General features: G+C 75.4%; 106 protein-coding genes, 1 tRNA gene and 2 riboswitches (1 of these 109 only partly in view). Of the genes, 42 read left to right on the top strand and 65 right to left on the bottom strand.

Features of this window, described 5'->3' with window-relative positions; all coding sequences use genetic code 11:
* Positions 1 to 79 precede the first annotated feature (79 nt).
* The 7 genes from HL054_RS20305 to HL054_RS20275 form a co-directional block, all read right to left on the bottom strand.
* On the bottom strand, positions 80 to 1,045 hold the full coding sequence (locus tag HL054_RS20305) for a pirin family protein (protein WP_369140908.1): 966 nt from the start codon (positions 1,043 to 1,045) through the stop codon (positions 80 to 82).
* 9 nt (positions 1,046 to 1,054) lie between these two features.
* Positions 1,055 to 2,053, bottom strand: coding sequence for a pirin family protein (locus HL054_RS20300; RefSeq protein WP_369140907.1), 999 nt, complete (start codon positions 2,051 to 2,053; stop codon positions 1,055 to 1,057).
* 158 nt (positions 2,054 to 2,211) lie between these two features.
* Positions 2,212 to 3,624: a GH1 family beta-glucosidase gene (locus tag HL054_RS20295; RefSeq protein WP_369140906.1), complete on the bottom strand. Its 1,413-nt coding sequence runs from the start codon at positions 3,622 to 3,624 to the stop codon at positions 2,212 to 2,214.
* Positions 3,625 to 3,767: 143 nt separating this feature from the next.
* Entirely contained in the window at positions 3,768 to 4,865 is a 1,098-nt protein-coding gene (locus HL054_RS20290; protein WP_369140905.1) for an ABC transporter ATP-binding protein, read from the bottom strand.
* Between the two features lie 52 nt (positions 4,866 to 4,917).
* Entirely contained in the window at positions 4,918 to 5,820 is a 903-nt protein-coding gene (locus HL054_RS20285; protein ID WP_369140904.1) for a carbohydrate ABC transporter permease, read from the bottom strand.
* Between the two features lie 10 nt (positions 5,821 to 5,830).
* Complete coding sequence (locus HL054_RS20280) at positions 5,831 to 6,823, bottom strand: carbohydrate ABC transporter permease (protein WP_369140903.1); 993 nt, start codon at positions 6,821 to 6,823, stop codon at positions 5,831 to 5,833.
* A gap of 148 nt (positions 6,824 to 6,971) precedes the next feature.
* Positions 6,972 to 8,243, bottom strand: a complete 1,272-nt coding sequence (locus HL054_RS20275) for an ABC transporter substrate-binding protein (protein ID WP_369140902.1) — start codon at positions 8,241 to 8,243, stop codon at positions 6,972 to 6,974.
* 246 nt (positions 8,244 to 8,489) lie between these two features.
* Between HL054_RS20275 and HL054_RS20270 the strand changes: the two genes are divergently transcribed.
* The 6 genes from HL054_RS20270 to HL054_RS20245 all read left to right on the top strand — a co-directional run bounded on the left by HL054_RS20270 (position 8,490) and on the right by HL054_RS20245 (position 15,998).
* On the top strand, positions 8,490 to 9,518 hold the full coding sequence (locus HL054_RS20270; RefSeq protein WP_369140901.1) for a LacI family DNA-binding transcriptional regulator: 1,029 nt from the start codon (positions 8,490 to 8,492) through the stop codon (positions 9,516 to 9,518).
* Positions 9,519 to 9,640: 122 nt separating this feature from the next.
* The gene (locus HL054_RS20265; RefSeq protein WP_369140900.1) at positions 9,641 to 11,239 is read left to right on the top strand and encodes a circularly permuted type 2 ATP-grasp protein; all 1,599 of its coding nucleotides are present in this window, start codon (positions 9,641 to 9,643) and stop codon (positions 11,237 to 11,239) included.
* Positions 11,233 to 12,183: an alpha-E domain-containing protein gene (locus HL054_RS20260; protein ID WP_369140899.1), complete on the top strand. Its 951-nt coding sequence runs from the start codon at positions 11,233 to 11,235 to the stop codon at positions 12,181 to 12,183. The genes HL054_RS20265 and HL054_RS20260 overlap by 7 nt, the downstream gene beginning before the upstream one ends.
* 4 nt (positions 12,184 to 12,187) lie before the next feature.
* Positions 12,188 to 13,120, top strand: coding sequence for a transglutaminase family protein (locus HL054_RS20255; protein WP_369140898.1), 933 nt, complete (start codon positions 12,188 to 12,190; stop codon positions 13,118 to 13,120).
* 32 nt (positions 13,121 to 13,152) lie between these two features.
* Positions 13,153 to 15,009: an ABC-F family ATP-binding cassette domain-containing protein gene (locus HL054_RS20250; RefSeq protein ID WP_369140897.1), complete on the top strand. Its 1,857-nt coding sequence runs from the start codon at positions 13,153 to 13,155 to the stop codon at positions 15,007 to 15,009.
* Positions 15,010 to 15,041: 32 nt separating this feature from the next.
* On the top strand, positions 15,042 to 15,998 hold the full coding sequence (locus HL054_RS20245) for a serine hydrolase (protein WP_369140896.1): 957 nt from the start codon (positions 15,042 to 15,044) through the stop codon (positions 15,996 to 15,998).
* Positions 15,999 to 16,020: 22 nt separating this feature from the next.
* On the opposite strand, the gene leuA is transcribed toward HL054_RS20245, so the two are convergent.
* The 3 genes from leuA to HL054_RS20230 form a co-directional block, all read right to left on the bottom strand.
* Positions 16,021 to 17,754, bottom strand: coding sequence for a 2-isopropylmalate synthase (gene leuA / locus HL054_RS20240; RefSeq protein WP_440347958.1), 1,734 nt, complete (start codon positions 17,752 to 17,754; stop codon positions 16,021 to 16,023).
* Between the two features lie 158 nt (positions 17,755 to 17,912).
* Positions 17,913 to 18,545 (bottom strand): helix-turn-helix domain-containing protein, encoded by a 633-nt coding sequence (locus tag HL054_RS20235; RefSeq protein WP_369140895.1) that lies wholly within the window; start codon positions 18,543 to 18,545, stop codon positions 17,913 to 17,915.
* Between the two features lie 662 nt (positions 18,546 to 19,207).
* Positions 19,208 to 20,812, bottom strand: a complete 1,605-nt coding sequence (locus tag HL054_RS20230) for a phospholipase D family protein (RefSeq protein WP_369140894.1) — start codon at positions 20,810 to 20,812, stop codon at positions 19,208 to 19,210.
* A 90-nt stretch (positions 20,813 to 20,902) separates the two neighbouring features.
* Between HL054_RS20230 and HL054_RS20225 the strand changes: the two genes are divergently transcribed.
* Positions 20,903 to 22,168 carry an aspartate kinase gene (locus tag HL054_RS20225; RefSeq protein WP_369140893.1) on the top strand — a complete coding sequence of 422 codons (1,266 nt, stop codon included), beginning with the start codon at positions 20,903 to 20,905 and terminating at the stop codon, positions 22,166 to 22,168.
* On the top strand, positions 22,165 to 23,196 hold the full coding sequence (locus HL054_RS20220; protein WP_369140892.1) for an aspartate-semialdehyde dehydrogenase: 1,032 nt from the start codon (positions 22,165 to 22,167) through the stop codon (positions 23,194 to 23,196). The genes HL054_RS20225 and HL054_RS20220 overlap by 4 nt, the downstream gene beginning before the upstream one ends.
* Before the next feature lie 16 nt (positions 23,197 to 23,212).
* On the opposite strand, the gene HL054_RS20215 is transcribed toward HL054_RS20220, so the two are convergent.
* The 9 genes from HL054_RS20215 to HL054_RS20175 all read right to left on the bottom strand — a co-directional run bounded on the left by HL054_RS20215 (position 23,213) and on the right by HL054_RS20175 (position 32,671).
* Complete coding sequence (locus HL054_RS20215) at positions 23,213 to 24,025, bottom strand: ABC transporter ATP-binding protein (protein WP_369140890.1); 813 nt, start codon at positions 24,023 to 24,025, stop codon at positions 23,213 to 23,215.
* 22 nt (positions 24,026 to 24,047) lie between these two features.
* The gene (locus HL054_RS20210) at positions 24,048 to 25,100 is read right to left on the bottom strand and encodes a FecCD family ABC transporter permease (RefSeq protein ID WP_369140888.1); all 1,053 of its coding nucleotides are present in this window, start codon (positions 25,098 to 25,100) and stop codon (positions 24,048 to 24,050) included.
* Positions 25,097 to 26,140 carry a FecCD family ABC transporter permease gene (locus tag HL054_RS20205; protein ID WP_369140887.1) on the bottom strand — a complete coding sequence of 348 codons (1,044 nt, stop codon included), beginning with the start codon at positions 26,138 to 26,140 and terminating at the stop codon, positions 25,097 to 25,099. Before HL054_RS20205 ends, HL054_RS20210 begins: the two co-directional genes overlap by 4 nt.
* Positions 26,137 to 27,165, bottom strand: coding sequence for an iron-siderophore ABC transporter substrate-binding protein (locus tag HL054_RS20200; protein ID WP_369140886.1), 1,029 nt, complete (start codon positions 27,163 to 27,165; stop codon positions 26,137 to 26,139). Before HL054_RS20200 ends, HL054_RS20205 begins: the two co-directional genes overlap by 4 nt.
* Positions 27,166 to 27,281: 116 nt before the next feature.
* Positions 27,282 to 29,072, bottom strand: coding sequence for a S9 family peptidase (locus HL054_RS20195; protein ID WP_369140885.1), 1,791 nt, complete (start codon positions 29,070 to 29,072; stop codon positions 27,282 to 27,284).
* A 4-nt stretch (positions 29,073 to 29,076) separates the two neighbouring features.
* Positions 29,077 to 30,156: a hemolysin family protein gene (locus HL054_RS20190; RefSeq protein WP_369140884.1), complete on the bottom strand. Its 1,080-nt coding sequence runs from the start codon at positions 30,154 to 30,156 to the stop codon at positions 29,077 to 29,079.
* Positions 30,153 to 31,565, bottom strand: coding sequence for a hemolysin family protein (locus HL054_RS20185; RefSeq protein ID WP_369140883.1), 1,413 nt, complete (start codon positions 31,563 to 31,565; stop codon positions 30,153 to 30,155). Before HL054_RS20185 ends, HL054_RS20190 begins: the two co-directional genes overlap by 4 nt.
* A 76-nt stretch (positions 31,566 to 31,641) precedes the next feature.
* A tRNA-Pro gene (locus HL054_RS20180) sits at positions 31,642 to 31,715 on the bottom strand.
* 50 nt (positions 31,716 to 31,765) lie between these two features.
* The gene (locus HL054_RS20175) at positions 31,766 to 32,671 is read right to left on the bottom strand and encodes a metallophosphoesterase (RefSeq protein WP_369140882.1); all 906 of its coding nucleotides are present in this window, start codon (positions 32,669 to 32,671) and stop codon (positions 31,766 to 31,768) included.
* Positions 32,672 to 32,737: 66 nt separating this feature from the next.
* On the opposite strand from HL054_RS20175, the gene HL054_RS20170 reads away from it, so the two are divergent.
* Positions 32,738 to 33,190, top strand: a complete 453-nt coding sequence (locus HL054_RS20170; protein WP_369140881.1) for a GatB/YqeY domain-containing protein — start codon at positions 32,738 to 32,740, stop codon at positions 33,188 to 33,190.
* A 78-nt stretch (positions 33,191 to 33,268) separates the two neighbouring features.
* Here HL054_RS20170 and HL054_RS20165 read toward each other — a convergent pair whose 3' ends face one another.
* The 3 genes from HL054_RS20165 to HL054_RS20155 form a co-directional block, all read right to left on the bottom strand.
* Positions 33,269 to 35,476 carry a transglycosylase domain-containing protein gene (locus tag HL054_RS20165; protein ID WP_369140880.1) on the bottom strand — a complete coding sequence of 736 codons (2,208 nt, stop codon included), beginning with the start codon at positions 35,474 to 35,476 and terminating at the stop codon, positions 33,269 to 33,271.
* A 77-nt stretch (positions 35,477 to 35,553) separates the two neighbouring features.
* Positions 35,554 to 36,771, bottom strand: a complete 1,218-nt coding sequence (locus tag HL054_RS20160) for an ArsA family ATPase (RefSeq protein ID WP_369140879.1) — start codon at positions 36,769 to 36,771, stop codon at positions 35,554 to 35,556.
* Positions 36,768 to 37,724, bottom strand: a complete 957-nt coding sequence (locus HL054_RS20155; protein WP_369140878.1) for an ArsA-related P-loop ATPase — start codon at positions 37,722 to 37,724, stop codon at positions 36,768 to 36,770. Before HL054_RS20155 ends, HL054_RS20160 begins: the two co-directional genes overlap by 4 nt.
* A 97-nt stretch (positions 37,725 to 37,821) precedes the next feature.
* Here HL054_RS20155 and HL054_RS20150 point away from each other — a divergent pair, with 97 nt between their 5' ends.
* From HL054_RS20150 to HL054_RS20140, 3 genes are read left to right on the top strand one after another with little or no spacing between them, the layout of a single operon-like run.
* A complete protein-coding gene (locus HL054_RS20150; protein ID WP_369140877.1) occupies positions 37,822 to 37,998 on the top strand; it encodes a hypothetical protein in 177 nt (58 codons plus the stop codon).
* Positions 37,995 to 38,465, top strand: a complete 471-nt coding sequence (locus HL054_RS20145; RefSeq protein WP_369140876.1) for a RidA family protein — start codon at positions 37,995 to 37,997, stop codon at positions 38,463 to 38,465. Before HL054_RS20150 ends, HL054_RS20145 begins: the two co-directional genes overlap by 4 nt.
* The gene (locus HL054_RS20140) at positions 38,462 to 39,256 is read left to right on the top strand and encodes an NUDIX hydrolase (protein ID WP_369140875.1); all 795 of its coding nucleotides are present in this window, start codon (positions 38,462 to 38,464) and stop codon (positions 39,254 to 39,256) included. The genes HL054_RS20145 and HL054_RS20140 overlap by 4 nt, the downstream gene beginning before the upstream one ends.
* 104 nt (positions 39,257 to 39,360) lie before the next feature.
* On the opposite strand, the gene HL054_RS20135 is transcribed toward HL054_RS20140, so the two are convergent.
* Together HL054_RS20135 and HL054_RS20130 are read right to left on the bottom strand one after the other, a co-directional pair.
* Entirely contained in the window at positions 39,361 to 40,035 is a 675-nt protein-coding gene (locus tag HL054_RS20135) for a Crp/Fnr family transcriptional regulator (protein WP_369140874.1), read from the bottom strand.
* Positions 40,036 to 40,194: 159 nt separating this feature from the next.
* Positions 40,195 to 40,479 (bottom strand): hypothetical protein, encoded by a 285-nt coding sequence (locus tag HL054_RS20130; protein WP_369140872.1) that lies wholly within the window; start codon positions 40,477 to 40,479, stop codon positions 40,195 to 40,197.
* 148 nt (positions 40,480 to 40,627) lie between these two features.
* On the opposite strand from HL054_RS20130, the gene nth reads away from it, so the two are divergent.
* From nth to HL054_RS20105, 5 genes are read left to right on the top strand one after another with little or no spacing between them, the layout of a single operon-like run.
* The gene (gene nth / locus HL054_RS20125; RefSeq protein WP_369140871.1) at positions 40,628 to 41,440 is read left to right on the top strand and encodes an endonuclease III; all 813 of its coding nucleotides are present in this window, start codon (positions 40,628 to 40,630) and stop codon (positions 41,438 to 41,440) included.
* A complete protein-coding gene (locus HL054_RS20120) occupies positions 41,437 to 42,030 on the top strand; it encodes a TlpA family protein disulfide reductase (protein WP_369140870.1) in 594 nt (197 codons plus the stop codon). The genes nth and HL054_RS20120 overlap by 4 nt, the downstream gene beginning before the upstream one ends.
* Positions 42,027 to 42,812 (top strand): NUDIX hydrolase, encoded by a 786-nt coding sequence (locus HL054_RS20115; RefSeq protein WP_369140869.1) that lies wholly within the window; start codon positions 42,027 to 42,029, stop codon positions 42,810 to 42,812. The genes HL054_RS20120 and HL054_RS20115 overlap by 4 nt, the downstream gene beginning before the upstream one ends.
* Positions 42,809 to 43,297 (top strand): cupredoxin domain-containing protein, encoded by a 489-nt coding sequence (locus tag HL054_RS20110; protein ID WP_369140868.1) that lies wholly within the window; start codon positions 42,809 to 42,811, stop codon positions 43,295 to 43,297. Before HL054_RS20115 ends, HL054_RS20110 begins: the two co-directional genes overlap by 4 nt.
* A 7-nt stretch (positions 43,298 to 43,304) precedes the next feature.
* Complete coding sequence (locus tag HL054_RS20105; protein ID WP_369140867.1) at positions 43,305 to 44,486, top strand: MarP family serine protease; 1,182 nt, start codon at positions 43,305 to 43,307, stop codon at positions 44,484 to 44,486.
* Between the two features lie 68 nt (positions 44,487 to 44,554).
* On the opposite strand, the gene HL054_RS20100 is transcribed toward HL054_RS20105, so the two are convergent.
* The 4 genes from HL054_RS20100 to acs all read right to left on the bottom strand — a co-directional run bounded on the left by HL054_RS20100 (position 44,555) and on the right by acs (position 48,969).
* A complete protein-coding gene (locus HL054_RS20100; protein ID WP_369140866.1) occupies positions 44,555 to 45,481 on the bottom strand; it encodes an alpha/beta fold hydrolase in 927 nt (308 codons plus the stop codon).
* A gap of 12 nt (positions 45,482 to 45,493) precedes the next feature.
* Positions 45,494 to 45,997 (bottom strand): phage holin family protein, encoded by a 504-nt coding sequence (locus tag HL054_RS20095; protein WP_369140865.1) that lies wholly within the window; start codon positions 45,995 to 45,997, stop codon positions 45,494 to 45,496.
* Positions 45,998 to 46,116: 119 nt separating this feature from the next.
* Positions 46,117 to 46,815, bottom strand: a complete 699-nt coding sequence (locus HL054_RS20090) for a helix-turn-helix domain-containing protein (protein WP_369140864.1) — start codon at positions 46,813 to 46,815, stop codon at positions 46,117 to 46,119.
* Positions 46,816 to 47,004: 189 nt separating this feature from the next.
* Entirely contained in the window at positions 47,005 to 48,969 is a 1,965-nt protein-coding gene (gene acs, locus HL054_RS20085) for an acetate--CoA ligase (protein WP_369140863.1), read from the bottom strand.
* Between the two features lie 128 nt (positions 48,970 to 49,097).
* Here acs and HL054_RS20080 point away from each other — a divergent pair, with 128 nt between their 5' ends.
* Positions 49,098 to 49,808, top strand: coding sequence for a (2Fe-2S)-binding protein (locus HL054_RS20080; protein WP_369140862.1), 711 nt, complete (start codon positions 49,098 to 49,100; stop codon positions 49,806 to 49,808).
* 12 nt (positions 49,809 to 49,820) lie between these two features.
* Here the strand turns inward: HL054_RS20080 and HL054_RS20075 are convergent, their stop codons facing one another.
* The gene (locus HL054_RS20075) at positions 49,821 to 50,360 is read right to left on the bottom strand and encodes a CGNR zinc finger domain-containing protein (RefSeq protein ID WP_369140861.1); all 540 of its coding nucleotides are present in this window, start codon (positions 50,358 to 50,360) and stop codon (positions 49,821 to 49,823) included.
* A gap of 78 nt (positions 50,361 to 50,438) precedes the next feature.
* Here HL054_RS20075 and HL054_RS20070 point away from each other — a divergent pair, with 78 nt between their 5' ends.
* A complete protein-coding gene (locus HL054_RS20070; RefSeq protein ID WP_369140860.1) occupies positions 50,439 to 51,428 on the top strand; it encodes an EamA family transporter in 990 nt (329 codons plus the stop codon).
* Here HL054_RS20070 and HL054_RS20065 read toward each other — a convergent pair.
* From HL054_RS20065 to HL054_RS20005, 13 genes are all read right to left on the bottom strand, one after another.
* The gene (locus HL054_RS20065) at positions 51,407 to 51,661 is read right to left on the bottom strand and encodes a helix-turn-helix transcriptional regulator (RefSeq protein WP_369140859.1); all 255 of its coding nucleotides are present in this window, start codon (positions 51,659 to 51,661) and stop codon (positions 51,407 to 51,409) included. The two genes, HL054_RS20070 and HL054_RS20065, sit on opposite strands and share 22 nt — an antisense overlap.
* Before the next feature lie 4 nt (positions 51,662 to 51,665).
* Complete coding sequence (locus tag HL054_RS20060; protein ID WP_369140858.1) at positions 51,666 to 52,520, bottom strand: ABC transporter permease; 855 nt, start codon at positions 52,518 to 52,520, stop codon at positions 51,666 to 51,668.
* Entirely contained in the window at positions 52,517 to 53,446 is a 930-nt protein-coding gene (locus HL054_RS20055; RefSeq protein WP_369140857.1) for an ABC transporter ATP-binding protein, read from the bottom strand. The genes HL054_RS20060 and HL054_RS20055 overlap by 4 nt, the downstream gene beginning before the upstream one ends.
* 117 nt (positions 53,447 to 53,563) lie before the next feature.
* The gene (cobA, locus tag HL054_RS20050) at positions 53,564 to 54,793 is read right to left on the bottom strand and encodes a uroporphyrinogen-III C-methyltransferase (RefSeq protein ID WP_369140856.1); all 1,230 of its coding nucleotides are present in this window, start codon (positions 54,791 to 54,793) and stop codon (positions 53,564 to 53,566) included.
* The gene (cobT, locus tag HL054_RS20045; protein WP_369140909.1) at positions 54,790 to 55,830 is read right to left on the bottom strand and encodes a nicotinate-nucleotide--dimethylbenzimidazole phosphoribosyltransferase; all 1,041 of its coding nucleotides are present in this window, start codon (positions 55,828 to 55,830) and stop codon (positions 54,790 to 54,792) included. Before cobT ends, cobA begins: the two co-directional genes overlap by 4 nt.
* A 44-nt stretch (positions 55,831 to 55,874) precedes the next feature.
* Positions 55,875 to 57,293 carry an Rv2231c family pyridoxal phosphate-dependent protein CobC gene (gene cobC, locus HL054_RS20040; RefSeq protein WP_369140855.1) on the bottom strand — a complete coding sequence of 473 codons (1,419 nt, stop codon included), beginning with the start codon at positions 57,291 to 57,293 and terminating at the stop codon, positions 55,875 to 55,877.
* Positions 57,290 to 58,138 carry an energy-coupling factor ABC transporter ATP-binding protein gene (locus tag HL054_RS20035; RefSeq protein WP_369140854.1) on the bottom strand — a complete coding sequence of 283 codons (849 nt, stop codon included), beginning with the start codon at positions 58,136 to 58,138 and terminating at the stop codon, positions 57,290 to 57,292. The genes cobC and HL054_RS20035 overlap by 4 nt, the downstream gene beginning before the upstream one ends.
* On the bottom strand, positions 58,135 to 58,869 hold the full coding sequence (gene cbiQ / locus HL054_RS20030) for a cobalt ECF transporter T component CbiQ (RefSeq protein ID WP_369140853.1): 735 nt from the start codon (positions 58,867 to 58,869) through the stop codon (positions 58,135 to 58,137). The genes HL054_RS20035 and cbiQ overlap by 4 nt, the downstream gene beginning before the upstream one ends.
* On the bottom strand, positions 58,866 to 59,183 hold the full coding sequence (locus tag HL054_RS20025; protein WP_369140852.1) for an energy-coupling factor ABC transporter substrate-binding protein: 318 nt from the start codon (positions 59,181 to 59,183) through the stop codon (positions 58,866 to 58,868). Before HL054_RS20025 ends, cbiQ begins: the two co-directional genes overlap by 4 nt.
* Positions 59,180 to 60,001 (bottom strand): energy-coupling factor ABC transporter permease, encoded by an 822-nt coding sequence (locus HL054_RS20020; RefSeq protein ID WP_369140851.1) that lies wholly within the window; start codon positions 59,999 to 60,001, stop codon positions 59,180 to 59,182. Before HL054_RS20020 ends, HL054_RS20025 begins: the two co-directional genes overlap by 4 nt.
* Positions 59,988 to 61,367 (bottom strand): cobyrinate a,c-diamide synthase, encoded by a 1,380-nt coding sequence (locus HL054_RS20015; RefSeq protein ID WP_369140850.1) that lies wholly within the window; start codon positions 61,365 to 61,367, stop codon positions 59,988 to 59,990. The genes HL054_RS20020 and HL054_RS20015 overlap by 14 nt, the downstream gene beginning before the upstream one ends.
* Positions 61,364 to 61,978 carry a cob(I)yrinic acid a,c-diamide adenosyltransferase gene (gene cobO / locus HL054_RS20010; RefSeq protein ID WP_369140849.1) on the bottom strand — a complete coding sequence of 205 codons (615 nt, stop codon included), beginning with the start codon at positions 61,976 to 61,978 and terminating at the stop codon, positions 61,364 to 61,366. Before cobO ends, HL054_RS20015 begins: the two co-directional genes overlap by 4 nt.
* A gap of 2 nt (positions 61,979 to 61,980) precedes the next feature.
* The gene (locus HL054_RS20005) at positions 61,981 to 64,062 is read right to left on the bottom strand and encodes a putative cobaltochelatase (protein WP_369140848.1); all 2,082 of its coding nucleotides are present in this window, start codon (positions 64,060 to 64,062) and stop codon (positions 61,981 to 61,983) included.
* A gap of 40 nt (positions 64,063 to 64,102) precedes the next feature.
* Positions 64,103 to 64,251: riboswitch (cobalamin riboswitch) on the bottom strand.
* 61 nt (positions 64,252 to 64,312) lie between these two features.
* On the opposite strand from HL054_RS20005, the gene HL054_RS20000 reads away from it, so the two are divergent.
* The 5 genes from HL054_RS20000 to HL054_RS19980 all read left to right on the top strand — a co-directional run bounded on the left by HL054_RS20000 (position 64,313) and on the right by HL054_RS19980 (position 66,964).
* Entirely contained in the window at positions 64,313 to 64,759 is a 447-nt protein-coding gene (locus tag HL054_RS20000) for a hypothetical protein (protein ID WP_369140847.1), read from the top strand.
* Positions 64,756 to 65,229, top strand: a complete 474-nt coding sequence (locus HL054_RS19995; protein WP_369140846.1) for a hypothetical protein — start codon at positions 64,756 to 64,758, stop codon at positions 65,227 to 65,229. The genes HL054_RS20000 and HL054_RS19995 overlap by 4 nt, the downstream gene beginning before the upstream one ends.
* Positions 65,226 to 65,531 (top strand): transcriptional regulator, encoded by a 306-nt coding sequence (locus HL054_RS19990; protein WP_369140845.1) that lies wholly within the window; start codon positions 65,226 to 65,228, stop codon positions 65,529 to 65,531. Before HL054_RS19995 ends, HL054_RS19990 begins: the two co-directional genes overlap by 4 nt.
* A 15-nt stretch (positions 65,532 to 65,546) precedes the next feature.
* Positions 65,547 to 66,605: an AbrB family transcriptional regulator gene (locus HL054_RS19985; RefSeq protein ID WP_369140843.1), complete on the top strand. Its 1,059-nt coding sequence runs from the start codon at positions 65,547 to 65,549 to the stop codon at positions 66,603 to 66,605.
* Between the two features lie 95 nt (positions 66,606 to 66,700).
* Positions 66,701 to 66,964, top strand: coding sequence for a hypothetical protein (locus HL054_RS19980; RefSeq protein WP_369140842.1), 264 nt, complete (start codon positions 66,701 to 66,703; stop codon positions 66,962 to 66,964).
* 26 nt (positions 66,965 to 66,990) lie between these two features.
* Here HL054_RS19980 and HL054_RS19975 read toward each other — a convergent pair whose 3' ends face one another.
* The gene (locus HL054_RS19975) at positions 66,991 to 67,368 is read right to left on the bottom strand and encodes a type II toxin-antitoxin system PemK/MazF family toxin (RefSeq protein WP_369140841.1); all 378 of its coding nucleotides are present in this window, start codon (positions 67,366 to 67,368) and stop codon (positions 66,991 to 66,993) included.
* 482 nt (positions 67,369 to 67,850) lie between these two features.
* Here HL054_RS19975 and HL054_RS19970 point away from each other — a divergent pair, with 482 nt between their 5' ends.
* A complete protein-coding gene (locus HL054_RS19970; protein WP_369140840.1) occupies positions 67,851 to 68,063 on the top strand; it encodes a hypothetical protein in 213 nt (70 codons plus the stop codon).
* Positions 68,064 to 68,087: 24 nt separating this feature from the next.
* Here HL054_RS19970 and HL054_RS19965 read toward each other — a convergent pair whose 3' ends face one another.
* From HL054_RS19965 to yczR, 10 genes are all read right to left on the bottom strand, one after another.
* The gene (locus HL054_RS19965; protein ID WP_369140839.1) at positions 68,088 to 69,479 is read right to left on the bottom strand and encodes an ABC transporter permease; all 1,392 of its coding nucleotides are present in this window, start codon (positions 69,477 to 69,479) and stop codon (positions 68,088 to 68,090) included.
* Positions 69,476 to 70,201 (bottom strand): ABC transporter ATP-binding protein, encoded by a 726-nt coding sequence (locus HL054_RS19960; protein ID WP_369140838.1) that lies wholly within the window; start codon positions 70,199 to 70,201, stop codon positions 69,476 to 69,478. The genes HL054_RS19965 and HL054_RS19960 overlap by 4 nt, the downstream gene beginning before the upstream one ends.
* Positions 70,198 to 71,613 carry a hypothetical protein gene (locus HL054_RS19955; protein WP_369140837.1) on the bottom strand — a complete coding sequence of 472 codons (1,416 nt, stop codon included), beginning with the start codon at positions 71,611 to 71,613 and terminating at the stop codon, positions 70,198 to 70,200. The genes HL054_RS19960 and HL054_RS19955 overlap by 4 nt, the downstream gene beginning before the upstream one ends.
* Before the next feature lie 155 nt (positions 71,614 to 71,768).
* A complete protein-coding gene (locus tag HL054_RS19950; RefSeq protein ID WP_369140836.1) occupies positions 71,769 to 72,770 on the bottom strand; it encodes a hypothetical protein in 1,002 nt (333 codons plus the stop codon).
* 239 nt (positions 72,771 to 73,009) lie between these two features.
* Positions 73,010 to 73,435 carry a VOC family protein gene (locus tag HL054_RS19945; protein WP_369140835.1) on the bottom strand — a complete coding sequence of 142 codons (426 nt, stop codon included), beginning with the start codon at positions 73,433 to 73,435 and terminating at the stop codon, positions 73,010 to 73,012.
* 109 nt (positions 73,436 to 73,544) lie between these two features.
* Positions 73,545 to 74,165, bottom strand: coding sequence for an MSMEG_1061 family FMN-dependent PPOX-type flavoprotein (locus tag HL054_RS19940; RefSeq protein WP_369140834.1), 621 nt, complete (start codon positions 74,163 to 74,165; stop codon positions 73,545 to 73,547).
* Positions 74,166 to 74,198: 33 nt separating this feature from the next.
* On the bottom strand, positions 74,199 to 75,695 hold the full coding sequence (locus HL054_RS19935) for a cobyric acid synthase (RefSeq protein ID WP_369140833.1): 1,497 nt from the start codon (positions 75,693 to 75,695) through the stop codon (positions 74,199 to 74,201).
* The gene (locus tag HL054_RS19930; protein ID WP_369140832.1) at positions 75,692 to 76,357 is read right to left on the bottom strand and encodes a lysophospholipid acyltransferase family protein; all 666 of its coding nucleotides are present in this window, start codon (positions 76,355 to 76,357) and stop codon (positions 75,692 to 75,694) included. The genes HL054_RS19935 and HL054_RS19930 overlap by 4 nt, the downstream gene beginning before the upstream one ends.
* A gap of 129 nt (positions 76,358 to 76,486) precedes the next feature.
* Positions 76,487 to 77,206: an ANTAR domain-containing protein gene (locus HL054_RS19925; protein WP_369140831.1), complete on the bottom strand. Its 720-nt coding sequence runs from the start codon at positions 77,204 to 77,206 to the stop codon at positions 76,487 to 76,489.
* 176 nt (positions 77,207 to 77,382) lie between these two features.
* Positions 77,383 to 78,837, bottom strand: coding sequence for a MocR-like transcription factor YczR (gene yczR / locus HL054_RS19920; RefSeq protein ID WP_369140830.1), 1,455 nt, complete (start codon positions 78,835 to 78,837; stop codon positions 77,383 to 77,385).
* A 60-nt stretch (positions 78,838 to 78,897) separates the two neighbouring features.
* On the opposite strand from yczR, the gene HL054_RS19915 reads away from it, so the two are divergent.
* A complete protein-coding gene (locus HL054_RS19915) occupies positions 78,898 to 79,191 on the top strand; it encodes a hypothetical protein (protein ID WP_369140829.1) in 294 nt (97 codons plus the stop codon).
* On the opposite strand, the gene HL054_RS19910 is transcribed toward HL054_RS19915, so the two are convergent.
* A complete protein-coding gene (locus tag HL054_RS19910) occupies positions 79,083 to 80,081 on the bottom strand; it encodes a cobalamin biosynthesis protein (RefSeq protein ID WP_369140828.1) in 999 nt (332 codons plus the stop codon). The genes HL054_RS19915 and HL054_RS19910 overlap by 109 nt on opposite strands.
* Positions 80,082 to 80,125: 44 nt before the next feature.
* On the opposite strand from HL054_RS19910, the gene def reads away from it, so the two are divergent.
* From def to cobM, 3 genes are all read left to right on the top strand, one after another.
* The gene (def, locus tag HL054_RS19905) at positions 80,126 to 80,683 is read left to right on the top strand and encodes a peptide deformylase (RefSeq protein ID WP_369140827.1); all 558 of its coding nucleotides are present in this window, start codon (positions 80,126 to 80,128) and stop codon (positions 80,681 to 80,683) included.
* A gap of 79 nt (positions 80,684 to 80,762) precedes the next feature.
* Complete coding sequence (cbiE, locus tag HL054_RS19900; RefSeq protein WP_369140826.1) at positions 80,763 to 81,983, top strand: precorrin-6y C5,15-methyltransferase (decarboxylating) subunit CbiE; 1,221 nt, start codon at positions 80,763 to 80,765, stop codon at positions 81,981 to 81,983.
* Between the two features lie 127 nt (positions 81,984 to 82,110).
* On the top strand, positions 82,111 to 82,851 hold the full coding sequence (cobM, locus tag HL054_RS19895; protein WP_369140825.1) for a precorrin-4 C(11)-methyltransferase: 741 nt from the start codon (positions 82,111 to 82,113) through the stop codon (positions 82,849 to 82,851).
* Between the two features lie 74 nt (positions 82,852 to 82,925).
* On the opposite strand, the gene HL054_RS19890 is transcribed toward cobM, so the two are convergent.
* The gene (locus tag HL054_RS19890) at positions 82,926 to 84,008 is read right to left on the bottom strand and encodes a cobalt-precorrin-5B (C(1))-methyltransferase (RefSeq protein WP_369140824.1); all 1,083 of its coding nucleotides are present in this window, start codon (positions 84,006 to 84,008) and stop codon (positions 82,926 to 82,928) included.
* Between the two features lie 113 nt (positions 84,009 to 84,121).
* Here HL054_RS19890 and HL054_RS19885 point away from each other — a divergent pair, with 113 nt between their 5' ends.
* On the top strand, positions 84,122 to 84,889 hold the full coding sequence (locus HL054_RS19885) for a cobalt-precorrin-6A reductase (protein WP_369140823.1): 768 nt from the start codon (positions 84,122 to 84,124) through the stop codon (positions 84,887 to 84,889).
* Here the strand turns inward: HL054_RS19885 and HL054_RS19880 are convergent.
* Positions 84,852 to 85,256 (bottom strand): hypothetical protein, encoded by a 405-nt coding sequence (locus HL054_RS19880; RefSeq protein WP_369140821.1) that lies wholly within the window; start codon positions 85,254 to 85,256, stop codon positions 84,852 to 84,854. The two genes, HL054_RS19885 and HL054_RS19880, sit on opposite strands and share 38 nt — an antisense overlap.
* Positions 85,257 to 85,286: 30 nt before the next feature.
* Between HL054_RS19880 and HL054_RS19875 the strand changes: the two genes are divergently transcribed.
* The 4 genes from HL054_RS19875 to HL054_RS19860 all read left to right on the top strand — a co-directional run bounded on the left by HL054_RS19875 (position 85,287) and on the right by HL054_RS19860 (position 89,849).
* Positions 85,287 to 85,973, top strand: a complete 687-nt coding sequence (locus HL054_RS19875; protein ID WP_369140820.1) for an HAD hydrolase-like protein — start codon at positions 85,287 to 85,289, stop codon at positions 85,971 to 85,973.
* 66 nt (positions 85,974 to 86,039) lie between these two features.
* Positions 86,040 to 86,525: a hypothetical protein gene (locus tag HL054_RS19870; RefSeq protein ID WP_369140819.1), complete on the top strand. Its 486-nt coding sequence runs from the start codon at positions 86,040 to 86,042 to the stop codon at positions 86,523 to 86,525.
* A 43-nt stretch (positions 86,526 to 86,568) separates the two neighbouring features.
* On the top strand, positions 86,569 to 88,269 hold the full coding sequence (locus HL054_RS19865; RefSeq protein WP_369140818.1) for an ABC transporter: 1,701 nt from the start codon (positions 86,569 to 86,571) through the stop codon (positions 88,267 to 88,269).
* A complete protein-coding gene (locus tag HL054_RS19860) occupies positions 88,266 to 89,849 on the top strand; it encodes a YfjP family GTPase (RefSeq protein WP_369140817.1) in 1,584 nt (527 codons plus the stop codon). The genes HL054_RS19865 and HL054_RS19860 overlap by 4 nt, the downstream gene beginning before the upstream one ends.
* Positions 89,850 to 89,990: 141 nt before the next feature.
* On the opposite strand, the gene HL054_RS19855 is transcribed toward HL054_RS19860, so the two are convergent.
* From HL054_RS19855 to HL054_RS19835, 5 genes are read right to left on the bottom strand one after another with little or no spacing between them, the layout of a single operon-like run.
* Positions 89,991 to 91,256, bottom strand: coding sequence for an MFS transporter (locus HL054_RS19855; RefSeq protein WP_369140816.1), 1,266 nt, complete (start codon positions 91,254 to 91,256; stop codon positions 89,991 to 89,993).
* A 46-nt stretch (positions 91,257 to 91,302) separates the two neighbouring features.
* Positions 91,303 to 92,802 carry a precorrin-2 C(20)-methyltransferase gene (locus tag HL054_RS19850; RefSeq protein ID WP_369140815.1) on the bottom strand — a complete coding sequence of 500 codons (1,500 nt, stop codon included), beginning with the start codon at positions 92,800 to 92,802 and terminating at the stop codon, positions 91,303 to 91,305.
* The gene (locus HL054_RS19845) at positions 92,799 to 93,419 is read right to left on the bottom strand and encodes a precorrin-8X methylmutase (protein ID WP_369140814.1); all 621 of its coding nucleotides are present in this window, start codon (positions 93,417 to 93,419) and stop codon (positions 92,799 to 92,801) included. Before HL054_RS19845 ends, HL054_RS19850 begins: the two co-directional genes overlap by 4 nt.
* The gene (gene cobG, locus HL054_RS19840; protein ID WP_369140813.1) at positions 93,419 to 94,600 is read right to left on the bottom strand and encodes a precorrin-3B synthase; all 1,182 of its coding nucleotides are present in this window, start codon (positions 94,598 to 94,600) and stop codon (positions 93,419 to 93,421) included. Before cobG ends, HL054_RS19845 begins: the two co-directional genes overlap by 1 nt.
* 51 nt (positions 94,601 to 94,651) lie before the next feature.
* Positions 94,652 to 95,341 carry a DUF4383 domain-containing protein gene (locus HL054_RS19835; protein WP_369140812.1) on the bottom strand — a complete coding sequence of 230 codons (690 nt, stop codon included), beginning with the start codon at positions 95,339 to 95,341 and terminating at the stop codon, positions 94,652 to 94,654.
* Between the two features lie 189 nt (positions 95,342 to 95,530).
* Here HL054_RS19835 and HL054_RS19830 point away from each other — a divergent pair, with 189 nt between their 5' ends.
* Together HL054_RS19830 and HL054_RS19825 are read left to right on the top strand one after the other, a co-directional pair.
* Positions 95,531 to 95,860 carry a tetratricopeptide repeat protein gene (locus HL054_RS19830; protein ID WP_369140811.1) on the top strand — a complete coding sequence of 110 codons (330 nt, stop codon included), beginning with the start codon at positions 95,531 to 95,533 and terminating at the stop codon, positions 95,858 to 95,860.
* Between the two features lie 97 nt (positions 95,861 to 95,957).
* Positions 95,958 to 96,491: an FKBP-type peptidyl-prolyl cis-trans isomerase gene (locus tag HL054_RS19825; RefSeq protein WP_369140810.1), complete on the top strand. Its 534-nt coding sequence runs from the start codon at positions 95,958 to 95,960 to the stop codon at positions 96,489 to 96,491.
* A gap of 35 nt (positions 96,492 to 96,526) precedes the next feature.
* On the opposite strand, the gene HL054_RS19820 is transcribed toward HL054_RS19825, so the two are convergent.
* Positions 96,527 to 97,729 (bottom strand): MFS transporter, encoded by a 1,203-nt coding sequence (locus HL054_RS19820; RefSeq protein WP_369140809.1) that lies wholly within the window; start codon positions 97,727 to 97,729, stop codon positions 96,527 to 96,529.
* 165 nt (positions 97,730 to 97,894) lie between these two features.
* A riboswitch (cobalamin riboswitch) is annotated at positions 97,895 to 97,962 on the top strand.
* 51 nt (positions 97,963 to 98,013) lie between these two features.
* Here HL054_RS19820 and cobN point away from each other — a divergent pair.
* The 5 genes from cobN (at position 98,014) to HL054_RS19795 (ending at position 103,685) form a co-directional block, all read left to right on the top strand.
* The gene (gene cobN / locus HL054_RS19815) at positions 98,014 to 101,637 is read left to right on the top strand and encodes a cobaltochelatase subunit CobN (RefSeq protein WP_369140808.1); all 3,624 of its coding nucleotides are present in this window, start codon (positions 98,014 to 98,016) and stop codon (positions 101,635 to 101,637) included.
* 124 nt (positions 101,638 to 101,761) lie between these two features.
* On the top strand, positions 101,762 to 101,998 hold the full coding sequence (locus HL054_RS19810) for a hypothetical protein (protein ID WP_369140807.1): 237 nt from the start codon (positions 101,762 to 101,764) through the stop codon (positions 101,996 to 101,998).
* A 30-nt stretch (positions 101,999 to 102,028) separates the two neighbouring features.
* Entirely contained in the window at positions 102,029 to 103,108 is a 1,080-nt protein-coding gene (locus tag HL054_RS19805) for a WD40/YVTN/BNR-like repeat-containing protein (protein WP_369140806.1), read from the top strand.
* Positions 103,105 to 103,389: a MoaD/ThiS family protein gene (locus HL054_RS19800; protein ID WP_369140805.1), complete on the top strand. Its 285-nt coding sequence runs from the start codon at positions 103,105 to 103,107 to the stop codon at positions 103,387 to 103,389. The genes HL054_RS19805 and HL054_RS19800 overlap by 4 nt, the downstream gene beginning before the upstream one ends.
* 68 nt (positions 103,390 to 103,457) lie before the next feature.
* Complete coding sequence (locus HL054_RS19795) at positions 103,458 to 103,685, top strand: hypothetical protein (protein WP_369140804.1); 228 nt, start codon at positions 103,458 to 103,460, stop codon at positions 103,683 to 103,685.
* A gap of 12 nt (positions 103,686 to 103,697) precedes the next feature.
* Here the strand turns inward: HL054_RS19795 and HL054_RS19790 are convergent, their stop codons facing one another.
* The 3 genes from HL054_RS19790 to HL054_RS19780 all read right to left on the bottom strand — a co-directional run bounded on the left by HL054_RS19790 (position 103,698) and on the right by HL054_RS19780 (position 105,802).
* Positions 103,698 to 104,426: an adenosylcobinamide-GDP ribazoletransferase gene (locus HL054_RS19790; protein ID WP_369140803.1), complete on the bottom strand. Its 729-nt coding sequence runs from the start codon at positions 104,424 to 104,426 to the stop codon at positions 103,698 to 103,700.
* Positions 104,427 to 104,497: 71 nt separating this feature from the next.
* Positions 104,498 to 105,073, bottom strand: coding sequence for a bifunctional adenosylcobinamide kinase/adenosylcobinamide-phosphate guanylyltransferase (gene cobU / locus HL054_RS19785; RefSeq protein ID WP_369140802.1), 576 nt, complete (start codon positions 105,071 to 105,073; stop codon positions 104,498 to 104,500).
* A 162-nt stretch (positions 105,074 to 105,235) separates the two neighbouring features.
* Positions 105,236 to 105,802 carry a histidine phosphatase family protein gene (locus HL054_RS19780; protein WP_369140801.1) on the bottom strand — a complete coding sequence of 189 codons (567 nt, stop codon included), beginning with the start codon at positions 105,800 to 105,802 and terminating at the stop codon, positions 105,236 to 105,238.
* 91 nt (positions 105,803 to 105,893) lie between these two features.
* Here HL054_RS19780 and HL054_RS19775 point away from each other — a divergent pair, with 91 nt between their 5' ends.
* Positions 105,894 to 106,118 carry the beginning of a hypothetical protein gene (locus tag HL054_RS19775; RefSeq protein ID WP_369140800.1) on the top strand. Its footprint extends 432 nt past the window's final position, so the window shows 225 of its 657 coding nt (coding positions 1-225); its start codon is at positions 105,894 to 105,896; the stop codon falls past the right edge of the window.

Raw genomic sequence — 106,118 nt, 5'->3', positions numbered from 1 at the left:
GGGAAGGCGCGCGAAACCGTGCGTGGGAAGGCGCGCGAAACCGTGCGTGGGAAGGCGCGCGAAACCGTGCGGGGTGGGGTCAGCGTTCGCGGCCGCGGGGCTTGAGGGGGAAGGGCGGCAGGGCCGGGGCGCCGAGGCGGTAGCCGTCGAAGCCGGGGACGTCGTCGAACCGGTCGCCGCCGGCCCACTGCTCGGCGTACTCCACGATCTCCTCGCCGGAGCGGCCGACGAAGTTCCACCACATGACGATCCGCTCCTCGAACGGCTCCCCGCCGAGCAGCAGCAGCCGGGCCGGGGCGTCGGCGCGCAGCCGGACGGTGCGCCGGCCCGAGCCCAGGTAGAGCATCGCGCCAGGGGTTAGCGGCACGCCCTCGACGTCGGCGGAGCCCGCAGCGACCAGCACGCCGTGCTCGAAGTCCGGCTCCAGCGGCAGCTCGACGTCGGTGCCGGCGGCCAGCGCCAGGTCGACCCCGACCAGCGGGGTGTGCGCGGTCCCGGGCGACGTCGCCCCGCCGAGCGACCCCATCAGCACCGTCGCCTCGACGCCGTCCGAGCTGAACCCCGGCAGCGCCACGTGGTGCTCGAACGCCGGCGCGGTGTCCCGGACGGCGTCGGGCAGCGCCACCCACAGCTGCGCGCCGTGCAGCCAGCGCGGGTGCTGGGCCGGTGACTGCTCGGCGTGCGCGATGGCGTGCCCGGCGGTCATCAGCGCCAGCTCGCGCGGCCGGACCACCACGTCGCTGCCGAGCGAGTCGCGGTGGTGCACCTCGCCGTCCAGCAGCCAGGACACCGTCTGCAGCCCGGTGTGCGGGTGCGGCAGCACCTCCATCCCCGCCGAGGTCCAGACGTCGTCCGGGCCGTAGTGGTCGACGAACGCCCAGGCCCCGACCAGCCGCCGGCCCAGGGTGGGCAGCAGCCGGCGGACCCGGGTGCCCTCGCCGAGCAGCACCTCCTTGCCCGGCAGCAGGTCCAGCGCCGGACGGGCGGAGGCCGCGGCCAGCCCGCCGAGCTCGTGCGCGTCGGGCCGCGGCTCGAGGTTGCTCATGGCGTGTTCCTACTCGCTCTCGCCGCGCAGGTCACCGTGCGCGGTGTAGGTGGCGGGGATGCGGCCGAGCCGGCCGGCGGAGGCGTCGGTCATCGCGTCCAGCACCTCCTGCCGGGTGTTCATCACGAACGGCCCGTACATCGCGATCGGCTCCCGGATCGGCAGCCCGCCCAGGACGACGACGTCCAGGTCGGGGGTGCGCGCCTGGGCGTGCCGGTCGCCGGGCCGGGTGCCCTGCACCGTCACGGTGTCGCCGGGGCCGAGGACGGCGAGCTGCCCGGTGCGCACCGGGGCGCCGTCGATGCCGACCGAGCCGCTGCCGGAGAGCACGTAGACCAGCGCGTTGAAGTCCGGCCGCCACGGCAGGTCCAGCGTCGCGCCGGGGGAGACGGTCGCGTGCACCATGGCCATCGGCGTGTACGTCGACCCCGGCCCGCGGTGCGCGCCGACGTCGCCGGCGATGACCCGCAGCAGCGCCCCGCCGTCCGGGGTGGCCAGCAGCACCGACTCCCGGGCCCGCAGGTCCTGGTAGCGCGGCTCGACCCACTTCTGCGCGCGGGGCAGGTTCACCCACAGCTGCAGTCCGTGGAAGAGCCCGCCGGAGAGCACCAGCGCCTCCGGCGGCCGCTCGATGTGCAGGACGCCACCGCCGGCGGTCATCCACTGGGTGTCGCCGTTGCTGATCGTGCCGCCCCCGCCGTGGCTGTCGGCGTGCTCGAAGGTGCCGTCGAGGATGTAGGTGACGGTCTCGAAGCCGCGGTGCGGGTGCCACGAGGTGCCCTTGGGCTCGCCCGGCGCGTACTCGACCTCGCCCATCTGGTCCATGTGCAGGAACGGGTCGAGGTCGCGCAGGTCGACGCCCGCGAAGGCCCGCCGGACGGGGAAGCCCTCGCCCTCGAAGCCGGACGGCGCCGTGGTCACCGACCGGGTGCGCCGGCGGACGGTGCGGGGCGCCGGCACGGGCACCCGCGCCAGGGTGGTGGTGTCCTCGACGGTCACGGCGGGCATGGCTGCCTCATCTCGGTTGAGAGCTCAACTACGTGGGCACTGTAAGCCCCCGCACCCCCGATGTCTTCCCCGGACGCACCACGGCCGCCGCCCCGGGGGTCCGGGTACGGCGGCCGTGGCAGCAGGTCAGGTGCGCAGCAGGTCGGGTGCGCCTCAGGTCAGGAGGTCGCCCCGGGCTGGTCGTCCCGGTGCCGGCGGAGCACCTCGGCGTAGACCTTGGCGCTGTCCTTCGGCGTCCGGACCTGGGTCTCGTAGTCGACGTGCACCAGGCCGAAGCGCTGGTCGTAGCCGCGGGCCCACTCGTAGTTGTCCAGCAGCGACCAGGCGAAGTAGCCGCGGACGTCGGTGCCGGCCTCGATCGCGTCGGTCATCGCCGCCAGGTGCCGCACCAGGTAGTCGACCCGCTCGGGGTCGTGCACCTCGCCGTCGGCCGAGACGACGTCGGGCCAGGCCGAGCCGTTCTCGGTGATGAACATCGGCAGCCCGGGGGCGACCCCGCCGATCCAGTTCAGCAGCGTGGTGAACGCCGCCGGGTCGATGCCCCAGCCCATGGTGGTCCGCGGGCCCTCCGGCTCCAGGTCCTCCACCAGCTCGGCGCCGATGAACGTCGGGGGCTTGCCGTTGGGCTCGCTGAGCGCCCGGACGGTGCTGGTGAAGTAGTAGTTCACGCCCAGCCAGTCCAGCGGGGTGCTGATGATCTCCAGGTCGCCGTCCTCGACCGGCAGCGGGGCGCCGGCCGCGGCCAGGTCCTCGACCACGTCGGCGGGGTACTCGCCGGTGGCGACGGGCAGCAGGAACATCCGGTTCTGCTGGCCGTCGAGCCGGCGGGCCGCGTCGACGTCGGCGGGGGAGTCGGTGGCCGGCGACATCGGGGTGAAGTTCAGCGTGATGCCCAGGTGGTCGGCGCCCTTGTCGCGCAGCACCTGGGTGGCCAGGCCGTGGCCGAGCAGCAGGTGGTGCACCGCACGGGAGGCCTCCACCGGGTCGCGGTGGCCGGGGGCGTGCTGGCCGGCCATGTATCCCAGCAGCGAGCTGCACATCGGCTCGTTCAGCGTCGACCAGTGCGGCACCCGGTCGCCCAGGGCGTCGTGGACGACCCCGGCGTACTCGGCGAAGCGGTAGGCGGTGTCCCGTTCGGTCCAGCCGCCGCGGTCCTGCAGCGCCTGCGGCAGGTCCCAGTGGTACAGCGTCAGCCACGGGGCGATGCCGGCCTCGAGCAGCTCGTCGACCAGCCGGCGGTAGAAGTCCAGGCCGCGCTGCTCGACCGCGCCGGCGCCCGTGGGGAGCACCCGCGGCCAGGAGACGGAGAACCGGTAGGCGTCCAGGCCCAGGTCCTTCATCAGGGCGACGTCCTGGGGGTACCGGGTGTAGTGCTCGACGGCGACGTCACCGGTGTGGCCCAGGTGGGTCCTTCCGGGGGTGTGGCTGAACGTGTCCCAGATCGAGGGGCCGCGGCCGTCGACGTCCACCGCGCCCTCGATCTGGTAGGCCGCGGTGGCGGCGCCGAAGGTGAAGGCGGGTGGGAAGGAGAGCGCGGCGGCGGTGCCCGGGCGCACGTCGGTGGAGGTCATGGGTGGGAGGTGCTCCTAGCTGTCAGTGACGGATGGCGGTGCGGCCCTGCCGGGCCCCACCGCAGACGTGCGGATGGTGGGGACTTGGCCCCCTGCAGTGCCCCGCCGCGAGCTCGCGAGTGGTGGGGGCAGGGGGTCCTACGTCAGCTGACGCGCTGCTGCGTCGCCGCGTCGAAGACGTGCAGGTCGCCCTCGCGGACGTCGAGCCAGAGTTGCTGGCCGGCGGCGGGGGCGGAGCGGGGCTCGGTCCGGACGACGACGTCGGAGGTGTGCATGACGTCGTCGTCCCCGCCGGCCAGGGTCGTGTAGAGGTAGGCGTCGGCGCCGAGCTGCTCGACGACGTTGACCTCCACCGGCACGCCCTCGCCGCGGCCGACCAGGTGCAGCGCCTCGGGCCGGAAGCCCACGGTCACCTTGCCGTTGGAGGCGGCGGCGCGGGTCAGCTGCGCGCGGGGCACCGGCAGGACGGCGCCGGCGATGCGCACCCCGCCGTCCACGGCGTCCCCGGTGACCAGGTTCATCGCCGGCGAGCCGATGAAGCCGGCGACGAAGACGTTGGCCGGCCGGTCGTAGAGCGCCCCGGGGGTGTCGACCTGCTGCAGGACGCCGTCCTTGAGCACGGCCACCCGGTCGCCCATCGTCATCGCCTCGACCTGGTCGTGGGTGACGTAGACGGTGGTGGTGCCCAGCCGGCGCTGGAGCGCGGAGATCTGGGTGCGGGTCTGCACCCGGAGCTTGGCGTCGAGGTTGGACAGCGGCTCGTCCATCAGGAACACCTGCGGTGAGCGGACGATCGCCCGGCCCATGGCCACCCGCTGCCGCTGGCCACCGGACAGCGCCTTGGGGCGGCGGTCCAGGTAGTCGGACAGGTCGAGGATCTTGGCCGCCTCGGCGACCCGGCCGGCGATCTCGGTCTTCTTGACCCCGGCCAGCTTCAGCGCGAAGCCCATGTTCTCCCCGACGGTCATGTGCGGGTAGAGCGCGTAGTTCTGGAACACCATGGCGATGTCGCGCTGCTTGGGCGGGGAGTCGGTGACGTCGCGGTCACCGATCAGCACCGAGCCGGAGTCGACCTCCTCCAGGCCGGCGAGCATCCGCAGCGAGGTGGACTTGCCGCAGCCGGACGGGCCGACCAGGACCAGGAACTCGCCGTCGGCGATGTCGAGGTCCAGGGCGTCGACCGCGGGCCGGTCGGCCTTCGGGTAGATCCGGCTGGCCTGCTGGAAGGACACGGTGGCCATGGTCAGGCACCTCTCGGGACGTGGGGGAGGGGAGGACGGGGTGCGCAGCGGGTCATCCCTTCACCGCGCCCTGCATGATGCCGCCGACGATCTGCTTGCCCAGGATCGTGAAGACGATGAGGACCGGCAGGGTGCCCAGCAGCGTGCCGGCCATGATCACCGACTGCTGGGGGACGTAACCGGACCCCAGTCCGGCCAGCGCCACCTGCACCGTCGGGTTGGCGGTGGTCAGCGCGATGATCGGCCAGAAGAACTCGTTCCAGGCGGTGAGGAACGTGAGCATCGCCAGCACCGCCATCGCCGGCCGGGCGACCGGGACGACGATCGACCAGAAGATGCGGAAGGTCGAGGCGCCGTCGACGCGGCCGGCCTCCAGCAGCTCGTTGGGCAGCGCCGAGATCAGGAACTGCCGCATGAAGAAGACGCCGAAGGCGCTGACCAGCGTGGGCAGGATGACCGCCTGCAGCTGGTTCACCCACTGCAGGTCGGCGATCATCATGAACAGCGGGATGACCGACAGCTGGGTCGGCACCATCATCGTGCCGATCACCAGGGCCAGCAGCAGGCCCTTGCCGCGGAACTGCAGCTTGGCGAAGGCGAACCCGGCCAGCGTGCAGAACAGCACCGTGCCGACGGTGATCGACCCGGCGACGATGATCGAGTTGAGGATCGCCTTGCCGATCGGCGCCTGCTCGAGGGCCAGCTTGAAGTTGTCGAACAGGCTGGCGCTGGGCAGGAACGGCGGCGGGCTGCCGGCCAGCTCGGCGTTGGTGTGCGAGCCCGCGACGACGGTCCAGTACAGCGGGAAGATCGACACCAGGGCGGTCAGCGTGAGCAGCGTGTAGGTCACCGGCCCGGCCTTGCCGGACCTGCTGCCCTTCCCGCCGCGGCGCTCGGGCCGGTCGACCGGCGTGACTGCGGTGGTCTCGGTGCCGGGGAGTGCGAGGGTCGCCATGCCGGGTCTCCTACCGGTCTGCCCGGCTGCGGAGGCGGCCGATGACGGCGTTCAGCCCCACGACCACCAGGATGATCATGAACATGGCCCAGGCGGTGGTGGCTGCCTGCCCGATGTGGAAGTTGCTCCAGCCCTGCTGGTACATCAGCAGGCCGAGCGTCTGGTACTGGCCCGAGGAGCCGCCCGAGGTCGTGCCGTTGCCGGCGAACAGCAGCGGCTCGCCGAACAGCTGGACGGCGCCGATGGTCGAGACGACGACGGTGAACAGGATCGTCGGGCGCAGCGACGGGATCGTCACGTGCAGGAACTGCTTCCAGCGGCTGGCGCCGTCGATCTCGGCGGCCTCGTAGAGCTCACCGGGGATGGACTGCATCGCCGCCAGGTAGATCAGTGCGTTGTAGCCGGTCCAGCGCCAGGTCACGATCAGCGCGATGGCGGCCTGGCTGCTCCAGGTGCCGGCCTCCCAGTCGATCCGCTCGAGGCCGACGGCCTCCAGCAGGGTGTTGATCAGCCCGTAGTCGCGGCCGAAGAGCTGGGCGAAGACGAGGGTCGCGGCGGCGATGCTGGTCGCGTAGGGCATCAGCATCACGGTGCGGAAGAACGTCCGGCCGCGGAGCTTGTAGTTGAGCAGGTGGGCCAGCCCCAGGGCCATGCACAGCTGCGGGACCGTGGCCAGGACGCCGATGGTGAGGGTGTTGCGGGCGGCGTTCCAGAAGAACTCGCTCTGCAGCAGGTTGCGGTAGTTCTCCAGGCCGACCCAGGTGCCGCCGTCGATGTCCGACAGGCTGGTGCGGTGCAGCGACACCCAGGCGGTGTAGAGGAACGGGTAGAGGCTGAAGGCGCCGAAGACCAGGAAGAACGGGGCGACGTAGGCGTAGCCCCAGCGGTTCCGGGTGAGGGTCGTGCGGCGCTTGGGGGGCGGGGTGCGGTCGGGGGCCGGGGTGGTGTCGGCCGCGGGCGCGGTGAGCAGCGCCTCGCGGGGACTCTGGCTCGCGATGGTCATGCAGGGCCTCGGGGTGGTCGGGGACGGGCGGACCGGGTGTCCCCGGGGGCCGGAGCGGGCCGGGGCGGCGGTGGGGCGGGCCGGTGCAGGTGCCCGGGAGCGGGAGACGCTCCCGGGCACCGCGTCCGGGGGTGCGCTGAGCCGGGGCTCAGCCGCCGATGGCCTGCTCCGAGGCCTTGAGTGCGTCCTGGAAGGCGTCGTCCGGGCTGGTGCCGCTCGAGGCGATGTCCGTCAGCGCGGTGGTGAAGGCCTCCTGGATCTGGGTGTCGTACGGACCGATCGGGGTGCGGCGGATGCCGTCCGCGGCCTGACCGAAGATCTGGCCGGTGGGGGCGCCGCTGAAGTACTCGTCCACGGCGTCCTTGACCTGCGGGTCCTCGGCAGCCGGCGGGCTGGAGGGGAAGTGCGCCGTCTCGGTGAACAGCTTGATCTGCTGTTCGGGGGCGGTCAGCCACTCGGCGAGGTCCTTGGCGGCCTCGACGTTCTCGCCCTCCTTGGGGACGCCGAGGAACGAGCCGCCCCAGTTGGACGCGGACTCGCTGGACCCGGGCAGCGGGGCGATGTCCCACAGGCCGGCGCCCTCCTCGCCCATCTGGGAGCTGATGTAGCCGAGCATCCAGGCGGGGCAGGCGATGGTGGCGAACGCGCCGTTGGAGAAGGCCGCGTTCCACTCGTCACCGAACTGCGACAGGTTGGCGGTCAGGCCCTCCTCGGCGGCCTGGCTGGCGTAGCCCCACGCCGTCTCCACGCCGTCGCTCTCCTCGAGCGCCGGGTTGCCGTCCTCGTCGTTGTAGGCCATGTCGCCCTGGTAGACCGACGAGGAGAAGATGCTGGCGGGGCTGTCGAGGAAGGCCGCGCCGGCCGTGGTCTTGTACTGGCGGGCGGTCTCCAGGTACGCGTCCCAGGTCGGCCACAGCCCGGCCACCCCGGCGCGGTCGGTGGGCAGCCCGGCCTGCTGGAACAGGTCCTTGCGGAAGCACATGGCCTGCGGGCCGGCGTCGGTGCCCAGGGCGATGGTGGCGCCGTCCTGGGTGGAGGCCTGGCCCCACTTCCAGTCGTAGAAGTTGCCCTCGAGCTCGTCGGCGTTGTCCTCCGCGGCCCAGTCGACGAAGGCGTCGGAGTGGTTGGTGACGACGTCGGAGATGAAGCCGATCTCCAGCGCCTGGATGTCGTCGAGGCCCGAACCGGCGGCCAGCCGGGTCTGCAGCGACTTGTAGTAGGCCGCCGACTGGGCGATGTTGTTCTGCTCGATCGTCACGTTCGGGTGGAGCTTCATGTACTCGTCGTAGAGACCGGCGTTGTCGAAGTCCATGGTGCCGAAGGTGCCGACCGTCAGGGTGACGGGGGCGTCCGGGTCGTAGTCGGCCGCAGCCTCTGCGCTGTCGTCCGAACCACCGCACGCGGCGGTCGTGAGGAGCACGGCGAGCGCCGCTCCTGCTGCCGCACTGCGCCTCGAGGAAGAGAACAAGCTGACCTCCTGGGTCTCCCGGGACGGGTGCACCACTGCACCGTCCACCGGGGGCGTGAGAACGCTCTCACGGCCGTGGCGCACAGAGTGGTCTGGACCACAGTTGGCTGTCAAGTAACGGCTCGGTAACGGTCAGGGGCTGTGCGGGAGCGCTCTCACGGTGCACCATGGGGACCTGCCCCCGAGCACTGGAGACGCATGACCGACACGAGCACCCGGCCGTTGCTGCCGACGCTGGACGCGGTGGCCGTGCTCGCCGGGGTCTCCCGGGCGACGGTCTCCCGGGTCATCAACGACTCCCCGCGGGTCAGCCCGGAGGCGCGCGAGGCGGTCCTCTCGGCCGTCGCGGAGCTGCGCTACGTGCCCAACCGGATGGCCCGCAGCCTGGTCACCCGGCGCACCGACACCATCGCGCTGGTGCTCAACGAGCCCAACACCCAGGTCTTCTCCGACCCGTTCTTCGCCAGCATCGTGCGGGGGGTGTCGGCCACGCTCGCCGACACCGACCTCAACCTGGTGCTGCTGACCGCCCGTGACGAGCGGGAGCAGCAGAAGGTCGGCCGCTACGCCCGGCAGGGTCACGTGGACGGCGTGATCCTGATGTCGGTGCACAGCGAGGACCCGCTGCCGGACCTGCTGGCCGAGGCCGGGGTGCCGCTCGTGCTGTGCGGCCGCCCGTTCGGCGACCGCCCGGTGGCCTTCGTCGACGCCGACAACCGGGGCGGGGCGGCGGAGGCCACCGCGCACCTGGCCGGCCTCGGCCGCCGCCGGATCGCCACGGTCACCGGCCCGCTGGACATGATCGCCGGTGTCGACCGGCACGCCGGCCACCTCGAGGCGCTGACCGCGGCCGGGTTGCCGCACCGGCCCGAGCTGGTCGCCGAGGGCGACTTCACGGTGGCCGGCGGCGAGCGGGCGATGGAGCAGCTGCTGGCCCGCGAGCCCGACCTCGACGCGGTGTTCGTCGCCTCCGACCCGATGGCCTTCGGGGTCCTGCGGGCGCTGCGCGCCGCCGGTCGCCGGGTGCCCGAGGACGTCGCGGTGGTCGGCTTCGACGACGCCGCCGTCGCCCAGGTCTGCGACCCGCCGCTGACGACGATCGCCCAGCCGCTGGCGGACATGACGCCACTGCTCACCGAGCTGCTGCTGCGCCAGATCGAGGGCGTCGCCGGGCCCGCGGAGTCCCGGGTCTGCCGCACCCACCTGGTCCGCCGCGCCTCGGCCTGAACAAGGACCCCGTCGCCCCCCACCACTCGCAGGCTCGTGGTGGGCCCCTGCGACGGGGCCGTTCCACCGGGTCGCCAGGACGTCGAAACGCGCGGGACACACGTCGTGTCTAGGTTCGACGCATGGCGGACCTCTTCGACGGCTACCCGCTCGGGCAGCAGTGGGACGAGATGTTCGCGGCGCCGTCCCAGCCGCGTCCCCCGTACACCGGTCTGTTCAGCTCGCTGCAGCCGATGTCGGGGGAGGAGCTGGCCGCGCGGGCCGACGTCCTCTCGCAGACCTACCGCGACGCGGGGGTGACCTTCGCCCACGCGGGTGAGGAGCAGCCCTTCCCGCTCGACATCGTCCCCCGGGTGATCGGCCACGAGGAGTGGGCGCTCATCGAGCGCGGGCTGGCCCAGCGGGTGCACGCCCTCGAGGCGTTCCTGGCCGACGTCTACGGCGCCGGGCAGGTGTTCGCCGACGGCGTCGTGCCGCGCAGCGTGGTCACCACCAGCGCGCACTTCCACCGCGCCGCGCACGGGCTGGTGCCGCCCAACGGCGTCCGGGTGCACGTCTCGGGCATCGACCTGGTGCGCGACGAGGCCGGCGACTTCCGGGTGCTCGAGGACAACCTGCGTTCGCCGTCGGGCGTCAGCTACGTGATCACCAACCGGGCCGCGATGAGCCAGGTGCTGCCCGAGCTGTTCGGCGACCACCGGGTGCAGCCGGTGAGCGACTACCCGAGCAAGCTGCTGGCCGCGCTCAAGGCCTCCGCGCCGACCGGCATCGCCGACCCGACCGTCGTCCTGCTCACCCCGGGCGTCTACAACTCCGCGTACTTCGAGCACGCGCTGCTGGCCCGGCAGATGGGCGTCGAGCTGGTCGAGGGGCGCGACCTGGTCTGCTCCGGCGGCCAGGTCAGCATGCGGACGACGGACGGGCAGCAGCGCGTCGACGTCATCTACCGCCGCATCGACGACGAGTTCCTCGACCCGGTGCACTTCCGGTCCGACTCGGTGATCGGCTGCGCCGGGGTGCTCAACGCCGCCCGGGCCGGCCGGGTCACCATCGCCAACGCGGTGGGCAACGGCGTGGCCGACGACAAGCTGCTCTACACCTGGGTGCCCGACCTCATCCGCTACCACCTGGGCGAGGAGCCCATCCTGCAGAACGCCGACACCTACCGGCTGGACGACCGGGACACCGTCGAGTGGGTGCTGGCCTCGCTGGACCAGCTGGTGCTCAAGCCGGTCGACGGCTCCGGCGGCAAGGGGATCGTCATCGGCCCGCGGGCCGACGAGCGCACGCTGGAGGAGCTCGCGGTCAAGGTGCGCGCGGCGCCGCGGGACTGGATCGCGCAGAAGCCGATCGGGCTGTCGACGTCCCCGACGCTGATCAACGGCCGGATCGCCCCGCGGCACGTCGACCTGCGGCCGTTCGCGGTGAACGACGGCTCCGACGTCTGGGTGCTGCCCGGCGGGCTGACCCGGGTGGCGCTCCCCGAGGGCGAGCTGGTCGTGAACTCCAGCCAGGGCGGGGGGTCGAAGGACACCTGGGTGATCAGCCCGCCCCGGCCGGCCGTCGAGCCGGAGCCCGAGCAGGACGTCACCCGGATCGAGTTCACCACCGCCGACCTGCCCGCCGAGCCGCCCGCCCAGGACCCCGGCCCGCCCAACGACAACGCCCTGGCCCAGTCCCAGCAGCAGCAGCAATCGGTCGGCGGTGGTCTCCCGTGCTGAGCCGGATCGCGGAGTCGCTGTTCTGGATCGGCCGGTACGTGGAGCGGGCCGACGACACCGCCCGCATCCTCGACGTGCACACCCAGCGGCTGGTCGAGGACCCGTGGATCGACGAGCGCCGGGCCTGCGCGAACCTGCTGGCGCTGATGGGCGCGCCGTGCCCGGAGGACGAGGCCGACACCGAGCGGGTGCTGGCCACGCTGGCCTTCGACCGGTCCAGCCCGAGCTCCATCACCGGCGCGCTGTCGGCGGCCCGGGAGAACGCCCGCGGTGCCCGCGAGGTGCTGTCGGCGGAGATCTGGGAGTCGCTCAACGTCACCCACAACGCGCTGCCGCAGCAGCGCACGATGGCCCGCCGGTACGGCCCGCACTCGCTGTTCCGGTTCGTCCGGGAGCGGTCGGCGATGGTGTTCGGCCTGGCCGACGCCACGATGAGCCGTGACGAGAGCTGGCTGTTCCTCATCCTCGGCCGCTCGCTGGAGCGGGTGGACATGACCGCCCGGATGCTGTCGACCCGCGTGCTGGCCGGCGACGCCGCGCCGTCCTGGACGCTGGTGCTGCGCTCCACCGGGGCCTACGAGCCCTACCTGCGCACCTACCGCGGGGCGGTGAACTCCAGCCGGGCCGCCGAGTTCCTGCTGCTGGACCGGCTCTTCCCGCGGTCGGTGTTCGCCGCGCTGGAGCAGGCCGAGGGGTGCCTGGCCGAGCTGGAGCGGGCGAACGTCCGGGAGGGGCACCGGATCGGCGTGGCCGGGGAGGCGCACCGGATCGTCGGCCGGGCCCGCACCATGCTCGAGTTCATGCAGACCGACGAGATCCTGGCGAAGCTGCCGACCCGCCTGGACGAGCTGCAGCGCACCTGCTCGCTGGCCAGCGAGGCGGTCACCAACCGGTTCTTCACCGAGCAGGCACCGCAGATCTGGGTGCCGGAGAGCGTGGGCTGACCGCGTGTCCCAGTCGCAGAGCCAGTCCTCGTCCCCGGCGCGCACCCAGTCGCAGACCCAGGCGCCGGCCGCCGGCCCGGCCCGGGTGCCCAGCGACCGGTGGCGGCTGCAGGTCGTGCACCGCACCGAGTTCCGCTACGGCGGGCCGGTCCGCTCGTCGTACAACGAGGCCCGGATGACCCCGGAGAACAGCGGCCGGCAGACCACGCTGCGCTCCCGGGTGGAGATCGAGCCGTCGGCGTCGGTGCACGCCTACCGCGACTACTGGGGCTCGACGGTCACCGCCTTCGACACCCACGGCCCGCACACCGAGCTGGTGGTCAAGGCGACCTCGGTGGTCGAGGCCGGGCCCGAGTCGCACGTCCCCGAGGCCGTGGCGTGGGCCGACCTCGCCGCGCCGGACGTGCAGGACCGGTTCGGGGAGTTCCTCCGCCCCTCCCGGCTCACGGCGATGGACGACGCCGTGGTGCAGCAGGTGCGCGCCGTCGTCGGCGACGCCGGCCCGCGGGAGGCCGGCCAGCTGGTCTGCCGGTTCGTGTACGAGCAGATCGAGTACCTGACCGGCTCGACGAACGTGAAGACCAACGCCATGCAGGCCTGGGAGAAGGGCAAGGGCGTCTGCCAGGACATCTCGCACGTCTCCGTCGGGCTGCTGCGGGCCCTGGGCCTGCCGGCCCGCTACGTCTCGGGCTACCTGCACCCGAAGCCGTCGGCCGGCATCGGCCAGGCGGTCACCGGGGAGAGCCACGCCTGGGTCGAGTGGTGGGACGGCGGCTGGTCCGGCTTCGACCCGACCAACGTCGTGGAGATCGGCCCCCGGCACGTGACGCTGGCCCGGGGACGGGACTACTCCGACGTCCCGCCGCTCAAGGGCATCTTCTCCGGCCCGAAGAGCGAGGGGTCCTCGGTGACCGTCGAGGTCACCCGCCTGGCCTAGCCGCTGCGCCCACCTGGGATGCTGGGACACCTATGAGCGCCCCGCTGAACCTGGTCAACATCGAGCGGGTGTCCAAGGCCCACGGCACCACCGTCATCCTCGACGACGTCTCCCTCGGCGTGGCCGCCGGTGAGCGGATCGGCGTCGTCGGCCGGAACGGTGGTGGCAAGTCGACGCTGCTCGGGGTGCTCACCGGCACCCAGGAGCCCGACGCCGGCCGGGTCACCCGCCGCAGCGACCTCGCCATGGGCGTCCTGGACCAGACCGGCACGCTGCCGCCCGGGGCGACCGTGCGCGACGTCGTCCTGCCGGCGTCCCGGTTCGCCGCCGAGCACGAGTGGGCCGGTGACGCCGCCGTCCGCTCGGTGCTGACCGGCCTGGAGCTCGACCGGCTCGGCCTGGACTCCCCGGTCGCCCCGATGTCGGGTGGGGAGCGCCGCCGGGTCGCCCTGGCCGCCCAGCTGATCCGGCCGCTGGACCTGCTGGTGCTCGACGAGCCGACCAACCACCTCGACGTCGAGGGCGTGGCCTGGCTCGCGGAGTACGTGCGCCAGCGCGCCGGCGGCATGGTCGTCGTCACCCACGACCGGTGGTTCCTCGACGAGGTCTGCACGACGACGTGGGAGGTCGCCGACGGCAGCGTGCACGCCTACGACGGCGGCTACTCGGCCTACACGCTGGCCCGCGCCGAGCGCGCCCGGATCGCGTCGGTGACCGAGGACCGGCGGCTGAACCTGGTGCGCAAGGAGCTGGCCTGGCTGCGCCGCGGCCCGCCGGCGCGCACCAGCAAGCCGAAGTTCCGGATCGAGGCGGCGCAGGCGCTGATCGCCGACGAGCCGCCGGCCCGGGACACGATGGCGCTGGCCGGGTTCGCCGCGCGGCGGCTCGGCAAGAGCGTCTACGACGTCGAGGACGTCAGCTACACCGTGCACGGGCGGGGTGCGGTGGACGACGCCGACGACCCGGCCGGTCCCGCCGACCCGGACGGTCCCCGCGACCGCACGCTGTTCCGCGACCTCACCTGGCACGTCGGACCGGGCGACCGGATCGGCATCGTCGGGGTCAACGGCGCGGGCAAGACCTCGCTGCTCAAGCTGCTGGTCGGGGAGGTGCAGCCGGACGCCGGCCGGGTGGTCGTCGGCCAGACGGTCGCGCCGGCCTACCTGTCCCAGCACGTCACCGAGCTGCCGCCGCGGTCCCGGGTGCTCGAGGCGGTGCAGGACGTCGCCCGGATCGCCCGGATCGGCAACCAGGAGATCTCGGCGTCCACGCTGGCCGAGCGGTTCGGCTTCGCCGCTAACCGGCAGTGGACGCCGGTGGGCGACCTGTCCGGCGGTGAGCGCCGGCGGCTGCAGCTGCTCCGGCTGCTGATGGCCGAGCCCAACGTGCTGCTGCTGGACGAGCCGACCAACGACCTGGACATCGACACGCTCACCGCGCTGGAGGACCTGCTCGACAGCTTCCCCGGCACGGTCCTGGTGGTCAGCCACGACCGCTACTTCGTCGACCGGGTCTGCGACTCGGTGGTCGCCCTGATGGGCGACGGGTCGCTGGCCGCGCTGCCCGGCGGGGTGGAGGAGTACCTGCGCCGCCGGGCGGCCGGTGAGGCGACGCTGCCCTCGGGCGGGCCGGTGCCAGCGCTGGGCAGCTCCGCCCAGCCCACCCGCAGCGCTGCGGACGTCCGGGCGGCGCGCAAGGAGGCCACCCGGCTGGAGCGGCGGATGCTCCGGCTGGACGCCGACGAGAAGGCGCTGCACGAGCAGCTCGCCGCGGCGGCCGCCGACTACGGCCGGGCGGCAGAGCTCGACGCGCAGCTGCGGGCGCTGCAGGCGGAGAAGGAGCAGGTCGAGGCTGAGTGGCTGGAGGCGGCGGAGGTCGCCGACAGCTGATCTGGTGGCGCACGGCCGGATCGAGGACGATCATGGCCCCCGTGGCGGTCGCCGGTCCTGCGTACCGGCACCCCCGCCTGCGCGCGCTGGGCTCCGGCGCCGCCCGCCGGCTGGTCGGCGCGGTCCTCACCGGTGCCCTGGTCGCCGGGCTCCTGGTCGGGCCGGTGCTGTGCTGGAGCAGTTCGGCGCAGGCCATCGCCCGGTCCGACGTCGTCGACGTGGTCCCCCGCGTGCTGCGCGAGGACGTGGCCGCCGCGCTGCCGGTGCGGGTGGTCGACGTGCCGGCGGTGCAGGGCGGGGTGGCGGCGGTCGCGGCCGCCGCGACGGCCTCCGTGGGCGCCGTCGTCCTCGACCCGCAGGGCCGCTCCCTGCTGGAGACGTCCGACGCCGACCGGCCGGTGTCGTCGGCCTCGCTGGTGAAGCTGCTGGTCGTGCAGCAGCTGCTCGCCCGCGCCGGGCCGGCCGGCTGGGACGCCGCCACCGCGCGCCGGCTGGAGCGCGCCATCACCGTCTCCGACGACGGGGCGATGAACGTGCTGTGGACCACCTACGACGGGCCGGCCCTGGTCCGTGCCGCGGTCGCCCAGTTCGGGTTGACCGCGACGGCGCCACCCGCCGAGGCCGGGCAGTGGGGGCAGGCGACGACGTCGGCGTCCGACGTCGCCCGGTTCCTGTCCGCGCTCGCCGCCACCCCCGGCGCCACGGACGCCGCGACCCTGCTGACCTGGATGCGGCAGGCCGCCCCCACCGGCGCCGACGGCTTCGACCAGACGTTCGGGCTGCTGTCCGGCGCCGGCGGCGCCGGGGTGGCGGCCAAGCAGGGCTGGATGTGCTGCGTGGACGGCCGCCGTCAGCTGCACTCGGCCGGCGTGCTGGACGACGGCCGGGTGGTCGTCGTGCTGGCGGAGGCGTCCGCCGCCCGGCCGTGGGACGTCGTCGGCGACGTGGTCGACCGGGCCACCACGGTGCTGGTGGAGGGCACCCGCTGAACCGGGCGGGTGCCCTCCGCCGTCAGCGCTCCGCGCGGTTGACCGCGGAGATGATCGCCCGCAGCGAGGCGGTCACGATGTTCTCGTCGATCCCGACGCCCCACAGCACGCGCTCGCCTACCGCGCACTCCACGTAGGAGGCCGCCCGGGCGTCACCACCGGCGGAGAGCGCGTGCTCGGCGTAGTCGAGCACCCGGACGTCGACGTCCAGGCTGCGCAGCGCGTCGACGAAGGCGGCGATCGGGCCGTTGCCGCGGCCGTGCACGGTCGTCGGCACGCCCCGGTCGACCAGCTCGACGCGGATCTCGTCAGGGGCGCCGCCCGGCGCGGTGTGCTCGTGCCCGGAGAGCTCGAACCGGCCCCAGGACGCGATCGGGTCGGGCAGGTACTCGCTGCTGAAGGCCGACCACATCTGCTGGGCGGTCACCTCGCCGCCCTCGTCGTCGGTGTGCCGCTGGATGACCGCGCTGAACTCGATCTGCAGCCGGCGGGGCAGGTCCAGCTGGTTCTCGGTCTTCATGATGTAGGCGACGCCGCCCTTGCCGGACTGGCTGTTCACCCGGATCACGGCCTCGTAGCTGCGGCCGACGTCCTTGGGGTCGATCGGCAGGTACGGCACCGCCCACGGGATCTCGTCGACGGTCTTCCCGGCGGCCTCGGCGTCGGCGGCCATCGCCGCGAAGCCCTTGTTGATCGCGTCCTGGTGGGAGCCGGAGAAGGCGGTGTAGACCAGGTCGCCGCCGTAGGGGTGCCGCTCGTGCACGCCCAGCTGGTTGCAGTACTCGACGGTGCGGCGGATGTCGTCGATGTCGGAGAAGTCGATCTGCGGGTCGATGCCCTGGCTGAACAGGTTCAGGCCGAGGGTGACCAGGTCGACGTTGCCGGTGCGCTCGCCGTTGCCGAACAGGCAGCCCTCGATGCGGTCGGCGCCGGCGCGGTGGCCCAGCTCGGCGGCGGCGACCGCGGTGCCCCGGTCGTTGTGCGGGTGCAGGGACAGCACGACGGCGTCCCGGCGGCCCAGGTTGCGGTGCATCCACTCGATCTGGTCGGCGTAGACGGTCGGCTCGGCCATCTCCACGGTCGCCGGCAGGTTGAGGATCGTCGGCCGGTCGACGGTCGGCTCCCACACGTCGGTGACGGCGTTGCAGACCTCGACGGCGAACTCCAGCTCGGTGCCGGTGAACGACTCGGGGGAGTACTCGAACCGGACCTCGGTGTCGCCCATCTGCTCGGCCAGCTTGCGCACCAGCTGCGCGCCGTGGACGGCGATGTCGGTGATGCCCGCGCGGTCCTGGCCGAAGACGACCCGCCGCTGCAGCGTCGAGGTGGAGTTGTAGAGGTGCACGATCGCCTGCTTGGCGCCGCGCAGCGACTCGTAGGTGCGCTCGATCAGCTCGTCGCGGGCCTGGGTCAGCACCTGGACGGTGACGTCGTCGGGGATCAGGTCGTCCTCGACCAGCAGCCGGACGAAGTCGTAGTCGGTCTGGCTGGCGGCCGGGAAGCCGACCTCGATCTCCTTGTAGCCCATCCGGACGAGCAGCTCGAACATGCGCCGCTTGCGCTCGGGGGTCATCGGGTCGATCAGCGCCTGGTTGCCGTCGCGCAGGTCGACCGCGCACCAGCGGGGCGCGGAGGTGGTGGTCGTCTCCGGCCAGGTGCGGTCGGGCAGCGGCACCGGCGTGAACGGCGAGTACTTGCCGATCGGCATCGGCGAGGGCTGCTGGGGGTTGCGGGCGTGCGGGTGGTTCTCGGACATGGGAGGGCTCCTCTTGCGGGCTGCGTACAGCTCCGGGATGCGGTCAGCTGGCGCCCGGGGACGCGCGATCACCGCGGCGAGGGAGCCGACCTAGGAGAGGGCCTCGCCGCGGCTGATAAGCAGGAGGCTGCCGCGCACACGGTCACGGTAGCAGCGGGTCAGGCCAAGTCGCACCGGCACGTGCAGGTGTTCGCGTGCGGCAGGTCCCGGCCGAGGTCCTCCACCTCGTCGCACGCTGCCGGGCACCAGCAGTGGAACGGGTCCGGCGACGGATCGGGCCCCTGCTCGGCCGACCGGGTCCGCCAGGCATCCGCCGCGCGACGCCGGGCCTCGTCCCGTCTCGCTGCGGCCCGCTCGGCCAGGGAGTCCCCGGCCGTCGGCGCGTGGTGCTCCTCGGGCACGGCGTCGCCGCGGCGCCGGTCCCGCAGGCGGCGGTCGAGGTCGAAGGTGTAGCGCGGCTGCCGGGTGCGCGGTCGGTGCTCGCCGCCCCACCAGCGCTCGTCGCCGTGCCGGGTGTCCAGGTGGGCCGGGAACAGCCGGTCGGCCGCGTCCCGGACGGCGTCGAGGTCCATCGGTGCCAGCTCCGCTCCGTCGGCGCCGAGGACCGCGACCCGGGCGCCCGCGGCGCCGGCCAGCCGGGCGAACACGGTGACCGGGAGGTCGCGGCTGCCCGCCTCGGCCGCGGCGAGGGTCGCCTTCGGCACGCCCGCACGGCCGGCGAGCTCCCGCTGGGAGCAGTCGCCGTCGCGGCGGAGGCGGCGCAGCAGCCCGGGCAGGGGGAAGGCGTCCACGGGGACAGCGTCGGCCACCCGGCGGTCCGCCGGGGCGCGCCCCCGCCGGCTGTGGACGCGACCCCGCTGTCCACAGCCGCCCGCCGGCAGGTGGGGGTCAGGCGAGTAGAGCCCTGCCCACAGGTGTGGGCAGGGCTCTACTCGTGGGAGGTGCGGGTGGTGGCCCGGCGGTCCTGGTGGCCCGGCGGTCCTGGTGGCCCGGCGGTCCTGGTGGCCCGGCGGTCCTGGTGGCCCGGCGGTCCTGGTGGCCCGGCGGTCCTGGTGGCCCGGCGGTCCTGGTGGCCCGGCGGTCCTGGTGGCCTGGCGGTCCTGGTGGCCTGGCGGTCCTGGTGGCCTGGCGGTCCTGGTGGCCTGGCGGTCCTGGTGGCCCGGCGGTCCTGGTGGCCCGGCGGTCCTGGTGCCCTGGCGGTCCTGGTGCCCTGGCGGTCCTGGTGCCCTGGCGGTCCTGGTGCCCTGGCGGTCCTGGTGCCCTGGCGGTCCTGGTGCCCTGGCGGTCCTGGTGCCCTGGCGGTCCTGGTGCCCTGGCGGTCCTGGTCCCCGGTCGTCCTGGTGCGCCGGTCGCGCTGGGCGGTCCGGTGGCGCTGGGCGGTCCGGTGGCGCTGGGCGGCCCGGTCGTCTGGTCGCGCTGGGCGGCCGGTCGCCCCGTCGCCCGGCGTGCGGGATCAGAACTCGTGGGCGCGGCGGAGGCGGATCGGGCGGCCGTCCGGGTCGTCGATCAGCCGGTAGACCGGCACCGCCCACAGCCGGGTGGCCCGGGACAGCTCCTCGGTCCGGTGCGGCCGCAGCCGGCCCGGCGGGCGCGGGCCGGCCTGCCCGCCGTCGTACCAGGCCTGCAGCTCGGCGGCCGCCCGCTCGACCGCGGCGACGAAGAGCGCCGGGTCCACGAGGTCGTCGTCCTCCGAGCCGTCGGTGGCCCGGTCGAGGTGCTCGCGCGCCAGCTCCAGCCGCAGGTCGCGGGCGAAGGTGCGGGCGCCGTCGCCGTGCCCGGCCGGGTCGCGCGGCTCGCGGGGGTCCAGGGTGGTGTCCAGGACGGCGCTGGACAGCTCGCTGTCGTGGGTCCACGACCGCCGGTTGAAGTTGTCGCTGCCGACGCTGGCCCACACGTCGTCGACCACGCACACCTTCGCGTGCACGTAGACCGGCGTCCCCTCGTGGTTCTCCAGGTCGAACACGTGCACCCGGTCGGGGCCGGCCCGGCGGGCGGTCTGCAGCGCCTGGTGCCGGCCGACGTACTGCGGCCGCTCGGCGACTGCCCCCTCCTGGTCGGGCACCCGCGGCACCACCACGACCAGGTGCAGGTCCGGGTTGTCCCGCAGGGCGGTGGCGAACAGCTCAGCGACCTCCCGGGACCACAGGTACTGGTCCTCCAGGTAGATCAGCCGGCGGGCCCGGCGGACCGCCTTGGAGTACCCGCGCGCCACCGAGCGCTCGCCCTGCTTGGCGAAGTCGAACGCCGGCCACACCTTCGGGTAGGTGCGCAGGGTCTGCACCTGGTGCGGCCCGCACTCCGGCGGGGGCGGCGGCTGGTCGGGCAGCGGCGTCGGGTCCATGTGCGACTTTCCCCGCAGCGCGAGCACCTTGTCGTGCACCCAGGCGACCGGGTTCTCCGAGTCCGGGCTCGTCGAGTCGTCCCAGCGCTCCCGGAACACCGTGTCCAGCACCCCGACGACCGGCCCGCGCAGCTGCAGCTGGACGTCGTGCCACGGCGGTCGCTCGCCGTAGGCCGACGACATCGACTGCGGCTGCGGGTCGCCGCGGTGCTCCGCGTCGTCCCGGCGGGAGTGGCACAGGTCGATGCCGCCGGCGAAGGCGACGTCCTCCTCGGGCCGGCCCACGTGCCGCAGCACCACGAACTTCTGGTGGTGGCTGCCCAGCCGGCGCACCCGCTGGTCGAGCACCACCACGCCGCCGGCCTCCTCGACGGCCGCGTCCAGCGAGGCGTTCTCCTCCTTGCTGAAGTTCAGGCCGTCCCAGTGCGAGCGCCAGATCAGGCCGCGGACGCACACGCCCCGCCGGGCGGCGTCGGCGAAGAGCTCGCCCACGGTCGGCCCCTCGTCGCGCAGCCGCTCGTCCGGGTCGCCCCGCCAGTCGGTGAAGAACAGGTGGTCGCCCGCGGCGAGCCCCTGCACCGCGGTGACCAGCCGGTCGAAGTAGGCCGCGCCGTGCACCAGCGGCTCGGCCAGGTTGCCCGCCGTCCAGGCCGGGATCGCGGTGTCCGGGTTGTCGCGTTCGGCGCAGCTGAGCAGCCAGTCCTCGGCAGGGGTCACCCGGTGATCAAAGCGCCTCCGCAGCGACCTGTGCACCCGTTGCCCGCCGCCTGGCGCAACGGGGCTGGTCGCCGCCGGTAGCCTGGACCCGTGGCCCTGGTGGTACAGAAGTACGGCGGTTCCTCCGTCGCGAACGCCGAGCGCGTCAAGCGCGTGGCCGAGCGCATCGTCGAGGCGAAGAAGAACGGCGACGACGTGGTCGTCGTCGTGTCCGCCATGGGCGACACGACCGACGAGCTGCTCGACCAGGCCAGCCAGATCACCGCCGACCCGCCGGGTCGCGAGCTGGACATGCTGCTGACCGCCGGCGAGCGCATCTCGATGGCGCTGCTGGCGATCGCCATCTCCACCCACGGCTACGAGGCGCGGTCCTTCACCGGCTCCCAGGCCGGGGTGATCACCACCTCGAGCCACGGCAAGGCGCGGATCATCGACGTCACCCCAGGCCGGCTGCGGGACGCCCTCGACGAGGGCTCCATCGTGATCGTCGCCGGGTTCCAGGGCGTCAGCCAGGACACCAAGGACGTGACGACGCTGGGCCGCGGCGGCTCGGACACCACCGCCGTGGCCGTGGCCGCCGCGCTGGGCGCCGACGTCTGCGAGATCTACACCGACGTGGACGGCGTCTTCACCGCCGACCCGCGGATCGTGCCGAACGCCAAGCGGCTGGAGACCGTCACCTACGAGGAGATGCTGGAGCTGGCCGCCTCCGGGGCGAAGGTCCTCATGCTCCGCTGCGTCGAGTACGCCCGCCGGTACGGCATCCCGGTGCACGTCCGCAGCTCCTACTCACAGCTCCCCGGCACGATCGTGGCCGGCTCGATGGAGGACCTCACCGTGGAACAGGCGATCATCACCGGCGTCGCGCACGACCGGAGCGAGGGCAAGATCACCGTCGCCGGTGTGCCCGACCGGCCGGGTGAGGCGGCGCAGATCTTCCGCGTGCTCGCCGACGCCGAGGTCAACATCGACATGATCGTGCAGAACGTCTCCACCGAGGCGAAGCTGACCGACATCTCCTTCACCCTGCCCAAGAGCGACGGCCCGGCCGCCATCGCCGCCCTGGAGCGGGTCAAGCACACCGTCGGCTACACCGGCGTCAGCTTCGACCAGCACATCGGCAAGGTCTCGCTGGTGGGCGCCGGCATGCGCTCGCACCCGGGCGTCTCGGCGAAGTTCTTCGGCGCGCTCGCCGACGCCGGCGTCAACCTCGAGCTGATCAGCACCTCGGAGATCCGCATCTCCGTCGTCTGCCGCGACACCGACGTCGACCTCGCCGTCCGGGCGGTGCACGACGCGTTCGACCTCGGCTCGGAGCAGGCCGAGGCAGTCGTCTACGGAGGGACCGGACGATGAGCCGCCCGCTGCACCTGGGGATCGTCGGCGCGACCGGGCAGGTCGGCGTGGCGATGCGCTCGATCCTGGCCGAGCGCGGCTTCCCGCTGGCCTCGATCCGGTTCTTCGCCTCCGCCCGGTCGGCCGGCAGCACGCTGCCCTGGGGCGACGGGGAGGTCGTCGTCGAGGACGCCGCGACCGCGGACCCCAGCGGGCTGGACGTGGCCCTGTTCTCCGCCGGCGCCACGACCTCGCGGGCCCAGGCGCCCCGGTTCGCCGCGGCCGGCGTCACGGTGATCGACAACAGCTCCGCGTTCCGCCGCGACCCGGCGATCCCGCTCGTCTGCAGCGAGGTCAACCCCGGCGACATCGCGCTGGCCGCCGAGGGCCGGATCATCGCCAACCCGAACTGCACCACCATGGCCGCGATGCCGGTGCTCAAGCCGCTGCACGACGAGGCCCGGCTGACCCGGATCGTGGCCAGCACCTACCAGGCGGTCTCCGGCTCCGGTGTCGCCGGCGTCCGGGAGCTGCACGGGCAGGCCCTCGCCGTCGTGGAGAAGGCCGACGAGCTGGCCTACGACGGGTCGGCCGTGGCCTTCCCCGCGCCGGGGGTCTACGTCGCGCCGATCGCCTTCAACGTGCTGCCGATGGCCGGCTCGGTCGTCGACGACGGGTCCTTCGAGACCGACGAGGAGCAGAAGCTCCGCAACGAGAGCCGCAAGATCCTCGGCATCCCCGACCTGCGGGTCTCCGGCACCTGCGTCCGGGTCCCGGTGTTCACCGGCCACTCGCTGTCGCTGAACGTCGAGTTCGCCGCACCGCTGTCAGTGGCCCGCGCCCGGGAGCTGCTGGCCTCGGCGCCGGGGGTGCAGCTGGTCGACGTCCCCACCCCGCTGCAGGCGGCCGGCCGTGACCCGTCCTACGTGGGCCGGATCCGGCAGGACGGCGACCACGGCCTGGCGCTGTTCGTCTCGAACGACAACCTGCGCAAGGGCGCGGCGCTCAACACCGTCCAGATCGCGGAGCTCATCGCCGCCGCCGGCTGACCGCGCGCCGGCGGGCTCAGCCCGCCGGCGCCGCCACGTGGTGCCGGCCGATCGGCAGCATCAGCGGCCGGCCGGAGATCGGGTCGACCACCACGCGGCTGTCCAGGCCGAACACCGCGCGTACGCACTCCTCGGTGAGCACCTGCTCCGGCGCACCGGTGGCCTGCACCCGGCCGTCGGCCATCGCCACCAGGTGGTCGGCGTAGCGGGCCGCCATGTTCAGGTCGTGCAGCACCATGACGACGGTGGTGCCGCGGGCGCGGTTGAGGTCGGTGAGCAGGTCGAGCACCTCGACCTGGTGGGCCACGTCCAGGAACGTCGTCGGCTCGTCGAGCAGCAGCAGGTCGGTCTGCTGGGCCAGCGCCATCGCGATCCACACCCGCTGGCGCTGCCCGCCGGACAGCTCGTCCACCGCGCGGTCGGCGAGCTCGGTCGTCTGGGTCGCCACCAGCGCCTCGGCGACCGCCACGTCGTCCTCGGTGCGCCACCGGGTGAAGACGCCCTGGTGGGGGTGCCGTCCGCGGCCGACGAGGTCGGCGACGGTGATGCCCTCCGGGGCGATGGGCGACTGCGGCAGCAGGCCCAGCGTGCGGGCCAGCTCCTTGGCCGGCATCCGGTGCACGGCCTTGCCGTCGAGCAGCACCTGGCCCTGCCGCGGGGCGAGCAGCCGGGTCATCGACCGCAGCAGCGTCGACTTGCCGCAGGCGTTCGCGCCGACCACGGCGGTGATCCGTCCGGCGGGCACGACGAGGTCGAGGCCGTCGATGACGGTGCGCTCGCCGTAGCCGAGGGTCAGGCCCTCGGCCGCCAGCGTGTGGTCCGTGGTCACAGTGCTCTCCGTTCGATCCCGCTCACAGCGAGCCGCCGACGCGGTTGGTGCGGACGATCAGGTAGATCAGGTACGGCGCACCCAGCACGCCGGTGATGACGCCGACCGGGAAGCGGGTGCCGAAGGCGAACTGGCCGGCGAGGTCGGCGACGAGCACGAGCAGCGCGCCGACCAGCGCGGCCGGCACCAGCAGCGAGCCGTTCGGCCCGACCACGCGCGCGGCGATCGGGCCGGCGAGGAACGCGACGAAGGCGATCGGCCCGCAGGCCGCGGTGGCGAAGGCGATGACGCCCACCGCCCCGATGATCGCCGCGACCCGGGTGCGCTCCACCCGGACCCCGAGCGCGGACGCCGTGTCGTCGCCGAGCTGGACCGCCGACAACCCCCGGGTCAGGGCCAGCAGCACCGGGCCGAGGACCACCAGGACGACCAGGGCCGGCAGCACCCGCGGCCAGGTGACGCCGTTGAGGCTGCCGTTGAGCCAGCGGCTGGCCTCCTGCAGGTCCCACTGGCCGGCCTTGGACAGCACGTAGGCGATGACGCTGTTGAGCATCGCGGCCATGCCGATGCCGATCAGGATGAACCGGGTGCCCGCCCCGCCGTCCTTGTAGGCGAGCAGGTAGATCAGCAGCGCGACGACGAGGCCGGCGACGATCGCGAACGCCGACACCGCCGTCCCGCCCAGCCCCAGGACGACGATGGCGACGGCTGCCGCCGCGCTCGCGCCGGTGCTGATGCCGATGACGTCGGGGCTGGCGAGCGGGTTGCGGAGCATCGTCTGGAAGGTCACGCCGGACAGCCCGAAGCTGAGGCCGGCGACGACGGCGAGCGTCGCCCGCGGCAGCCGCAGCCGGCCGACCGTGAACGACGCCCCGGGCACGTCCTGGCCCAGCGCGACCCGCAGCACGTCGCCGGGCGGGTAGAAGGTGCGCCCGACCATCAGCGTGACGGCGTACAGGACGACGACCAGCAGCGCGAGCACCAGGACCACCGTGCGCCGCCGGGTCGCGCGGCGACGGCGCCCGCGGGCGACGGCCTCGACGGCGGCGGGGGTGGCGAGCAGCCCGGCGTTCACAGCTCGCGGACCTTCTGCCGGCGGACGATCCACATGAAGAACGGCGCACCGAGCAGCGCGGTGATGATGCCGACGTCGATCTCGCTGGGCCGCGCCACGATCCGCCCCAGCACGTCGGCGGCGGTGAGCAGGCAGGCGCCGGTCAGGGCGGAGAAGGGCAGCAGCCAGCGGTGGTCGACGCCGACCAGCAGCCGGCACAGGTGCGGGACGACGAGCCCGACGAAGCCGATCGGCCCGGCCACCGCGGTCGCGGCGCCGCAGAGCAGGACCGAGCCGCCGGCGGCGACGCCGCGCACCAGGGCCACGCGCTCGCCGAGACCGGCCGCGAGCTCGTCGCCCAGCGCCAGCGAGTTGAGGCTGCGCGCCGACAGCAGGCTGACCACGAGGCCGACGAGGAGGAAGGGCAGCACCTGGCGGAGGCTCTGGTAGCCGGCGCCGCCGACGCCGCCGACCAGCCAGGACTGCACGTTGCCGGCGATGTCGCCGCGGGGCAGCGCGACGGCGGTGATGAACGAGGTGAGCGCGGCGGAGGTGGCCGCACCGGCCAGCGCGAGCTTGAGCGGTGTCGCACCGCCCCGGCCGAGCGACCCGACGGCGTAGACGAACACCGCGGCGAACGCGGCGCCGCCGACGGCGGTCCAGATGATGCTGGTCGCGGTGAACAGCCCGAACCAGGCGAGCCCGACGACCACGGCCAGCGAGGCGCCCATGTTGATGCCGAGCACGCCGGGGTCGGCCAGCGGGTTGCGGGTGACGCCCTGCATGACCGCGCCGGCCAGCCCGAGCGCGGCACCGACGGCCACGGCGAGCAGCGTGCGGGGGATGCGCTTGGCCACGGCGGCCTGCTCGAGGCCCTCGGTCGACCCGCCGAGCGCGGCCACGATGTCGGACCAGCCCACCTCGCGCGAGCCGATCGCCACCGAGGCGGCCAGCAGCAGCACCAGCACGGCGACGACGACCAGCAACCAGGACAACCGGACCGACCCCGGACGCCGCGCGAGGGCGGCGTCCGGGGCCGGGACGGGGGGAGCGGAGGTCACTGCGCCTTGTCAGCTGCCTCTGCGAGCAGGGCGACGTAGTCCTCGAGCACCCAGGAGATCGCCAGCGGGGTCGGGTTGGCGGCGGTGCCCAGCGGGGTGTCCGGCAGCAGCACGATCGCGCCGTTGCGGACCGCGGGGATCTGCGACAGCAGCGGGTCGGCGTTCAGCGAGTCGACCAGCGCCTGGTCGCCGTAGGTGACGATGACGTCGACGTCGTTGAACACGTCGACCTGCTCGGCGCTGACCGTGCCGGAGAACGCCTCGGGGTCGCTGGAGGCCGCCGTGACGCTGGCCGGGGTGGCCAGGCCGAGGTCCTCGAAGAACGCCGAGCGGGTGTCGAAGGGCGTGTAGAAGCTGACCTCGCTGAGGTCGGTGGTGTCGACGTGCGTCATGAACATCGCCGAGGTGCCCTCGAGCTGCGGGTTCGCGGCGACGGTGTCGGCGATCTGCTGCTCGATGTCGGCGACGAGCTCGGCGCCCTCCTCGGCCCGGTTCATGCCGGCGGCGTTGACCTCGATGACGTCGCGCCACGCGGTCGCCCAGGGCGCCTCGGGGTAGGCGACGACCGGCGCGATCTCGCTGAGGGTGTCGTAGTCCTCCTGGGTCAGGCCCGAGTAGGCGGCCAGGATGACGTCGGGCTCGGTGTCGGCGACCGCCTCGAAGTCGATGCCGTCGGTCTCGTCGAAGAGCACCGGCGTCTCGGCGTCCAGCTCCTCGAGCTTCTCCTCGACCCAGGGCAGCAGGCCGTTGCCGTCGTCGTCACCGAAGTTGGCCGCGGCCATGCCGACCGGGACGACGCCCAGCGCCAGCGGTACCTCGTGGTTGGCCCAGTTGACCGTGGCCACGCGCTCGGGCGTCCCCTCGACGGTCGTCGTGCCGAAGGCGTGCTCGATCGTGACCGAGCCGGGGTCGCCGGAGCCCTCGGTGTCGGCCGCGGCGGACGAGGAGTCCGAGCCGCAGGCGGAGAGCGCGCCGGCCAGCAGGGCGGCAGAGGTGAGCGCGACGAGGCGCGGGGCGCGGCGCATGGTGTCCTTCCAGATCAGGTGAGGCTTGCCTTACCGAACCTAGAGTGGATGGCACCCGGTGTCGATCACGAACAGGTCACGGCCGGGTGTGCGCTGGGGCACACCCGGCCGGGGCGCTACGGGCGGACGTGCCGCAGCGCGAAGGACAGCGCCACCTCGACCTGCCGGATCGTCTCCTCGACGACCAGCGACCCGTGGCCGGCGTCGAAGCGGTAGACCTCGTGCGGCTTCTCCCGCTCGGTGAGGGCGGCCAGGTAGTTGTCGATCTGCCGGATCGGGCAGCGCGGGTCGTTGGCCCCGGCGACCACCAGCACGGGTGCGGCGACCGCGTCGACGTAGGTCAGCGGGGAGGAACGCACGTACACGTCGTGCACCTCGTCCGGAGAGCCGCCGAACAGCGCCCGGTCGTAGGCCCGCAGGCCCTCCATCTCGTCCTCGTAGGCGGCCAGGTAGTCCGCCACCGGCACCTCCGCGATCCCGGCCGCCCAGCGCTCGGGCTGGGTGCCGAGGCCGAGCAGGGTGAGGAAGCCGCCCCAGGAGCCGCCGGACAGCAGCGCCCGGGCCGGGTCGACGACGCCCTCGGCGACGAGCGCGTCGTAGACCGCGGCGACGTCCTCGAGCTCGGTGAGGCCCGGTCGGCCGGTGAGCGCGTCGCGCCACTCGCTGCCGTAGCCGGTCGACCCGCGGTAGTTCACGTGCACCACCGCGTACCCGGCGTCGACGTAGGCCGCCCGGCGCGCGCGGTAGGAGTCGTCGTCCTGCGCCTCCGGCCCGCCGTGCACCAGGAACGCCGTCGCGTGCGGGCCCTCGCCGGCCGGCCGGACCAGCAGCGCGTGCACGTCGCCGCCCGGGCCGGGCACCCACCGGTCCTCGACCGGGTAGGCGGCCGGCGGCTCGTCGCCCGGCGCGGCCAGCACGACCGGGCCGTCGGCGCGGCGGATCACCGGCGGGCGCTCGGAGGAGGACCAGGCCAGCTCCACGGTGCCGTCGGGCCGCGCGGTCGCCCCGCGGACGACGCCCCTCGGGGTGTCCAGCCGCTCCAGCGTGCCGGTGACCAGGTCGTAGCGGTACAGCTCGCTGCGGGCGGCGGTGTCGTGGCCGACCAGCAGCGCGGTGCCGTCGGGGTACCAGCCGGCCGTCACGTCGCCGGGCAGGTCGAGCACCAGCTCGGTCTCGGTGTCGGTGGCGACGTCCCAGATCAGCAGCTCCTCGCGGCCGCGGCGCTCGTGGCCGACCAGCAGCCGCTGGTCACCGGCCACCGGGGCGAAGCTCAGGGCGTGCAGGCCGCGGCCCTCGCCGTCCCACTTGTCGGCCACCCGCTGGAGCCCGTCGGTGCGCAGCACCCGCAGCGCCGGGTAGCGGGGGTCGCCGTGCTCGGAGTGGGAGAACACCAGCAGGGCGTCGTCCCGCGACAGCGCGTCCACCGAGGCGGTGTCCGCGGTCGTGTAGAAGACCGACGGCGTGCCACCGGTGGGCACGGTCCACAGCTCGCTGCCGTCGTCGGTCGACCGGCCGGCGAGGACCACGCGGTGCCCGATCTCCAGGCCGGCCGGGTACGCCGGACCGACGTCGGGCAGCGCCACGGTGTCCGGGCCGCCGGTGAACGGCTGGGTCATCCAGACGCCGAACTCGTCCCCGTCGGTGTCGGCGAACCACCAGATCGTCTCGCCGTCCGGCGACAGGGTGGCCGCCGAGGTGCCGTTGGGGCGGTCGGTGACCTGCCGGTGGGTGTCGGCCTGCCGGTCCCAGGCGTACTGCTCGACGACCCCGCTGACGTCGGAGGCGTAGAGGCTGCGGTGCGGGGCGTCCTCGGCCCAGTCGGGCAGGCTCACCCGCGGGGCGCGGAAGCGCGCCTGCCAGCGCGCGGTGACGTCCTCGGGCAGGGCGGGGGAGAGCTCAGCGGTCACCGGCTCATCTTCCCCCGGCGCCCGCCCCGGCCTGCTCGGCGGTCGGCTGCTCCGCGACGTCGGCCCCGCGCACGTCGCCGATCAGCTGCTCCAGCACGTCCTCCAGGGCCACCAGCCCGAGCACCCGGTCGCCGTCGCTCACCCGGCCCAGGTGCGAGCCCGAGCGCCGCATCGCCCGCAGCACCTCCGGCAGCGGCTCGTCGGCGTCCACCTCGACGAAGGCCTTGATCGCCTGGTCGGGCACCGGCTGGTCGCGCGAGGTGGGGCCGGTGCCGAGCACGTCCTTGACGTGCACGTACCCGGCGAGCGAGCCGTCGTCGCGGCGCACCGGGTAGCGGCTGTAGCCGTGCTCGGCGACGACCTCCTCCAGCTGCCGCGGCGTCGAGTCGCGGGGCACGGTGACCAGCGAGTCCGGGGCCAGCAGCACCGAGGCGACGTCGTGCTGCTCGAAGGTCAGCGCGCCGGTGGCCAGGTCGCTGACCTCGCTGCCGAGCAGCCCCTCCTTGCGGGACTGGGAGATCATCGACCGGATCTCGCCCTCGTCGAAGCTGGCCGAGACCTCGTCGGTCGGGGTGACCCCGAACAGCCGGACGAAGGCGTTGGCCACGGTGTTGAAGAACCAGATGAACGGCTTGAGCAGCCGCACCAGCACCGCGAGCGGTGGGCCGAGCACGATCGCCGCGCGGTCGGGGCCGGCGATGGTGATGTTCTTGGGCACCATCTCGCCCAGCACCATGTGCAGCACGGTGACCAGCGACAGGGCGATCACCAGCGAGATCGGGTGCAGCAGCTGGTCGGGCACCCCGGCGGCGTGCAGCGGCGCCTCGATCAGGTGCGCCACGGCCGGCTCGCCGACGGCACCCAGCCCGAGCGAGCACAGCGTGATGCCCAGCTGGGCACCGGCCATCATCTGCGACACGTTGCGCATCGCGGCGAGCGTCTTCTGCGCGCGGACCGAGCCGGCCGCGGCGCGCGGCTCGATCTGGTCGGCCCGGGCGGAGACCAGGGCGAACTCCGAGGCGACGAAGAAGGCGTTGCCCAGCAGCAGGGCGACCAGCACCAGCAGGCTCAGCACGTCGCTCATGCCTGCGCCACCTCGCGCCGCGGCCGGACGGCGGTGGCGCCGCCGGTCCCCGTGCGGGCGGCCGGCTCGCCCGACCCCTCGCCGTCCTGCTCGCCGTCCTGCTCGCCGTCCTCCTCGTCCTCGGGGGGCGGGGTGGCACGCAGCCGGTCGACCCGCCGACCGTCGACGGCGGCCACGGTGATCCGCCAGCCGTCGACCTCTATCGAGTCGCCTTCTTCGGGCAGCCGGGCCAACCGCTCGGTGACCAGACCGGCGACGGTCTCGTAGCGGCCCTCGGGCACCGGGATGTCGGTGCGCTCGCGCACCTCGTCGGGGCGCAGCAAGCCCGACAGCAGCCAGTCCTCGCCGTCCCGGCGCAGCTGGCGCAGCGGCCGGTCGGTCTCGTCGGTGATCTCCCCGACCAGCTCCTCGACAATGTCCTCCAGGGAGACGATGCCGTGCGTGGCGCCCCACTCGTCGACCACCAGGGCCAGCTGGAGGCCCTGGTCCCGCAGCAGGTCCAGCAGCGGGTCCAGGTGCAACGACGACGGGACGGCGAGCACCGGCTCGGCCAGCTCCCCGGCGGTGCGCCGCAGCCGCTCCTCGTCCGGGACGGCGACGGCGTTCTTCACGTGCACCACGCCGGTGACCTCGTCCAAGTCGGCGCCGTAGACCGGGAAGCGCGAGAACCCGGACCGGATGGCCGCGTCGATCACGTCCGCCGCCGTCGCCGCCGAGCTCAGCGTCCACAGCCGGGTCCGCGGCGTCATCACGTCGGTGGCGAACTTCTCGCGCAGCCCCAGCGAGCGGCTCAGCAGCCGGGCGGCGACGGGGGACAGGTCGCCCTCCTCGGCGGAACGGCGGGCCACCGCGGCGAGCTCCTCGGCGCCCCGGACGTCGTCCAGCTCCTCGCGGGGCTCGATGCCCAGCCGGCGGACGATCCCGTTGGCCACCGCCTGCAGCGCACGGACCAGCGGTCCGGTCACCGCGGTGAAGGCGCGCATGCCGGGGGCCACCAGCGCGGCGGTGCGCAGCGGCCGGGCGATCGCCAGGTTCTTCGGCCCCAGCTCGCCCAGGATCATCTGCAGGAACGTGGCCAGCGCGATGCCCAGGGTGACCGCGATCGGCGCCGTCGCGCCCTCGGGCAGCCCGATCGACGTCAGCACCGGCTCGATCAGCCCGCCGAGCGCTGGCTCGGCGAGGAAGCCCACCACCAGCGTGGTCAGCGTGATCCCCAGCTGGGCGGCGGACAGCTGGGTGGACAGCCCGCGCAGGGCGGCGAGCACGCCCTCGGCGCCGGAGTCACCGGCGCGGGCGGCCTCGGCTGCCTTGCCCCGGTCGACGGTGGTGAGGGAGAACTCGGCCGCGACGAAGAACCCGGTGAGAGCGGTCAACACCACGGCCGCGAGGAGGAGCAGCCATTCGGTCATCCGGGACGGGATGCCCGGTACGGCGTGCCCGGAAACGACTCAGGGACCGCCGGATCGGCGGTCCCTGAGTGGAGGGTCGGGGTGACAGGATTTGAACCTGCGGCCTCGTCGTCCCGAACGACGCGCGCTACCAAGCTGCGCCACACCCCGAGGTGCGTCGACAACTGTAACCGACGCCCACCCCGCGTCTGCGACCCCCTTCAGCGGGCGGTGAGGGTGAGCAGCGTGGCCTCGGGCGGGCAGGCGAACCGCACCGGGGCGTAGGGGCTGGTGCCCAGCCCGGCGGAGACGTGCAGCCACGTGCGGGTCGGGTGTGCGGCGGTGGGCTCGGCCCAGCGGTGCAGCCAGCGCACGTGCTGCCGGTCGATGCCGCAGTTGGTGACCAGCGCGCCGTAGAAGGGCACCCGGAGCTGGCCGCCGTGGGTGTGCCCGGCCAGCAGCAGGTCGTAGCCGTCGGCGGCGAACCGGTCGAGCACCCGGGGCTCGGGGGAGTGCACCAGCCCGATCCGGACGTCCGCGTCGCCGTCGGCCGCCCCGGCGACGTCGTTGTAGCGGTCCAGCTTCAGGTGCGGGTCGTCGACGCCGGCGAAGGCGATCCGGGTGCCGGCGACGGTGAGCGTGCCCCGGGCGTTGGTGAGGTCCAGCCAGCCGCGGTCGGTCATCCCGTCGCGGAGCTCGCGCCAGGGGAGCTCCTCGCCGTGCACCCGCTTGTGGTCGGTCTTGAAGTACTTCAGCGGGTTCTTCGGGCGGGGTGCGTAGTAGTCGTTGCTGGCCAGCACGAACGCGCCCGGCCGCGCCATCAGCGGCTCGAGGGCGCGCAGCGTCGGCGGCACGGCGTCCATGCCCGCGAGGTTGTCGCCGGTGGTGATGACCAGGTCCGGCTCCAGCGCCGCCAGCCCGGCCACCCAGGCCTGCTTGCCGTGCTGGCCGGCGGTCATGTGCAGGTCCGACAGCTGCAGCACGGTGAGCGGCGCCGAGCCCGGCGGCAGGACCGGGACGTCGAAGCGCCGCAGGGTCCACCGGGTGCGCTCCACCAGGCTCGCGTAGGCCACCGTGGCGGCGCCGGTGGCGAGGACGGCGGTGGGGACGGCGGTGATCGCACGCATCCTGCGAGCCTACGGGCGGCGGATCTCCGTCGTCCGGGGCCGGGGGGAGGTGGCAGGCTCTCCGGCGTGCCTGAACTGAAGGACCGACTCCGTGCCGACCTGACCACCGCGATGAAGGGCCGTGACGAGCTGAGCACCGCCACGTTGCGGATGGTGCTCTCCGCCGTCTCCGCCGAGGAGGTGGCCGGGAAGGAGGCGCGCCAGCTGAGCGACGACGACGTGATGGCGGTGCTCCGCCGGGAGGCCAAGAAGCGCCGCGAGGCCGCCGAGGCCTTCGCCGGCGCCGGCCGCACCGAGCAGGCCGAGCGGGAGCGGGCCGAGGAGGGCGTGATCGCCGCCTACCTGCCCGCCCAGCTGGCCGATGCCGACCTGGCGGCGATCGTCGCCGACGTCGTCACCCGCACCGGCGCCGCCGGGATGAAGGACATGGGCAAGGTGATGGGCGCGGTGACCGGCCAGGTGGCCGGCCGCGCCGAGGGCGGCCGGGTGGCCGCCGAGGTCCGCCGCCAGCTCGGCTGAGCCCTCGGCCCCGCTCCCGGCCCCGCTGCAGGGTCCCGCCACGAGCTCGCGAGTGATGGGGGGCAGCGGGGTCCTTCGTCAGCCGGGCAGGCCGTCGCCGTTCGTGTCCGGCAGCGGGGCCGAGGGCACCACCGGGGCCGGCGCCTCGACCGGCGCCGGCGCCGGTGCCGGCGCCGGGACCGGCGCCGGCTGGTTGTTCCGCGGCCGCTCGTTGCCCTCCTGCTGCTCGGCCTCCGGGCGCGGAGCCGGGGCGCCGGTGCCCTTGGTGCCGGCGGCCACGGCCGGGTCGGCCGGGGGGAACTCGCGCGTCGGACCGGCGTTCAGGATCGGCGCGAGCGCGTCGTGCCAGATCTGCGCCGGCTTGTTGCCGCCGTAGCCGCCGACGTTCTGGTTCTCCTTGGGGTTGAGCACCATCACGCTGGCTGCGTACTCCGGCGTCATGCCGACGAACGCGGCGGAGAACTGGTTCTGCGAGGTACCGGTCTTGCCGGCGATCTGGTGGCCGGGCACGTTCGCCCGGGTGCCGGTGCCGCTGATGACGTCCTCGGTCATCGCCTGGACGAGGGTGTTGGCGACGCCCGGCGGGATCGAGGCCGCCGTGCAGTTGTCGTTCTTCACCAGCGGCTGGCCGTCGTCCCCGGTGACCGGCTGGCCGGCGGCGTCCAGGATCGCGATGACGGGCGTCGGGTCGCACTGGGTGCCGCTGGCCGCCAGCGTCGAGTAGGCGCTGGCCAGGTAGAGCGGGCTGGTCGCGAACGGGCCGAGGGTGAACGAGCCCATCTCGCCGTCGATGATCTCCTGCGCCTGCTCCTCGGGGAGGTTCAGGCCCATCCGCTGCGCCATGGTGACCGGTCCGCGGACGCTGCCGAGGGTGTCCTCCAGCGCCACGAAGTAGGTGTTCGAGGAGCGGGTCAGCGCGTCGTGCATGGACAGCGTGTTGGGCAGCGTGCCCACGTTGCCGATCGGCCCGTAGGGCGCGCCCCGGGTGCCGCCGTTCTTCTTGAACACCCGCGAGAAGTACGGGTCGCTGGTGGTCTGCTGGTAGTTGATGCCGTAGCCGGCCTCGAGCGCCGCGGCGGCGGTGAACACCTTGTAGGTCGACCCCGACCCCTGGCTCGCCGCGACGTTGAGGTTCAGCGACTCGCAGGAGGCGTCGACGGCGACGTCGCAGCCGTAGCGCCGGTTGACGCTCATCGCCAGCACCTTGCCGGTGCCCGGCTCCAGGGCGGTGTAGATGCCGGCCAGCGAGTTGCCCATCTCGATGGTGTTGAGCACGGCCTGGTCGCCGGCGGCCTGCATGTCCGGGCGCATCGTCGTCTGGATCGTCCAGCCGGCGCTCTTCAGCGTGTTGGCGTCGATGCCGAGGGCGCCGGTGAGGTGGTTGTAGAGGTAGTCGCAGAAGAAGCCGCCGATGGTGGCGTCGATGCAGCCGTTGCGCGGGTTCTCGCCCTCGGCGATCGGGATCGGGGCGGCCGATACGTCGGCGAGCTCCTGGTCGGTGATGTGGCCGAGGTCGTTCATCCGGGCGAGCACCTGGTTGCGGCGGGTCTGGCCGGCCTCGGGGTGCTGGATCGGGTCGTCGTTGGTGGGGCTCTGCACCAGCCCGGCCAGCACCGACGCCTGCGGCAGGGTCAGGTCGATCGCGTTGACGCTGAAGTACTTCTGGGCGGCGGCCTGGATGCCGTAGGCGCCCTGCCCGAAGTAGGCGATGTTCAGGTACCGGGTGAGGATCTCGTCCTTGGAGTAGGTCTGCTCCAGGGCCAGCGCCAGGCGGGCCTCGCGCAGCTTGCGGCCGACCGTCTGGTCGTCGGCCGCCTCGCGCTCCTCGGGCGTGGTGGCGGTCTGCAGCAGCGTCTGCTTCACCAGCTGCTGGGTCAGCGTCGAGCCGCCCTCCTGCACCGAGCCGGCCGCCAGGTTCTTCGCCAGCGCGCGCGCCGTGCCCTGGACGTCGAGGCCGTTGTGCTCGTAGAAGCGCGAGTCCTCGATGTCGACGATCGCCTGCTTCATGATCGGCGAGATCTGCTCCGGGGTGACCGGCGTCCGGTTCAGGTCGTAGAACTCGGTGATCAGCGACCCGTCCGCGGCCAGCACCTTGGTGTTGCCGTTGGGCGTCTTGTCGGTGAGCTCGACCGGCAGCGCGTCGAGGAGCGTGGAGGAGTTGCGGGCGACGAGCCCGGCTCCGCCCACGAACGGGAGCAGCATGGCGGCCACCAGCGCCCCGGCCACGACGATCATCGTGACCAGCTTGGCGAAGGCACCCAGGCGGAAGCGCGCAGACTCGGACATCGCAGGCCAAGGTACCTGTCCCGGAGGGCCCGGTGGCGCGCCTCCGACGCCGACGCGCGGGCGCCTCCGGTGGCGGGTCAGCCGGCGGCGGCCGGGCGGACCGGGAGGACCCGGCTGCGCGGTGTGCCCGTACCGGTGTCGTCCTCCGCGGACAGCAGCGCCTCGCCCATCACCCGCAGGCCGTCCAGGTCGTGCACGTCACCGGCGGCGGCCGGCACCGTGCGGACCGGCACCTCCGGGTGGGCGCTGGTGAAGCGGTCGGCGAGGCGCTGCTCGCGGGCGGCCACCGTCATCCGCTCGGCGTGCACCCGCAGCGCCCCGGCGGCCAGTGCAGCGCCCTTCCCGCCCGCCTCCAGCACGGCCTCGGCGGCCGCCTCGGCCCGGGTGGCCGTCAGGGTCGTCGTGGCCGGCGGGTGGGTGCGGTTGATGACCAGGCCGGCCAGCGGCATGCCCTCGGTGGAGAGCCGGTCGACGAAGTAGGAGGCCTCGCGCAGCGCGTCGGGCTCGGGGGCGGCCACCACGACGAACGACGTCCCCGGCTGGCGGAGCAGCTCGTAGGTCGCCGTGGCGCGCTCCCGGAAGCCGCCGAACATGGTGTCCAGCGCCGAGACGAAGGCGGAGATGTCGTTGAGCAGCTGGCCGCCGAGGATCTTGCTGATGATCCGGCTGAACAGCATGAAGCCGGCCCCGACCAACCGGACCCCGGCCCGCCCGCCGGCCCGCGCGGGGGCGGTGAGCAGCCGGATCATCGTGCCGTCGAGGAACCGGCTCATCCGGTTGGGCGCGTCCAGGAAGTCCAGCGCCGAGCGGGACGGCGGGGTGTCGACGATGACCAGGTCCCACTTCTCGCTGGCCCGGAGCTGGCCCAGCTTCTCCATGGCCATGTACTCCTGCGTGCCCGCGAAGGACGACGACAGCGCCTGGTAGAAGGGGTTGGCGAAGATAACTTCGGCCCGCTCCGGCGTCGAGTGGGCGGACACGACGTCGTCGAACGTCCGCTTCATGTCCAGCATCATCGCGGAGAGCTCGCCCGGTGCCCCGGGCGTCTCGACCACCCGCGGCTCGTTGTCCAGCTCCACCAGGCCCAGCGACTGGGCCAGCCGGCGGGCCGGGTCGATGGTGAGGACGACGACCTGACGGCCGGCCTCCGCCGCCGCCAGCGCGAGCGCCGCCGACGTGGTGGTCTTGCCCACCCCGCCCGATCCGCAGCACACGATGATCCGGGTCTCCGGGTCGGCGACCAGCCCGGCGAGGTCCAGCGACGGCGCGAGCGCCGGCCGGCGGGGGGCAGTCACGCCGCGACCTCGGTCTGCAGCTGCCCCTCGAGCCGGTCGGCCAGCTCGTACAGGCACCCCAGGTCGATGGGGGAGGAGGACAGCGGCAGCTCGACCACCGGGCGGCCCAGCGCCTCGACGTCCCCGCGCAGGGCGTCCTGCGCGACCCACCGCTGGGCGTGCTCGACCGCCTCGGCGGCCAGGCCGCCGGCCACGTCCGCGGCGCCGTGCACCCCCGCCGCGGTCAGCGCCGGCAGCAGGTCGGCGCCGGTGAGCCGGCCCTCGGCGGTGCGGGCCAGGCTCACGGCCGGCAGCAGCGGCTCCGTGGCCATGTTGACGACCACCGAGCCCACCGGCAGCCGGGCCGCGGTCAGCTCGCCGATCGCGTCGGCGGTCTCCTGCACCGGCATGTCCTCCAGCAGGGTCACCAGGTGCACCGCCGTCTGCGGGGAGCGGAACACCGCCATGACGCCGTCGCTCTGCGCCTTGATCGGGCCGGAGCGGGCGAGCCCGGCCACCTCGTTGGTCACGTTGAGGAAGCGGGTGATCCGTCCGGTCGGGGGCGCGTCGACGACGACCGCGTCGTAGACGTGCCGCCCCTCGTGCCGGCGGGTCACCGCCTCCTTGATCTTGCCGGTGAGCAGCACGTCGCGGAGCCCCGGGGCGATCGCGGTGGCGAAGTCGATCGCGCCCATCTTGCGCAGCGCCCGGCCGGCCCGCTTGAGGTTGTAGAACATGTCGAGGTACTCGAGGAAGGCCGCCTCCACGTCGATGGCCAGCGCCTTCACCTCGCCCCCGCCGCGGGCCACGGCCACCCGCCGCTCCTCGTAGGGCAGCGGCGGGGTGTCGAACAGCTGGGCGATGCCCTGCCGGCCCTCGGTCTCCACCAGCAGCACGTGCCGCCCGTCGGCGGCGAGCGAGAGCGCCAGCGCGGCGGCGACCGTGGTCTTGCCGGTCCCGCCCTTGCCGGTCACGACATGGCACCGCACGGGGCTGGGCTCTCCGGTCACGCACCCGAGCCTACGAGCGGCGGGCGAGTCCGGCCTCTCCCGGCTGCGCTAGCGTCGGCCCATGAGCGAACCGTCGCGTGTGACGTGGGAGTACGCCACCATCCCGCTGCTGATCCACAACACCAAGGCGATCCTCGACTCCTGGGGGGTCGACGGCTGGGAGCTGGTCACCGTCCTGCAGGGCCCCGGGGGTGGCGACCAGCTGGTCGCCTACCTGAAGCGCCCGTCGACCCGATGACCGCGCCCGACCAGAGCTGGACGGCGCGGCTGGCCGAGCTCGGCGTGCGGCTGCCCCCGGTCGCCGCCCCGGTCGCCGCCTACGTGCCGGCCATCCGCACCGGGCAGCTGGTGTTCACCTCCGGCCAGCTGCCCTTCGTCGACGGCGGGCTCCGGCGCACCGGCAAGGTGGGCGGCACCGTCGACATCGAGGACGCCGCCGCCGACGCCAAGCTGTGCGCGCTGAACGCGCTGGCCGCCATCGACGACCTGGTGGGGCTCGACGCCGTCGCCCGCGTCGTCCGGGTGGTCGGCTACGTCGCCAGCGCCGAGGGCTTCAGCGGCCAGCCGCGGGTGGTCAACGGCGCCAGCGAGTTTCTCGGCCGGGTCTTCGGCGAGGCCGGGCACCACGCCCGCAGCGCCGTCGGCGTCGCCGAGCTCCCGATGAACGCCCCGGTCGAGGTCGAGCTCACCGTCGAACTGCGATGAGCGCACCCGTGCGGCAGGCGGCCACCGTGCTGCTGCTGCGCGACGGGGCGCCGGGCCTCGAGGTGTACCTGCTGCGCCGCACCCGGGGCATGCCCTTCGCCGGGGGGATGAGCGCCTACCCCGGCGGCGGGGTCGACGAGCGGGACGGCGACACCGACCTGGCCTGGGTCGGTCCGCCGCCCGCCGACTGGGCCGGCGCGTTCGGCTGCGACGAGCGGCTCGCCCGCGAACTGGTGTGCGCCGCCGTCCGGGAGACCTTCGAGGAGGCCGGCGTCCTGCTGGCCGGGCCCGCCGACGGCGGTGGCGTCGTCCCGGACGTCTCCGGTGACGACTGGGAGGACCAGCGGCAGGCGCTGATGTCCCACGACCTGTCGCTGGCCGAGCTGCTCGCCGGCCGCGGGCTCGCGCTCCGGGCCGACCTGCTGCGCCCCTTCGCGCACTGGATCACCCCGCCGCCGGAGCGCCGCCGCTACGACACCAAGTTCTTCGCCGCGCTGCTGCCGGCCGGGCAGGAGGCGCGCGACGTCTCCGGCGAGGCCGACGAGGCGGTCTGGACGACGCCCGCCGCCGCGCTGCAGGAGCACGCCGGCGGGACCCGGCCGATGCTGCCGCCGACCATCCACACCCTCGGCCAGCTCGAGCCCTTCCCGGACGCCGCCGCGGCCCTGGCCGGGTCGCCACCGGCGCCGCTGGAGCCGATCAGCCCGATCTTCGAGCAGACGCCGGACGGCACCTACGCCGTGCTCCCCGACGGCACCCGCATCCGGATGGTCGTGCCTCTCCCATCGTGATCCTGGCGGATCACACCGCGGCCAGGAGCCGGGTGCGGCCGGGCTGTTGAACGCGAGAGGCCCGGAACCTGGGGGGTTCCGGGCCTCTCGCGTTCGATGCTGGGTCAGCGGGCGCGGCGGCGGAGGCGCTCTTCGTCGAGGACGACGACGGACTTGCCCTGCAGCTGGATCCAGCCGCGGTGCACGAAGTCGGCCAGCGCCTTGTTCACCGTCTCGCGGGAGGCGCCGACCAGCTGGGCCAGCTCCTCCTGGGTCAGGTCGTGCTTGACGCGCAGGCCGTCGGTCTCCCGGCTGCCGAAGCGGTCGGCCATCTGCAGCAGGGCCTTGGCGACCCGGCCGGGCACGTCGGTGAAGATCAGGTCGGCGACCGAGTCGTTGGTGCGGCGCAGCCGGCGGGCCAGCACGCGCAGCAGCTGCTCACCGATCTCCGGGTGGGCGGTGATCCACGGCCGGAGCATCTGGTTCGGCATCTTCGCCAGGCGCACGTCGGTGACCGCCGTCGCCGTCGCGGTGCGCGGGCCCGGGTCGAACACCGACAGCTCGCCGAACTGGTCGGAGGGGCCCATGACGGCCAGCACGTTCTCCCGGCCGTCCGGCGCGCGCCGGGACAGCTTGATCTTGCCGGAGAGGACGACGTAGAGGCTGTCGCCCGACTCGCCCTCGTTGAAGACGACCCGGCCACGGGGCAGCGTCACCGTCTCCAGGGAGCTGGCGACCGGCTCGGCGGCCTCCTCCGACAGTCCCTGGAAGAGACCTGACTGGGCAAGGACCTCGTCCACGTGCACCTCTCGCAACGTCCTCACGGGTGCGATGGCGACCCGCGTCTCGGTGAGTCTAGGGCCTGTGGCTCGGCTCACCAGTGCACTCAGTCACGGATCTGCCCACTCTGAGTGGCTCCGGGCCCGGCCCCTCTGGTCAGCGCCGTGCGGGGACGGGTGTCATTCGGCGCGCCGTGCGCCCTCACCCGACTCGGTGACCCGCTCGGTGAGCACCGGCCGGGGCGTCGTCCGGCCCCGGCCCTGCCGGCGGGTCCGCCAGCGGGACATCGCCCGCCGGATGCCCGAGTGGGCCAGCGTGCTGACCTCGCCCTGGGTGGCGCTGCCGAGGAAGTCCTCGACCTCGCGCTGCGACGTGGGCCGCCGCAACGGCTCCTCGACCCGCTCCATGACGAGCAGGAAGGCGATGAGCAGCGGCGGGAACAGGATGACGATGAGGGCGACCACGGACACCTCCTCGGCGACGTCTGCGGGCCCCTGCGGCCCCGCGGGTGGGGCGACGTCGGTCGTGCGGTCGGTTGGCGTACCCGGGCGGGGCACCGGCGTCGAGTATGACGGGCGCTGCCTGTCGGGGCCGACGCATACCCTCACCTGCGTGTCCCGGCCCGTTCCTGCTCCCGACGCCACGCCGGCCTACACCCGGCCCGCCCCACCCCGCCGTCCCGGCCGCGCCGCGCGGCTGGGGGTGTCGCCGTTCGACCCCGACGAGAGCCCGCTGGGCCGCACCCGCCGGGCCCGGCGGATGGCGCGCGAGCTGGCGCTCATCCATCCTGACGCCCACGCCGAGCTGGACTTCACCACCCCGCTGGAGCTGCTGGTCGCCACCGTCCTGTCCGCGCAGACCACGGACCGGACGGTGAACAAGGTGACGCCGACCCTCTTCGCCCGCTACCCCGACGCGCACGCCTACGCGGCCGCCGACCGGGCCGAGCTCGAGGAGGTGCTGAAGCCCACCGGCTTCTTCCGGGCCAAGGCCAACTCGGTCATCGGCCTCGGCCAGGCCCTGGTGGAGCGCTTCGACGGCGTGGTCCCCGGCCGGCTCACCGACCTGGTCACGCTGCCCGGCGTCGGCCGCAAGACCGCGAACGTCGTGCTCGGCAACGCCTTCGGCGTCCCGGGGCTCACCGTCGACACCCACTTCGGCCGGCTGGTCCGCCGCTTCGGCTGGACGGCGGAGGAGGACCCGGTCAAGGTCGAGGCGGAGATCGCGGAGATCATCCCGCGCAGGGAGTGGACGATGTTCTCCCACCGGGTGATCTTCCACGGACGACGGGTGTGCCACGCCAAGAAGCCCGCCTGCGGCGCCTGCGGGCTGGCCTCCTGGTGCCCCTCCTACGGCATCGGCCCGCTGGACCCCGAGGTCGCGGCGAAGCTGGTCAAGACGCCGGCCGCCTCGGACACCGAATGAGCCGCGCCCTCCGCGTACTGGTCGCGGCCCTGCTGCTGGCCGGGCTGCTGGCCGGCTGCAGCTCCGACGACCCCGACGACGGCGCGGCCGCCACCCCCGCCGGCAGCGAGCTCGGCGAGCTCGACACCGACCTCGCCCCCTGCCCGGAGCAGCCCGACGAGCCGGCGGCCGACAGCGACCTGCCCGCCACCGTCTTCGACTGCTTCGGCGGCGGCAGCATGGACTTCAGCCGAGCGCCGGGCGTGCCAACGGTGCTCAACCTGTGGGCCAGCTGGTGCGGCCCGTGTCGTGAGGAGCTGCCGCTGGTGCAGCAGCTGGCGGACGAGGCCGGAGACCAGCTGCGCGTGATGGGCGTGGCCACCCTGGACCGGGTCAGCGCCGCGACCTCCTTCGCCGACGACGCCGCGATCACCTTCCCCAGCGCCTTCGACGCCGACGGCGAAGTGCTGTCCGGGCTGGGCGCCAACGGGCTGCCGCACACCGTCTTCCTGGCCGCGGACGGCTCGGTGGCGTTCTTCCAGTTCGGGCCGGTGCACTCGCTGGAGGAGTTCGAGCAGCTGGTCGCCGAGCACCTCGGCGTGCAGCTGTGACGTCGACGGCGGCGGAGCCGGACGGCCTGCCCGAGCACCTGCGGCGGCTGGTGGCCAACGCCGGGCAGCTGCCGCTGTGGCACCGGCACGGCGCCCCCTCGGAGACCGCCCGCCGCTCGGCCGTGCTCATCCTCTTCGGCGAGGGCCCCGGCGGCCCGGACGTGCTGCTGATCGAGAAGTCGGCGCACCTGCGCAGCCACGCGGGCCAGCCGGCGTTCCCCGGGGGCGGCGCCGACCCCGGGGACGACTACCCGGTGGGCACCGCCCTGCGCGAGGCCCACGAGGAGGCCGGCGTCGACCCGGCCGGCGTCCAGGTGCTGGCGACGCTGCCCGCGCTGTTCCTCGGCCCCTCCGACAACCTCGTCGTCCCGGTGGTCGGCTGGTGGGACGACCCGCGCGAGGTGACCACCGGCGACCCGCACGAGGTCGCCCGGGTGGCCCGCGTGCCGCTGGACGAGCTGGTCGACCCGGCCAACCGGTTCCGGGTGCGGCACCCGGCCGGCTACGTCGGTCCGGCCTTCGGCGTCGCCGGGATGGTCGTCTGGGGCTTCACCGCACACCTGCTGGACGCCGTCCTGGAGGCGGCCGGGCTGACCCGGCCCTGGGACGCCACCGTCGTCCGGCCGCTCGCGGTGCTGCCGGTGCCCGGGGCCCTCGAACCGGACGCCGGTCCGGACGCCGAGGAAGACCCGGTCGACTCCGAGGTCGCCGACCGCGCCGCGCCGACGGTGGCCGACGACGCCGGGCCGACAGGTCAGCCGCGTACCGTTCCGGGACCATGACCACGGCAGTGCGCGGCGCCCCGGGCGGACGACGGGGCGCACGACGCGGCGCACGGACGGCGGCGCTGCTCCTGGCGCTGCTGGTGGGCGTCGGTGTGCTGGTCGGGTGCAGCAACTCCGAGCCCACGCTGCCCGAGGCGACCCGCACCACCGGCGGTGACGTCGGCGCGGTCAGCACGGCGGCCGACGGGTCCCAGGAGATCACCCTGACCACCGGGGACGACTACGTCTTCACCCCGGCGACCTTCACCGTCGCCCCGGGCCCGGTCCGGCTGACCGTGCGCAACGACGCCGAGCAGATGACCCACAACTTCCTGTTCACCGCGGGCGCGGGTCCGGTGGCGATCAGCGAGGAGATCCCGGTGCTCGCGCCGGGGCAGAGCAAGACGATCGAGTTCACCGTCAGCACCCCCGGCGACTACCCCTTCGAGTGCAGCTTCCACGTCGCGCTCGGCCAGGTCGGCACGATGACCGTGACCGGCTGACCCGCGCGTGTCCTTCGTCGACCTGGCCCTCATCGCGCTCGCGCTGGTCTTCGCGCTGTCCGGTTTCCGGCAGGGCCTGATCGTCTCGCTGACGTCGTTCGTCGGGTTCTTCGGCGGTGCGGTGCTCGGCGCCCAGCTGTCCGGGCCGCTGGCCGACGACATCGCCGACTCCTCGGTCACCCGGGTGTTCGTGGCCCTGGTCGTGGTGCTGGCCGGTGCGCTGCTCGGCCAGCTGCTGGCCGGGGTGGTCGGCCGCGCGGTGCGCAAGCGGGTCACCTGGCAGCCGGCCGAGATGGTCGACTCGGTGGCCGGCGCCGTGGTGTCGGCGGTCGCGGTGCTGCTGGTCGCCTGGATGGTCGCCACGCCGCTGGCCAGCTCGCCGTTCCCCGAGGTGGCCGGGCAGGTGCGGCAGTCCGCGCTGGTGCAGGCCGTCGACCGCACGGTGCCCTCGCAGGTGCGGTCGCTCTACGAGTCGCTGCGCCAGGCCATCGACCGGCAGGGCCTGCCCGACGTCCTGGACCCGCTGACCCCGCGCGACGCCCGGGAGGTACCCGCGCCCGACCCGGCGCTCGAGGCCAGCCCGGTGGTCGCCGCGGTGCAGGGGTCGGTCGTGCAGATCCGCGGCATCGCGCCGACCTGCTCGCGGCAGATCGACGGCTCCGGCTTCGTCTTCGCGCCGCAGCGGGTGATGACCAACGCGCACGTGCTGGCCGGGGTCACCGAGCCGACGGTCACCGCCGAGGGCGAGACCTACGACGCCACGGCGGTCTACGTCGACGAGGAGACCGACGTCGCGGTGCTCGCCGTGCCCGGGCTGCCGCAGGTGCCGCTGCGTTTCACCCCCGAGCCGCTGGACACCGGCGCCGACGCGATCGTGATGGGCTACCCGGGCGGCGGCGGGCTCTACGTCGGCCCGGCGCGGGTGCGCGACCGCGGCGAGATCAGCGGGCCGGACTTCCGCTCCACCCAGACCGTGCAGCGCGACGTCTACGCCCTGTACGGGCAGGTCCGGGCGGGCAACTCCGGCGGGCCGCTGCTGGCCACCGACGGCACCGTGCTCGGGGTCGTCTTCGCCTCGGCCATCGAGGACCCGGACACCGGCTACGCCCTCACCGCCGCCCAGGTGTCGGCGGCCGCGACAGCCGGCACGGCTGCGCTCGCCACCGTCGACACCGGTCCCTGCGAGTAGAAGGACCCCGCTGCCCCCACGCTTCGCAGGCTCAGCGCGGGGCCCTGCAGCGGGGCCGTTCCATCGGGTCACGCTGCCCAGGCGGCGATGGCGGCGGTGACCTCGTCGGGGGACTCCTCGTGCGGGAAGTGGCCGACCCCGGCGAGCTCCCGCCACTCGTAGGCGCCTGCCACGTAGCGGTCGGAGCCGCGGGCGGTCGAGGGCAGCACGTAGGGGTCCAGCGCGCCCTGCAGCTGCAGGGTGGGGGCGGTGATCGGCGCGGCCATCCGGCGGGCGAACCGCAGACCGTCGGGCCGCAGCTGCGACCGGCCGGCCCACCGGTAGTACTCCATCGCGCCGTAGGCGGCCTGCGGGATGCGCGCCGCCGCCCGGTACCGGCCGACCGCCTCGGCGAAGTCGGCGGTCTGCACCCACGACGGCCCGGCCCAGCGGCGCATCAGCTCGGCGACCGGGTCGTCGTCGGCGCGGGTGAGCCGGCGCTCGGGCAACCGGGGGAGCTGGAAGGCCAGCGCGTGGGCCAGTGCCCGCCGCTGCCGGGCGTCGGTCACCGACGCGCGCAGCCGGCGGGGGTGCGCGGCACCCACCACGACCAGCTTGCGGACGCTGCGCGGGTGCAGGGCGGCCATCGTCCAGCCGACCAGGCCGCCCCAGTCGGAGCCGACGACGACCGCCTCGGTCTCGCCGAGCGCCCGGATCACGGCCGCGGCGTCGGCTGCCGCCGTGGGCAGGTCGTAGCCCCGCGGGGGCTTGTCGCTGGCGCCGTAGCCGCGCAGGTCCGGCGCGACCACCCGCAGGCCGGCGGCGGCCAGGCCGGTCAGCTGGGCACGCCAGGCCCACCAGAACTGCGGGAAGCCGTGCAGCAGCAGGACCAGCGGGCCCTCGCCGGCCTCGGCGGCGTGCAGCCGGACGCCGTTGGCGGAGACGTCGCGGTGCGCCCACGGGCCGGGCAGCAGGACGCTGGTGGCGTCCGGCTGCCCGTCCCCGGGGTCACTCACGCGCGAGCAGGGTCAGCGCAGCCGGGTGTGCGGGTCCTGCCGGACGACCTCGCCGTTGCGGACCACCGGCAGGTCGTGCTGGCGCTGGCCGGGGGCCTCGCGGCGCATGACGTCGGGCAGGTCCGACAGCGTCTCGATCGTCTTCTCGGGCTTCTTGATCTTCTTGATCTGCCGGTAGCCGACGAAGCCGACGACGGCCGCCAGCAACACCAGGAGCGCGAAGACGATCAGGTAGGAGATCCACCGCTCCAGGCCCAGCCAGGTGATGAACTCCGCGAGGGCGATGAAGAAGAAGATCGCCGCGAAGGCGAGCATCACGCCGGCGGCGGCGAAGGCGGCCGCACCGATCCCGCCGCGCTTGGCCGAGACGGTGACCTCGGTCTTGGCCAGCTCGATCTCCGAGCGGATGAGCGTGGAGATGTCGGCCATCGCGCTCTTGGCGAGCGTGCCGACCGAGGGCTCGGTGGGGCCAGCCGGCCGGCCCCCCAGCGGGGTCGTCGAGACACTGTGGGCCACGGGTGGCTCCTCCCTGATCGGCGCCTGGTGCGACGCGTTCCTCCGGTGATCGTGCCGCATGATCGTCCGCGCCGCCGATCCGGACCACCCGGGGGTGGTGCACCTCCCGTCTCAGCGGCCTAGCAGACGTCGCAGCGGCAGGTGCACTCCGCCACGTGGGGGACCGCGTTCTCCCGGGCCGACAGCGGCCCGTCGGGGAAGAGCAGCTCGTCGCACGCCGGCGGGCAGGTGCAGCTGGGGTCCGCGAACAGCGGCAGGCCGAGCCGGAGCCGTTCCTGCTGCCGCGACAGGTGGTCGGCGAGGTCCCGCCGCCACCGGGCGCGCCACGCGGCCCGGGCGGCCTCGGCCCGCGCCCACTCCCGCTCCGCCAGCGAGTCCCCGGGGCCGGCCACGTGGTGGTCCGGCGGTACGCCGACCACCGCGCGCACGTCGTCCCGCTGCCGTCGGTCGCGGTCGAACGTGAACTCCGGGCGGTCCCGGCTGTAGCGCTCGGGACCGTGCCACCAGCCCACGTCACCGTGCCGCGGGTCGAGGTGGGCCGGGAACAACCGCCCGCCGCGGTCCCGGACGGCGTCGCCGTCCATGGCCGGGACCTCCGCACCCGACGCGTCCACCAGCACCCACCGCAGCCCGGCCAGTCCGGCGGCACGCATGAGCACCGTCGCCGGCAGGTCCCGCGCCCCGCTCTCCGCCTGGGCCACGGCTCCGGTGCTCACCCCGAGCGCCCGGGCCATCTCCCGCTGGGACAGGTCAGCGGTCCGGCGGATGCGCCGCAGGAGGGCGCTCAGCCGCCTCCTGGCCTCGGGTCCTCCCCCCACCCGGACGAGGATGCCGTCCGGCCGGACGCCCCGGGCCCGCCGCGCCCGGTGCTGTGGACAGCCGGCGGCGGACCTGCCCGGCGTCCGAGCCCACACCTGCGGACGCTTGTGCTCTGCTCACCGTGGTGAGCAGAGCACAAGCGTCGTAGCGGTGCCTTCCTCGAACGGCCCCTGACACGGGGCCCTTCTTCAGTCCTCGCTGGAGGACGAGGGCAGCTTCGAGCTGATCAGCTCCATCACCGAGGAGTCGGTGAGCGTCGTGACGTCGCCCAGCTCCCGGTTCTCCGCCACGTCGCGGAGCAGGCGGCGCATGATCTTGCCCGACCGGGTCTTGGGCAGCTCGGCGACGACCATGATCTGCCGTGGGCTGGCGATCGGGCCGATCTCCTTGCGGACGTGCTGGCGCAGGGTCTTCACCAGGTCCTCGCCGGAGTCGACGGCGTCCCCGCGCAGGATCACGAACGCGACGATGCCCTGCCCGGTGGTCGGGTCGGTGGCGCCGACGACCGCGGCCTCGGCCACCGTCGGGTGGCTGACCAGTGCGGACTCGACCTCGGTGGTGGAGATCCGGTGCCCGGACACGTTCATCACGTCGTCGACCCGGCCGAGCAGCCAGATGTCGCCGTCCTCGTCGAGCTTGGCCCCGTCGCCGGCGAAGTAGACGCCCTGGCCGTACCGGCTCCAGTAGGTGTCCTTGTACCGCTCGTCGTCGCCCCAGATGGTGCGCAGCATCGCCGGCCACGGCTCGGTCAGCACCAGGTACCCGGTGGCGCCGGGCTCGATCGGCTTCCCCTCCTCGTCCACGACGCTCGCCGCGATCCCGGGGAAGGCGCGCTGGGCGGAGCCGGGCTTGAGCGTGGTGACCCCGGGCAGCGGGGTGATCATGTGGCCGCCGGTCTCGGTCTGCCACCAGGTGTCCACGATCGGGCAGCGGCCGCCGCCGATGTGCTCGTGGTACCAGAGCCAGGCCTCGGGGTTGATCGGCTCGCCGACCGACCCCAGCAGCCGCAGCGAGGACAGGTCGGCGCCGGCCGGCACGTCCTCGCCCCACTTCATGAAGGTGCGGATCGTGGTGGGCGCGGTGTACAGGATGGTGACCCCGTACTCCTGCACGATGTCCCACCAGCGCCCCCGGTGCGGGGTCTCCGGGGTGCCCTCGTACATCACCGAGGTCGCCCGGTTGGAGAGCGGCCCGTAGACGATGTAGCTGTGGCCGGTCACCCAGCCGACGTCGGCCGCCGTCCAGAAGACGTCGGTGTCGGGCTTGATGTCGAAGACGGCGTGGTGGGTGTAGCTGACCTGGGTCAGGTAGCCGCCGGAGGTGTGCAGGATGCCCTTGGGCTTCGCCGTCGTGCCCGAGGTGTACATGATGTAGAGCGGGTGCTCGGCGTCGAAGGCCTGCGCCTCGTGCTCGGTCGGCTGGCTGTCCACCAGCTCGTGCCACCAGACGTCGCGGCCCTCGGTCCACTCGACGTCCTGCCCGGTGCGCCGCACGACCAGGACGCTGCGCACGCCCTCGGTCTTGGTCAGCGCCTCGTCGACGTTGGGCTTCAGCGCGCTCGGGGCCCCGCGCCGGTAGCCGCCGTCGGCGGTGACGACGACCTTGGCGTCCGCGTCGGTGATCCGGCTGGCCAGCGCGTCGGGGGAGAAGCCGCCGAAGACGACCATGTGCACGGCGCCGATCCGCGCGCAGGCCAGCATGGTGATCACCGTCTCCGGGATCATCGGCATGTAGACGGCCACCCGGTCGCCGGCCTCGACGCCGAGCGAGGTGAGCGCGTTGGCCGCCTTGCAGACCTCGTCCTTGAGCTCGGCGTAGGTGATCGTGCGGGTGTCGCCGGGCTCGCCGACCCAGTGGTAGGCCACCTGGGCGCCGTGGCCGGCGTCGACGTGCCGGTCGACGCAGTTCACCGCCACGTTGAGCGTGCCGCCGACGAACCACTTCGCGAACGGCGGGTCGCTCCAGTCCAGCACCTGGTCCCACTCCTGGACCCAGTCCAGCCGGCGGGCCTGCTCCTCCCAGAAGCCGACCCGGTCGGCGGCGGCACGCTCGTAGACGTCCGGCCCGACGTTGGCGTCGGCGGCGAGCGCCTCCGGCGGCGGGAAACCACCCTCGGGGTTGGTCAGGCCGTGGGCCTCCGTCGTCTCGCTCATGCGCACCTCCGTGCTCGGGCGCCGCCCCGGTTCTGCGGCACTGCGTCGATGCACAACCTATGGCCCCGGTCACGTCCCCGTCAGGCCTGGTCTCCCGTCTGCTGCGCCGGCCGGGGCAGACTGGTGCCGTGACCGACGACGGGGCGCAGGCGCAGGTCGCGGCCCGGCTCCCCGGTGCGGCGGCGCTCGGTCTGCTGGCCCCGCCGACCGCGACCGCCCTCCCCGCCGCCCGGCTCGCCGACCCCGGCTGGACGGCGGCCGTGCTCGACGCCCGCGCGCTCCGGCAGCGCACCGACGACCGCCGGGTGCTGGCCACCGTCTGGTGGTACTCGGTGTCCAGCGTGCTGCTCACCCCGGTGCTCGCCGGGCTGGTCACCGGCGTGCCGCTGTCGGCCCGGCTGGCGGACACCCGGGTGCACCTGCTCGCCGGGCAGGCGCCGGTGGCGGCGACCGCCCGCCCGGCTGGTGGCCGGGACGTCGTCGCCGACCTGCGGACGACGATCGCCGAGGTGGTGGCCGCGGTCGCCGGGGCCGGCGGCATGCGGGAGCGCCCGCTGTGGGCGATCGCCACCGACACGCTGGCCAACCGGCTGCTGGCGCTGGGCCGGGCGGTCGGGGACGTCGCGGCGGCGACCGCGCTGGCCGGGCCGCTGGCGGCGGCGGTCGGGAGCCCCCTGCCGGCTCCGCGGTACGTCGACGTGGCCGGCGCCCGGTTCACCCGCCGGGCGTCGTGCTGCCTGCTGTACCGGCTGCCGCACGAGGTGCTGTGCACCTCCTGCCCGCGCCGCGACCCGGTGCAGCGCCAGGTGCTGCTGGAGGACACCGCCGGCCGGTGGTGAGACGGGTGCGGATCAGTCGGCCGCGCGTCGGGCCCGGTAGGCGGCGACGTGCTCGCGGTTGGCGCAGGTGCTGTCGCAGAACCGCCGGCTGGCGTTCTTGGTGAGGTCGACGAGGACGTCGTGGCAGCCGGCGGCGGCGCACCGGCGCAGCCGGTCGAGGGCGCCGGCGCGGACCACGTCGGCCAGGGCCATCGCGGCCTCCACGCCCCACCGGTCGGCGACCGACGCCTCGGGCTCGGTGGCGTGCACGTGGTAGCCCCACCCGTCGTGCCGGACCAGCTGCGGCAGCGCGTTGCCCTCGCGCAGCAGCCGGTTGACCTCGGTGACCACGCCGTCCTCGTCGGCGTCCCAGACCCCGGCCAGCACCGACCGCAGCTCGTGCACGGCGGCCAGCTCGGCGGCGTCGCCGGCCCGGCTGCCGGTGAACTGCCACGCGTCGAGGAACGCCGCCAGCGCCGCCGGGTCGGGCAGCCGCTCCTCGCCGTCCGCGGCGGTGTTCACGAGTGCGGCCGCGCCGGCGAGCCCCACCTCGGTGTCATGGGCAAAGAGCATGTGACTCCTGTACTCCTCTGCTAGCGTCCTGTGTACAGGAGCGTACGTGCGTTCACTCCTGACGAGGAGGTGTCTGCCGTGATCGATCGCCGGACCGGGTTGACCGGACTGCTGCTGGCCGTGGTCTCCGCGGCCGCCTTCGGCACCTCGGGGGTGTTCGCCACCGCGCTGCTGGACGCCGGCTGGAGCGCCGGTTCCGCGGTGACCGTGCGGATGGCCGTGGCGTCGCTGGCGCTGGCCGTCCCGGCGCTGCTCCAGCTGCGCGGCCGGTGGTCGCTGCTGCGGGCCAACGCCGGCGCCGTGCTGGCCTTCGGTGCGCTGGCCGTCGCGCTGCCGCAGCTGGCCTACTTCAACGCCGTCTCCCGGCTCTCGGTCGGGGTGGCGCTGCTGCTGGAGTACTCCGGCGTCCTGCTGGTGGTGCTGTGGACCTGGGCGCGCCTCGGGCAGCGGCCCAGCCGCGTCACCGGCGCCGGGGTCGTGGTGGCGGTCGTCGGCCTGGTGCTGGTGCTCGACGTGCTCAGCGGCGCCCGGATCGACCCGCTGGGCGTCATGTGGGGGCTGGTCGCCGCCGTAGGCCTCGCCTCCTACTTCGTCCTCTCCGCGCACTCCGACGACGCCCTGCCGCCGCTGGTCAGCGCCTGGGCCGGGCTGGCCGTCGGCGCCCTGGTGCTGGCGGCGGCCGCGCTGGTGGGCGTCGTCCCGTGGCGCACCACCGCGGCCGACGTCGAGCTGGCCGGCGCGACCACCAGCTGGCTGGTGCCGGTGCTGGGGGTCGCGCTGGTGGCGGCGGCGTTCGCCTACGCCACGGGCATCGCCGCGGTCCGCCGGCTGGGCTCGCGGCTCAGCTCGTTCGTCGGCCTGAGCGAGGTGCTGTTCGCGGTGGCGGCGGCCTGGCTGGCGCTGGGGCAGCAGCCGAACGCGGTGCAGCTGGTCGGTGGGGTCGTCGTCCTGGTGGGGATCGTGCTGGTCCGGGTGGGCGAGGAGCGCCCGCCGGCCGACGCCGCCGGCGTCGACCCGGTGCCCGCCGACGGCCCCGCGGGCCCGGCTCAGCCGGAGGAGGCCCGCTGACCTCCGGGAGCGTCGCTGATCCGGGGGAAGGGCGTGGTGGAGAAGACCGTCTCGACCGGCAGCCGGAAGAACTCCGCGATCCGCAGCGCCAGGTGCAGGCTCGGGTTGTACTCGCCGCGCTCGAGGTAGCCGATGGTCTGGTAGTGGACCCCGAGGGCGTCGGCGAGGTCCCGCCGGCTGACCCCCTGCTCGGCCCGGAGCAGGGCGATCCGGTTGAAGACGCCCTCGTTCACCCGCTCACCGCACCCACTGCAGAGCCGCCTCCCGTGCCGCCTGGACCGCCGACCCCGACTGGCGCCGGGCCATCCGCCGGAGCACCCGCGGCGCGACCAGCAGGCCGGCCACCGCCCAGGCGGAGAGCACCAGCAGCGTGGGGCCGGTCCGCCAGGAGTCTCCCAGCTCGGCGGCGGCGGCCTCCGCGGGGAGGAACGCCGAGCGCAGGCCGAGCCCGGTCCAGTAGACCGGGAAGACCTGGGCGACGCCCTGCACCCAGCCCCACATCGCCTGGATCGGCGTGAAGATGCCGGAGATCGCCACCAGCACGAGGACCGGGAGCATCCCCCAGGTGCCCACCTTCTGGACGCCGGGCACCACCGACCCGAGCACCATGCCCCAAGGCAGCGTGGCGAGCAGCGCCAGCAGGACGAGACCGACGACGGCCAGCCAGCCGCCCGCGCCGCCCTGCATCACGTCGTCGAAGAGCAGCAGGCTGGGCACCAGCACGACGAGCAGGCTGGGGAACAGGCTCAGCGACTGGAAGGTGAGCTGGCCGGTGACGTAGCCGGGCATCCCGTGCGGCACGGCCTTGTGCCGCAGCAGCGTGCCGTCCTCGCGCTCCATCGCCAGCGCGTAGGCCGGGCCGATCACCACCCCGAAGGTGAGCAGCGCGCCGAGCACGCTGGGCAGCGCGTAGGTGGGGTACATCAGGCCGGTGCTGCCCACCTCGTTGTCCCGGTTGAACCACAGGACGGCGAGGGTGATCAGCCCGGTGAACAGGTAGAAGCCCTGGTCCTGCGGACTGCGGACGCTCTGCAGGAACTCCGTCCAGCCCCGCCGGACGCCCTGGCGCACCGCGTGCCGGGTGGCGTTCACCGGGCCACCTCCGCCAGGTGCCGGGCCGGCGTCCGGGACTCGAACCGCTGCACCATGGCGAGGTAGGTGTCCTCCAGGTCGGGGCGGCGGACCTCCAGGTCGGCGAGCTCGTCGCCGTGCTGGGCCAGCAGCTGCCGGAGGAACGGGATCGGCTCCTCGGTGGCGTGCACGAAGCGCTCGCCACGCTCGGACCAGCGGACCTCGCTGGTGCCGGCCACCTGGCGGGTGAGTGCGTCGGCGCTGCCGTCGGCGACGATCCGGCCCTCGGTGAGGATGAGGATCCGGTCGGCCAGCCGCTCGGCCTCGCCCAGGTCGTGCGTGGTGAGCAGGATGCTGGTGCCCTCCAGGTCGGCGAGCCGGTGCACCAGGTCGTGGAAGTCGCGGCGCGCCTGCGGGTCGAACCCGGCGGTCGGCTCGTCCAGGAACAGCAGCTCGGGCCGGCCGATCAGCCCGACGGCGACGTCGAGCCGGCGGCGGCGCCCACCGGAGAGGGTGGCGATCTTGCGGTCGGCGTCGTCGGTCAGGCCGACGGTGCCCAGCAGCTCCTCGACGTCCCAGGGCCGCGGGTGGTCGGGGGTCGAGTACGGCGGGTAGTAGCCGCCCAGGTACCGGAGCAGCCGGCGGGGGGTCCACCGCGGGTGGTCGCGCCAGGACTGCAGGACCACCCCGATCCGCGCCCGCCACGCGTCGTCGCCGGTGGCCGGGTCGACCCCGAGCACCCGCACCTCACCGGCGGAGGGCGCCCGGAAGCCCTCCAGCACCTCGATGGTCGTGGTCTTCCCCGCCCCGTTGGGGCCGAGCAGGCAGACCACCTCGCCGTGCCGGACGTCGAAGTCGACGCCGGTGAGCACCGGGTGGGTGCCGTAGCTCATCTGCAGGTCCCGGACCCGCACCGCGGGCTCGGTCGGGGGGGCGGTCGCGGCCACGGGCACTCCTCGGGCTGGGCGAGTGGGTGCCGGTGATAGTAGGACTGCTACATGCGGAGCACCAGTGCTATCGGCGCGGGCGCGTGACGACCCGCCGTTGGTGTGCGGGCAGAACGGTCAGGCGCCGAGCGCGACGACGTCGCCGACGACCCACACGGCCGGCGGGCGCACGCCCTCGTCGGCGATGGTCTGCGCCAGGCCGGCCAGTGTGGTGCGGACCGACCGCTGCGCCGGCGTCGCCCCGTCGGTGACGACGGCGACCGGCGTCTGCGGGTCGCGGCCGTGCTCGACCAGCGAGGCGGCGATCGCCGGTGCGGTGTCCACGCCCATCAGCACCACGACGGTGCCCCGCAGCCGGCCGAGCGCCGGCCAGTCGACCAGGGACGCCGGGTGGCCGGGCGGCACGTGGCCGGAGACGACGACGAACTCGTGGGTGAGCCCGCGGTGGGTCACCGGGATGCCGGCCAGCTCGGGGACGGCGATGGCGCTGGTGATGCCCGGCACGACCTCGACCGGCACGCCGGCGGCCACGCAGGCCTCCAGCTCCTCGTAGCCGCGGCCGAAGACGAAGGAGTCGCCGCCCTTGAGCCGCACCACCCGCTTGCCCTGCCGCGCCCGGTCGATGAGCAGGGTGTTGATCTGCTCCTGCGCCATCGAGCGGCCGCGGGGGAGCTTCGAGGCGTCGATGACCTCCACCTGGGGCGGCAGGGTGGCCAGCAGCCCCTGCGGTGCGAGGTGGTCGGCGACGACGACGTCCGCACCGGCGACCGCCTGCCGGCCGCGGACGGTGACCAGCCCGGGGTCGCCGGGTCCGCCGCCGACCAGCACCACGCTGCCGGCGGCGACCGTGGGCGGCCGGGCGGCCCGGTCGGCGATCGAGCCGTCGGTGAGCCCCTCGAGCACCGCGTCCCGCACGCCGACCGCCCGCTGCGGGTCGCCGCCGCCGTGCACGCCGACGACCAGGTCGCCCTGCCGGCCGACCGCCGGGGTCCAGACGCTGGAGGCCGAGCGGTCGTCGGCGCGGGCGCAGAACACCCGGTCGCGCTCGGCCTCGGCGGCCACCGCGGCGTTGACCGCGGGGTCGTCGGTGGCGGCGACGGCGTACCAGGCGCCGGCCAGGTCGCCCTCGGCGTAGCGGCGCTCGTGCCAGGTCACCGAGCCGGGCGCGACCAGCGCCTCCAGCGCGGGGGTCACCTCCGGGCTGACCACGGTGACCAGCGCGCGGGCCTCGAGCAGCCCGGCGACGCGGCGGTGGGCGACCTGGCCGCCGCCCACGACGACGACGCGGCGGCCGCCCAGCCGCAGGCCGACCGGGTAGACGGTGCCGGGACCGGACGTCGAGGTCACTTCTCGGTGACGCCCGCCGAGTCGAAGGTGGCGACGTCGCGCAGCGCCCGGGCGGCGGCGGCCACCAGCGGCAGCGACAGCAGCGCGCCGGTGCCCTCGCCCAGCCGCAGGTCCAGGCCCAGCAGCGGTCGCAGGCCCAGCGCCCGCAGCGCGAGGCCGGAGCCCGGCTCGGCCGAGGCGTGCCCGGCCAGCGCGTGCTCCAGCGCCGTCGGGCAGAGGGCGGCGGCGACCAGGGCGGCCGACCCGGCGATGACGCCGTCGAGCAGCACGGGCACCCGGGCCGCGGCGGCACCGAGCACGAAGCCGGCCAGCGCGGCGTGCTCCAGCCCGCCCACCTCGGCCAGCGCGGCGAGCGACTCCTCCGGGGTGGCCGGGCGGACCGGCACCCGGGCCACCGCGCGGGCGACCACCTCGACCTTGCGGGCCAGCGTCGGGTCGTCCACGCCGGTGCCGCGGCCGGTGGCCTCGGCGGGGGAGGCTCCGGTGAAGGCGCACACCAGCGCGGCGGACGCGGTGGTGTTGGTGATGCCCATGTCGCCGGTGACCAGGCAGCGGTGGTCGGCGGCCAGGGCGGTCGCCACCTCGATGCCGACCTCGACGGCGCGGCGGGCCTCGTCCAGCGTCATCGCCGGGCCGACGGCCAGGTCGGCGGTGCCGCGGCGGACGTTGCGCTCCAGCAGCCCCCGGGCCGGGCCGACCGGGGTGGCGACGCCGACGTCCACCACGACGACGTCGGCGCCGAGCTGGGCGGCGAAGGCGTTGACCACCGCGCCGCCGGCGGCGAGGTTGGCGACCATCTGCGCGGTCACCTCCTGCGGCCACGGCGTGACGCCCTGGGCGTGCACCCCGTGGTCACCGGCGAACACCGCCACCGCGGCGGGGGTGGGCAGCGGCGCGGGGCACTCCCCGGCGGTGCCGGCCAGCTGCGCGGCGACGTCCTCCAGGACGCCGAGCGAGCCCGGCGGCTTGGTCATCCGGTCCAGCCGCTCGCGGGCGGCGCGCTCGGCGGCCGCGTCCCGGGGGCGGACGGCGGCGATGACCTCGCCGAGCAGGGTGCCGGCGAAGGGGGGCGGGACGGCGGTCAGCGGAGCTCCTCGGGTGTCGCGGTCTCGGACAGGATCTCAGCCAGCACGGTGGCGAACGCACCCGAGGTCCCCGGGTCGCGGACGGCGACCCGCAGGTGGTCGGCGGTCAGGCCGGGGAACGTGTCCCCGCGGCGCACCGCCCAGCCCCGCGCGCGGAGCCGTTCCCGGACCCGGGCACCCCCCGGCACGCGCAGCAGGACGAAGGACGAACGCGGCTCGGCCACGACGTCCACCCCGGCCGGCAGCGCGGCCAGCAGCGCGGCCCGGTGCCCGGTCAGCTGCCGGGCGGCGGCGTCCGCCTCGGCCCGGGCGGCGGGCGTCGTGCAGGCGACCAGGGCGGCGAGCGCGGGGGTGGACACCGGCCAGTGCGGCTGCTGCGCGGCCAGCGCGGCGACCAGGTCGGCAGGTCCCAGCGCGTAGCCGACGCGCAGCCCGGCCAGCCCCCAGGTCTTGGTGAGGCTGCGGACCACGAGCAGCCCGGGCAGGTCGCGGCGCCCGGCCAGCGACTCCGGCTCGCCCGGCACGGTGTCGGCGAACGCCTCGTCGACCACCAGCACCCGGCCCGGGCGGGCCAGCGCGGCGACGTCGTCGCGCGGGTGCAGCACGGAGGTGGGGTTGGTCGGGTTGCCCAGCACCACCAGGTCGGCGTCGTCCGGGACGGCACCGAGCCGGTGGCCGGGGGGCGGGAGCAGCAGCCGCTGCACCGGGTGCCCGGCCGCGCGCAGCGCGGCCTCCGGCTCGGTGAAGGACGGGTGGACGACGACGGCGCGGCGCGGCCGGAGCGCCCGGGCGAGCAGGGTGAAGGTCTCCGCGGCGCCGGCGGTGAGCAGCACCTCGGACTCGTCCCGGCCGTGGGCGGCGGCGACCGCGGCGCGCGCGGGACGGGGGTCGGGGTAGGCGGCGCTCGCGTCGAGGGCGTCGTGCAGCACCGCGCGCAGCCAGTCCGGCGGGGTGCCGGCGCGGACGTTGACGGCCAGGTCGACCAGCCCGGGGGTGGCCTCGGCGTCCCCGTGGTGGGCCAGGTCGACGTCCTGCGCGACCGCGACGTCCTGCGCGACCGCGACGGTGACCTGACCGCGCACGGTCCGGCCGACCACCAGCCGGCCGCCGCCCAGCAGCGCGGCGGCCTCGGCGACCGACGGCGTGCCCACCGCGGCGGCCACCCGGGCCGACGGTGCCGGAACCGGGACCCCGGCCAGCTCCGCGGCCGGGTGCCCGGTCAGCGGCCAGCCCCGGCGGGCGGCCGCCTCCCGCAGCACCGGCCCGGCGGCGCGGACGTCCAGGGTCGCCAGCCGCACCTCGCCGTCGACCGGGCCGTCGACCAGGCCGTCGACCGCCGGCAGCACCGCGTCGACCGCGGCGAGCACGTCCTCGACGGTGGCGCCGGACGACGCCCCGACCCCCACGGTGATCACGGTGCGGGCACCCCCGGCCGGTCGGGCAGCGCGGCGACCAGCGCGTCGGCGTCCCGGGGGAGGGCGCCGCCGGGGAGCAGGCCGAGCGCCTGCAGTCGGGCGCCGACGGTCAGCGCCCACGGCCGGTCCAGCCGGGCGCGGGCCAGCAGCACGTCGTCGCCCAGGACGACGTCCGGCGCGCCCTGAACCACGCCCCCGTCGACGACGACGGCGACCTCGTCGGCCCAGCGCAGCGCCAGGTCGACGTCGTGGGTGCTCATCACGATGGTCGAGTCGGCCTGCTGCAGCCGGGTGAGCGCGGCCAGCGCCTCACCGACCGCGGTGGGGTCCAGCCCGGCGGTGGGCTCGTCGAGCAGCAGCACGCACGGGCGCATGGCCACCGCACCGGCGATCGCCACCCGCTTGCGCTCGCCGTAGGAGAGCTGGTGGGTGGGCCGGGTGGCCAGGTGCGCGACGGCCAGCAGGTCCAGCGCCTCGGCGACCCGGACGCGCACCTCGTCGTCGGGCAGGCCGAGGTTGACCGGGCCGAAGGAGACGTCCTGGGCGACCGACGCGCTGAACAGCTGGTCGTCGGGGTCCTGCAGCACCAGCTGCACCTCCTGCCGGTGCGCGCGCAGGCCCGCGCGGGTGTGCCGCAGCTCCGCGCCGTCCAGGGTGACCCGGCCGCGGCGGGGCTCCAGCGCCCCGGACAGGCAGCGCAGCAAGGTGGTCTTGCCCGAGCCGTTGGCGCCGAGCAACGCCAGCCGGCGGCCCGCGGGGACCGTCAGCGTGGCGCCGTCCAGCACCGGCCGGGAGCGCTCGTAGCCGGCGACCAGCCCGGTGCCGGCCAGCGTCAGGTGGCTCATGCGACCACCAGCGTCACGGCCGCCAGCGCGGCCAGGCCAAGGACGGTCGCGGCCTCGAACCGGCGGGAGGAGGGCAGCGTCTCCGGCAGCACCCGCAGTCCCGTCTCCAGCCCGCGGCCGGCCAGCCCGTCCTGCAGCCGCCGGGCCCGGTCCCAGGAGCGGGTCAGCACCGCGGCGGCCAGCGCCCCGGAGGACCGGTAGGAGCTGCGCACGGTGGCGTAGCCCATCCGCGCGGTCTGCGCCTCGCGGATGGTGGCCAGGCTGGTGAGCAGCACGAACAGCATCCGGTAGACCACCGACGCCACCTCGACCACCGCGGCCGGCACCCGCAGCCGCTGCAGCGCCGGCAGCAGGTCCGACATGGGCGTGGTGGTGGCCAGCAGCAGGACGGCGGCGCTGCCGGCGACCGCGTGGCCGACCAGCGCCCCGGCCTGCCCGGCGGCGTCCGGCGCCCAGCCGATGCCGTCGCCGACCTGCACCACCGCGGTCAGCGCGCCGACGGCGATGAAGGCCAGCGGCACCCGCACCGCGCGGCCGAACGTCCGGGCCGGCACCCGGGCCGGGCCGAGGGCGAGCACCACCGCGGTCAGCCCGACCAGCAGGCTGCCCGGCCACACCGGCAGCAGCAGCGCGCTGACCACCAGCCCCAGGCTGACCAGCAGCTTGTCGGCGGGGGAGCGCGGTCGCCAGGCGCTCGCCCAGGCGGCGTCGTCGACGGCCAGCCCGGTCACGGCTGGACGTGCGGCGGTGCGGCCACCCGCTCGCGCTCGGCGACCCGCCGGCCGCGCAGCCGGCCCAGCACGTAGCCGAGCACGCCGCCGCCGAGGGCCGCCTGCAGCGCGAACAGCCCGGACTCGACCTCGGAGGACCCCGGGGAGAACACCGACTCGAACCACGGCTCGTAGCCCGGGTCGGACTCCTCGATCAGCTCGGTGGCCTGGCTGTCGGTGCCCGCGTACTCGCTGTCGCCGCCGAGCAGCAGCGGCAGCGCGAACAGCGCGACGACGGCCAGCACCAGCAGACCGGTGACCAGGTGCCGCCTCACCGGTCCACCCCCGGCCCGTCATCCGGCGTCGTCGTCGGGTCCGCCTGTGGTTTCGCGCGCGAAAGCACGTGTGCTTGATCGCGCGAAAGCACGTGTGCTTGATCGCGCGAAAGCACGTGTGCTTGATCGCGCGGGACCGTGGAGGGGTCCTCCGGCTCGGGGCGCAGGACGCCGAGGCGCTCCAGCTCGGGGCGCGCGTTCACCGTCAGCACCCGGAACAGCAGCACGCCGAGCAGGCCCTCGCCGACGGCCAGCGGCACCTGGGTGACCGCGAAGACGCCGAGGAACTTCGCCGCCGCACCGGCGAAGCCGCTGGTCGCGTCGGGGTGCGCCCAGGCCAGCTGCAGCGCGGTCGTGACGTAGGTGGCCAGGTCGGCGACGGCCATCGCGGCGAAGACCCCCCCGAGCAGGCCGCCACCCAGCCGCCGGGTCAGCCGGTAGGCGGCGTAGCCGGCCCACGGCCCGACGACGGCCATCGAGAACGCGTTGGCGCCCAGCGTGGTGAGCCCGCCGTGCGCCAGCAGGAGCGCCTGGAACAGCAGCACCACCGTGCCGAGCAGCGCCATCACCGGCGGGCGGAACAGGACCGCGCCCAGCCCGGTGCCGGTCGGGTGGCTCGAGCTGCCGGTGACCGAGGGCAGCTTGATCGCGCTGAGCACGAACGTGAACGCACCGGCGGCGCCCAGCAGCAGCGTGGACTCCGGCTTCTCCCGGACCTCCTGGACCACCGCCCGCGCGCCGTGCACGACGAACGGTGCGGCGGCGACGGTCCAGCCGATGGCGTGCGCGGGCGGCAGGAAGCCCTCAGCGATGTGCACCGAGCACCCCCCGGACCCGGGCCGCGGCGGTGACGAACCGGGTGGCCATCGCCGGCGACCCGGCCCAGTTCAGGTGCAGGTAGCTGGCGTGCACGTCCCCTGACACGAAGCCCTCCGGTCCGTCGGCGTTCCACTGCCACGCGGGGGTCGGCCCGGCAGCGGGGGAGGCCGTGGTGCGGTGGAACTCGTGGCCGCGCACCCGCGTCCCCGCGGCGGCCAGCACGCTGTCGGTGAGCGCGACGGCCGACCGGTAGCCCAGCGTCAGCCGGGGGTGCATCGCCGTCGTCGTCGGCAGCACGCCGCACATCGGCTCGCCGTCCAGCTCGCGGGAGAGGTACAGCAGCCCGGCGCACTCGGCGGCGATGGCGCCACCGCGGGCGGCCAGGTCGGCGATCGCCGTCCGCAGTCCGACGTTGGCGCTGAGCGCGGCGGCGTGCACCTCCGGGAAGCCGCCGCCGACGACCAGCGCGGTGGTGCCCTCCGGCAGCGCGTCGTCCCGCAGCGGGTCGACGGTCACCACCTCGGCGCCAGCCGCGGTGAGCAGTTCGGCGGTCTCGGCGTAGCCGAAGGTGAACGCCGGTCCGCCGGCGACCGCGACCACCGGCCGGCCGGCGACCGCGGTGACCTCGGCGGCCGGGTCCCAGGCGTCCCCGGCGAGGTCGGGTGCAGTGCGGGCCAGCCGCAGGACGGCGTCCAGGTCGACGCTGGCCTCGACCACGGCGCCCAGTGCGCGCACGGTGCGCACCGCCTCCGCCGACCGCTCGGCGGCCGGCACCAGGCCGAGGTGCCGGGAGGGCGTCTGCAGCTCGGCGATCCGGCGGACCGCGCCGAGCACCGGCACGCCGGCCGCGCCCAGCGCCTCCCGCAGGATCGCCTCGTGCCGGTCGGAGCCGACCCGGTTGAGGACGACACCGCCGATCCGCACGGTCGGGTCGAAGGTGGCGAACCCGTGCACCAGGGCCGCGACGCTGCGCGCCTGCGACGCCGCGTCGACGACCAGCACGACCGGCGCCTGCAGGTGGGTGGCCAGCTGCGCGGTGGAGCCGTACCCGGGCTCGACGCTGGCGTGCGCGGCGCCGTCGAACAGCCCCATCACGCCCTCGACGACGGCGACGTCGGCGCCGCGGGCACCGTGCAGGAACAGCGGGGTGACCCGGTCGTCGCCGACCAGCCACTTGTCCAGGTTGCGGCCCGGGCGACCGGCGGCGAGGCCGTGGTAGCCGGGGTCGATGTAGTCGGGGCCGACCTTGTGCGGGCTGACGACGAGGCCGCGGTTGGTCAGGGCGGCGATCAGCCCGGTGGTGATCGACGTCTTGCCGGCGTTGGACGACGGCGCGGCGACGACGACCCGCGGGATCCGGGTCACCACTCGATCCCCCGCTGGCCCTTCTGCCCGGCGTCCATCGGGTGCTTGACCTTGGTCATCTCCACGACCAGGTCGGCGGCCTCGACGAGCCGGGGGTGGGCGTCGCGCCCGGTGACGACGACGTGCTGGTTGCCCGGCCGCTCGGTCAGCGTGGTCACGACGTCCTCGACGTCGACCCAGCCCCACTTCAGCGGGTAGGTGAACTCGTCGAGCACGTAGAAGCGGTGCGCCTCGGCGGCCAGGTCGCGCTTGATCTGCGCCCAGCCCTCGGCGGCGTCGGCGGCGTGGTCGGTCTCGGTGCCGGCGCGGCGGGACCAGGACCAGCCCGAGCCCATCTTGTGCCAGACCACCGGTCCGCCCTCGCCGGTCTCGGCGTGCAGCCGGCCCAGGGCGGTCAGCGCGTTCTCCTCGCCGACCTTCCACTTCGCGCTCTTGACGAACTGGTAGACCGCGATCGACCAGCCCTGGTTCCAGGCGCGCATCGCCATCCCGAAGGCGGCGGTGGACTTCCCCTTCATCTCCCCGGTGTGCACGGCCAGCAGCGGCCGGTTGCGGCGCTGCCGGGTGCTCAGGCCGTCCTGCGGGACGACCGCGACCTGTCCCTGCGGCATCGCTACGCCGCCTCTCGGACGGCGCGGACGGTGCCGGCGAGGCTGTCGGCGCCGAGGTCCTCGAGCCGCAGGGTCTGCGCGCCGAGCGCCGTCCCGAGCGAGGCCGCCAGCCCGAGCCGCACCGGCCCGGACTCGCAGTCGACGACGATGCCCGCCACCCCGCCGGCGGCCAGCAGCCCGGCGGCCCGGCGCGCGTCGCCGAGGTGGTCGCCGCCGCGGGCGCCGGTGGCCCGGCCGTCGGTGACCACGACCAGCAGCGGACGGCGCTGCGGGTCGCGCACCCGCTCCAGGCGCAGCGTCTCGTGCGCTCGCAACAGCCCGGCGGCCAGCGGCGTGCGGCCGCCGGTGGGCAGGCTGGTCAGCCGGGCCGCGGCGGCCTCCACCGACCAGGTCGGCGGCAGCGCCAGCTCGGCCTCGCCGCCGCGGAAGGTGATCAGCCCGACCTTGTCCCGGCGCTGGTAGGCGTCCATCAGCAGGGAGAGGACGGCGCCCTTGACCGCGGCCATCCGGGAGCGGGCGCCCATCGAGCCGCTGGCGTCGACGACGAAGAGCACCAGGTTGCCCTCGCGGCCCTCCAGCGTGGCCTGGCGCAGGTCGGCGCGCTCCACCCGGAGCCCGGTGCCGCTGCGCCCGCGGGCCCGCTGGTGCGGCGCGGCGGCGAGCACGGTGTCGACCAGGTGGAGCTTGGTGACCGCGGCCTCGGGACGGCGGGAGCCGACCACCCGGCCGCGCTCGCTGCGGGCTCGCGACCGCCGGCCGGCCGCGCCCGCGCCGATGCCGGGCACCTCCAGCCGCGTCACGCGGAACGGTGCGTCCGGGGCGACGGCGGCCTGCTCCGGTGCCGGGGCGGCGTCGGTGCGCCCGCCGCCCTCACCCTGCGGTGCCGTGGTCGGCCCGTCGTCCGCAGACCCACCCCCGCCGTCCCCCTCCGGGCGAACACGGCCATCTCCGCCCTCCTGGGAGGGGCGATCATGGCCATCTCCGCCCTGGGGGCCGCCCTGGGGGCCGCCCTGCGGGTCGTCGTCGGGGCCGCCGTCGGGAGGGTCGGTGCCCTCGGGCGGGGCTGGGTCGTCCTCCGGGCGGGCGTCGGACAGCGCCTGCTCCAGGGTGTCCTCGTCCAGCCCGGGGGCGTCGAAGGGGTTGCGCCGGCGGCGGTGCGGCAGCGCGAGCCGGGCGGCGACCCGGACGTCGTCCTCGGTCACCTCGTCCCGGCCGCACCAGGCGGCGTGCGCGATCGCGGCGCGGGCGGTGACCAGGTCGGCGCGCAGCCCGTCGACGTCGAAGGCGGCGCAGACGCTGGTGACCTGGCGCAGCGCGGCGTCGGAGAGGACCACCCGCGGCAGCCGGGCGCGGGCGTCGGCGATCTGCCGGGCCAGGTCGGACTCCGAGTCGGCCCACGCGGCGGCGAAGCCGGCCGGGTCGGCGTCGTAGCCGAACCGCCGGCGGACCACCTCGGCCCGCAGGTCCGCGTCCCGCGGGGCGGCGACCTCGACGGTGAGCCCGAACCGGTCCAGCAACTGGGGGCGGAGCTCGCCCTCCTCCGGGTTCATGGTGCCGACCAGCAGGAACCGGGCGGCGTGCCGCACCGAGACGCCCTCGCGCTCGACGTAGGCGCGGCCCAGCGCGGCGGCGTCCAGCAGCAGGTCGACCAGGTGGTCGTGCAGCAGGTTGACCTCGTCGACGTAGAGCACGCCGCGGTTGGCGCCGGCCAGCAGGCCGGGCTCGAAGGACTTCACGCCCTCGGTGAGCGCCCGCTCCAGGTCCAGCGAGCCGACCAGCCGGTCCTCCGAGGCGCCCACCGGCAGCTCGACCAGCCGGGCCGGGCGGGTGAGGGCGGGGGAGCCGGGCATGTGCGGGCCGTCGGGGCACTCGGCGTCGGGGGCGGCGGGGTCGCAGGCGAAGCGGCAGCCGGCGACGACGTCCACCGGGGGCAGCACGGCGGCCAGCGCGCGCACCGTCGTCGACTTCGCGGTGCCCTTCTCGCCACGCACCAGCACCCCGCCCACGGCGGGGGAGACGGCGTTGAGCAGCAGGGCGAGCCGCATGTCGTCCATGCCGACGACGGCGCCGAAGGGGTAGGTCATGAGCAGACCACGGGTCCTCTCCCCGGGTGTCCACGCCCGGAGGTGGCAGGAAGCGACGGCGGGAGTTCCTGACTCACCGGCCGCTCCCCGAGGCGAGCTGCCGGCTCACAGTGGCGGGACCGCGCCGGAGTTCCACCGGGCTTCCTCCACTGCCGTCGCAGTTGGACGGCCATCAGACCACGCCGCACCGGGCAGGCGACAGGGGCGTGTCTCTTGACGAAGTGGAAAGTGATGGGCCACTCTTTCCGACATGGAAAGCAACAGGATCGACCGGGACGACGCCGCCGCGCAGCTCGCTGCCCTGCAGGCCGACCGGACGGCGCTGGCCGACCGGGTCGTCGCGCCGTGGTGGTACGACGTCGCGCTCGGGTTGCTGCTGTTCGGGTTCCTCTCCTCCTACGCCGCCGACTCGCTCTGGGTCACCTTCCCGTCGATGGTCGTGTTCTTCGCCGGCCTGGCCGTCCTGGTCTCGGCCTACAAGCGGATCACCGGCGTCTGGGTGAACATCGACCCGAGGACGATGGCGCAGTGGATCGCCGTGGTGGTCGTCGTCCTGCTGCCGGCGTTCGTGCTCGCGGAGGGCTTCGACCACCACTGGGTGATGGTGCCCGCGGGCGCCGTCCTCGGCCTCGCGGTCACCCTGTTCGGGCGGCGCTGGGGACGTGCGTACGCCGCCGAGCTGCGGGGCGAGCGGTGACCGACGGGGTCTCCGACCGGGAAGCCGCGGCCGCCCAGCTCGACGTCCTGGACGCCGACCGCGCCGCGCTCGCCGACCGCATCGTCCAGCCGTGGTGGTGGGACGTCGCCTCCGGTGTGCTCTTCGCCGGGTTCGTCAGCAGCTACGCGGCGCACCGGACCTGGGTGGTCCTGGCCGCCCTGGTCGGCTACCTCGGCTGCCTGCGCGTGCTGGTCGCGGTCTACCGGCGCCGCACCGGGACCTGGTGGGACGCCCGGCAGGTCGGCCCCGTCCAGGAGCGCGTCCGGCGGGCCGTCCGCTGGTGGGCGGTCGGCTACGGCGTGCTGCTCGCTGCCGGCGCCGCCGCCGAGCACCTGCTCGACCTGCGCGGGGCGATGGTCGTCGTCGGCGTGCTGCTCGGCACCACGGTCGCGCTGCTCGGCCGGTGGGTGACCCGGGTCTTCGCGGCCGGGCTGCGGGCCGGCCGGTGACCGCCGTCGCGCCGCACTTCGACGCGGTCATCCACCCGCCGCCGCGGCTGCAGATCTGCGGGCTGCTCGCCGCCGTCGACACGATGGAGTTCGCCGCGGTCCGGGACGCGGTGGCCGTCAGCGACTCGGTCCTCTCCAAGCACGTCAAGCAGCTGGAGGAGGCGGGCTACGTGCAGGTGCGCAAGGCGACGATCGCCTCCCGGCAGCGCACCAGCCTCGCGCTCACCAAGGCCGGCCGGACGGCGTTCGACGCGCACGTGGCCGAGCTCCGCCGCATCGTCGGGGGCGATCCCGGCCGCTGAGGCACAGTGACCGGCGTGGACGACGGACGGCGGAGGACGCTGCTGGGCTGGGCCGTCGTCCTCGTGGTGGCCGTCGCCGCCGGGGCGCTGCTGGAGCTGCTCGGCGTCCCGTCCGCGGCGCTGTTCGGCGGGCTGGTCGCCGGCCTGGGCCGGGCGCTGCTGGGCCGCACCCGGCTGCGGCTGCCCCGGGCCGCCGGGCTCGGGGCGCAGGCGGTCATCGGCGTCTCGATCGGCGCGCTGGTGCAGACCGACACCCTCCGCACCGTCGCCGAGCACTGGCTGCCGGTGCTGGCGGTGACCGTGGCGACCCTGCTGGTCAGCCTGGCCGCCGGTCAGCTGATGCGGCTGCAGCGCGGGATCAGCCCGGTCACCGGCGCCTTCTCGATGATCGCCGGCGGGGCGTCGGGGATCACCGCGATGGCCCGCGACCTGGGCGCCGACGAGCAGGTGGTCGCCGTGCTGCAGTACCTGCGGGTGCTGCTCATCGTGGTGGCGATGCCGGTGGTGGCGACCACCGTCTACGGCGCCTCGTCCGGCAGCGGCGCGGTCCCCGCCGACGACGGTCCCGGCTGGCCGGCCGGGCTGCTGTTCACCGTGGTCTGCGGGGTGGTGGGCGTCGTCCTCGGCCGGCTCAGCCGGCTGCCGGTCGGCTCGCTCCTCGGCCCGATGGCGGTGGCCGCGGTGCTGGACCTGACCGGGGGGTCGCAGGGCGCCGGCGTGCCGGACCTCGTCGAGGCGGCCGGCTTCCTCGCCATCGGCCTGCAGGTGGGGCTGGGGTTCACCCGGGACAGCCTGCGGGTGGTCGGCCGGGCGCTGCCGCTGGCCCTGACGCTGATCGTCGGGGCGGTCGCCGCCTGCGCCGGGCTCGGGGTGGTGCTGTCCCGGACGGCGGGGGTGAGCCTGCTCGACGGCTACCTGGCCACCACGCCGGGCGGGCTGTACGCGGTGCTGGCCACCGCGACCGGCAGCGGCGCCGACGCGACGTTCGTGCTGGCGGTGCAGGTGCTGCGGCTGTTCGTGATGCTCTTCTCCGCCCCGCTGCTGGCGCGGTTGCTGCGCCCCCGGGGCGGGTGAACGTCATGCCGCGGTCACCTCGCGGGCGCGGGTGCACGCCTACCCTGGTCCGGGTGTGCCAGGCGACCGGGGACGGACCCAGTGCGGAGGACGACGTGACCAGCAGCACCCGCGTGGAGGACGCCGTGCTGCTCTTCGTGGGCGGTCCGCTCGACGGCCGGGTCGAGGTCCGCGAGGCGCGGCACGGCGACCCGCTGCCGGTCGTCACGCACGTGCACCTGCACGGCGGGCCGAAGGTCGTGCACCGCTACGACCTGCAGTCGCTGACCGGTTCGGCCGGGGTCTACCACCTGCGGGTGCGCACCTCGCGGGACGACGACGCGGCCGCGGAGCCCTCGACCGCCCCGGACGGCGCCTGACGCCTCCGCTGCCGGGGCGCCCCCCGTCAGCCGTGCTGCCGGTTGACCGCCGCGGCCACCTCGTCGAAGCGGTCCCGGCCCAGCGCAACGCCCTCGCGGCGGACGTCGGCGGGCGCGATCCGCAACACCCGGTCCACCCGCACCTCGCTCGGCCGGCCCTGCCGGTCCCACGCGCCGGTGCCCACGTCGACCCAGTGCCGGCCGTGCCGGGCCTCGTCGGCGGCGTCGAGGTCGTGGTCCTTGCTGCTCATCATCAGCGCCAGGAGCGCGTCGCCGTCCCGGCCGATCACCAACACCGGCCGGTCCTTGCCCCGGCCGTCGCCCTCCTCGAAGGGGACCCACGCCCAGACCACCTCGCCGGGGTCCGGGTCGTCGTCCGGGTGCGGCCGGTACTCGACGTGCACCGGCCCGGAGTGCTCCCCGGCCGCCTTCCGGGACCGGGGCGGGCCGGCCTGGGGCAGCGGGGCACGGAGCGGCTGACCCGCCGACTGCCCCGTCGGCTGCTCCGACGACGGTCTCGACGACGGTCCCGCCGACGGCCGGGCAGCCGCGCGGCGCTGCCTGCGTGACGTCGTGGGCGCGGTGGCCGACCGCACCGCGACGTCGACCAGCCGACCGAGGACCCTGCGCCACCCACTGCTCGCCACGCACGGCACGGTAGGGGATGCCCTCGCCCGGCCGTCGCGGCGTGCCCCGGCCCGACACGCCGCCCGGGGGTGACGGCGTCGGCGCGGCCGCTGCCAGCAGAACGACACGCGTGTGATCCTCGTGACAGATGGTGCGCAGGGCAGGACTGACCGGTCACATCGCGGTTGGGAGAACCCGGGCCGGGCCACACATGCACCGACGGCCGAGCACCGGCCGCCACGGGGGAGAGGGTCAGCAGATGACCACAGCGGAGCCGGTCCACCCGGTCCAGGTCGGCACGATCCCGGGCGTGCGCGCCAGCGCCCTGGCGGCCTGGCAGCTCGTCGAGGACGCCCGCTACCGCACGGGGCGGCGGCAGCAGGACGAGCGGCGCCGGCTGCTCGCGCAGCGCACCGTCGCCGACCGCCGGGCCGCCCGCGACGTCGAACGGGAGATGAGCACCCCCAGCTGATCCCGGGCCGGTCGGCGCGGCTCGTCAGGTGCCGCCACGGAGGGCGTCCACCGGTTCGATCCGCGCGGCGCGGCGGGCCGGCAGCCCACCGGCCAGCAGCCCCAGCACCGAGCCGAGCAGGGCGCCGCCCAGGGCCACCCACGGGTCGACCACCGGCGTCCAGTCCCGGGCCACCGAGATGCCGACGACGGAGAAGACGCCCAGCGCCGCGCCGATCAGGCCGCCCAGCAGGCCGATGACCACCGACTCGGCGACGAACTGGCCGGCGATCTGCCGCCCCGTCGCGCCGACGGCCCGGCGGAGGCCGATCTCGCCGACGCGTTCCATGACCGACAGCATGGTCACGTTGGCGATCCCGACCCCGCCGGCGAGGAGCACGATCACCCCGAGGACGACGAACACCCCGTTGACGTCGGCCTGCACCTCCCGCCCCAGGTCCGACCGGCCGTCCGGGGCCCGAACCTGCAGGCTCTCCGGGTCGTCGGGGGCCAGCGAGAGCGCCGCCTGGGCGCGGAGCTGCGGCCCGGCCCCGACGGCGATGCGGGCCTGGGCGTCGCCGGGGGCAGGCAGGTCGAAGTCGGCCCGCGCCGTGCCGGTGGGGACGAGCAGGGCGTTGAGCAGCTCCGCCCGCACGTCGACCGACTCGACCACCCCGACGACGGCGTAGGCGATGCCGTCCACGAAGACCGACGGCTGGGTGTCGACCCGCTGGATGCCCAGCCGCTCCGCGGCGCGAGCGCCGAGCACCGCCACCCGGTCGGCCCGGGAGTCGTGTCCGGCGTCGAAGAACCGGCCGGTGGCGAGCTGCCCGCCCACCGTGTCCAGCAGTTCCGCGGAGGCCGCGTAGACCGGTGGTGCCGCGGTCGGCGGCTGGGAGGGGTCGTTGACCGGCACGGCCGTGATGACCGCGTCGGGCAGCGGCACCTCGGCGAGCAGCGCTGCCGACTCGACGCCGGCCAGGCGCTCGAGGCGGGGGACGGCGTCCCAGGGCAGCATCCCGGCGGCCACGGTCCCGCCACCGCCGGTGCTCGCCGTCGTCGGGGTGACCACGAGCTGGGTGGCGGCGTTGGCATCGAACTGGCGGGCGATCTGGCCGGCGGCGGTCTGGGCGAGGCCGATGGTGGCGATCAGTGCGGCGATGCCCAGCACGGTGCCGACCATCGTCGTCACGAGGCGTCCGGGCCGGGCGCCGATGTCCGCCGTCGCCTCACCGAGCAGGTCGGTGAGGCGGAACCGGTCGGCGGGGTCCACCGGCCGGGCGATCGGCGCGGCGTCCGGGCGCCCGGGCCGGCGCAGCCAGGCAGGCCGACCGGCTCCGGCCGTGGGCGGGCCGGTCCGCCGTGCCCGGACCCGGCCGGGCCCGGCCCGGCCGGGCCGGCGCGGGGGACGCGGCGGGACCGGGTGCTCGTCGGTCATCCGGCGTCGCTCACACGGCCGTCGGTGAGCCTGACCTGCCGCGAGGCCCGCCGGGCGACGGCTCCGTCGTGGGTGATGACCACGAGGGTCAGCCCGTCGGCGTGCAGCTCCTCGAACAGGTCCATGATCTCCGCCGACGTCGCCTGGTCGAGGTTGCCGGTCGGTTCGTCGGCCAGCAGGACGCGGGGTCGGCTCGCCACTGCACGGGCGACGGCGACCCGCTGGCGTTCGCCCCCGGAGAGCGTGCCGGGCAGGAAGTCGATGCGGTGCCCGAGCCCGACCCGCTGCAGCGCCTCCCGGGCCCGCGGCTCGCGCTCGGCTCGTGGCGTGCCGTTGTAGAGCATCGGCAGCAGCACGTTCTCCAGCACGCTGCGCCGGGACATCAGGTGGAAGGCCTGGAAGACGAAGCCCAGCTGGCGGGCTCGCACCGCCGCCCGGTCGTCCTCGCCGAGCGAGCTGGTGAGCACGCCTCCCAGCCGGTACTCGCCGACCGTCGGCCGATCGAGCAGCCCCAGGATGTTGAGCATCGTGGACTTGCCCGACCCGCTGGGGCCGGTGATCGAGACGTAGTCGCCCTCGCCGACGGCGATGCTCACGCCCTTGAGCGCCTGCACCTCCGGGGGGCCGGGAAAGGACCGGGTGACGTCCCGGAGCTCGATGGCCGGGACCGCGACCGGCTCGCGCTCGGGTGTGGCGACGGGTGCGGCGGACTGCACCGTCACCGACCGACCACCACGAGGTCGTCCTCGACCAGGTCACCGTCCACCGGGCGCACCTCGACGGCGCCGTCGGCGGCCAGCCCCGTCTCGACGACGACCAGGTGGGTGTCGGCGCGGTCGCCCTCGCGGGGATCGCCGTCGACGACCTCGACCCGCGACTCGCCGCCGGGGCCGGCGCTCAGCGCAGCCAGGGGCACGGACAGGACCTCCCCGTCCGTGGCGCCGACCGGGATCCCGACCCGCACGTTGGCACCCTGCAACTGGGTGACCTGCTCGGGGGTGAGCGGTGCCGGTTCCAGGTGCACCGTCCACCGGGCCTCGTCGCCCTCGCCCGGGGTGACCTCGGTGATCGTGGCAGCCTGGTCGGCGCCGTCGGGGAGCTCGAAGGACGCTGCCATCCCGGGGCTGAGCAGCCGCGCGTCGGCAGCGGCCACCGTCCCGGACAGGCCCAGGGTCGCCCCGGACACCGTCATGGCCGCGCCCGCGAGCACGGCACCCCGCTTCGCCTCCACCGCGTCGACCCGGCGCGGCAGCTGCCCGAGGTAGAGCACCTCCCCGGCGGGGAGCGACGGCAGGACGGCCTGCTGCGCCCGGGTCAGCCCCTCGCGGGCCTGGCCGAGCTGGGTCTGCGCCGCGGACAGCTGGGCGCGCTGCCCGCTGGTGTCGGCCGGTGCGGCCAGCGCCTGGCGCTGCAGCTGGGCCAGGGCCAGGGAGTCCCGCAGGTCACCGATCGTCACCGGGTCGTCCGGGGTGGTGGCCAGCGCGGCGTCCAGCGCCCGCTGGGCACTGGCGACGGCGTTGTCCGCCGCCCGGACGTCGACCGCCGACGGGCCGTTCCGGGCGCTGGCCAGCTCGGCCTGTGCCGCGGCGACGGCCTGCTCGGCGGCCCGCACGGAGTCCTGGGCGGCCAGCACGCCCTCCTCGGCCCCTTCCTCGGGCGCCGGTGCCGGGTAGCCGGCCTGGGTGTACAGCGCGGTGACCGCGTCCGCGGCGGTCCGGTCGAACACGTCGCCGGCCGGGTCGCCGGCGTCCAGGCCGACCGCCCGCGCGGCCTGCTTGAACTGGACGACGTCGGGTCCCGAGACGCCGATGCGCAGCGTCCGGTAGGCCGGGAGCTCCCCGGGCAGCACGATGACCGGTCGGCCGGCGATCTCCAGGGCGATGCCCAGCGGGCCGAGCTCCGAGCCGATCCCGGGCACCTGCCCGGTCACCACCGCGGGCCCGGAGATGGCCGAGGTGTCCAGGGTGACCTCCACCGAGTCGGCGTAGCCGACCTCGCCCCGGATCGTCACGTCGTTGCTCAGCGCCCCGAAGGCGACCGGCACGGTGACCAGGCCCGGCGCCGGCGCGTCGGCCCCGGCCCTGTCGGGCGCGACCACGAACCGGCCGACGAGCAGCCCGGCGACCAACGCCACGGCCGCCACCGTGGCGGTGACCCAGAGCGGGCGGTTGCGGCGGAGCAGGGCCGGCCAGGCCGCCCACCGGGACGGAGCCCCAGGGGTCGTGTCCGGTCCGGCGAGGTGCTCGACGAGCGGGACCGGCTCGGTCGCGGGTCCCTCGGTCGGACCCGTCACTCGCCGGCCTGTTCGGCGGCGGCCTTCATCGCGTCCAGCTCCTGCTGGTGGTCGTCGACGAACTGCTGCTCGGCCTCGCGGGTGATCTCGGCGGTGCGGTCGCGGTGGTCGGTCTCCTCCCGGCAGCCGAGGTCGGCGAGGGCGAGCTGCACCTCCCGCTCGGCGATGGCGTCGCGGGCAGCCTCGTCCGGCTCGGCGGAGATGCCCTCCTCCGACGTGGGCATCTCCTCGTAGAGCGCGTTCAGCTCTTCGTAGACGGAGTTCTGCGCATCGGCCTGGGCGGTGAAGCCGCCGTGGCCGGCGGCGTCCATGCACGCGGCCCACTCGGCGTCCAGCTCGGCCATCCCCGGCCACGACGCCATGTCCCCGTAGAACGCGTCGATGGCGTCGAAGAGGGGCTTGAACTCCTCCGACTGCGACACGTCCTCGCCGGCGACCTCGTGCTGGGCCGCGCCCTGGCAGCCTGCGGTCTGCCAGTCGTACTCGACCGAGGCGTCCTCGGCCATCTCCTCCTCCGTGGGGGTCGGGCCGTAGAGCGCCTCGTAGAACGCCGTCTGCTCGGACTCCGAGAGGGTGGCCACGTAGTCGGCGTTGGGGTCGACGTACTCGTCCTCTGCCGGTGTCGGCTGCTCGGTGAACGGGGAGTTGACCGCGCCGTACCCGTACTGGGCCACCCAGTCCCGGTCATCGGGCTCCCACTCGGTGTCCTCACCGGAGTAGAACGTGCTCGAGGACGTGTCGGGCGTGTACTCGAAGCCCTCCTCCTGCATGCACTGGGCGACGAGCTCCTGCTCCTGTTCCTGCTGCTCGGCGAACTGCCGTTCCTGTTCCTCCGGCGAGAGGTCGCCGCCGTACACGGCGTCGAAGTACTCGGTCAGGGGCGACTCCTGCTCGGCGGCCTCGGCCGCCGGCGCGCCGCCGGACCCGGAACAGCCGGCGAGCAGCAACGCCACGGTGGTGGCGGCGGCGAGTGCTGCAGGAGCACGGAGGATGCGCATGGGTCTCCCTGTCGAGGCGCTGTGGTGAGGGGAAGGTAGGGGACGAGCGGCCCCGGGACGTCGCTCCAGCGGGTGGTGTCGGGCGGCTGACCTGTGGGATGGGCCCATGCCCGCCACCGGGCATCCCGCCGTCGGCACCCGTCGAGGAGCATCCCGTCCGGGACGACCGACGGCGTCGGACCCCGGGTTGATCTCCCGGGTCGGCTGCTCATCCCCGGGGCTGACCCGGGCGCGCCACCTCAGGTGAGGCAGAGCTCGTTGCCCTCGGGGTCGGCGAGGGTCACCCAGGTGTAGGGGCCCTGCCGGCCGTGGTGCAGCACCGTGGCCCCGCGCCCGGTCAGCCGCTCGACCTCGGCCGCCACGTGCTCCGCGCCCACCCGGACGTCGAGGTGCACCCGGTTCTTGACCGTCTTGGGCTCGGGCACCAGCTGGAACAGCACCCGGGGCGCCGCGCCGGTGGGGTGCCGGATGGCGGAGCCGGCGGTCCAGACCAGCTGGCCGTCGTGCCGCATCGTGTCGGACTCGGCGGCGTGGCCCTCGTCGACCATCCGCCGGATGAACGCCTCGTCGGTGGGTTCCCGCTCCCAGCCGAGCGCCTCGGCCCACCAGTCGGCGAGCGGGTGCGGCGCGGTGGAGTCGATCGTCACCTGGAACTCGTGTGCCATGCCGGGACGCTACGGCCGGCCACCGACGAAAAGGGCTCCCGTCGGTACCCGGCCCCCCCAGGGCACCGCCCCGAGCCTGCGAGGGGTGGGGAGGGAGGAGGGGGTCCTCTCAGAGTTCGCGGGCCAGGTCCGCGCGGATGGTGGCGTCGTCGGGCAGGGCGACGTCGAGCCGGCAGTGGTCCTTGAGCACCTGCCCGAAGGGCGTCATGGTCGACCGGTCGACCTGCCGCTCCGGGTCCCACAGCCCCGACCGCATGACGGCCTTGCCGCAGTGGAAGTAGGCGCGCTCGACGGTCAGCACGACCACCGACTTCGGTGCCCGGCCGAACTCGACCAGGTCGACGTCCAGGGTGTCGGCGTCCACGATCGTCGTCGTCCCGAACACCTTGAGCGTCTCCTCGGCGCCGGGCACGAAGAACAGCAGCGCGGCGCGGGGGTTGACGGCCAGGTTGCGCAGGCTGTCGACGCGGTTGTTGCCCTGCCGGTCGGGCAGCGCCAGGCGGTGCTCGTCGAGCACGTGCACGAAGCCCGGGTCGCCGCCGCGCGGGGAGACCTCCGGGAACCCGTCGGCGTCCGCGGTGGCCAGCGTGGCGAACGGGGACAGGCCGATGAAGGCCCGGCAGTGCTCGTCGACGCGGTCGATGACCTTGTCCAGGACGAGCTGGGACGGCGGGCGGTAGCCGGCCAGCACCTGGGCGTCGGTGGGCTCGGTCGCGAGGGCGGGCTGCACGGAGGCCACGCTAGCGGGCCGGGGCGCCGGGCCCTAGCCCACGCCGAGGCCGGCGGACAGCACCGGCAGGCCGGGCGGCGGGCCGGACTCGAGCAGCCGCCAGAGCGCGTCGGTGTCCGCGTGCTCGGCGACCAGGTCGCCCAGCGCGTCCAGCCGGGCCTCCCGGACGGCGGCGAAGTCGGTGTCCGGCGCGACCACGAAGCGGCGGCCGGCGACCCGGGCCACCTCGGTGAGGAACGCACGGCGGAACCCGTCGCCCTCCAGCGCTCCGTGCCACGTCGTCCCGTAGACCGAGCCCGCCCGGGCGCCGTCCAGGAAGGGCTCGGCGCCGTCGTCGACGCGCACCTCGCCGTGGTGGATCTCGTACCCGCGCACCGGCTGGCCGAGCGCGGTCCCGGTGGGCCGGCCCAGCGTCTTGGCCGGCGCGAAGACCACCTCGGTGGGCAGCAGCCCCAGCCCGGGGACGACGCCGGCGCGCGACTCCACGTCGTCGGTGATCGTGCGGGCCAGCATCTGGTGCCCGCCGCAGATGCCGAGCACCGGCCGGCCCTCGGCGGCCCGGCGGGCGACCGCGTCGGCGAGCCCGGTGGCGCGCAGCCAGGCCAGGTCAGCGACGGTGGAGCGGGTGCCGGGCAGCACCACGAGGTCGGCGTCGGCGAGCTCCTCGGGGCGGGTGGCGTAGCGCAGCAGCACGCCGGGCTCGGCGGCCAGCGCGTCGAGGTCGGTGAAGTTCGACAGCCGGGGCAGCCGGGCCACCGACACCCGCAGCACGTCGGCACCGTGCGGGGGGCCCGAGGGCTCGGCGACCCCGACGCCGAGGGAGTCCTCGACGTCCAGGTGCAGCCCGGTCTGCCAGGGCAGCACGCCCAGCGTCGGCCGGCCGGTGAGGGCGGCGAGCTGGTCCAGGCCGGGGGTCAGCAGCCGCACGTCGCCGCGGAACTTGTTGACCAGGAAGCCCGCGACGAGCCGCTGGTCGCCCGGCGGCATCAGCGCGACGGTGCCGTAGAGGGCGGCGAACACCCCGCCGCGGTCGATGTCGCCGACCACCACGACCGGGAGGTCCGCGGCCGTGGCCAGGCCCATGTTGGCGATGTCGTCGGCGCGCAGGTTGATCTCGGTGGGGGAGCCCGCGCCCTCGCAGACCACCACGTCGAACCGCGACCGCAGGTCGGCCAGGCAGGCCAGCGCCTGCTCCAGCAGCGCGGCCTTCATCGGCCGGTAGGACAGCGCGGTGACGTCGGCGACGGCCCGGCCCAGGACGACGACCTGGCTGGCGTCGTCCCCGCCGGGCTTGAGCAGCACCGGGTTCATCGCGGCCTCCGGCTCGACCCCGGCGGCCGCGGCCTGCATCACCTGGGCGCGGCCGATCTCGGCGCCGTCGGCGGTGACCATCGAGTTGTTGCTCATGTTCTGCGCCTTGAACGGCGCCACCCGCACGCCCTGGCGGGCCAGCCAGCGGCAGATGCCGGCGGTCACCACGGACTTGCCGGCGTCGGAGGTGGTGCCGGCGACGAGCAGCGCCCCGCTCATGCCGCCGCGGAGGGCGTGCCCCAGCCGGCCTTCTCCTGGCCCGACAGCGCGGCGATGGCCTCCATGACCTGGTCGGTGACCTCGCGGCGCGCCTTGCCCTTGCCGGCGAGGCCGCGGTGCTCGGGGAAGGTCAGCGGCTCGCCGAAGGTGACCGAGACCTTGGCCAGCCGCGGCCAGCGGGCGCCGATCGGCTGGATCTTGTCGGTGCCGTGCACGGCCACCGGCACCACCGGGCAGTCGGCGGTCAGCGCGAGCCAGGCCACGCCGGTCTTGCCGCGGGCCAGCCGGCCGTCGCGGGAGCGGGTGCCCTCGGGGTAGATCCCGAAGGCGCCGCCGGCCCGCAGCACGCCCATCGCGGTGTCCAGCGCCTGCTGCGCGGCCCGGGACGCCTCCCGCTCGACCGGCAGCGCACCGAGCGCGGTGAACAGCGTCCGGGAGACCCACCCGCCGATGCCCGGGCTCCGCCAGTACTCGGCCTTGGCCAGGTAGGCGACCTTGCGCGGCGCCATCAGCGGGATGCCGATGCTGTCGATGAAGGAGAGGTGGTTGCTGGCCAGGATCACCGGTCCGGTGAGCGGCACGTTCTCCCGGCCGACCACCGTGGGCCGGAAGACCACGAACACCAGCGGCCGCAGCACGAACCGCACGAGCACGTAGAACACGCCGCGGCTCCCTCCCTCGTCCCGGGCCCTCGTCGGCCCGGGCGTCCCAGGATCCTCTCCGACGGGCGTCTGGAGGAGACCGGCGGGTGCGGGAGGGCGGGCCGGTCCGGTCCGGTCCGGTCCGGTCCGTCAGGCCGTCGCGCGGCCGGGCGGGGTCGCGTCGTGCAGGATCTCGCGGACGTCGTCGGGCAGCGGGCTCTGCCCCCGGGCCGAGTCGATGATCGCCGCGGCGACGTCGCGGACCTTGCGGTGCGTGTGGCTGGAGATGTGCGCCAGCAGGTCGAAGGCCACCTGCTCACCGCAGCCCACCAGCAGCATCAGCACGCCCTTGGCCTGCTCGATCGCCGCCCGGCTGGCCATCGCGCTGCGCAGCTGCTCGACCTCGGTCTCCAGCCGGTGCAGCTGCTCGTCCGCCGGCGGGGCCACGCGGTCGCGGCCCACCTCGACCACCAGCCCGGTCAGCGCGGTGACCCGGCCGGCGCCGTCGGTCTCCGGCTCGCAGACCAGCAGGAGGGTGCGGTCCGCACCGCCCGGCCCGGTCACCCGGTACTCGCGGGTGACGGGGGTGCCGACGGTGCCGGCGGCGCTCAGCGCGGCGCGGAGCCCCGGGCAGTCCACCGGGTGCACCGGGGCCAGCAGCGCCCCGAGCGAGGGCTGCCCCTGCCCGGGGACCGCCCCGAGCAGGTCGTACAGCTCGGGCGACCACCACCACTGGTCGGTGGCCAGGTCGCCGCGGAACCGGCCGGCCGGCCGGGAACCCGCCGCGGGGGAGGCGGGGACGGGACGGCTCGGTGCCTGCGGGCGTGGGGGGATCGCTGTCTGGCGGGGCAGCGCGGAGGTGGTGGACATGGCGGCGCCCATTCTCTGCCGTTGCGCACCGGACTCCTCCGGTGGGGGTCACCCAGCCGTGCGTTCGACCCACGGTGACCCGTCGACCGCATGCAGGTCGACCGCTCCAGTGCCAGCAAGCTACCGCGATCCCCGCCGCCCCGCACGGCGTGCGGGGCGGCCCTGCGGCGCCCGGTTCAGACGACGGTGCGGGCCCGGACGACGGTCTGCCCGGCGCCGCCGCGGAGGCCCTGGCTGAGCGCCGCCAGCACGTCGACCGCCTCCCGCAGCTCGTCGGCGGGCCGGGTGTAGGGCAGCCGCTGGTGGTCGTCGAAGGCGTGCCCGGTGCCGAAGGCCCGGCCCTCGGCCAGCAGCAGCCCGCGCGGTGCGGCGGCCGCGGCCAGCGCGGCCGAGCTCAGCCCGGGCGGGAGCGTGCACCACAGCGAGAGCCCGCCGGCCGGGGGGCGCACCTGCCAGTCCGGCAGCTGCTCGGCCAGCGCCGACAGCAGCACGTCGCGCTGGACGCGCAGCTCCGCCCGGCGTCCGGCCAGGACGGCGTCCAGGTCCCGGACCAGCAGGGTGGCGGCGAGCTGGTCCAGCAGCCCGACGGAGAGCTGGCGCCGGGCGTAGGCCGTCCCCAGCCGGTCGGCCAGCGCGGCGTCGGTGCGCAGCCAGCCGATCCGCATCCCGCCCCACACCGCCTTGCTCAGCCCGCCCACCGTGACGACGGCCGCGTCGGGCAGGCCGGCTGCGTAGGGCGGCAGCGCCTCCCCGTCGAGGTGCAGCTCGGCGCTGACCTCGTCGACGACGGTGAGCACCCCCTGCTGCCACAGCGTGGCGGCCAGCCGGCGCCGTCCGGCGGCGGAGAGGCGGGCGCCGGTGGGGTTGGCGAAGTCCGGCTCCAGCAGCGCCAGCCGCGGTGCGCTCTGCCGCGCGGCGGCGTGGGCGGCGGCCACCAGGTCGTCGGGGGAGGCGGGGTCGGTGGCGACCGGGACGAGCCGGCCGTGGCCGGCCTCCACCATCCGCAGCGAGCCGGCGTAGGTCGGGTGCGTGACCAGCACCCGGTCGCCCGGCTCGAGCAGCTGCTCCAGCGCGAGGGCGGTCGCGTCGCCCACCCCCGCGGTGACGACGACCTGCTCCGGGTCGGTCGGCAGCCCCCGCGCGGTGAACCGGGCGGCGACCGCCTCGCGGAGCTCCAGCAGGCCGTGCGGGGCGTACCCGTTGCCGCCGACGGAGGCGGGCAGCTGCTCGAGGGCGCGCGCGTAGGCCGGCAGCAGCTGCGGTGCGGCCGGCGGCGCGGCGTGCGCGAGGTCGATCAGGCCGGGCGCCACGCGGGGCAGCCAGCCCGCGCCGCCGTCGCCGCCGGAGCCGGGCACGTCGACGACCGTGCCGGAGCCGTGCCGGGTCTGAGCCCAGCCCTCCTCGCGGAGCACCCGGTAGGCCGACGCGATCGTCACCCGGCTGGTCGCCAGCGCGGTGGCCAGGTCGCGCTCGGCGGGCAGCCGGCTGCCGGCCGGGAGCTGCCCGGCGGTCACCAGCTCGCGCACCCGGCGGGCCAGGCCGGCGTACCGCGGGGCGGGGAGGGAGTCCACGGGACCGATCAACGCGGCCAGCTCCTGGGCCGGGGTGGACTGGTCGAGCAGCGGTGGCATGAGGCCACCATGCCGGATTGGCCTGCTTTTCGCCAGGGCTGACGATGCCACCGTGGGGTCATGACCTCAGGTGGAGTCCTCGTGTTGTTGTTCCTGCTCGGGCTGGGCGGCCTGTCCGTCGTCACGCTCGTCATCGCCGTCCGCGGTGGCCGGGGCCCGGCCGACCCGCCGGCCAGCCACGCCCGGGTCGACCCGGCGGGGTTCCCGGTGCTGCCGGCGGCGCGCGGCGTGCTGCCGCGCCGCGCTCAGCGCCGGCGGGCCGGCCGGCTCGTCGCGGCGACGACCGCGGCCGCCGTCCACACCGCGCGGGAGAGCCGGACCGCCCGCCGGATGTCCCCGCGCACCGGGGGCTGACCGTCGCCGAGCGTGGGTCGCTCCTCCACCCGCTCGCCGTACACGTTGCGGCCGCCCAGCCGGAGCTCCAGGGCGCCGGCCAGGGCGGCCTCGCACCGGCCGGCGTTCGGGCTGGGGTGCGCGGCGCCGTCCCGCCGCCAGGCCCGCCAGGCACCGGCCGGGGAGCCGCCGGCCAGCGGGGCGGTCAGCACGGTGAGCGCGGCGGTGACCCGGGCGGGCACCCAGTTGAGGACGTCGTCCAGCCGGGCGGCGGCCCAGCCGAACCGGAGGTACCGCGCCGAGCGGTACCCGACCATCGCGTCCAGCGTGTTGGCGGCGCGGTAGGCCAGCAGCCCGGGGACGCCGGCCACCGCACCCCAGAACAGCGGTGCGACAGCGGCGTCGGAGGTGTTCTCCGCGACCGACTCGACGGTGGCCCGCACCAGCTCCGGCTCGCCCAGCCCGCTCGGGTCCCGGCCGGCCAGCGTGGGCAGGTGCGCGCGGGCCGCCGCCAGGTCGCCGGCGTCCAGGTGGGCGGCCATGGTGCCGGCGGCGCGCCCCAGCGAGGTGCCGCCGAGCACCGCCCAGGTGGCGGCGGCGGTCAGCGCGGTCCGGGCCAGCGGCCGGCCTCCGGTGAGCCGTTGCGCGGTCGCGCCCAGCGCGGTCGCCGTCCCCACGCAGACCGCCACGTGGGCCACCCCCGCGGCACGGGAGTCGCGCCAGAGGACGCGCTCGAGCGCGGCCGCCGCCCGGCCGAAGCCGGCGACCGGGTGACCCCGGCGGGGGTCGGCCAGCAGCAGGTCGGCGACCGCGCCGAGGGCGAGCCCCGCGGCGGTGGCGGCACCGGTGTCCCGGACGGGGTGCTGCCGGCCCCGCCGGTGCGGCAGGGCGCGGGCGTCGGCGGTGGGCATCGCGGTGACGGTAGCGAGCCGCGCCGTCCCTAGGATCGACGGTCATGCGCCTGCCCGGCCGTTACGACGGCGTCGCGAAGCCGATCGTCACCTACGGCAGCAACCCCGTGCTGCACCGCCCGTGCACCCCGGTCACCACCTTCGACCGCGACCTGCGGCACCTGCTGCTGGACATGTTCGCGAGCATGCACGCCGCGGACGGGGTCGGGCTGGCGGCCAACCAGATCGGCGTCGACGCCCGGGTGTTCGTCATCGACTGCCCGGACGCCGAGGGCGAGGACGTCGTGGGCTACGTGGTGAACCCGGTGCTCACCGTGCTGGAGCCGGTCGGCGACGAGCCCGCGGTCGAGCTGACCGAGGAGGGCTGCCTGTCGGTGCCCGGCCCCTACGCGGAGCTGGAGCGCGCCTTCCGGGCCCGGGTGGACGGCGTCGACGTGCACGGCGACCCGACCTCGATCGAGGCGACCGGGATGGCCGCGCGCTGCCTGCAGCACGAGGTCGACCACCTCGAGGGCACGGTCTACGTCGACCTGCTGCCCGAGGAGCTGCGCGAGCGGCTGCTGGCGGAGGCGGCCGGCCCGGAGGGGGAGTTGCCGGCGTGACGACGGCCGAGGGAGCATCGCAGGGAGCGCCGGCGACCGAGGAGCGGATCGAGGTCGGAGTCGCGCCCGTGGACACCGCGTGAGTGCACCGGAGGGGTGGACCGTCACCGTCGTCGGCATCGGGGCCGACGGCTGGGAGGGGCTGTCCCCGACCGCGCGACGGGCGATCAGGGGCGCCGCGGTGCTGCGCGGGAGCGCCCGACAGCTCTCGCTGGTGCCGGACGACGTCCCCGGCGAGCGCGTGCCGTGGCCCTCGCCGATGGCGCTGGCCGTGCGCGAGCTGCCCACCGCCCACCCCGGCCGCCGGGTCGTGGTGCTGGCCAGCGGCGACCCGATGTACTCCGGGATCGGCACCACCCTGGTCCGCTGGTTCGGCGCTGCCGCGGTCGACGTCGTCCCGCACCCGTCGTCGGTGACGCTGGCCTGCTCGCGGCTGGGCTGGTCGGTGGAGGAGACCACCGTCGTCTCGGTCGTGTGGAAGCCGCTGGACCTGCTCGCCCCCCAGGTGACCCCCGGCCGCCGGTTGGTGGTGCTCGGCGCCGACGGGTCCACGCCCGGTGCGGTCGCCGGCCGGCTGCGCGACTGGGGCTACGGCGCGAGCCGGCTGACCGCGCTGGCCCAGCTGGGCGGGCCGGGCGAGCGCCGGTTCGAGGGCACGGCGGCCGGTTGGTCGTACCCGGACACCGACCCGCTGGTGGTGACCGCGGTCGAGGTGCTCGCCGACGCGGGCACCGTGCCGCTGCCGACGGTCCCCGGGCTGCCCGACGACGCCTACCGCCACGACGGGCAGCTGACCAAGCGCGACGTCCGGGCGGTGACCGTGTCCCGGCTGGCCCCGCTGCCCGGGCAGCTGCTGTGGGACGTCGGCGCGGGCGCGGGCTCGATCGGCATCGAGTGGATGCGGGTGCACCCCTCCTGCCGGGCCGTCGCGGTCGAGGCCCGGCCCGAGCGCGCGCACCGGGTGCGGCAGAACGCGGCCCGGCTCGGCGTCCCCGGGCTGCAGGTCGTCGAGGGCACGGCACCGGAGGCGCTCGCCGACCTGCCGGCCCCGGACGCCGTCTTCGTCGGCGGCGGCGCCACCACGCCGCTGCTGCTGGACACCGTCTGGGAGGCGCTCGGCCCCGGCGGTCGGCTGGTGGTCAACGCGGTGACCGTGGAGAGCGAGGCCGTGCTGGCCGACTGGTACGGCCGCTGCGGCGGTCAGCTGACCCGGCTCTCGGTCGCCACCGCCCAGCCGGTGGGCGGCTTCACCGGCTGGAAGGCCGCCATGCCCGTGACGATCTGGAGCGTGACCCGATGACCCCGCCCGTTCCCACCCGCGCTTTCGCGCGTCTTCCCACGCGCGCCTTCGCGCGTCTTCCCACGCGCGCTTTCGCGCGTCTTCCCACGCGCTCTTTCGCGCGTCTTCCCACGGGAGGGGCCACCCGGTGACGGTCCACTTCATCGGGGCCGGGCCCGGTGCCGCCGACCTGGTGACCGTGCGGGCGGCCCGGCTGATCGCCACGGCCCCGGTGTGCCTGTACGCCGGCGCGCTGGTGCCCCGCGAGCTGCTGGACAGCGCCCCCGCGGGCGCCCGGCTGGTCGACACCGCCGACCTGGACCTCGACCAGATCACCTCCCTGCTGGTCGCCGCGCACGAGGAGGGGCTGGACGTCGCCCGGCTGCACTCCGGCGACCCGTCGGTCTACAGCGCCATGGCCGAGCAGATGCGCCGGCTGGACGGCGCAGGGGTGCCCTACGACGTCGTCCCGGGGGTGCCGGCGTTCGCCGCGGCCGCCGCCTCGCTCAAGCGCGAGCTCACCGTGCCGGGCGTCGCGCAGACCGTCGTCCTCACCCGGACGTCGGCCCGGTCGACGCCGATGCCGCCGGGGGAGGCGCTCGCCGCCTACGCGGCCACCGGCGCGACGCTGGTGCTGCACCTGGCCGTGCAGCGGATGGACGAGCTCGCCCCGGAGCTGGCGGCGCACTACGGCGCGGACTGCCCGGTCGCGGTGGTGGCGCGGGCCAGCCGGGACGACGAGCTGGTGCTGCGTGGCACGCTGGCCGACATCGCCGGCCAGGTCACCGCCGCCGGTGTCCGCCGGACGGCGATCGTGGTCGTCGGCCGGGTGCTCGCCGCGGAGCAGTTCCTGGACAGCCACCTCTACTCCACGACGCGCCCGCGGTGAGCGGCCCGCTCCCCGGCCCCGCTGCAGGGGCCCGCCGCGGGCTCGCGAGCGGTGGGGGGCAGCGGCTGCCTTGGTCAGGCTCTCCCGACCACAGTGCCGGCGCGGTCGATGACCACCACGTCGACCGCGACCGGGGCGCCGAGCAGCACGCCCTCCGCCGTCCGCCGGGCCCCGGCCGCGACCAGGTCGCCCAGCGGGAGCCCCGCGGCCTGGCACTGCTGCAGGGCGTCGAGCGCGCTGTTCGCCGTCCGCACGCCCTCGACCAGCCCGGCGGAGCCGCCCGCCCCGGCGACCAGCTCGGCCAGCGCGGCGAAGGACACCTGCGAGCGCCCCGAGTGCAGGTCGAGGTGGCCGTCGGCGAGCTTGGCCAGCTTGCCGATGCCCCCGGCCACCGTCAGCCGCGGCACCGGGTGGCGGCGCAGGTACTTGAGCACCGCGCCGGCGAAGTCGCCCATGTCCAGCAGCGCGTCCTCGGGCAGGCCGTACAGCTCCTGCGCCACCCGCTCGCTGGTCGACCCGGTGCAGCCCGCGACGTGGGTGCGGCCCGCCGCCCGGGCGACGTCGATGCCGCGGCGGATCGAGTCGATCCAGGACGAGCACGAGTACGGGACGACGACGCCCGTGGTGCCCAGGATGGACAGCCCGCCGAGGATGCCCAGCCGCGGGTTCCAGGTGCGTCGCGCGAGCTCGGCGCCGCCGGCCACCGACACCTCGACGACCACGTCGCCGGTGCCGCCGAACCGCTGCGCGACCGCGGCGACGTGCTCGGTCATCAGCCGGCGGGGCACCGGGTTGATCGCCGGTTCACCCACCGCCAGCGGCAGGCCGGGCTTGGTCACCGTGCCCACGCCCTCGCCGGCCCGGAACGTCACGCCGCTGCCGGCCTCGGCGAGCACGACCCGGGCGGAGACCACCGCGCCGTGGGTGACGTCCGGGTCGTCGCCCGCGTCCTTGACGATGCCGACGGTCGCCTCGCCCGTGCCGAGGGACTCGCGGGCCAGCGCGAACGCCGGGTGCCGGTCGTTGGGCAGGTCGATCTGCACCGGGTCGGGGAACTCGCCGGTGAGCAACGCGGTGTAGGCGGCGGTGGTGGCCGCGGTCGCGCAGGCGCCCGTCGTCCAGCCGTGCCGCAGCCCCGCGCTGCCGTCCCTGCTCACGGCACCATGGTGCACGGCCCGCGTCACCGGCCCGGACGTCGAGGTGCGGCCGGCTGCGGTGTCGACCGGCGCGGACACCGCGACGGGACGCGTCTGGCGACAGGAGGTGGCCGGTGACCGGTCAGGTGCTGGTGCTCGGGGGGACCGGGGAGGCCCGCCGGCTGGCGGCCGCGCTGCTCGCCGACGGCGTCGACGTGCTGTCCAGCCTGGCCGGCCGGACGGCGGAGCCGGTGCTGCCCGAGGGGCCGGTGCGGATCGGCGGGTTCGGCGGGCCCGAGGGCCTGGCGGCCTGGCTGGCCGAGCACCGTCCGGGCGCCGTCGTGGACGCCACGCACCCCTTCGCCGCGCAGATCACCGCGTCGGCCGCCGCCGCGGCGGCCGCGCACGGCACCCCGCTGCTCCGGCTGCAACGGCCGGGGTGGACGCCGCAGCCCGGGGACGACTGGCGGTTCGTCGACTCGCTGGCCGAGGCCGCCGCGGCGGTGGCCGGCGCCGGCAGCGTCTTCCTGACCACCGGCCGGCAGGAGGTCGCCGTCTTCGCCGACCTGCCGGGCCGGGTGCTGGTGCGCTCGGTCGACCCGCCCGACGAGCCGCTGCCGGCCGGCGCCACCCTGCTGCTGGACCGCGGCCCGTTCAGCGTCGCCGACGAGCTGGCGCTGATGCGGGAGCACGCCGTCGACGTCGTCGTCACCAAGGACTCCGGCGGCCACCTGACCGAGGCGAAGCTGACCGCCGCCCGGGAGCTCGGGCTGCCGGTCGTGCTGGTGCGCCGGCCGCCGCTGCCCGCCGGGGTGCCGACGGTGGCGACCGTCGAGGAGGCGCGGGCCTGGGTGACCGGCCGGCTCAGGCCGCCGGGTGCCGACGGAACGCCCAGGCCGTGACCCAGACCGTGCCGACGGTGAGCACCAGGGAGCCGGGCACGTGCGCGGTCATGTTCCCGGCGTCCCCGATCGCGGCCTGCACGAAGCCGGCGACGAAGACCGCGGCGGACACCACGACCGGCCACCGTGCGCCGCCCGCCCGGGCGTGCAGCAGGGTGGCGACGACGAGCAGCGCGCCGGCGACGTGCAGCGCGATCGCGCCCGTCCCGTGGGCGTCCATGGCGTCGGCCTGCGACAGCAGCCGCCCGGCGGTGACGAACTGCCACAGCAGGACGAGCACGGACAGGGCGGCCGTCGCCTGGACCGCCCGGCCGGTGCTCGAGCCGGGGGCGCGGGTGGTCGCGGGCAGGGACTGGGTGCGGGTCATCGCGACGGACCTCCGGGGAAGGGGTGTTGCTTGAGACTTCATGCAACCAGCTCAGGACCCGCCGGGGAAGAGGGCGGCCGGCTCGTCCTGTTCGACCTCGACGGCACACTGGTCGACTCCACGCCGGGCATCTGGGCCTCGATCCGGGTCGCCGCCGCCGAGCTGGGGCTGCCGGCGCCGACGCCGGGGCAGCTGCGGGCGATGGTCGGCCCGCCGCTGGAGGACGGCTTCGCCGGCGCCTTCGGGCTCGGCGGGGACGACGTGGTGCGGGCGGTGGCCGCGTACCGCGCGCACTACACGGCCGGGGCGATGTTCGACGCGACCGTCTACGCCGGGGTGCCCGAGCTGCTCGGCACGCTCCGCGCCGGCGGCGCGGTGCTGGCCGTGGCCACCAGCAAGCCCGAGCCGTTCGCGGTGCGGGTGCTGGCGCACGTCGGGCTGCTGGCCGCCTTCGACAGCGTGCACGGGGCCACCCTGGACGGCGCGGTGCGGCACAAGGACCAGGTCGTCGCCGCCGCGCTGGCCGCGCACCCGGACGGCGCCCGCCCGGTGCTGGTCGGCGACCGGGCGCAGGACGTGCTGGGTGCCCGCGCGCACGGGCTGCCGTGCGTCGGCGCGGGCTGGGGTCCGGCCCCGCCCGGCGAGCTGCTGGCCGCGGGTGCGGCGGTCGTGGTCGACTCCCCGGGCGAGGTGCCCGCCGCGCTGGCCGGCCTCTGAGCCGCGCCGTCGCCCGACCTGTCGTACCCGGGGGGCACAGTGGACACCGACGGAGGAGGTGTGCCGGTGCTCGGTGAACCACAGGCGATCGACCTGGACCTGCTCGACCTGGAGAGCGCCCTGCTGCGGGCGGCCGTGGGCGACTACGCGCTGGAGGCGGCGGTGCTGCTGCTCGCCGACTCCGGCCACTGGCTGCCCCGGCTGCAGTCGGCCGGGCTGGTGGCGATCGCCCTGGACGGCGACGCGGACGAGGGGCCGTGGGCGGCCGTGCAGTGGGGCGAGCTCGACGCCGCCCTGAGCGCCGGCGTCATCACCGGCAGCAGCGGCCAGCTGCGGCTGCTGCGGGCCGCGGCCGGCCTGGCCGACGGGCAGCCGGTCGACCTGGCCGACCTGACCGCGGGCGTGGACCGGGCCGAGCTGACGCTGCTGCTGGCGGCCCTCGCCCACGCCGCCGGCAGCCACGAGCACCGCCACGTCGTCCGGGACGCCGGCGGCGTGCGGGGGCCCGGGCGGCTGCTGGGCCCCGTGGTGGCCTGGCCGGTGCGCGACTGACGCTCGAGGGGTGAGCGGGGGGCCGCCCGGGCAAGATCCGGGGATGACCACCTCGACCGGGCTGCCGGACGCCCTGCAGCAGCTGCGCGACACCGTCGCCGGCGCGCCGCTGGGCCTGGCCACCACCGGCCGTGACGCCGCCGCCCGCACCGCCCGTTCCGTCGTCGACCAGGTCGACGACTACCTGCTGCCCCGGCTCCGGGACCTCGACGCCCCGCTGCTCACCGTCGTCGGCGGCTCGACCGGCGCCGGCAAGTCCACGCTGGTCAACAGCCTGCTCGGCACCCGGGTCACCACGCCCGGGGTGCTCCGGCCGACCACCCGCTCGCCGGTGCTGGTCTGCTCCCCGGCCGACCAGGCCGCCTTCGCCGGCGACCGGGTGCTGCCGGGCCTGGCCCGCACCACCGGCGAGGGCGACACGACCAGCGGCATCAAGCTGGTGGCCACCGACGCGCTGCCGCCGGGGCTCGCGCTGGTCGACGCCCCGGACGTCGACTCGGTGGTGGAGGCCAACCGCGAGCTGGCCGGGCAGCTGCTGGCCGCCGCCGACCTGTGGGTGTTCGTCACCACCGCGGCCCGCTACGCCGACGCCGTCCCCTGGGACCTGCTGCGGACGGCGCAGGAGCGGGGCACCGCGCTGGCCGTGGTGCTCGACCGGGTGCCGCCGGAGGCGGTCGGCGAGGTGGCCGACGACCTGGCCGCGATGCTGCACCGGGCCGGGCTGTCGAGCGCCCGGCTGTTCGTGGTGGAGGAGCGGCCGCTGGTCGACGGCTACCTGCCCGAGGACCAGGTCGGCCCGTTGCGGCAGTGGCTGCACGCGCTCGCCGCCGACCAGGAGCAGCGCGCCGCCGTCGTCCGGCAGACGCTGGCCGGCGCGCTGGAGAGCCTGGGCGACCGGGTGTCGGTGGTCGTCGACGGCGTGCAGGAGCAGGCCACCGCCGCCGAGGCGCTGCACGCCGCGGCGGAGGCCGCCTACGCGCGGGCCCGGGCGGCGATCGACGAGGGCGTGGGCAACGGCAGCCTGCTGCGCGGGGAGGTGCTCGCCCGCTGGCAGGAGTTCGTCGGCACCGGCGAGTGGATGCGCAGCCTGCAGGGCCAGGTCGGCCGGCTGCGGGACCGGGTCGCCGCGGCGTTCACCGGCCGGCCCAACCCCGCCGCGGACCTGACCGGCGCGCTGGAGTCCGGCGTCGAGCTGCTGCTGCGCGCCGAGGCGGACCGGGCCGCGGAGAAGACCGTCACCGACTGGCGCTCGCTGCCCGGCGGCATCACGCTGCTCGCCGGCCGGGAGACCGAGCTGGACGGCGTCTCCCCGTCCTTCACCGGCGCCGCCGCCGACGAGGTGCGCGGCTGGCAGGGCTTCGTCCTCGAACTGGTGCGCAAGGAGGGCGCGGGCAAGCGGAACCAGGCCCGGCTGATGTCCTGGGGCGTGAACGGCGCCGGGGCCGCGCTGATGATCGCCGTGTTCGCCTCCACCGCCGGGCTGTCGGGTGCCGAGTTCGGCATCGCCGCCGGTACCACCGCGGTCGGGCAGCGGCTGCTCGAGGCCGTGTTCGGCGACGCCGCCGTCCGCGAGCTGGCCGCCCGGGCCCGCGGCGACCTGGACGCCCGCGCCGAGCGGCTCCTGCAGGTCGAGCAGGCCCGCTTCGACGAGCTGCTGGGTGACGTCGCCCCGCAGCCGGGGGCCGCCGCGGAGCTGCGCGCCGCCGTCGCCGGGCTGGCCGCCGCCCGCGGGGCCTCGGCGTGAGGCGCCGTGAGCTGTCGCTGACCGACCGGCTGGCCGCGCTGCGCGAGGCCGTCGAGGTCGCCGAGGGGCGGCTCGAGGTGCCCGAGGTCGCCCAGGCCCGCTCGCTGCTGGCCAAGGCCGGCGCCCGGGAGGCGCTGGGCGACGCCACCGTCGTCGCGCTGGCCGGGGCCACCGGCAGCGGCAAGTCCACGCTGTTCAACGCGCTGAGCGGCAGCGAGGTGAGCACGCCCGGGGTACGCCGGCCGACGACCGGCGTCGCGCACGCCAGCGTGTGGGGCGAGCACGGGGCCGACCGGCTGCTCGACTGGCTGCAGGTGCCCCGCCGGCACCGGGTGCAGCCCGCCGATCCCGCGCTCGACGGCCTGGTGCTGCTCGACCTGCCCGACCACGACTCGATCCGGCTGGAGAACCGGCTGGAGGTGGACCGGCTCGTCGAGCTGGTCGACGTGCTGGTCTGGGTGCTCGACCCGCAGAAGTACGCCGACGCCGCCGTCCACTCCCGCTACCTGGCGCCGCTGGCCGGGCACGCCGGGGTGCTCGTCGTCGTGCTCAACCAGGTCGACCGGCTGGACGACGCCGCCGCCCGGGCCTGCCTGGCCGACCTGCGCGGTCTGCTGGACCGGGAGGGGCTGGCGGCGACGCCGATCGTGCCCACCGCCGCGCGCACCGGGGCCGGCCTGCCGGAGCTGCGCACCGAGCTGGCCCGCCGGGTCGCTGCCCGCCGCGCGGCCACCGACCGGCTCGCCGCCGACGCCCGGGCGGCCGCGGCCGCGCTGGCCGAGCACTGCGCCCCGGACGTGGGTTCCGACCGGAGCAGGGACCGCGGCGAGCGGGAGGGGCTGGCCGACGCGCTCGCCGACGCCGCCGGGGTGCCCGCGGTGGTCAGCGCCGTCGAGCGCTCGGCCCGGCGGCGCGGCGCCCAGCACACCGGCTGGCCGCTGCTGCGCTGGACGTCGAAGCTGCGGGCGGACCCGCTGAGCCGGCTGCACCTGGGCGACGAGGCGGCCCGGACGTCGCTGCCGCAGGCCGGCGCGGTGCAGACCGCGGGGATGGACGCCGCGCTCCGCCGGGCCCGCGACGCCGCCGGGCTGGGGCTGCCGCAGGCCTGGCGGGACGAGCTGCGGCGCACCGCCGAGCTGTCGGAGGAGCGGCTGGCCGACCAGCTGGACCGGGCCGTCGCCGGCACCGACCTCGGGCCGGACCGCACGCCGCTGTGGCAGCGCGCCGTCGGGGGCCTGCAGTGGGTCCTCGCGCTGGTGGCGCTGGCCGGGGCGCTGTGGCTGCTCGGCCTGGTCGGCCTGGGCCTGCTGCAGCTGGACGACGTCGTGCCGCTGCCCCGGGTGGAGGGCATCCCGCTGCCGACGCTGCTGCTGGTCGGCGGGCTGCTGGCCGGGCTGCTGCTGGCGCTGGTGAGCAGACCGCTGGTGCACGCCGGGGCCCGGCGCCGGGCCAGGACGGCCCGGCGGCGGCTGACCGAGCGGGTGGCCGAGGTCGCCGACGCCGAGGTCGCCGAGCCGCTGGCCGAGGCCCGGGCCGACCACGACCGGTTCTGCGCGGCGGTCGGCCGGGCCGGCAGCTGAGCGTCTCCCGAGGAGGCCGCCGGGGCGTGCCGGCCCGGGCGACGGTGGGGTCCGCAGCGCTTGTGCTCTGCTCACCACGGTGAGCAGAGCACAAGCTCCCGCAGACCCGCTCGTCCGCGTGCGGGCAGCGGGCTGGTGCCCCTACTCGACGGCGGCCGCAGCGTTCGGGCAGCTCGGCCGGGGGGCCGCAGCTGGGCCCACGGCCGGGGCGGGGGCCACGGCCGGGCGGCGGGAGCGCACTGCGAGCCCGGCCACCGCGGACAGCGCCAGCACGATGACGAACGCGCCGTAGAGCTGCGCCGTCCGCTCGAGCCCGATGTGCCCCGCAGCGATGCCCGCGGCGATCGACGGCAGGCTGAACCCGAGGTAGCTGGCGGTGAAGACCGCCGCGAGCAGCGCCCCCCGCTCGCCGGGGTCGACGCCGGCGGTCACCGTGGCCATCGCGCCGAGGAAGGCGCCGCCGAAGCCGAACCCGGAGACGACGGCCGCGACGAACAGCAGCGCCAGCGACCCGACGGCCAGGGCGGTGATCGTGGTCAGCACGCCGACGACGAAGGACAGCGCGCCGACCACCATCCCGCGGGTCGGCGAGACCCGGCCGAGGGACAGCGAGCCGACCACGGCGGTGCCGTTGAGCGCGAGGATCAGCAGGCTGCCGGAGACGTGGTCCTGCCGGTCGAAGACGTCGGCGACCAGCGAGGGGCCGAGGGAGAGGTAGAGCCCGCCCAGCGCCCAGGTCGCGACGAGGCAGGGCAGCACGACGACGAAGGCGCGGCGTTGGCTCGCGGGCACGTGCACGCTGGGCACCAGGGAGGCCGCGGTGCCGGCGCGGCGCGGTGACGACTCGGGCAGCGACACCCACACCCCGACCGCGGCGACCAGGCACAGCACCGTGAGCAGCCCGAACACCCAGTCGGTGGGGGAGGGCAGGAACTCGACGGCCAGACCCGCCCCGACGGCGCCGAGGGAGAGCCCGAGGCCGGGGGCGGCGGCGTTCACCAGCGGGCCGAGCGGGCGCTCGACGCGCTGCAGGTCCAGCAGTGCGGCACCGACCGCCCCGGTGAAGGCGCCGGTGGCCAGCCCCTGCGCGACCCGGGCGGCCAGCAGCCAGCCCACGCCGTCCGCGACGAGGAACATCACCATCGAGACGGCCTCGAGCACCAGGGCGGCGGCCAGCACCGGCCGGCGGCCGACGTGGTCGCTGAGCGCGCCCACCACCAGCAGCGACGCCAGCAGGGCGAAGGCGTAGACGGCGAAGACGACGGTCAGCGTCCCCGAGCCGAAGCCGAACTCCTCGGCGTAGACCCGGTACAGCGGCGAGGGCACCCCGGAGGCGCCCAGCATCAGCACCAGGAGGACGGCGACCGTCCAGAAGGCGGCCGGGCGGGGGAGCTGAGGACGGGGCACGAACCGGTGCAAGCAGCAACCAGCTCCGGGTGTTCCCGCCGCCGGCTCAGGCGCCCGGGTAGCGGCGGCTGGTGAACACCTTCCCGGTCGGGGTCACCCGGGTCTGGCTCGAGCCGACGAGCACCAGGCAGCGCATGTCCACGGTGTCCGGGTCGAAGTCGCCGAGGGTGGTGACGGTGACCTGCTCCTCCGGCCCGCCGACGTCCCGGCCCACCACCACGACCGTCTCGGCGGGCTTCACGTCCAGCAGCGTCTTGTGCGCCTCGCCGAGCTGGTGCGGCCGGGCCCGGGACCGCGGGTTGTACAGCGCGATCACCAGGTCGGCGGCGGCCGCGTGCCGGAGCCGGTCCAGGACGACGTCCCAGGGCTTGAGCACGTCGGACAGCGAGATCACCGCGAAGTCGTGCCCGAGCGGTGCACCGACCCGGGAGGCGACCGCCTGGGCCGCGGTGAGCCCGGGCAGCACCCGCACCTCGACGTCGGCGAACTCCGGCTCGGCGGCCACCTCGAGCACCGCGGCGGCCATCGCGAAGACGCCGGGGTCGCCGCTGGACACCACCGCCACCCGCCGCCCGGACTGCGCCAGCCGGAGCGCCGCCGCGGCGCGCTCTGCCTCCACCCGGTTGTCGCTGGGGTGCCGGGTCTGCCGCGGGTTGGCCGGCACCCGGTCCAGGTAGGGGCCGTAGCCGACCAGGTCGTCGGCGCGGGACAGCGCCTCGGCGGCCTCTGGCGTCGTCCAGCTCCGCTGCCCCGGGCCCAGCCCGACGACGACGACCTCGCCGGTGCGCGGCTCGGCCTCGCTCGGCTGCTCCGGCCCGGGGATCCCGCCGGTCAGCTCGCTGGGCAGCAGGGCGAGGGAGAAGTAGGGGACGGTGTCCGGGTCGACGTCGGCCAGCGGCATGGTGCGCTGTTGGGCGGTGGTGGCGCGCTCCACGTAGAAGGCCCGGTCGAGCACGCCGGCGTCGGCGAACGCGTCCCGCACGTTGCGGAAGGTCCGGCCCAGCTTCATCACCGCGGCCGAGTCGGTGGTGGCCAGCCACTCGGCCAGCTCCTCGGCGGGCAGCGTGCCGGGCAGCACGGTGAGCACTTCGTCCCGCTCCACCAGCGGCCGGCCGAGCACCGCGGCCGCGCCGCTGACGCTGGTCACACCGGGCACCACCTCGGTCGGGTACCGGTGCGCCAGCCGCTTGTGCATGTGCATGTACGAGCCGTAGAAGAACGGGTCGCCCTCGGCGAGGACGACGACGTCGCGGCCGGCGTCCAGGTGGGCGGCGAGCCGGGCGGCGGCGGCCTCGTAGAACTCGTCGATCGCGCCCTGGTAGCCGCCGGGGTGGGCGGTGGTCTCGGTGGTGACCGGGTAGACCAGCAGCTCCTCGACCTGGCCCTCGCGCAGGTAGGGCGCGGCCAGCCCGCGGGCCACCGACCGGCCGTGCTGGGCGGCGTGGAAGGCGACGACGTCGGCGGCGCCGATCAGCCGGGCGGCCTTGACCGTCACCAGCTCCGGGTCGCCGGGCCCCAGCCCGACCCCGTACAGGCGACCGCTCATTCGACTGTGCTCGCGATCGCGTTGACCGCGGCCGCGGTGATCGCGCTGCCGCCGCGGCGGCCGCGGACGACGAGGAAGTCCAGGTCCGAGGCGGCCAGCGCCTCCTTGGACTCGACCGCGCCGATGAAGCCCACCGGGATGCCGACCACCGCGGCCGGCCGGGGCGCGCCGTCGCGGACCATCTCCAGCAGGTGGAACAGCGCGGTCGGCGCGTTGCCGATCGCCACCACCGCGCCGTCGAGCCGGTCGCCCCACAGGTGCATCGCCGCGGCGGTGCGGGTGGTGCCCAGCTCCCTGGCCAGCTCCGGGGTGCGCGGGTCGTTGAGGGTGCAGACGACGTCGTTGTCCTTGGGCAGCCGACGGCGGGTGACGCCGCTGGCCACCATCTGGGCGTCGCACAGCACCGGGGCGCCGCCGTCCAGGGCCTCCCGGGCGCGCTCGACCACGGCCGGGGCGAAGGCGACGTCGGGGACCAGGTCGACCTGACCGCAGGCGTGGATCATCCGCACGACCACCTGGGCGACGTCGGCCGGCAACCCGGACAGGTCGGCCTCGGCGCGGATCGTGGCGAAGGACTGCCGGTAGATCTCGGCGCCGTCGTGCTCGTACTCGTACATCAGTCCTCTTCGATCCGGTAACCGGTGGGCGTGGCGACGACGTCGACGACCCGGCCCTGGGGCCGGCCGCAGCGCCGCTCGCAGCCGACCCAGTGCTGGCGGGCGCCGTCGGCCGGCAGGGCCCGGGTGGTGACGGCGGCGGTGGCGTCGGCCCGGACGTCGGCCAGCGACCGGGCGCAGCCCGGCCGCCCGGCGCAGGTGGTCACCTGCAGCCAGGGGCTGGCCTCGTCGAACACGATGCCGGTGCGGTGCAGCTCGACGGCGGCGTCGTCGACGTCGTCCTCGGCCAGGTCCGGGACGACGACGCTGCGCCACGGGGTCAGCTGCACCTCGGCCGCCAGCCGGGCGAGCAGGTCGGCCTGGTCGGCGCTGAGCCGCCCGAGCGGGACGACGCCGAGGAGCGCCGTCCGGCCGTCGAGCTGGCCCGCGGCGCCGACCGGGCCGGTGACCGGGGCGGCGGGGAGCGGCGCACCGGCGGCGACCGGGCCGCCCAGCCGGGCGGCGACCCGGGCCGGACCGTCGGCGAGCTCGGCCAGCCGCCAGGCCGCCGAGCCCTGCGCGGCCCGCTCGGCGAGGAACGCCCGGGCGGCGGCCAGCGCCAGCGCCACGGCATCCGCGGGACGGGCGCGGAGGCCGGCGTCGACGCCGCCCAGGGTGAGCGCGACCGTGTCCGGCGCCAGCGCCAGCAGGCCTACGTCCCCGTGCAGGCCGGCGACGTCGCCCCGGCCGTCGTCCAGCGTGGCCAGGAAGCGGCCGGGCAGCCCGGCCAGCAGCGGGTCGCCGGACAGGCCGGCGTCGAACCCGCGCACCCACGGCCGGACGTCGAGGTGGCCGCCGGGCGTGCGCCCGGAGAGCGTGGAGGCGAGCACGTTGCGCACCCGCTCGTGGGTGGCGCTGGGCAGCAGCCCGGCCGCGGCGAGCCGGTCGCCGAGCCCGGCCTCGGCCCCCTCGGGCAGCCCGCGCAGCTGCAGGTTGCCGCGGCTGGTCAGCTCCAGGTGCCCGTTCCCGAGGTCCCGGGCGGCGGCGGCCAGCGTCCGCAGCTGGTCGGCGGTCAGCGTGCCACCGGGGACCCGGACCCGGGCGAGGCCGCCGTCGGCCGCCGCGTGGGTCTGCAGCGCCCCGGGGCAGGCGTCGGCCCGCTCGCGGGCCGGCGCGGACGGCAGGGGGAGGAGAGAGGACATGGCGCCCGCGAGGCTACTTCCCGCAGGCGCCTGTGCCGTCGGCCCGTTCGGTCAGCGCAGCGGCGCGCGGTCGAAGGACATCCACACGTCGCGACGGTCGCCCCGGGTGCGCACCTGGGCCATCGCCGCGACCCGGCGCTCCTGGTCGGGGGTGGCCCGGTGCTCGATGACGGCCAGCTCGGCGTCGCGCATGGCCCGCTCGGCGGCCCGCTCGGCCGGCGTCTCGGGCAGCTGCTGGCTGGTGTCGGTGTCCTCGGCGGCGTCGGCGCCCTCGCTGCGGTACGGGCTGTCCGCCGGCAGGTTGCCGCTGACCCGGCCGTAGGCGCCCAGCGTGAGCAGCACCAGCCCGGCGATGATCGAGAAGATGACGTTGGCCACCGAGAAGGCCAGGAAGTTGACCTCGGTCTCCAGCACGGCGAGGTTCGCCAGGGCGGAGACCAGGAACAGCACGCCGATGACCAGCATCGTCGTCGAGGCGACCCGCGAGCTGCGCAGCGCGGCGACGACGAGCACCGCGGCGGTCAGCAGCGAGATGGTCGACAGCAGGCCGTTGGAGGACAGGCCGGCGATCCGCTCGCCGTCGGTGGAGAAGTAGTCCAGGCCGTCGAGCAGGCCCAGGACGCCGAAGGCCGCGATGACGGCGGCGACGACGACCGCGCCGATCCGGTGGACGGCGGGGACCCGGCCGGGCTCCTCCTGGGAGGTGTGGGACCAGCTGGGCAGGTGCGGGGCAGAGGACATGGCAGGAACTCCGGACGTGGAGTCGGGTACCGGGCCGGGCGGCCTCCGGCTCCGGCCACGTACCCGTTGCGCGCAACTCGATGCGGTGCCACTCGCTCTTTCTGGTTCCGCCGGGTGAGGAGGCGAGTGCGGGCGGTGGCCGGGAATGCCGGCGCGGCCGGACTGTTCTCGGGCAGGAGGAGGTGCGACATGACCACACCGCACGAGACCGACCTGCACTCCGAGTACCTCCGGGCCGACCTGTTCCTGGCCATGGGCCAGCCGATCGAGGCCGCCAAGGTGCTCACCGGCGTGCTCGCCGCCGAGCCGGAGAACGAGGCCGCGCTCGAGCTGCTGGCCCGCAGCTACTTCGGGTCCGCGCAGCTGACCCGCGCCGAGGAGGCGCTGACCCGGCTGGTGGCGCTGGCCCCGGCCAACGCCTGGGCCCGGCGCGCGCTCGCCCGCACGCTGGAGCGGCAGAGCCGGGCCGCGGACGCCACCGTGCACCACCGGGTGGCCGACGCCCTCGGCGCCGCCTGACCGACGGCCCCCTCGCCGCGACCGGCGAGGGGGCCCTCCATCAGACGACGACCCGGTGGTCAACGGCGGCAACCGGTGACTGTGGTCTGCTGGGACGGTGACCCGCCGTGCTCCCGTCCGCCTCCTGCTCGCAGCCGCCGTCGCGGTCTCCCTGACCGGGTGCGGGGGTGACGAGGAGGAGCCCGCGGCCTCCGGCACCCCCGCCTGCGAGTCGCGGGACGCCACCACCGAGGCGCCCGACGAGCTGTCCACCGACCTCGCCGAGGCGCCGGAGGTGCCGACCACCGAGGCGGCGCCGCCCTGCGACCTGGAGATCGCCGACGTCGTCGTCGGCACCGGCGCGGAGGCCGTCCCGGGCTCGGACGTGGCGGTGAAGTACCTCGGCGCCTTCTACAGCACCGGGGAGGAGTTCGACTCCTCGTGGAGCCGCGGGGCCGACGAGACGCTGCCGGTCACCGTCGGCGCCGGCCGGGTCATCGAGGGCTTCGACCAGGGCATCGAGGGGATGCAGGTCGGCGGCCGGCGGATGGTCACCATCCCCAGCGACCTCGGCTACGGGCCGAACGGGCAGGGCCCGATCCCCGGCGACGCCACCCTGGTCTTCGTCATCGACCTGGTGCAGGTGGGCTGAGCCGGCTCAGCCTGGCGCAGGTGGGCTGGGCCCGCTCAGAGCAGCCGGGCCCGGCCGGCGAGCACCCCGGCCACGGCCTGGACGGCGAGCACCACGAGCAGCACGGCCAGCGGCGCCGTCCAGCTGCCGGTCCCGTCGTGCAGGGCCCCGAGCAGCAGCGGGCCGCCGGCGGCGAGGGCGTACCCGACCGACTGGGCCATGCCGGACAGCGCCGCCGCCTGGTGGTGGTCGTGGGTGCGCAGTCCGAACAGCGACAGGGCCAGCACGATGCAGCTCCCACCGCCGGCGCCGGCGAGCACGATCCACAGCAGCGAGGCACCCGGCGCGGCGAGCTGGCCGGCCACCGCGATGGCGAACAGCCCGGTCGCGCCCAGCAGCAGCAGCCGCTGGTCCGGGTACCGGGGGATGAGCCGCGCCACGGCCAGGTTCGCCAGCAGCCCGGCCACCTGCATGGCGAACAGCTGCCAGCCTGCGGCCGGTGCGGAGACGCCCTGGGCCTGCTGGACCGACGGCCACCAGGTGATCAGCGTGTAGTAGATCGTCGACTGGCAGCCCATGAAGACGGTGACCTGCCAGCCCAGCGCGCTGCCCCAGGGCGACCGGCGCGGGACCGGGGCCCCGGGCGACCCGGGCGTCGGCGGGACGCTGCGCCGGCGCAGCTGGGGCAGGAAGACCGCCAGCGCGATCAGCCCCAGCCCGGCCCAGATGCCCAGCGCCAGCCGCCAGCCGTGCTGCGCCGTCCCGGCCAGCGGGACGGCGAGCCCCGACGCCAGCGCCGCCGCGGCGCCCTGGACCGAGGAGTAGAGGCCGGTGACCTGGCCGACCCGGCCCGGGTAGTCGCGCTTCACCAGCGAGGGCAGCACCACGTTGATGACCGCGATGGCGATGCCGAGGAAGGCGGTGCCGGTCCACAGCGCGACCGTGGACGGCAGCGAGCGGACCACCGTCGCCGTCGCGAGCACCACCAGCGCCGCGCCGAGCGCGCGCTCGATGCCGATCCGGCGGGCCAGCCCGGGCGCCAGCGGCGAGACGACGGCGAAGGCCACCAGTGGCAGGCTGATCAGCACCGACGCCGTGGCGCCGCCGATGGACAGGTCGGCGCGGATGTCCTCGACCACCGGGCCGACCGAGGTGATCGCGGCCCGCAGGTTGGCCGCGATGAGCAGGATCCCGGCCAGCAGCAGGCCGGACTGCGACGTCCTGACCGTGCCGGGCCGGGTCGCCGTGCCGCCGGTCATCCGCTCTCCTGCTCGTCGGGGTGCGCGACCGGGGTCCCGGGTCGGGTGGTTGTCCGCTGCACCTTGCCGTTCGCCACGCTAACTGCCGGCCGTCCGGTGGCCGTCGTGCGGCTCGGGGACGGCCGGTCGGCCGGGTAGCGTCTGGGTCAACCACGGCAGTGCAGCAGGGAAGCCGGTGCGAACCCGGCGCGGTCCCGCCACTGTGACCCCGACCCCGGGGGAGCCAGACACCTCGGCTGCCGTGCCCGACGACCCGGGGCGCGGACCCCGAGGGAGGCACTGCCTTGAGCACACGCACCTTCACCCTGCTGTCGACGTCGGACACCGACCTGCTGTCGGCGAGGTCCAGCGCGGCCGACTGGCGGCTGGGCAACCCGGCCCGCCTGGGCGCGGAGGGCATGGTGCAGCTCGCCGCCGGCAGCGACCTCGTCGTCGTCCGGATCCTCGGCGTCCGCCGGCAGTACGAGGAGATGCTCAGCCCGCTGCTGGCCGGGTCCGCGCCGGTCGTCGTCCTCGGCGGGGAGAACGTGCCGGACGCCGAGCTGATGGAGCTGTCCACCGTCCCGATGGGCGTGGCCACCGAGGCGCACGGCTACCTGGCGCAGGGTGGGCCGGACAACCTGGCGCAGCTGCACCGCTTCCTGGGCGACACCGTGCTGCTCGAGGGGGAGGGCTTCGAGGCGCCGTCGGTCGCACCGGAGTGGGGCGTGCTCGAGCGGTCCCCGCGCACCACCGAGGGCCCCGTTGTCGCCGTCCTCTACTACCGGGCGCACCACCTGTCCGGGAACACCGCCTTCGTCGAGGCGTTGTGCACCGCGATCGAGGACGCCGGCGGCCGCGCGCTGCCGGTCTTCACCGCCTCGCTGCGCACCGTCGAGCCGGGCCTGGTCGACGTGCTGCGCACCGCCGACGCGCTCGTCGTCACCGTGCTGGCGGCCGGCGGCTCGAAGCCGGCCACCGCGCAGGCCGGCGGGGACGACGGCGCCTGGGACGTCGGTGAGCTGGCGAAGCTGGACGTCCCGGTGGTCCAGGGCCTCTGCCTCACCAGCAGCCGCGCGCAGTGGGCCGCCAGCGACGACGGGCTGTCCCCGCTGGACGTCGGCAACCAGGTGGCCATCCCCGAGTTCGACGGCCGGCTGATCAGCGTGCCGTTCTCCTTCAAGGAGGTCGACGCCGACGGCCTCACCTCCTACGTCGCCGACCCCGAGCGGGCCGCCCGGGTCGCCGGCACCGCGGTCGCGCACGCCCGGCTGCGGCACACCCCGCCCGCCGAGCGCCGGATCGTGGTCATGCTGTCGGCCTACCCGACCAAGCACGCCCGGATCGGCAACGCCGTCGGCCTGGACACCCCGGCGTCGGTCGTCCGGCTGCTCGCCGCGATGCACGGCCAGGGCTACGACATCGGCCCCTTCGACGGCCCGGACGCGCTCCCCGGCGTCGCCGACCTGGACGGCGACGCACTGGTGCACGCGCTCATCGCGGCCGGCGGCCAGGACGAGAACTGGCTGACCGAGGAGCAGCTGTCGGGCAACCCGGTGCGGATCTCCGCGGCGGAGTACCGGCGCCACTTCGACACCCTCCCCGCCGACCTGCGCGAGGCGATGACCGAGCACTGGGGCGAGGCGCCCGGGTCGCTGTTCGTCGACGACGGGCACATCGTCTTCGCCGCGCTGCGGGCCGGGAACGTCGTGGTGATGGTGCAGCCGCCGCGCGGCTTCGGCGAGAACCCGATCGCGATCTACCACGACCCGGACCTGCCGCCCTCGCACCACTACCTGGCCGCCTACTGGTGGCTGCGCAACGTCTTCGGGGCGCACGCGATGGTGCACGTCGGCAAGCACGGCAACCTGGAGTGGCTGCCCGGCAAGACCGTCGGCATGTCGGCCGGCTGCGGCACCGACGCCGCGATCGGCGACCTGCCGCTGGTCTACCCGTTCCTGGTCAACGACCCGGGCGAGGGCACCCAGGCCAAGCGCCGGGCGCACGCCACCCTGGTCGACCACATGGTGCCGCCGATGGCCCGGGCCGACTCCTACGGCGACATCGCCCGGCTGGAGCAGCTGCTCGACGAGCACGCCAACATCGCCGCGATGGACCCGGCGAAGCTGCCCGCCGTCCGGCAGCAGATCTGGACGCTGCTGCAGGCGGCCAAGCTGGACCACGACCTGGGCCTGTCCGAGCGGCCGGAGGACGACCACTTCGACGAGATGATCCTGCACGTCGACGGCTGGCTCTGCGAGATCAAGGACTCCCAGATCCGCGACGGCCTGCACGTGCTCGGCGCCCCGCCGACCGGGCAGAACCGGGTCGACCTGGTGCTGGCCATGCTCCGGGCGCGGCAGATCTGGGGCGGCGCGGTCGCGCTGCCCGGCCTGCGCCAGGCGCTCGGCCTGACCGAGGACGGCACCGCCGGCCTGCACGAGACCGACCGGGTCGAGGCGCTCGCCGAGGCGCTCGTCGCCGGCATGGAGGAGCGCGGCTGGGTGGCCTCGGCGATCGCCGACGTCGTCGGCAGCGTGCTCGGGACGGCGGACGACGAGGTCAGCGCGGTGCTGCGGTTCGCCGTCGACGAGGTCGTGCCCCGGCTCGAGCGGACCACCGACGAGCTGGACATGACGCTGCACGCGCTCGAGGGCGGCTACGTGCCGGCCGGGCCGTCGGGCTCGCCGCTGCGCGGGCTGGTCAACGTGCTGCCGACCGGGCGGAACTTCTACTCCGTCGACCCGCGGGCGATCCCGTCCCGGCTCGCCTGGGAGACCGGCTCGGCGATGGCCGAGTCGCTGGTCGACCGCTACCGCGCCGACCACGACGGTCAGTTCCCGCCCTCGGTCGGGCTGTCGGTGTGGGGCACCTCGGCGATGCGCACGTCGGGCGACGACGTCGCCGAGGTGCTGGCGCTGCTCGGCGTCCGGCCGGTCTGGGACGACGCCTCGCGCCGGGTGACCGGTCTGGAGCCGGTCCCGCTGGACGAGCTGGGCCGCCCGCGGATCGACGTCACGGTGCGGATCAGCGGCTTCTTCCGGGACGCCTTCCCGCACGTGGTGACCATGCTGGACGACGCGGTGACCCTGGTGGCCGCGCTCGAGGAGCCCGCCGCGGACAACCACGTGAAGGCGCACGTCGACGCAGACCTGGCCGAGCACGGCGACCGGCGGCGGGCCACCACCCGGGTGTTCGGCTCCAAGCCGGGCGCCTACGGGGCCGGGCTGCTGTCGCTGATCGACTCCCGCAACTGGCGCGGCGACGCCGACCTGGCGGAGGTCTACGCCGTCTGGGGCGGCTACGCCTACGGCCGCGACCTGGACGGCGTCAACGCCCGCCCGGACATGGAGGCGGCCTACAAGCGGATCGCGGTCGCGGCGAAGAACATCGACACCCGCGAGCACGACATCGCCGACTCCGACGACTACTTCCAGTACCACGGCGGGATGGTCGCGACCGTCCGCGCGCTGACCGGCTCCTCGCCGGAGGCCTACATCGGCGACTCCACCCGGCCCGAGCAGGTCAAGACGCGGTCGCTGGTCGAGGAGACCTCCCGGGTGTTCCGCGCCCGGGTGGTCAACCCCAAGTGGCTGGCCGCGATGCGCCGGCACGGCTACAAGGGCGCCTTCGAGCTGGCCGCCACCGTCGACTACCTCTTCGGCTACGACGCCACCACCGGGGTGGTCGCCGACTGGATGTACGAGAAGCTCGCCCAGACCTACGTGCTCGACCCGGAGAACCGCGAGTTCATGGAGAAGTCGAACCCGTGGGCGCTGCACGGCATCGCGGAGCGGCTGCTCGAGGCGGTCGAGCGGGAGATGTGGGCCGAGCCCGACCCGGCACTCCTCGCCGAGCTGCGGCAGGCCTACCTGGACACCGAGGGCGACCTCGAGGGCGGGGAGACGCCGGCCCAGACGTCGGTCTGAGCGCACCCGGGACCGGTGGTCCCGGGTGCGCTGGGTGACGGCGCGCGGGGACGGCCCGGGAGCGGCCCGGCGACCGCCGCCGGCAGGACCGTCCGGGTGGCCCGGGTGGGCGGACCCTCCCGGCATGGGCATCTTCGGCAGGCGCAAGAGCGGCAGCGGCGAGGGCGCGGGCGCGCGCTCGGCGCGGACCGGCCGCGGTGCGGGCGACGTCCCGGGCGCGGGGACCTCGGGGACCGGGCTCAGCCGCCGCGCCGGCCGGGCCGGGCGGAACGCCGCCGGCCGGGGCGCGGCCGGGCGGGGTCAGCGCTCCGCCGGTGGGCTCCGCGGGCTGATCGGCTCGCTCACCGGCCGCCGCCGATGAGTTCGCCGGTGCACGGCGGTCTGGTGGTGCATGGTGACGACTCTGCTGGCGATCGGCACGCGCAAGGGGCTGTGGCTCGCGACGAGTGAGGACCGTCGCGACTGGTCGCTGTCCTCCCCGCACTTCCTGATGACCGAGGTGCCGAGCATCGGCATCGACGTCCGCGGCGACCGCACCCGGCTGATGGTCGGGGTGCGCTCGGAGCACTTCGGCCCCACCGTCGTGCACTCCGACGACCTCGGCGTCACCTGGGACGAGCCGGCGGACGGCGCGATCCGGTTCCCGGCCGACACCGGTGCCGCGGTGGAGCGGATCTGGCAGCTCCAGCCGGACTCCGCCGATCGGCCGGGGGTGGTGTGGGCGGGCTGCGAACCGATCTCGGTGTGGCGGTCCGAGGACGGTGGTGACTCCTTCGCGCTCGACCGCGGACTGTGGGACCACCCGCACCGGCCGGAGTGGGGCGCCGGCTACGGCGGGGCGGCGGCGCACAGCGTCCTCCCCGGGCCGGACGCGACGGTGCACGTCGCGATGAGCACCGGCGGGGTCTACCGGACGACGGACGGCGGCAGCTCCTGGCAGCCGCGGAACGCCGGCATCTCGGCCTACTTCATGCCCGGTCCGGCGCCGGAGTTCGGCCAGTGCGTGCACAAGATCGCCCGAGACGGCGCGGAGCCGCGGCGGCTGTACGCGCAGAACCACCACGGGGTCTACCGGTCCGACGACGACGGCGACTCCTGGACCTCGATCGCCGACGGGCTGCCGTCGGACTTCGGGTTCGTGATGCTGGCCCACCCCCGGCGCGCCGGCACCGTCTGGGTCGTCCCGCTGGTCGCCGACGGGGAGCGCATCCCGCCGGGCGGCGAGCTGGCCGTGCACCGCAGCGAGGACGCGGGGGAGACCTGGCGCCGGCTCGCCGACGGGCTGCCCGACCACGAGTACAACGCCGTGCTGCGCGACGCAGCGTGCGTCGACGCCGGCGACCCGGTCGGCGTGTACGTCGGCACCCGCGGCGGCGAGGTGTACGCCAGCGCCGACGAGGGGGAGTCGTTCGGCACGGTGGCCTCGCACCTGCCCGACGTCCTCTGCGTGCGGGCGGCGGTGCTGCCGTGACGGTGCAGGTGCTGCTGCCGCGGTTGCTCGCCGACTGCACGGGCGGCCGGACGGCGATGGCGCTGGACCTGCCGGCGGCGGCGACCGTGGCGGGCCTGCTGGACGCGCTCGCCGCGGACCACCCGGTGTTCGACCGGCGGGTGCGCGACGAGACCGGCGCGCTCCGCCGGCACGTCAACGTCTACGTCGACGGCGAGGAGGTCCGCCGGCTCGCGGGCCTGTCGACGCCTGTGCCGCGGGACGCGGAGGTCATGGTCGTCCAGTCCGTGGCCGGTGGCTGAGAGTGACGGCGCGCGCCAAACCAGAACCTCGCTGTTCTTGATCGGGCCCTCCCGGGCAACCACCGGAGATGAGCATCCTGAGCAAGCTGATGGGGACCGCACAGCAGACCGCGGGCCGGAGCCGTACCGGGCGCAGCACCGGGCGGCCGGTCAGCGGACGCCGCACCACGGGCATGGGCCGCACCGGTGGCGGCACGGCCCGGATGGCCCGCGGCACCAGCTCCCGTGGACGCGCTGCGGCTCCGGCGGCCGGCGGTCTCGGCAAGCTGCTGAGCTCGTTCGCCAAGCGCCGCTGACCGGCGGGCTGCTCAGCCCAGCAGAACGGCGGCGGCCAGCAGGGCGACCGTCGCCGTCACCTCGCCCGTCGCGCCCATGACGTCGCCGTTGACCCCACCGAGGCGCGCCCGCACGCGTCGGTGGAGGCCCTCGGCGGCGAGCCAGCCCACGACCAGTGCGGCGGTGAGCCGGACGGCCTGATCGAGGTCGTCCCCGGTGCCGAGCGCGGCCGCGGCCGTCGTGGCGAGCACGACCAGTGCGCTGCCGACCAGCCACCGGCGCGACACCGTGCCCGCGACGGCCGCCCCCAGCGAGGACCCGTCGGCGATCGGCGTGCCGGGCAGCCCGGCCCGCGCCATGGCCACCCGTGCCGCCACCACCGCGGCCGGCAGGGCGAGCCAGCCGCCGTCGACGAGGAGCAGCTGGGCCAGGCAGGCCACCTGCAGCAGCAGGACCAGCACGAGGGTCACCACGCCGAACGGGCCGACGTCCCCGGCCCGCATGACCGCCAGCGCGCGCTCCCGGCCGCGGAGCGGCCCGAGCCCGTCAGCGGTGTCGGCCAGCCCGTCCAGGTGCAGCCCCCGGGTGAGCGCGGCCAGCGCCGCCACGGCCAGCACCGCCCCGACCAGCGGGGTCGCGTACCGGCCGCCGAGCCAGCCGACGGCGGCGGCGACCGCGCCGAGCACCAGGCCGACCAGCGGAGCCCAGGGGAGGACGCCGCGGGCGGTCGCCGCCGCGGGCACCCGGGCGATGCTGAGCACGGCGAAGGCCTCCGCCGGCCCCGTCCAGGGCCGGCGCGGATCCCGGTCGCCGTGCGGGTGCGGCGGCCCGGTCAACGGAGCCGCTGCGGGAGCCCGGCCACGACGAACCACACCTCGTCCGCGGTCGCGGCCAGCCGCTGGTTCACCGTGCCGAGGGTGTCCCGGAACAGCCGGCCGGCCCGCGTCTCGGGCACCACGCCCAGCCCGACCTCGTCGCTCACCGCGACCACGTGGGCCGGCGTCATCACCCAGTTGTTGACCAGGGCGTCGCAGCGCAGCGCGAGCCGCTCCCGCGCCGCCTCGGCCCGCCGCCGGTCGACCGCGTGCGCGCCGCCCCCGCCTCCCTCGCCGGGGTCCGCGGTGTCCCAGACGCCGGTCTCGTCCATCAGTGCGGCGACCCAGGTGGTGACGCTGTCGACCAGCACCGCCCCGCCCCGGACCAGCTCCGAGGGCATCGTCGTCTCCAGCGTCGTCCAGCCGACCGGTCGGCGGGCCCGGTGCAGCGCGACCCGGCTGGCCCACTCGTCGTCGCCGTCCGCCACCGTGCTGGTGGCCAGGTACGTGACGTCGGCCCAGCCCTCCAACAGCTGCTCGGCGTAGGCCGACTTCCCGGACCGCGACCCGCCGAGCACCAGCACCCTGCTCATGACTCGGCTCCGGCTTCGTTCCGCTCCTCGGTCGCTGGCGCTCCCTGCGATGCTCGCTCAGCCGTCGTCCTCGCGGCGCTCATGACTCGGCTCCGGCTTCGTTCCGCTCCTCGGTCGCTGGCGTTCCCTGCGATGCACGCTCAGCCGTCGTCCTCATGGCGCTCACGACGCCAGCTCTACTCGCGTCACCGTGCCGTTGTGCGGGGTGACCGCGGGCATCGCCTCCGGGCCCAGCCCGGCGGCGACCGCCTGGACGGCCCGGATGGTGTCCCCGTGGGTCACCACCGCGACCACCGCGGCCGGCGGCGCCGCCCGCAGCTCCTCGACGAGCGCGGCGACCCGGTCGTGCAGCTGGGCCAGGCTCTCCCCGCCCTCCGCCGACCAGTGCGGGTCGGTCCAGTCGACGACGTCCCACAGCTCGCGGGAGGGGCGGCCCTCGAGCACGCCGTACCCCTGCTCGCGCAACGCCGGGGTGGTCCGCAGGGGCAGCCCGGTCGCCGCCGCGCAGTGCTCGGCGGTCTGCACGGCGCGGCGCAGGTCGCTGGACAGCAGGGCACCGGGGCCGGCGCCGTCCCGGGTGAGCGAGGCCAGCTCGGCCGCTGCCTGCGCGGCCTGCTGGTGGCCCAGCTGGGTGAGCGGCACGTGCGGGGTCTGGCCCTGCATGAGGCCGGCGGCGTTCCACTCGCTCTGGCCGTGCCGGACGAGGAGCAGGGTGAGCGGGCCGGCCATGATGGGCGAGCCTAGGGGCAGCTCCCGGACGCCGGGCACGCCGGACCGGGCGGGTGCCGGGGCTGGCCGGGCGGCTCGTACCGTCGCAGCCGTGACGATCCCGCTCCGCCCCGGCGCCGGCCGCGCCCCCGGGCCCGCCGCCCGGCCGACCGGCCCCGACCCGCTCGCACCCCTGCTCGAGCTGCCCGGGGTCGCCGCGGCGGCCGAGGACGCCCGCGCGGCCGTCGACCGGCTGCTGGGCCACAAGGTGCTGCGCCGCGAGTCCGCCGGGGTGAGCGCGGAGTCGGCGCTCCGCGGCGCCCGTGCGTCGGCGACC

The sequence above is a fragment of the Modestobacter versicolor genome, from assembly GCF_041028285.1.
Classification (GTDB): domain Bacteria; phylum Actinomycetota; class Actinomycetes; order Mycobacteriales; family Geodermatophilaceae; genus Modestobacter; species Modestobacter versicolor_A.
The sequence above is the reverse complement of the archived record's forward strand: the minus strand, read 5'-3'. Positions and strand labels throughout refer to the sequence as shown.

Excerpts from the sequence above, each read along its gene's own strand:
- HL054_RS20110 (WP_369140868.1), top strand. The coding sequence starts at position 42,809 with ATGACCACGGCAGTGCGCGGCGCCCCGGGCGGACGACGGGGCGCACGA.
- yczR (WP_369140830.1), bottom strand. The coding sequence starts at position 78,837 with ATGCCACCGCTGCTCGACCAGTCCACCCCGGCCCAGGAGCTGGCCGCG.
- HL054_RS19935 (WP_369140833.1), bottom strand. The coding sequence starts at position 75,695 with ATGAGCGGGGCGCTGCTCGTCGCCGGCACCACCTCCGACGCCGGCAAG.
- HL054_RS20290 (WP_369140905.1), bottom strand. The coding sequence starts at position 4,865 with ATGGCCACCGTGTCCTTCCAGCAGGCCAGCCGGATCTACCCGAAGGCC.
- HL054_RS20165 (WP_369140880.1), bottom strand. The coding sequence starts at position 35,476 with ATGTCCGAGTCTGCGCGCTTCCGCCTGGGTGCCTTCGCCAAGCTGGTC.
- HL054_RS19945 (WP_369140835.1), bottom strand. The coding sequence starts at position 73,435 with ATGGCACACGAGTTCCAGGTGACGATCGACTCCACCGCGCCGCACCCG.
- leuA (WP_440347958.1), bottom strand. The coding sequence starts at position 17,754 with ATGTCCGAGAACCACCCGCACGCCCGCAACCCCCAGCAGCCCTCGCCG.
- HL054_RS20075 (WP_369140861.1), bottom strand. The coding sequence starts at position 50,360 with ATGCTCTTTGCCCATGACACCGAGGTGGGGCTCGCCGGCGCGGCCGCA.
- HL054_RS20150 (WP_369140877.1), top strand. The coding sequence starts at position 37,822 with ATGAGCGAACCGTCGCGTGTGACGTGGGAGTACGCCACCATCCCGCTG.
- HL054_RS19810 (WP_369140807.1), top strand. The coding sequence starts at position 101,762 with ATGGGCATCTTCGGCAGGCGCAAGAGCGGCAGCGGCGAGGGCGCGGGC.
- cobG (WP_369140813.1), bottom strand. The coding sequence starts at position 94,600 with ATGTCCTCTCTCCTCCCCCTGCCGTCCGCGCCGGCCCGCGAGCGGGCC.
- HL054_RS20140 (WP_369140875.1), top strand. The coding sequence starts at position 38,462 with ATGAGCGCACCCGTGCGGCAGGCGGCCACCGTGCTGCTGCTGCGCGAC.
- HL054_RS20280 (WP_369140903.1), bottom strand. The coding sequence starts at position 6,823 with ATGACCATCGCGAGCCAGAGTCCCCGCGAGGCGCTGCTCACCGCGCCC.
- HL054_RS20145 (WP_369140876.1), top strand. The coding sequence starts at position 37,995 with ATGACCGCGCCCGACCAGAGCTGGACGGCGCGGCTGGCCGAGCTCGGC.
- HL054_RS19915 (WP_369140829.1), top strand. The coding sequence starts at position 78,898 with ATGACCTCAGGTGGAGTCCTCGTGTTGTTGTTCCTGCTCGGGCTGGGC.
- HL054_RS20005 (WP_369140848.1), bottom strand. The coding sequence starts at position 64,062 with ATGACCTACCCCTTCGGCGCCGTCGTCGGCATGGACGACATGCGGCTC.
- HL054_RS19835 (WP_369140812.1), bottom strand. The coding sequence starts at position 95,341 with ATGTCCTCTGCCCCGCACCTGCCCAGCTGGTCCCACACCTCCCAGGAG.
- cobU (WP_369140802.1), bottom strand. The coding sequence starts at position 105,073 with ATGAGCAGGGTGCTGGTGCTCGGCGGGTCGCGGTCCGGGAAGTCGGCC.
- HL054_RS19970 (WP_369140840.1), top strand. The coding sequence starts at position 67,851 with ATGACCACAGCGGAGCCGGTCCACCCGGTCCAGGTCGGCACGATCCCG.
- HL054_RS20220 (WP_369140892.1), top strand. The coding sequence starts at position 22,165 with ATGAGCCGCCCGCTGCACCTGGGGATCGTCGGCGCGACCGGGCAGGTC.
- HL054_RS20120 (WP_369140870.1), top strand. The coding sequence starts at position 41,437 with ATGAGCCGCGCCCTCCGCGTACTGGTCGCGGCCCTGCTGCTGGCCGGG.
- HL054_RS20265 (WP_369140900.1), top strand. The coding sequence starts at position 9,641 with ATGGCGGACCTCTTCGACGGCTACCCGCTCGGGCAGCAGTGGGACGAG.
- HL054_RS19830 (WP_369140811.1), top strand. The coding sequence starts at position 95,531 with ATGACCACACCGCACGAGACCGACCTGCACTCCGAGTACCTCCGGGCC.
- HL054_RS19865 (WP_369140818.1), top strand. The coding sequence starts at position 86,569 with ATGACCACCTCGACCGGGCTGCCGGACGCCCTGCAGCAGCTGCGCGAC.
- HL054_RS19805 (WP_369140806.1), top strand. The coding sequence starts at position 102,029 with ATGGTGACGACTCTGCTGGCGATCGGCACGCGCAAGGGGCTGTGGCTC.
- HL054_RS20300 (WP_369140907.1), bottom strand. The coding sequence starts at position 2,053 with ATGCCCGCCGTGACCGTCGAGGACACCACCACCCTGGCGCGGGTGCCC.
- HL054_RS20000 (WP_369140847.1), top strand. The coding sequence starts at position 64,313 with ATGGAAAGCAACAGGATCGACCGGGACGACGCCGCCGCGCAGCTCGCT.
- def (WP_369140827.1), top strand. The coding sequence starts at position 80,126 with ATGCGCCTGCCCGGCCGTTACGACGGCGTCGCGAAGCCGATCGTCACC.
- HL054_RS19950 (WP_369140836.1), bottom strand. The coding sequence starts at position 72,770 with ATGCGCATCCTCCGTGCTCCTGCAGCACTCGCCGCCGCCACCACCGTG.
- HL054_RS20175 (WP_369140882.1), bottom strand. The coding sequence starts at position 32,671 with ATGCGTGCGATCACCGCCGTCCCCACCGCCGTCCTCGCCACCGGCGCC.
- HL054_RS20190 (WP_369140884.1), bottom strand. The coding sequence starts at position 30,156 with ATGAGCGACGTGCTGAGCCTGCTGGTGCTGGTCGCCCTGCTGCTGGGC.
- HL054_RS20270 (WP_369140901.1), top strand. The coding sequence starts at position 8,490 with ATGACCGACACGAGCACCCGGCCGTTGCTGCCGACGCTGGACGCGGTG.
- HL054_RS19880 (WP_369140821.1), bottom strand. The coding sequence starts at position 85,256 with ATGACCCGCACCCAGTCCCTGCCCGCGACCACCCGCGCCCCCGGCTCG.
- HL054_RS20250 (WP_369140897.1), top strand. The coding sequence starts at position 13,153 with ATGAGCGCCCCGCTGAACCTGGTCAACATCGAGCGGGTGTCCAAGGCC.
- HL054_RS19910 (WP_369140828.1), bottom strand. The coding sequence starts at position 80,081 with ATGCCCACCGCCGACGCCCGCGCCCTGCCGCACCGGCGGGGCCGGCAG.
- acs (WP_369140863.1), bottom strand. The coding sequence starts at position 48,969 with ATGAGCGAGACGACGGAGGCCCACGGCCTGACCAACCCCGAGGGTGGT.
- HL054_RS20185 (WP_369140883.1), bottom strand. The coding sequence starts at position 31,565 with ATGACCGAATGGCTGCTCCTCCTCGCGGCCGTGGTGTTGACCGCTCTC.
- HL054_RS19780 (WP_369140801.1), bottom strand. The coding sequence starts at position 105,802 with ATGGCCGGCCCGCTCACCCTGCTCCTCGTCCGGCACGGCCAGAGCGAG.
- cobO (WP_369140849.1), bottom strand. The coding sequence starts at position 61,978 with ATGCCGCAGGGACAGGTCGCGGTCGTCCCGCAGGACGGCCTGAGCACC.
- HL054_RS19795 (WP_369140804.1), top strand. The coding sequence starts at position 103,458 with ATGAGCATCCTGAGCAAGCTGATGGGGACCGCACAGCAGACCGCGGGC.
- HL054_RS20035 (WP_369140854.1), bottom strand. The coding sequence starts at position 58,138 with ATGAGCCACCTGACGCTGGCCGGCACCGGGCTGGTCGCCGGCTACGAG.
- HL054_RS19850 (WP_369140815.1), bottom strand. The coding sequence starts at position 92,802 with ATGAGCGGTCGCCTGTACGGGGTCGGGCTGGGGCCCGGCGACCCGGAG.
- HL054_RS19845 (WP_369140814.1), bottom strand. The coding sequence starts at position 93,419 with ATGTACGAGTACGAGCACGACGGCGCCGAGATCTACCGGCAGTCCTTC.
- HL054_RS19925 (WP_369140831.1), bottom strand. The coding sequence starts at position 77,206 with ATGTCCACCACCTCCGCGCTGCCCCGCCAGACAGCGATCCCCCCACGC.
- HL054_RS19820 (WP_369140809.1), bottom strand. The coding sequence starts at position 97,729 with ATGACCGGCGGCACGGCGACCCGGCCCGGCACGGTCAGGACGTCGCAG.
- HL054_RS20295 (WP_369140906.1), bottom strand. The coding sequence starts at position 3,624 with ATGACCTCCACCGACGTGCGCCCGGGCACCGCCGCCGCGCTCTCCTTC.
- HL054_RS20245 (WP_369140896.1), top strand. The coding sequence starts at position 15,042 with ATGGCCCCCGTGGCGGTCGCCGGTCCTGCGTACCGGCACCCCCGCCTG.
- HL054_RS19965 (WP_369140839.1), bottom strand. The coding sequence starts at position 69,479 with ATGACCGACGAGCACCCGGTCCCGCCGCGTCCCCCGCGCCGGCCCGGC.
- HL054_RS20305 (WP_369140908.1), bottom strand. The coding sequence starts at position 1,045 with ATGAGCAACCTCGAGCCGCGGCCCGACGCGCACGAGCTCGGCGGGCTG.
- HL054_RS20285 (WP_369140904.1), bottom strand. The coding sequence starts at position 5,820 with ATGGCGACCCTCGCACTCCCCGGCACCGAGACCACCGCAGTCACGCCG.
- HL054_RS20200 (WP_369140886.1), bottom strand. The coding sequence starts at position 27,165 with ATGCGCCGCGCCCCGCGCCTCGTCGCGCTCACCTCTGCCGCCCTGCTG.